This window comes from Mycobacterium shunyiense, assembly GCF_058270075.1.
On sequence record NZ_JBZDPU010000005.1, the window covers coordinates 172,426 to 287,768 of the forward strand.

104 protein-coding genes and 1 pseudogene (2 of these 105 only partly in view) are annotated in these 115,343 nt (G+C 65.9%); 73 read left to right on the forward strand and 32 right to left on the reverse strand.

The genetic code is table 11. The features are described from left to right. Nucleotides 1-737, reverse strand: partial view of an asparaginase gene (locus AC4ELH_RS03295; protein ID WP_448447804.1) — the 5' portion only. The gene continues 211 nt to the left of window position 1, outside the view; only the first 737 of its 948 coding nucleotides appear in the window; the start codon lies at nucleotides 735-737; its stop codon lies off the left edge, out of view. A gap of 77 nt (nucleotides 738-814) precedes the next feature. Here AC4ELH_RS03295 and lspA point away from each other — a divergent pair, with 77 nt between their 5' ends. The 7 genes from lspA to dnaE all read left to right on the forward strand — a co-directional run bounded on the left by lspA (nucleotide 815) and on the right by dnaE (nucleotide 9,005). Then, a complete protein-coding gene (gene lspA / locus AC4ELH_RS03300; RefSeq protein ID WP_064958620.1) occupies nucleotides 815-1,522 on the forward strand; it encodes a signal peptidase II in 708 nt (235 codons plus the stop codon). Further along, nucleotides 1,522-2,445 (forward strand): RluA family pseudouridine synthase, encoded by a 924-nt coding sequence (locus AC4ELH_RS03305; RefSeq protein ID WP_498883230.1) that lies wholly within the window; start codon nucleotides 1,522-1,524, stop codon nucleotides 2,443-2,445. The genes lspA and AC4ELH_RS03305 overlap by 1 nt, the downstream gene beginning before the upstream one ends. A 50-nt stretch (nucleotides 2,446-2,495) precedes the next feature. After that, nucleotides 2,496-3,395: an EamA family transporter RarD gene (gene rarD, locus AC4ELH_RS03310; RefSeq protein WP_498883326.1), complete on the forward strand. Its 900-nt coding sequence runs from the start codon at nucleotides 2,496-2,498 to the stop codon at nucleotides 3,393-3,395. Between the two features lie 30 nt (nucleotides 3,396-3,425). Beyond that, nucleotides 3,426-3,803, forward strand: coding sequence for a YciI family protein (locus AC4ELH_RS03315; protein ID WP_064958621.1), 378 nt, complete (start codon nucleotides 3,426-3,428; stop codon nucleotides 3,801-3,803). 29 nt (nucleotides 3,804-3,832) lie between these two features. Then, entirely contained in the window at nucleotides 3,833-4,741 is a 909-nt protein-coding gene (locus tag AC4ELH_RS03320) for a DUF6596 domain-containing protein (RefSeq protein ID WP_498883231.1), read from the forward strand. Next, on the forward strand, nucleotides 4,742-5,386 hold the full coding sequence (locus tag AC4ELH_RS03325) for a TetR/AcrR family transcriptional regulator (RefSeq protein WP_448447727.1): 645 nt from the start codon (nucleotides 4,742-4,744) through the stop codon (nucleotides 5,384-5,386). Between the two features lie 70 nt (nucleotides 5,387-5,456). Then, a complete protein-coding gene (gene dnaE / locus AC4ELH_RS03330) occupies nucleotides 5,457-9,005 on the forward strand; it encodes a DNA polymerase III subunit alpha (protein ID WP_498883232.1) in 3,549 nt (1,182 codons plus the stop codon). Between the two features lie 5 nt (nucleotides 9,006-9,010). On the opposite strand, the pseudogene AC4ELH_RS03335 reads toward dnaE, so the two are convergent. Next, nucleotides 9,011-9,454 (reverse strand): annotated as a pseudogene (locus AC4ELH_RS03335) (PPOX class F420-dependent oxidoreductase); the annotation flags it as partial. Between the two features lie 63 nt (nucleotides 9,455-9,517). On the opposite strand from AC4ELH_RS03335, the gene AC4ELH_RS03340 reads away from it, so the two are divergent. Then, nucleotides 9,518-9,898: a MerR family transcriptional regulator gene (locus AC4ELH_RS03340; protein WP_498883327.1), complete on the forward strand. Its 381-nt coding sequence runs from the start codon at nucleotides 9,518-9,520 to the stop codon at nucleotides 9,896-9,898. 58 nt (nucleotides 9,899-9,956) lie between these two features. On the opposite strand, the gene AC4ELH_RS03345 is transcribed toward AC4ELH_RS03340, so the two are convergent. Then, nucleotides 9,957-10,790 carry a class I SAM-dependent methyltransferase gene (locus AC4ELH_RS03345; RefSeq protein WP_498883233.1) on the reverse strand — a complete coding sequence of 278 codons (834 nt, stop codon included), beginning with the start codon at nucleotides 10,788-10,790 and terminating at the stop codon, nucleotides 9,957-9,959. 136 nt (nucleotides 10,791-10,926) lie between these two features. Here AC4ELH_RS03345 and AC4ELH_RS03350 point away from each other — a divergent pair, with 136 nt between their 5' ends. After that, entirely contained in the window at nucleotides 10,927-11,331 is a 405-nt protein-coding gene (locus AC4ELH_RS03350) for an SRPBCC family protein (protein WP_498883234.1), read from the forward strand. On the opposite strand, the gene AC4ELH_RS03355 is transcribed toward AC4ELH_RS03350, so the two are convergent. Continuing rightward, nucleotides 11,325-11,555 (reverse strand): hypothetical protein, encoded by a 231-nt coding sequence (locus AC4ELH_RS03355; RefSeq protein WP_498883235.1) that lies wholly within the window; start codon nucleotides 11,553-11,555, stop codon nucleotides 11,325-11,327. The two genes, AC4ELH_RS03350 and AC4ELH_RS03355, sit on opposite strands and share 7 nt — an antisense overlap. A gap of 80 nt (nucleotides 11,556-11,635) precedes the next feature. Further along, nucleotides 11,636-12,064 carry a lipoprotein LpqH gene (locus AC4ELH_RS03360; protein ID WP_254358737.1) on the reverse strand — a complete coding sequence of 143 codons (429 nt, stop codon included), beginning with the start codon at nucleotides 12,062-12,064 and terminating at the stop codon, nucleotides 11,636-11,638. Between the two features lie 147 nt (nucleotides 12,065-12,211). Between AC4ELH_RS03360 and ilvA the strand changes: the two genes are divergently transcribed. Then, nucleotides 12,212-13,504, forward strand: a complete 1,293-nt coding sequence (gene ilvA, locus AC4ELH_RS03365; protein WP_498883236.1) for a threonine ammonia-lyase IlvA — start codon at nucleotides 12,212-12,214, stop codon at nucleotides 13,502-13,504. Between the two features lie 25 nt (nucleotides 13,505-13,529). On the opposite strand, the gene AC4ELH_RS03370 is transcribed toward ilvA, so the two are convergent. Continuing rightward, nucleotides 13,530-15,194, reverse strand: a complete 1,665-nt coding sequence (locus AC4ELH_RS03370; RefSeq protein WP_498883237.1) for a M4 family metallopeptidase — start codon at nucleotides 15,192-15,194, stop codon at nucleotides 13,530-13,532. 150 nt (nucleotides 15,195-15,344) lie between these two features. On the opposite strand from AC4ELH_RS03370, the gene AC4ELH_RS03375 reads away from it, so the two are divergent. Further along, a complete protein-coding gene (locus AC4ELH_RS03375; protein ID WP_498883238.1) occupies nucleotides 15,345-16,964 on the forward strand; it encodes a tyrosinase family protein in 1,620 nt (539 codons plus the stop codon). A 158-nt stretch (nucleotides 16,965-17,122) separates the two neighbouring features. Continuing rightward, nucleotides 17,123-17,779: a copper chaperone gene (locus AC4ELH_RS03380; RefSeq protein WP_498883239.1), complete on the forward strand. Its 657-nt coding sequence runs from the start codon at nucleotides 17,123-17,125 to the stop codon at nucleotides 17,777-17,779. On the opposite strand, the gene AC4ELH_RS03385 is transcribed toward AC4ELH_RS03380, so the two are convergent. Next, the gene (locus tag AC4ELH_RS03385) at nucleotides 17,748-18,914 is read right to left on the reverse strand and encodes an MFS transporter (RefSeq protein ID WP_498883240.1); all 1,167 of its coding nucleotides are present in this window, start codon (nucleotides 18,912-18,914) and stop codon (nucleotides 17,748-17,750) included. The two genes, AC4ELH_RS03380 and AC4ELH_RS03385, sit on opposite strands and share 32 nt — an antisense overlap. Nucleotides 18,915-18,996: 82 nt before the next feature. Here AC4ELH_RS03385 and AC4ELH_RS03390 point away from each other — a divergent pair, with 82 nt between their 5' ends. After that, nucleotides 18,997-19,455 carry a winged helix-turn-helix transcriptional regulator gene (locus AC4ELH_RS03390; RefSeq protein ID WP_498883241.1) on the forward strand — a complete coding sequence of 153 codons (459 nt, stop codon included), beginning with the start codon at nucleotides 18,997-18,999 and terminating at the stop codon, nucleotides 19,453-19,455. On the opposite strand, the gene treZ is transcribed toward AC4ELH_RS03390, so the two are convergent. From treZ to sucT, 4 genes are read right to left on the reverse strand one after another with little or no spacing between them, the layout of a single operon-like run. Then, complete coding sequence (gene treZ / locus AC4ELH_RS03395; RefSeq protein WP_498883242.1) at nucleotides 19,449-21,182, reverse strand: malto-oligosyltrehalose trehalohydrolase; 1,734 nt, start codon at nucleotides 21,180-21,182, stop codon at nucleotides 19,449-19,451. The two genes, AC4ELH_RS03390 and treZ, sit on opposite strands and share 7 nt — an antisense overlap. Then, a complete protein-coding gene (gene treY, locus AC4ELH_RS03400; RefSeq protein ID WP_498883243.1) occupies nucleotides 21,175-23,442 on the reverse strand; it encodes a malto-oligosyltrehalose synthase in 2,268 nt (755 codons plus the stop codon). The genes treZ and treY overlap by 8 nt, the downstream gene beginning before the upstream one ends. 1 nt (nucleotide 23,443) lies before the next feature. Continuing rightward, on the reverse strand, nucleotides 23,444-25,612 hold the full coding sequence (glgX, locus tag AC4ELH_RS03405) for a glycogen debranching protein GlgX (RefSeq protein WP_498883244.1): 2,169 nt from the start codon (nucleotides 25,610-25,612) through the stop codon (nucleotides 23,444-23,446). 4 nt (nucleotides 25,613-25,616) lie between these two features. Continuing rightward, entirely contained in the window at nucleotides 25,617-27,797 is a 2,181-nt protein-coding gene (gene sucT / locus AC4ELH_RS03410) for an acetyltransferase SucT (protein WP_498883245.1), read from the reverse strand. 46 nt (nucleotides 27,798-27,843) lie between these two features. Between sucT and AC4ELH_RS03415 the strand changes: the two genes are divergently transcribed. From AC4ELH_RS03415 to AC4ELH_RS03435, 5 genes are read left to right on the forward strand one after another with little or no spacing between them, the layout of a single operon-like run. Then, nucleotides 27,844-29,187: an adenosylmethionine--8-amino-7-oxononanoate transaminase gene (locus AC4ELH_RS03415; protein ID WP_498883246.1), complete on the forward strand. Its 1,344-nt coding sequence runs from the start codon at nucleotides 27,844-27,846 to the stop codon at nucleotides 29,185-29,187. Nucleotides 29,188-29,197: 10 nt separating this feature from the next. After that, nucleotides 29,198-30,373, forward strand: coding sequence for an 8-amino-7-oxononanoate synthase (locus tag AC4ELH_RS03420; RefSeq protein WP_498883247.1), 1,176 nt, complete (start codon nucleotides 29,198-29,200; stop codon nucleotides 30,371-30,373). Beyond that, nucleotides 30,370-31,047 (forward strand): dethiobiotin synthase, encoded by a 678-nt coding sequence (bioD, locus tag AC4ELH_RS03425; protein ID WP_498883248.1) that lies wholly within the window; start codon nucleotides 30,370-30,372, stop codon nucleotides 31,045-31,047. The genes AC4ELH_RS03420 and bioD overlap by 4 nt, the downstream gene beginning before the upstream one ends. A 1-nt stretch (nucleotide 31,048) precedes the next feature. After that, entirely contained in the window at nucleotides 31,049-31,567 is a 519-nt protein-coding gene (locus tag AC4ELH_RS03430; RefSeq protein WP_064958636.1) for a 2'-5' RNA ligase family protein, read from the forward strand. Nucleotides 31,568-31,623: 56 nt separating this feature from the next. Beyond that, nucleotides 31,624-33,162 carry an HNH endonuclease signature motif containing protein gene (locus tag AC4ELH_RS03435; RefSeq protein ID WP_498883249.1) on the forward strand — a complete coding sequence of 513 codons (1,539 nt, stop codon included), beginning with the start codon at nucleotides 31,624-31,626 and terminating at the stop codon, nucleotides 33,160-33,162. Between the two features lie 23 nt (nucleotides 33,163-33,185). Here AC4ELH_RS03435 and AC4ELH_RS03440 read toward each other — a convergent pair whose 3' ends face one another. Continuing rightward, a complete protein-coding gene (locus AC4ELH_RS03440; RefSeq protein WP_064887203.1) occupies nucleotides 33,186-33,803 on the reverse strand; it encodes a TetR family transcriptional regulator in 618 nt (205 codons plus the stop codon). Nucleotides 33,804-33,874: 71 nt separating this feature from the next. Here AC4ELH_RS03440 and bioB point away from each other — a divergent pair, with 71 nt between their 5' ends. From bioB to AC4ELH_RS03455, 3 genes are read left to right on the forward strand one after another with little or no spacing between them, the layout of a single operon-like run. Beyond that, on the forward strand, nucleotides 33,875-34,882 hold the full coding sequence (gene bioB / locus AC4ELH_RS03445; protein WP_055113863.1) for a biotin synthase BioB: 1,008 nt from the start codon (nucleotides 33,875-33,877) through the stop codon (nucleotides 34,880-34,882). An 11-nt stretch (nucleotides 34,883-34,893) separates the two neighbouring features. Continuing rightward, nucleotides 34,894-35,133 (forward strand): biotin synthase auxiliary protein BsaP, encoded by a 240-nt coding sequence (gene bsaP / locus AC4ELH_RS03450; RefSeq protein WP_064887255.1) that lies wholly within the window; start codon nucleotides 34,894-34,896, stop codon nucleotides 35,131-35,133. Further along, nucleotides 35,130-35,837 carry a DUF2567 domain-containing protein gene (locus tag AC4ELH_RS03455; RefSeq protein ID WP_498883250.1) on the forward strand — a complete coding sequence of 236 codons (708 nt, stop codon included), beginning with the start codon at nucleotides 35,130-35,132 and terminating at the stop codon, nucleotides 35,835-35,837. The genes bsaP and AC4ELH_RS03455 overlap by 4 nt, the downstream gene beginning before the upstream one ends. On the opposite strand, the gene AC4ELH_RS03460 is transcribed toward AC4ELH_RS03455, so the two are convergent. Genes AC4ELH_RS03460 through AC4ELH_RS03475 form a run of 4 tightly spaced genes read right to left on the reverse strand, consistent with a single transcriptional unit; the run spans nucleotide 35,818 to nucleotide 39,188 of the window. Then, entirely contained in the window at nucleotides 35,818-36,228 is a 411-nt protein-coding gene (locus AC4ELH_RS03460; protein ID WP_498883251.1) for a VOC family protein, read from the reverse strand. The two genes, AC4ELH_RS03455 and AC4ELH_RS03460, sit on opposite strands and share 20 nt — an antisense overlap. Before the next feature lie 48 nt (nucleotides 36,229-36,276). After that, entirely contained in the window at nucleotides 36,277-37,092 is an 816-nt protein-coding gene (locus tag AC4ELH_RS03465; RefSeq protein ID WP_498883252.1) for a DUF6597 domain-containing transcriptional factor, read from the reverse strand. A 29-nt stretch (nucleotides 37,093-37,121) separates the two neighbouring features. Continuing rightward, on the reverse strand, nucleotides 37,122-38,453 hold the full coding sequence (locus AC4ELH_RS03470; RefSeq protein WP_498883253.1) for a lipase family protein: 1,332 nt from the start codon (nucleotides 38,451-38,453) through the stop codon (nucleotides 37,122-37,124). Nucleotides 38,454-38,495: 42 nt separating this feature from the next. Beyond that, on the reverse strand, nucleotides 38,496-39,188 hold the full coding sequence (locus AC4ELH_RS03475; protein ID WP_064887207.1) for an NUDIX hydrolase: 693 nt from the start codon (nucleotides 39,186-39,188) through the stop codon (nucleotides 38,496-38,498). Between AC4ELH_RS03475 and nadA the strand changes: the two genes are divergently transcribed. From nadA to nadC, 3 genes are read left to right on the forward strand one after another with little or no spacing between them, the layout of a single operon-like run. Beyond that, the gene (gene nadA, locus AC4ELH_RS03480; protein ID WP_498883254.1) at nucleotides 39,187-40,278 is read left to right on the forward strand and encodes a quinolinate synthase NadA; all 1,092 of its coding nucleotides are present in this window, start codon (nucleotides 39,187-39,189) and stop codon (nucleotides 40,276-40,278) included. The genes AC4ELH_RS03475 and nadA overlap by 2 nt on opposite strands. Continuing rightward, the gene (locus tag AC4ELH_RS03485) at nucleotides 40,275-41,876 is read left to right on the forward strand and encodes an L-aspartate oxidase (protein WP_498883255.1); all 1,602 of its coding nucleotides are present in this window, start codon (nucleotides 40,275-40,277) and stop codon (nucleotides 41,874-41,876) included. Before nadA ends, AC4ELH_RS03485 begins: the two co-directional genes overlap by 4 nt. Continuing rightward, entirely contained in the window at nucleotides 41,876-42,733 is an 858-nt protein-coding gene (gene nadC / locus AC4ELH_RS03490; RefSeq protein WP_498883256.1) for a carboxylating nicotinate-nucleotide diphosphorylase, read from the forward strand. The genes AC4ELH_RS03485 and nadC overlap by 1 nt, the downstream gene beginning before the upstream one ends. Here nadC and AC4ELH_RS03495 read toward each other — a convergent pair. After that, nucleotides 42,730-43,542, reverse strand: a complete 813-nt coding sequence (locus tag AC4ELH_RS03495; protein WP_110777871.1) for a helix-turn-helix domain-containing protein — start codon at nucleotides 43,540-43,542, stop codon at nucleotides 42,730-42,732. The two genes, nadC and AC4ELH_RS03495, sit on opposite strands and share 4 nt — an antisense overlap. Before the next feature lie 87 nt (nucleotides 43,543-43,629). Here AC4ELH_RS03495 and AC4ELH_RS03500 point away from each other — a divergent pair, with 87 nt between their 5' ends. Further along, entirely contained in the window at nucleotides 43,630-44,037 is a 408-nt protein-coding gene (locus tag AC4ELH_RS03500) for an SRPBCC family protein (RefSeq protein ID WP_448457081.1), read from the forward strand. 78 nt (nucleotides 44,038-44,115) lie between these two features. Here the strand turns inward: AC4ELH_RS03500 and rhtB are convergent, their stop codons facing one another. Continuing rightward, nucleotides 44,116-44,751, reverse strand: coding sequence for a homoserine/homoserine lactone efflux protein (gene rhtB / locus AC4ELH_RS03505; protein ID WP_498883257.1), 636 nt, complete (start codon nucleotides 44,749-44,751; stop codon nucleotides 44,116-44,118). Between the two features lie 21 nt (nucleotides 44,752-44,772). Continuing rightward, the gene (locus tag AC4ELH_RS03510) at nucleotides 44,773-45,183 is read right to left on the reverse strand and encodes a nitroreductase family deazaflavin-dependent oxidoreductase (protein WP_044518426.1); all 411 of its coding nucleotides are present in this window, start codon (nucleotides 45,181-45,183) and stop codon (nucleotides 44,773-44,775) included. A 104-nt stretch (nucleotides 45,184-45,287) separates the two neighbouring features. Here AC4ELH_RS03510 and hisD point away from each other — a divergent pair, with 104 nt between their 5' ends. The 11 genes from hisD to AC4ELH_RS03565 are packed head-to-tail and all read left to right on the forward strand — an operon-like array spanning nucleotide 45,288 to nucleotide 54,954. After that, a complete protein-coding gene (gene hisD / locus AC4ELH_RS03515; RefSeq protein ID WP_448447678.1) occupies nucleotides 45,288-46,616 on the forward strand; it encodes a histidinol dehydrogenase in 1,329 nt (442 codons plus the stop codon). A gap of 28 nt (nucleotides 46,617-46,644) precedes the next feature. Continuing rightward, a complete protein-coding gene (locus AC4ELH_RS03520; protein WP_448447676.1) occupies nucleotides 46,645-47,784 on the forward strand; it encodes a histidinol-phosphate transaminase in 1,140 nt (379 codons plus the stop codon). Then, nucleotides 47,781-48,389, forward strand: coding sequence for an imidazoleglycerol-phosphate dehydratase HisB (hisB, locus tag AC4ELH_RS03525; RefSeq protein WP_055113886.1), 609 nt, complete (start codon nucleotides 47,781-47,783; stop codon nucleotides 48,387-48,389). The genes AC4ELH_RS03520 and hisB overlap by 4 nt, the downstream gene beginning before the upstream one ends. Further along, on the forward strand, nucleotides 48,386-49,003 hold the full coding sequence (hisH, locus tag AC4ELH_RS03530; protein WP_064887212.1) for an imidazole glycerol phosphate synthase subunit HisH: 618 nt from the start codon (nucleotides 48,386-48,388) through the stop codon (nucleotides 49,001-49,003). The genes hisB and hisH overlap by 4 nt, the downstream gene beginning before the upstream one ends. After that, nucleotides 49,000-49,734, forward strand: coding sequence for a bifunctional 1-(5-phosphoribosyl)-5-((5-phosphoribosylamino)methylideneamino)imidazole-4-carboxamide isomerase/phosphoribosylanthranilate isomerase PriA (gene priA / locus AC4ELH_RS03535; protein WP_064887213.1), 735 nt, complete (start codon nucleotides 49,000-49,002; stop codon nucleotides 49,732-49,734). Before hisH ends, priA begins: the two co-directional genes overlap by 4 nt. Further along, nucleotides 49,731-50,561: an inositol monophosphatase family protein gene (locus AC4ELH_RS03540; protein WP_448447801.1), complete on the forward strand. Its 831-nt coding sequence runs from the start codon at nucleotides 49,731-49,733 to the stop codon at nucleotides 50,559-50,561. The genes priA and AC4ELH_RS03540 overlap by 4 nt, the downstream gene beginning before the upstream one ends. After that, complete coding sequence (gene hisF, locus AC4ELH_RS03545) at nucleotides 50,558-51,343, forward strand: imidazole glycerol phosphate synthase subunit HisF (protein ID WP_064887215.1); 786 nt, start codon at nucleotides 50,558-50,560, stop codon at nucleotides 51,341-51,343. Before AC4ELH_RS03540 ends, hisF begins: the two co-directional genes overlap by 4 nt. Further along, nucleotides 51,343-51,690, forward strand: a complete 348-nt coding sequence (gene hisI, locus AC4ELH_RS03550) for a phosphoribosyl-AMP cyclohydrolase (protein WP_448447673.1) — start codon at nucleotides 51,343-51,345, stop codon at nucleotides 51,688-51,690. The genes hisF and hisI overlap by 1 nt, the downstream gene beginning before the upstream one ends. Before the next feature lie 24 nt (nucleotides 51,691-51,714). Continuing rightward, on the forward strand, nucleotides 51,715-52,272 hold the full coding sequence (locus AC4ELH_RS03555; RefSeq protein WP_448447671.1) for a hypothetical protein: 558 nt from the start codon (nucleotides 51,715-51,717) through the stop codon (nucleotides 52,270-52,272). A gap of 50 nt (nucleotides 52,273-52,322) precedes the next feature. Continuing rightward, nucleotides 52,323-53,969, forward strand: coding sequence for an N-6 DNA methylase (locus AC4ELH_RS03560; protein ID WP_448447669.1), 1,647 nt, complete (start codon nucleotides 52,323-52,325; stop codon nucleotides 53,967-53,969). Next, nucleotides 53,959-54,954, forward strand: coding sequence for a hypothetical protein (locus tag AC4ELH_RS03565; protein WP_448447667.1), 996 nt, complete (start codon nucleotides 53,959-53,961; stop codon nucleotides 54,952-54,954). Before AC4ELH_RS03560 ends, AC4ELH_RS03565 begins: the two co-directional genes overlap by 11 nt. Before the next feature lie 72 nt (nucleotides 54,955-55,026). Here the strand turns inward: AC4ELH_RS03565 and AC4ELH_RS03570 are convergent, their stop codons facing one another. After that, complete coding sequence (locus tag AC4ELH_RS03570; RefSeq protein WP_498883258.1) at nucleotides 55,027-55,824, reverse strand: ABC transporter ATP-binding protein; 798 nt, start codon at nucleotides 55,822-55,824, stop codon at nucleotides 55,027-55,029. Next, the gene (locus AC4ELH_RS03575; protein WP_064887220.1) at nucleotides 55,821-56,492 is read right to left on the reverse strand and encodes a FadR/GntR family transcriptional regulator; all 672 of its coding nucleotides are present in this window, start codon (nucleotides 56,490-56,492) and stop codon (nucleotides 55,821-55,823) included. The genes AC4ELH_RS03570 and AC4ELH_RS03575 overlap by 4 nt, the downstream gene beginning before the upstream one ends. Before the next feature lie 156 nt (nucleotides 56,493-56,648). Here AC4ELH_RS03575 and AC4ELH_RS03580 point away from each other — a divergent pair, with 156 nt between their 5' ends. Continuing rightward, a complete protein-coding gene (locus AC4ELH_RS03580) occupies nucleotides 56,649-58,397 on the forward strand; it encodes a 2-isopropylmalate synthase (protein WP_448447662.1) in 1,749 nt (582 codons plus the stop codon). On the opposite strand, the gene AC4ELH_RS03585 is transcribed toward AC4ELH_RS03580, so the two are convergent. Beyond that, nucleotides 58,384-58,839, reverse strand: a complete 456-nt coding sequence (locus tag AC4ELH_RS03585) for a peroxiredoxin (protein ID WP_498883328.1) — start codon at nucleotides 58,837-58,839, stop codon at nucleotides 58,384-58,386. The genes AC4ELH_RS03580 and AC4ELH_RS03585 overlap by 14 nt on opposite strands. A 71-nt stretch (nucleotides 58,840-58,910) precedes the next feature. Between AC4ELH_RS03585 and AC4ELH_RS03590 the strand changes: the two genes are divergently transcribed. From AC4ELH_RS03590 to AC4ELH_RS03645, 12 genes are all read left to right on the forward strand, one after another. Then, a complete protein-coding gene (locus AC4ELH_RS03590; protein ID WP_498883259.1) occupies nucleotides 58,911-60,440 on the forward strand; it encodes an anthranilate synthase component I in 1,530 nt (509 codons plus the stop codon). Beyond that, nucleotides 60,437-61,057: a TIGR02234 family membrane protein gene (locus AC4ELH_RS03595; RefSeq protein ID WP_064887222.1), complete on the forward strand. Its 621-nt coding sequence runs from the start codon at nucleotides 60,437-60,439 to the stop codon at nucleotides 61,055-61,057. The genes AC4ELH_RS03590 and AC4ELH_RS03595 overlap by 4 nt, the downstream gene beginning before the upstream one ends. 83 nt (nucleotides 61,058-61,140) lie before the next feature. Then, nucleotides 61,141-61,959, forward strand: a complete 819-nt coding sequence (gene trpC, locus AC4ELH_RS03600) for an indole-3-glycerol phosphate synthase TrpC (RefSeq protein WP_055113911.1) — start codon at nucleotides 61,141-61,143, stop codon at nucleotides 61,957-61,959. Nucleotides 61,960-61,996: 37 nt separating this feature from the next. After that, complete coding sequence (gene trpB / locus AC4ELH_RS03605; RefSeq protein WP_498883260.1) at nucleotides 61,997-63,262, forward strand: tryptophan synthase subunit beta; 1,266 nt, start codon at nucleotides 61,997-61,999, stop codon at nucleotides 63,260-63,262. Beyond that, entirely contained in the window at nucleotides 63,259-64,047 is a 789-nt protein-coding gene (gene trpA / locus AC4ELH_RS03610; protein ID WP_498883261.1) for a tryptophan synthase subunit alpha, read from the forward strand. The genes trpB and trpA overlap by 4 nt, the downstream gene beginning before the upstream one ends. Then, nucleotides 64,044-66,407, forward strand: coding sequence for a prolipoprotein diacylglyceryl transferase (lgt, locus tag AC4ELH_RS03615; RefSeq protein ID WP_498883262.1), 2,364 nt, complete (start codon nucleotides 64,044-64,046; stop codon nucleotides 66,405-66,407). Before trpA ends, lgt begins: the two co-directional genes overlap by 4 nt. Before the next feature lie 26 nt (nucleotides 66,408-66,433). Beyond that, entirely contained in the window at nucleotides 66,434-66,832 is a 399-nt protein-coding gene (locus tag AC4ELH_RS03620) for a TM2 domain-containing protein (protein ID WP_064887226.1), read from the forward strand. Continuing rightward, nucleotides 66,822-67,235: a DUF2752 domain-containing protein gene (locus AC4ELH_RS03625; protein WP_498883263.1), complete on the forward strand. Its 414-nt coding sequence runs from the start codon at nucleotides 66,822-66,824 to the stop codon at nucleotides 67,233-67,235. Before AC4ELH_RS03620 ends, AC4ELH_RS03625 begins: the two co-directional genes overlap by 11 nt. A gap of 85 nt (nucleotides 67,236-67,320) precedes the next feature. Next, entirely contained in the window at nucleotides 67,321-71,889 is a 4,569-nt protein-coding gene (gltB, locus tag AC4ELH_RS03630; RefSeq protein ID WP_498883264.1) for a glutamate synthase large subunit, read from the forward strand. Then, nucleotides 71,882-73,384: a glutamate synthase subunit beta gene (locus tag AC4ELH_RS03635; protein ID WP_448447275.1), complete on the forward strand. Its 1,503-nt coding sequence runs from the start codon at nucleotides 71,882-71,884 to the stop codon at nucleotides 73,382-73,384. Before gltB ends, AC4ELH_RS03635 begins: the two co-directional genes overlap by 8 nt. A 27-nt stretch (nucleotides 73,385-73,411) precedes the next feature. Continuing rightward, the gene (pyk, locus tag AC4ELH_RS03640; RefSeq protein ID WP_064887230.1) at nucleotides 73,412-74,830 is read left to right on the forward strand and encodes a pyruvate kinase; all 1,419 of its coding nucleotides are present in this window, start codon (nucleotides 73,412-73,414) and stop codon (nucleotides 74,828-74,830) included. A gap of 46 nt (nucleotides 74,831-74,876) precedes the next feature. After that, nucleotides 74,877-75,749: an acyl-CoA thioesterase II gene (locus AC4ELH_RS03645; protein ID WP_064887231.1), complete on the forward strand. Its 873-nt coding sequence runs from the start codon at nucleotides 74,877-74,879 to the stop codon at nucleotides 75,747-75,749. Nucleotides 75,750-75,755: 6 nt separating this feature from the next. On the opposite strand, the gene AC4ELH_RS03650 is transcribed toward AC4ELH_RS03645, so the two are convergent. The 6 genes from AC4ELH_RS03650 to AC4ELH_RS03675 form a co-directional block, all read right to left on the reverse strand. Next, nucleotides 75,756-76,304 (reverse strand): DUF4190 domain-containing protein, encoded by a 549-nt coding sequence (locus AC4ELH_RS03650; RefSeq protein ID WP_448447278.1) that lies wholly within the window; start codon nucleotides 76,302-76,304, stop codon nucleotides 75,756-75,758. A gap of 10 nt (nucleotides 76,305-76,314) precedes the next feature. Next, nucleotides 76,315-77,847, reverse strand: coding sequence for an ATP-binding cassette domain-containing protein (locus AC4ELH_RS03655; protein WP_498883265.1), 1,533 nt, complete (start codon nucleotides 77,845-77,847; stop codon nucleotides 76,315-76,317). Further along, nucleotides 77,834-79,417: a thiol reductant ABC exporter subunit CydD gene (gene cydD / locus AC4ELH_RS03660; protein ID WP_448447450.1), complete on the reverse strand. Its 1,584-nt coding sequence runs from the start codon at nucleotides 79,415-79,417 to the stop codon at nucleotides 77,834-77,836. Before cydD ends, AC4ELH_RS03655 begins: the two co-directional genes overlap by 14 nt. 20 nt (nucleotides 79,418-79,437) lie before the next feature. Continuing rightward, nucleotides 79,438-80,478: a cytochrome d ubiquinol oxidase subunit II gene (gene cydB, locus AC4ELH_RS03665; protein ID WP_064887233.1), complete on the reverse strand. Its 1,041-nt coding sequence runs from the start codon at nucleotides 80,476-80,478 to the stop codon at nucleotides 79,438-79,440. 15 nt (nucleotides 80,479-80,493) lie between these two features. After that, on the reverse strand, nucleotides 80,494-81,999 hold the full coding sequence (locus AC4ELH_RS03670) for a cytochrome ubiquinol oxidase subunit I (protein WP_448447282.1): 1,506 nt from the start codon (nucleotides 81,997-81,999) through the stop codon (nucleotides 80,494-80,496). Between the two features lie 85 nt (nucleotides 82,000-82,084). After that, a complete protein-coding gene (locus AC4ELH_RS03675) occupies nucleotides 82,085-82,675 on the reverse strand; it encodes an HdeD family acid-resistance protein (protein WP_064887235.1) in 591 nt (196 codons plus the stop codon). A 207-nt stretch (nucleotides 82,676-82,882) separates the two neighbouring features. On the opposite strand from AC4ELH_RS03675, the gene AC4ELH_RS03680 reads away from it, so the two are divergent. From AC4ELH_RS03680 to AC4ELH_RS03715, 8 genes are read left to right on the forward strand one after another with little or no spacing between them, the layout of a single operon-like run. Further along, nucleotides 82,883-83,770, forward strand: coding sequence for an ABC transporter substrate-binding protein (locus tag AC4ELH_RS03680; RefSeq protein WP_448447285.1), 888 nt, complete (start codon nucleotides 82,883-82,885; stop codon nucleotides 83,768-83,770). A gap of 7 nt (nucleotides 83,771-83,777) precedes the next feature. Further along, entirely contained in the window at nucleotides 83,778-84,683 is a 906-nt protein-coding gene (locus AC4ELH_RS03685) for an amino acid ABC transporter permease (RefSeq protein ID WP_064887237.1), read from the forward strand. A gap of 17 nt (nucleotides 84,684-84,700) precedes the next feature. Beyond that, entirely contained in the window at nucleotides 84,701-85,453 is a 753-nt protein-coding gene (locus AC4ELH_RS03690; RefSeq protein WP_064887265.1) for an amino acid ABC transporter ATP-binding protein, read from the forward strand. 10 nt (nucleotides 85,454-85,463) lie between these two features. Next, nucleotides 85,464-86,315 (forward strand): sulfurtransferase, encoded by an 852-nt coding sequence (locus AC4ELH_RS03695; protein ID WP_448447287.1) that lies wholly within the window; start codon nucleotides 85,464-85,466, stop codon nucleotides 86,313-86,315. Nucleotides 86,316-86,375: 60 nt separating this feature from the next. After that, nucleotides 86,376-87,530 (forward strand): MacS family sensor histidine kinase, encoded by a 1,155-nt coding sequence (gene macS / locus AC4ELH_RS03700; protein ID WP_064887239.1) that lies wholly within the window; start codon nucleotides 86,376-86,378, stop codon nucleotides 87,528-87,530. Further along, nucleotides 87,530-88,183, forward strand: coding sequence for a response regulator (locus AC4ELH_RS03705; protein WP_064887240.1), 654 nt, complete (start codon nucleotides 87,530-87,532; stop codon nucleotides 88,181-88,183). The genes macS and AC4ELH_RS03705 overlap by 1 nt, the downstream gene beginning before the upstream one ends. Nucleotides 88,184-88,226: 43 nt before the next feature. Next, complete coding sequence (locus AC4ELH_RS03710) at nucleotides 88,227-90,008, forward strand: DUF2339 domain-containing protein (protein WP_448447290.1); 1,782 nt, start codon at nucleotides 88,227-88,229, stop codon at nucleotides 90,006-90,008. A 59-nt stretch (nucleotides 90,009-90,067) separates the two neighbouring features. Then, a complete protein-coding gene (locus AC4ELH_RS03715; protein ID WP_064887242.1) occupies nucleotides 90,068-90,553 on the forward strand; it encodes a Dps family protein in 486 nt (161 codons plus the stop codon). On the opposite strand, the gene AC4ELH_RS03720 is transcribed toward AC4ELH_RS03715, so the two are convergent. After that, nucleotides 90,550-91,836 (reverse strand): adenylate/guanylate cyclase domain-containing protein, encoded by a 1,287-nt coding sequence (locus AC4ELH_RS03720; RefSeq protein WP_174554246.1) that lies wholly within the window; start codon nucleotides 91,834-91,836, stop codon nucleotides 90,550-90,552. The genes AC4ELH_RS03715 and AC4ELH_RS03720 overlap by 4 nt on opposite strands. 223 nt (nucleotides 91,837-92,059) lie before the next feature. On the opposite strand from AC4ELH_RS03720, the gene AC4ELH_RS03725 reads away from it, so the two are divergent. The 9 genes from AC4ELH_RS03725 to AC4ELH_RS03765 all read left to right on the forward strand — a co-directional run bounded on the left by AC4ELH_RS03725 (nucleotide 92,060) and on the right by AC4ELH_RS03765 (nucleotide 105,164). After that, entirely contained in the window at nucleotides 92,060-93,112 is a 1,053-nt protein-coding gene (locus AC4ELH_RS03725) for a hypothetical protein (protein WP_448447293.1), read from the forward strand. Between the two features lie 9 nt (nucleotides 93,113-93,121). Continuing rightward, complete coding sequence (locus AC4ELH_RS03730; RefSeq protein WP_448447295.1) at nucleotides 93,122-93,907, forward strand: hypothetical protein; 786 nt, start codon at nucleotides 93,122-93,124, stop codon at nucleotides 93,905-93,907. 493 nt (nucleotides 93,908-94,400) lie between these two features. After that, nucleotides 94,401-94,811 carry an MmpS family transport accessory protein gene (locus tag AC4ELH_RS03735; RefSeq protein WP_082448958.1) on the forward strand — a complete coding sequence of 137 codons (411 nt, stop codon included), beginning with the start codon at nucleotides 94,401-94,403 and terminating at the stop codon, nucleotides 94,809-94,811. After that, nucleotides 94,808-97,717, forward strand: coding sequence for an MMPL/RND family transporter (locus AC4ELH_RS03740; RefSeq protein WP_110777889.1), 2,910 nt, complete (start codon nucleotides 94,808-94,810; stop codon nucleotides 97,715-97,717). The genes AC4ELH_RS03735 and AC4ELH_RS03740 overlap by 4 nt, the downstream gene beginning before the upstream one ends. A gap of 40 nt (nucleotides 97,718-97,757) precedes the next feature. Next, a complete protein-coding gene (locus AC4ELH_RS03745; RefSeq protein WP_498883266.1) occupies nucleotides 97,758-100,625 on the forward strand; it encodes an MMPL/RND family transporter in 2,868 nt (955 codons plus the stop codon). Between the two features lie 99 nt (nucleotides 100,626-100,724). Then, a complete protein-coding gene (locus tag AC4ELH_RS03750; protein ID WP_064887245.1) occupies nucleotides 100,725-101,063 on the forward strand; it encodes a hemophore-related protein in 339 nt (112 codons plus the stop codon). A gap of 260 nt (nucleotides 101,064-101,323) precedes the next feature. After that, complete coding sequence (locus tag AC4ELH_RS03755; protein WP_064887269.1) at nucleotides 101,324-102,292, forward strand: sulfotransferase family protein; 969 nt, start codon at nucleotides 101,324-101,326, stop codon at nucleotides 102,290-102,292. 194 nt (nucleotides 102,293-102,486) lie between these two features. Next, nucleotides 102,487-103,776, forward strand: a complete 1,290-nt coding sequence (locus AC4ELH_RS03760) for a hypothetical protein (RefSeq protein WP_498883329.1) — start codon at nucleotides 102,487-102,489, stop codon at nucleotides 103,774-103,776. Between the two features lie 110 nt (nucleotides 103,777-103,886). Further along, nucleotides 103,887-105,164 (forward strand): glycosyltransferase, encoded by a 1,278-nt coding sequence (locus AC4ELH_RS03765; RefSeq protein WP_463806828.1) that lies wholly within the window; start codon nucleotides 103,887-103,889, stop codon nucleotides 105,162-105,164. Nucleotides 105,165-105,186: 22 nt separating this feature from the next. Here the strand turns inward: AC4ELH_RS03765 and AC4ELH_RS03770 are convergent, their stop codons facing one another. Further along, nucleotides 105,187-105,942, reverse strand: coding sequence for a GAP family protein (locus AC4ELH_RS03770; protein WP_498883267.1), 756 nt, complete (start codon nucleotides 105,940-105,942; stop codon nucleotides 105,187-105,189). Between the two features lie 313 nt (nucleotides 105,943-106,255). Here AC4ELH_RS03770 and AC4ELH_RS03775 point away from each other — a divergent pair, with 313 nt between their 5' ends. Further along, the gene (locus tag AC4ELH_RS03775; RefSeq protein WP_498883268.1) at nucleotides 106,256-107,536 is read left to right on the forward strand and encodes a glycosyltransferase; all 1,281 of its coding nucleotides are present in this window, start codon (nucleotides 106,256-106,258) and stop codon (nucleotides 107,534-107,536) included. Nucleotides 107,537-107,632: 96 nt separating this feature from the next. Next, nucleotides 107,633-108,421, forward strand: coding sequence for a class I SAM-dependent methyltransferase (locus AC4ELH_RS03780; protein ID WP_064887249.1), 789 nt, complete (start codon nucleotides 107,633-107,635; stop codon nucleotides 108,419-108,421). Nucleotides 108,422-108,464: 43 nt separating this feature from the next. Here AC4ELH_RS03780 and AC4ELH_RS03785 read toward each other — a convergent pair whose 3' ends face one another. Next, nucleotides 108,465-109,253: a GAP family protein gene (locus AC4ELH_RS03785; protein WP_498883269.1), complete on the reverse strand. Its 789-nt coding sequence runs from the start codon at nucleotides 109,251-109,253 to the stop codon at nucleotides 108,465-108,467. A 278-nt stretch (nucleotides 109,254-109,531) separates the two neighbouring features. Between AC4ELH_RS03785 and AC4ELH_RS03790 the strand changes: the two genes are divergently transcribed. The 3 genes from AC4ELH_RS03790 (at nucleotide 109,532) to AC4ELH_RS03800 (ending at nucleotide 112,903) form a co-directional block, all read left to right on the forward strand. After that, nucleotides 109,532-110,440 carry a class I SAM-dependent methyltransferase gene (locus AC4ELH_RS03790; protein ID WP_082963460.1) on the forward strand — a complete coding sequence of 303 codons (909 nt, stop codon included), beginning with the start codon at nucleotides 109,532-109,534 and terminating at the stop codon, nucleotides 110,438-110,440. Nucleotides 110,441-110,656: 216 nt separating this feature from the next. Continuing rightward, on the forward strand, nucleotides 110,657-111,496 hold the full coding sequence (locus AC4ELH_RS03795; protein WP_064887252.1) for a TylF/MycF/NovP-related O-methyltransferase: 840 nt from the start codon (nucleotides 110,657-110,659) through the stop codon (nucleotides 111,494-111,496). Between the two features lie 141 nt (nucleotides 111,497-111,637). Beyond that, nucleotides 111,638-112,903 carry a glycosyltransferase gene (locus AC4ELH_RS03800; protein ID WP_498883270.1) on the forward strand — a complete coding sequence of 422 codons (1,266 nt, stop codon included), beginning with the start codon at nucleotides 111,638-111,640 and terminating at the stop codon, nucleotides 112,901-112,903. Between the two features lie 26 nt (nucleotides 112,904-112,929). On the opposite strand, the gene AC4ELH_RS03805 is transcribed toward AC4ELH_RS03800, so the two are convergent. Then, the gene (locus tag AC4ELH_RS03805; RefSeq protein ID WP_498883271.1) at nucleotides 112,930-114,333 is read right to left on the reverse strand and encodes a cytochrome P450; all 1,404 of its coding nucleotides are present in this window, start codon (nucleotides 114,331-114,333) and stop codon (nucleotides 112,930-112,932) included. 656 nt (nucleotides 114,334-114,989) lie between these two features. On the opposite strand from AC4ELH_RS03805, the gene AC4ELH_RS03810 reads away from it, so the two are divergent. Both AC4ELH_RS03810 and AC4ELH_RS03815 read left to right on the forward strand, forming a co-directional pair. Further along, nucleotides 114,990-115,220, forward strand: a complete 231-nt coding sequence (locus AC4ELH_RS03810; protein ID WP_055113977.1) for an MbtH family protein — start codon at nucleotides 114,990-114,992, stop codon at nucleotides 115,218-115,220. Then, nucleotides 115,210-115,343 carry the 5' end (the start) of a non-ribosomal peptide synthase/polyketide synthase gene (locus AC4ELH_RS03815; protein WP_498883272.1) on the forward strand. It continues 24,334 nt past the right edge of the window, so the window shows 134 of its 24,468 coding nt (coding positions 1-134); it begins with the start codon at nucleotides 115,210-115,212; its stop codon lies beyond the right edge, outside the window. Before AC4ELH_RS03810 ends, AC4ELH_RS03815 begins: the two co-directional genes overlap by 11 nt.

Here is a 115,343-nt window from a genome sequence, read left to right on the forward strand (position 1 = left end):
ACCGCGTCGATCAGCGCAGTTCCCGCATTGCCCGAGCCCATCGCCTGGAGCACGACCGCGCGTGCCCCGGCGTCGACGCAGGCGTCCAGGGCGGTCGAGTCTGCTCCCGGATACGCGGCGACGATGTCGACTCGCGGTGCCGTCGCTGCGGACAACTCGCCGAGAAACGTGCGGCGTTTGGTCGCGGCTGCTTCAAAACGACCATCGATGACCGTTCCGATCGCGTCGCCGGTGAAGGCGTTCAACTCGTCGGTGTGACGCTTACGAAGACCCAGCGGTTGCCACACGGTCCCGGCAAAGCTGACGACCACCCCGAGGTCTCGGGCCTGCGGACTGGCCGCGACGGTGATGGCGTGCCGCAGGTTGGCGGGACCGTCGGCATCGGGCGCGTCGGCGCTGCGCTGCGACCCGGTCAGTACCACCGGCACGGCTCCGCCGTAGGTGAGGTCGAGCCACAGCGCGGTTTCCTCCAGGCTGTCGGTTCCGTGCGTGATGACGACGCCCTCGGCCCGGGCCGCTGCGGCGCCGGACGCCGCTCGGATCACGTCCCAGTCCGCAGGTGTCAGCAGGGCGCTGTCGGTCGAGAGCACATCGACGATCTCGACGTCCGCGTCAACCGCCAGTCCGGCCGTCAGCTCGGCCCCGGCACGCGTCGGACGCCGGATTCCGGCGTCGTCGGTGCTGGTCGAGATGGTGCCGCCGGTGGTGATCACGACGACGCGGCGGCGCGGCGCCACAGCTCCTGTCACGGTCTCCGTCACGGTCCAGATTGTCCCGCAATTGTCCCGGCTCGACTGTTTGGGATGATGGGGGAGTGACTGATGAAACGTCAGGCCCGGTAGAGCCGGTGACCGACGCAACCGGGGATGCGAAACCATCCCCTGTAACCGCTGCTCCGCCCCGGCGGCGGCTGCGTCTGCTGCTCACCGTCGCCGCGGTCGTGCTGTTCATCGACGTGGTGACCAAGGTGCTCGCGGTACGCCTGCTGACGCCCGGACAGCCGGTGTCGATCATCGGTGACACCGTGACCTGGACGCTGGTACGAAACTCCGGCGCGGCGTTCTCGATGGCAACCGGATACACCTGGGTGTTGACGCTCATCGCGACCGGAGTGGTGATCGGAATCGTCTGGATGGGCCGCCGACTGGTCTCTCCGTGGTGGGCGATCGGTCTCGGGATGATCCTGGGCGGTGCGACGGGAAACCTGATCGACCGCTTCTTCCGTGCCCCTGGACCGCTCCGTGGGCACGTGGTGGACTTCTTCTCGGTCGGCTGGTGGCCGGTGTTCAACGTGGCCGATCCGGCGGTGGTCGGGGGCGCGATCCTGTTGGTGGCGCTCTCGTTGTTCGGATTCGACTTCGATACCGTCGGGCGGCGGCGCCTGAACGACGACGCCGACGACAAAGCGGGCGACGACAAAGCGGCCGACGATGATCAGTCCGAGAAGGTTGATGACGCCGATCCGGAGACTGCGGCCGAAGACGAGTCGAGCGCGGTCGGGCGCCAGGCCGAGACGTCATAGTGACCACCCGGTCGATGCCGGTGCCCGAGGGCCTGGCGGGAATGCGGGTCGACGCCGGCCTGGCCCGGCTCCTGGGGCTGTCGCGTACCGCGGTGGCAGCGATGGCCGAGGACGGCGGTGTCGATATCGACGGCGCGCCGGCAGCCAAATCCGACAAGCTCGTCGCCGGGGCATGGCTGGAAGTTCGGCTTCCTGAGGCGCCCCCACAGGTCGAGAACACCCCGGTCGACATCGAGGGCATGGGCATCCTCTACTCGGACGACGACATCGTGGCCGTGGACAAGCCGCCGGGTGTGGCCGCGCATGCGACCGTGGGTTGGCATGGCCCGACGGTCCTGGGCGGGCTGGCCGCCGCCGGGTTCCGGATCAGCACCTCGGGCATCCACGAACGCCAGGGCATCGTGCACCGACTCGATGTCGGCACCTCCGGAGTCATGATCGTGGCGTTGTCGGAGCGGGCATACACCGTGCTCAAGCGGGCGTTCAAGCAACGCACCGTGGACAAGCGGTACCACGCGCTGGTGCAGGGACACCCCGATCCGTCGAGCGGAACCATCGATGCCCCCATCGGGCGGCATCGTGGTCACGACTGGAAGTTCGCGGTCGTCGAGGGCGGACGTCACAGCATCACCCACTACGACACCCTGGAGGCGTTCCAGGCCGCCAGCCTGCTGGACGTCCACCTGGAGACCGGCCGCACACATCAGATCCGCGTGCACTTCTCCGCGCTGCACCACCCGTGTTGCGGCGACATGACCTACGGCGCCGACCCGACGTTGGCGAAAAAGCTTGGGCTGGAACGTCAATGGCTGCATGCCCGGTCGCTGGCCTTCGCCCATCCGGCCGACGGCCGCCGCATCGAGATCACCAGTCCGTATCCGGCTGACCTGCAGGCCGCCCTCGACGTTCTGCGCCGCCACTAGCGGTGGGTGTGCAGGCACCTGCGCAGCAGACCGGCGCCACCCGCGCCGGGGTGCTCTACGGTGCGGGTGCCTACATCTGGTGGGGTTTGTGCCCCGGCTTCTTCCTGTTGTTACTCCCGGCGGGAGCGCCGGAGGTGCTGGCCCACCGCATCGTGTGGAGCGCAGTGTTCCTGCTGCTGGTGCTCGCGGTGGCCCGGCGGCTCGGTGACCTCCGCAGGTTGACGCTGAAGACCTGGCTAGAGCTGCTGATTGCCGCCGCGTTGATCTCCGTCAACTGGGGGACCTACATCTATGCCGTGACCACCGGCCACGTCGTGGACGCGGCTCTCGGCTATTTCATCAATCCCCTGGTGAGCGTGCTGCTGGGCGTGCTGGTGTTCCGCGAACGGATCAGCCGATGGCAGGCGGTCGCCTTGGTGCTCGCACTCGTCGCAGTGGTGATCCTGACCGTGGAGCTGGGCGCGCCGCCATACATCGCGGTCGTGCTCGCGCTGTCCTTCGGCATTTACGGCCTGATCAAGAAAGTGGTGCAGGCCGACCCGAGAGTGAGCGTGGCCACAGAGACATTGGCAGCGTTTCCCTTCGCGGCCGGTTATCTGATCACGCTCGAGGTGCTGGGCCGGGGAAACTTCCTCGACCACGGCACCTGGCACGCGCTGCTGTTGTTGCTCGCCGGGCCGGTCACCGCGGTCCCGCTGCTGTTGTTCGCCGCGGCCGCACAGCGCCTCCCGATGGTGACACTGGGCCTGTTGTTCTATCTCAACCCTGGGCTGCAGATGGCCTGGGGGGTGTTCATCGGCCACGAGCCGATGCCGTTGGGCCGGTGGATCGGGTTCGCCCTGATCTGGGTGGCGTTGGTGATCATGACGGTCGGGGCGCTGCGCAAAAAGCCGGCCGAGATTTCGGCCGACTTTGTCGATCAGGTGCAATCGGAATCGTCATCACGGTGACAGGCTGAAAACCGAAACCGGGACGACACCGTGCAGTACTGCCTACTCATGCATTATCAGGAGGGCCCGGAGGCGGGCCTGAGCGACGAGGACATGGAACCGGCGCGGGCCGCATTCGCCCGCTATGCCGACGATCTTGACGCGGCCGGAGTGCTCATCGGGACACAGGTACTCCAGTCGGCGTCAGCCTCCACGACCTACACCGCACGTACCGGTGCCGCCGAGATCCAGGACGGCCCGTTCGCCGACACCAGAGAGCGGTTGGGCGGCGTGTTCGTGATCGACGTGCCCGATCTCGATGCGGCATTGGCGTGGGCGGCGAAATGCCCCGCCGCGGCGTGGGGTTCCATCGAGATCAGGCCCGTCGCCGTGACCTATCGCAGTGGCCGGGGCTGGTACGCCCCCTGAACACACCGGCCTCGGCGCGCCTCGCGCAGGTGGTCGGCCGGTCCTACGGCCGACTGCTTGCGTTGCTTGCCGCCCAGAGCCGCGACATCGCCGCGGCCGAGGACGCCTTGGCCGACGCGCTCGAACGCGCCCTGCAGCGGTGGCCACGCGACGGCGTTCCGGCCAATCCCGAGGCGTGGTTGGTGACCGTGGCGCGAAATCGACTGCGGGACATGTGGAAATCGCCTGCCTATCGGCTGACCGGGCCATGGACCGAGGACCACGACGTCGCCTGGGAGATGGCGGACCCCGCGGCGGTGATTCCCGACTGCCGGCTCGAACTCATGCTGGTGTGCGCCCATCCGGCCATCGCCGCCGACATCCGCACCCCGTTGATGCTGCAGACGGTTCTGGGGGTGGAGGCCGCCGCCATCGCCTCGGCCTTCGCGGTTGCCCCGGCAACCATGGCGCAACGACTGGTGCGGGCCAAGAAGCGCATTCGGGACACCGGGATCCCGTTCACCCTGCCGGAGCGCGCCGACCTCGATGCGCGGCTACCCGAGGTACTCGAAGCGGTCTACGGCGCTTACTCGATCGACTGGCTGTCCGTCCCGCAGACAACGACCGTCGAATCGCTGTCGTCCGAGGCCCTGCACCTGGCCATGGTGCTCGTCGAGTTGTTGCCCGAGGAGCCCGAGGTTCTGGGCCTGGCCGCACTGATGTGTCTGTGCGAGGCACGGGCATCTTCTCGCCGAGGCAGGACGGGTCGACGAGGCGGCCGCGGCATACCGCCGTGCCATCGAACTGACCGCCGACGATGCGGTGCGGACCTACTTGGCCGGACGGCTGATGGGGCTCCGATCGACCGGCCAGACCGGACCGGGGTCGTGACCCATCCGGGAGACTCTTTGCGAACGCATCTTTTGACCTCATTCTGGCAATGTCATAGTGTTTGCTGAATGACTGTGCGAAGCGGGCCTCGGGCCGCTCGTCGGCCCGGTAGGCCGGTTGGCGCCGACGCTGCGCAAACCCGTGAACGCATCCTGCACGCGGCCTATGAAGTCATCAACGAGCGCGGCTACGCGGCGGCGACATTCCAGGAGATCGCGAATCGCAGTGGTCTGAGCCGCCCGACCCTCAACTATTACTTCGCCAGCCGCGAAGAGCTCTACAGCGCGCTGCTCCAGCAGGCGCACGATGTCGTCGTTTCGTGCATTCGCGTGGCGAAACAGCATGAAGGAACGTTGGATCGGTTGCATGCCTACATCGATGCGGTGGTGGCGGTGTGGCATCGGGACCACGCTGTGGTCGGGTTCCTGGCCAATGCGCGGCTTGAGGCCTACCGGCACCCGGGCCTGCCCGCCGCCACCGTCGCGGCCACCCGCGGGTTCCTCGGCGAGGTGGTCACCGAGGCGATCGCCCGCCGCGAGGTGTCCCCGTACACCGAGCCGGCGACCCTGGTCGAACTGCTGTACGCGATGATGTGGGGAGTGGGTGCCTACAGTGGTTGGCAGGGCCGGCCGGTTGATGTGCCGGCGATAGCCAAGCAACTGCATCAGGTGATCGGAAACGGGTTGCTGTCGATCGCTGATCGTGATCGCTGAAAGCTCGGCGCAGACACGCGTGGCGACACGCCCGGAGGGTGTCGGTGGTCGGCAATAGACTGGCCACTCTATGAGCGGTTCATCTTCGGGGTCCTTCGTACACCTGCACAACCACACCGAGTACTCGATGCTGGACGGGGCTGCGAAGATCACGCCGATGCTGGCCGAGGCTCAGCGGCTGGGCATGCCGGCGATCGGTATGACCGACCACGGCAACATGTTCGGCGCCAGTGAGTTCTACAACTCGGCAACCAAGGCCGGCATCAAACCGATCATCGGCATCGAGGCCTACATCGCGCCGGCGTCGCGGTTCGACACCAAACGGGTTCAGTGGGGTGACCCGAGCCAGAAGAGTGACGATGTCTCGGGCAGCGGCGCCTACACCCACATGACCATGGTCGCCGAGAACGCCACCGGTCTACGCAACCTCTTCAAGCTGTCCTCGCTGGCATCGTTCGAAGGTCAGCTCGGCAAGTGGTCGCGCATGGATGCCGAGATCATCGCCGAGTATGCCGAAGGCATCATCGCGACCACCGGTTGCCCGTCCGGTGAGGTGCAGACCCGGCTCCGGCTGGGTCACCGCCAGGAGGCGCTGGAGGCGGCTGCCAAATGGCGCGAGATCTTCGGCCCCGACAACTTCTTCCTGGAGTTGATGGACCACGGCCTCGACATCGAGCGCCGGGTCCGTGAGGGCCTGCTGGAGATCGGGCAGAAGCTCAACATTCCGCCGCTGGCCACCAACGACTGCCACTACGTGACGCGCGAGGCCTCGCAGAACCACGAGGCCCTGCTGTGCATCCAGACCGGCAAGACCCTGTCGGACCCGAACCGTTTCAAGTTCGACGGCGACGGCTACTTCCTCAAATCGGCCGAAGAGATGCGGGCGCTGTGGGATTCGCAGGTTCCGGGCGCGTGTGATTCCACGGTCCTGATCGGCGAGCGGGTGCAGTCCTATGCCGACGTGTGGGCGCCCACCGACCGCATGCCGGTGTTCCCGGTGCCCGACGGCCACGACCAGGCATCGTGGCTGACGCACGAGGTGACGGAGGGGCTGAACCGGCGGTTCCGTGGAGACGCCGTACCCGCCGAGTACACCGACCGTGCCGCCTACGAGATCAAGGTCATCTGCGACAAGGGCTTCCCGTCGTACTTCCTGATCGTGGCCGACCTGATCAACTACGCCCGTTCGGTCGGTATCCGGGTGGGGCCCGGCCGTGGCTCGGCCGCGGGATCGCTCGTGGCGTACGCGATGGGCATCACCAACATCGATCCCATCCCGCACGGCCTGCTGTTCGAGCGGTTCCTCAACCCGGAACGGCCCTCCGCACCTGATATCGACATCGACTTCGACGACCGCCGCCGCGGCGAGATGCTGCGGTACGCGGCCAACAAGTGGGGCAGTGACCGGGTGGCGCAGGTCATCACCTTCGGCACTATCAAAACCAAAGCGGCGCTGAAGGACTCGGCCCGCGTGCATTACGGCCAACCTGGTTTCGCGATCGCCGACCGCATCACCAAGGCGCTGCCGCCGCCGATCATGGCCAAGGACATCCCGGTGTCGGGGATCACCGATCCCAACCATGAGCGGTACAAGGAAGCAGCCGAGGTCCGCGCCCTGATCGACACCGATCCGGATGTGCGGACCATCTTCGAGACGGCGCGCGGCCTGGAGGGCCTGGTCCGTAACGCGGGCGTGCACGCCTGCGCGGTGATCATGAGTTCCGAGCCGTTGGTCGACGCGATCCCGCTGTGGAAACGGCCGCAGGACGGCGCCATCATCACCGGCTGGGACTATCCGTCGTGCGAGGCCATCGGCCTGCTGAAGATGGACTTCCTGGGCCTGCGGAACCTGACGATCATCGGCGACTGCATCGAGAACATCAAAGCCAACCGCGGTATCGACCTCGACCTCGACACGTTGCCTTTCGATGACCCGGCCGCCTATGAACTCCTCGGCCGCGGCGACACCCTTGGCGTGTTCCAGCTCGACGGCAGTGCCATGCGTGACCTGCTCCGCCGGATGCAGCCCACCGGGTTCAACGACATCGTCGCGGTGCTCGCGCTGTACCGCCCCGGCCCGATGGGCATGAACGCCCACAACGACTACGCGGACCGTAAGAACGGTCGCCAGGCCATCAAGCCCATCCATCCTGAGCTCGAAGAGCCGCTCAAGGAGATCCTCGCCGAGACCTACGGCCTGATCGTCTACCAAGAGCAGATCATGTTCATCGCGCAGAAGGTCGCCTCCTACACCATGGGTAAGGCCGATGCGCTCCGCAAGGCCATGGGTAAGAAGAAGCTCGAAGTGCTCGAGGCCGAGTACAAGGGCTTCAAGGAGGGCATGACCGCCAACGGGTTCTCCGAAGCCGCGGTGAAAGCCCTGTGGGACACCATCCTTCCGTTCGCCGGGTATGCGTTCAACAAGTCGCACGCGGCCGGCTACGGCCTGGTGTCGTACTGGACGGCCTACCTCAAGGCGAACTATCCCGCCGAGTACATGGCCGGTCTGCTCACCTCGGTCGGTGACGACAAGGACAAGGCCGCGGTCTATCTGGCCGACTGCCGTCGTCTCGGCATCACGGTCCTGCCGCCCGACGTCAACGAGTCGGTGCAGAACTTCGCCTCGGTGGGCGATGACATCCGGTTCGGTCTGGGGGCCATCCGCAACGTCGGCGCGAATGTCGTTGCGTCGCTGATCAGTACCCGTACCGAGAAGGGCAAGTACGCCGACTTCTCCGACTACCTCAACAAGATCGATATCGCGGCCTGCAACAAGAAGGTCACCGAATCATTGGTGAAGGCGGGTGCGTTCGATTCGCTCGGCCACCCCCGCAAGGGGCTGTTCCTGGTGCACACCGACGCTGTCGACTCGGTGCTCGGCACCAAGAAGGCCGAGGCGATGGGCCAGTTCGACCTGTTCGGCTGTGCTGACGACGGCGGCGGCACCGACGCGGTGTTCACCATCCGCGTGCCCGAGGAGGAATGGGAGGACAAACACAAGCTGGCGCTCGAACGCGAGATGCTGGGGCTGTACGTGTCCGGCCATCCGCTCAACGGGATTGCCCACCTGCTGGCCAACCAGGTCGACACCCAGATTCCGGCGATTCTCGACGGCGATGTCGCCAACGATGCGCAGGTGGTGGTCGGTGGCATCCTGGCCTCGGTCAACCGTCGGGTGAACAAGAATGGCTTGCCTTGGGCCTCAGCCCAATTGGAAGATCTCACCGGTGGCATCGAGGTGCTGTTCTTCCCGCAGACCTACTCACTGTTCGGTCACGAGATCGCTGACGACGTGGTGGTACTGGTCAAGGCGAAGGTGGCTGCCCGGGATGACCGGATCTCGCTGATCGCCCACGAACTGGTGGTACCCGACTTCAGCAGCGCCCAGGCCGACCGGCCGCTGGCGGTGAGCCTGCCGACCCGGCAGTGCACCATCGACAAGGTCAGTGCGCTCAAGCAGGTGCTGGCCAACCATCCCGGCACGTCTCAGGTGCATCTGCGGCTGATCAGCGGTGAACGGATCACCACGCTGGAACTGGATCAGTCGCTGCGGGTGACGCCGTCCTCGGCGCTGATGGGCGACCTGAAGGCGTTGCTCGGGCCGGGTTGCCTGGGCTGACCGTCCAGGTCGATCTTCACGATCGCGCTGTCGGGCCACAGTGCCCGGTCCCGCGCGCGCCGTAGTTTTTGCAGCAGCGGAAGGTTGCTGTGCACATTGGTGACTCCGGGGATCTTCAGTAGCGGCATGATGTTCCACTGCCAGCCGTAGCGCCGGTGCAGCGCCCGGTTCGCCTCCTCGGCGTCCTCACCGTGCAGGACCGTGGCCCGGCCGGTCAGCCAGGTGGTGCCCGTGATCCGGCCGCGGTGATCGCAGATCACCAGTTCGACGTCGGGCCGCGCCGCGATTCTGCGGGTCTTCGGGCCGATCTTGGTGCGGAACAACGCCGTTCGGCCGTCGAGCACGAACCAGATCGGGGTGTCTGCTGCGGTGCCGTCGCGGCGAAAGCTGCGCAGCAGCGCGTATCGGGAGTGACTCAGGGTCTCCAACGTGGAGTCGGTGTGTGGCATGTAGCCAGTCAACGACTTAGAGTTGACTCTAAGTCAAGCGCAGAAGGAGGGCAGATGGGCGCGATGCTGACCATCGGAGACGTCACGCAGCGGTCGGGCATCGCCCAGACCGCGCTGCGCTACTACGAGCAGGTCGGCTTGTTGCCTGCACCGCATCGCGTGGGCGGGCAGCGCCGCTACCAGGAGTCGGTCCTGATGCGGCTGGAAGTGATCAGGTTGTGCAAGACGGCGGGCTTCTCGCTGACAGAGATCGCGCTGCTGCTCAAGGACGACACCCCGGGCCGCCCCTTGGCTCGCGAACTGGCGCAGACCAAATTGGCCGAGATCGACGAGCAACTGAAGTCGCTGGCGCGGGCGCGGGCCATCATCGAGTGGGGGATGCGGTGCACCTGCCCGTCAATCGAGTTGTGCACGTGCGGGATTCATCACGAATTGCCGGCCTGACGAAGGAGCGGCAACAGCCGCTCGGGTCGATTGTCTCGCGCGGAATGGCGTGGCTGCGTCAGAACCGGTAGCGCAGAATGCGCGCCTTGCGTGCAGTGGCCTTGCTGAGGCCGGAGGCCCGCGTGGCGATCCGCAGCATTCCGGGGAAGCGGTCGACTTCGGGCTGGTAGGCCAGGCTGGACTCCTCGATCAGACGCAGCTTTGGGTTCCAGCATTCGGGATGGTGTGCATCCTTGAAACCCGCGTAGCCCCATTGGCTTCCGACGTCTTTGAACATCTTGGCGGGGAAGAACTTCAGCGCCGCCTTACTCATCCATCCGATGCGACCGTAGTCATTGAATGCGAGCTCGCCGGATTCGAAGTGTTCCGTGATGGTCCGGAAGATACCGGCGATCACCGGTTCGGTGAGGAACGCGAACAACCCGTCGGCCACCAGCATGGTGGGGCGATCCGACGGGATCGGGTCCGTCCAGTCCGGGTCGGCCAGCGACGCAGAGACAGTGTGCGCCTGGGGGAGTGAGGGCAGCACCCGATCTCGCAGTTCGCTGATCCCGGGTAGATCGACGCTGTACCAGTCGACCGCGGCCGGCGGCGCGACGCGATGGACGCCGCTGTCCAGACCTCCGCCGAGGTCGACCACGACGGCATCGGGATGATCGACGACGAACGCACGGACCCGATCGTCGAGCATCTTGGCGCGCAACGCCGACTGGCACACCACGCTGGTCTGTACACCGAGTCCGGCGAAGTCGTAGTCGAGTCGTGCCACCGTTTCGTCGGCCATCGTGTCGCCGAGGATGGGGTTCGCCCATCTGCTGTCGAGCGCCCTGGCGTACAGGGTCAGGAACGCGGTTTCCTCCACCGGCGTCAGGCCCGTCGTCGCAATACCCACAACCCGACGGTACACCCGGTAAGGACTGAACATGTGGGCGAAAACGTTTACCGCCCTTACGATCACGCGCCGCCGACCGGTGGTGTGGGTGAAAGGGGGGTGGGCAGTGAGCTGACCGCAGCCTACGGTGGGAGCCATGCGCAGCATGCACGTGAGCGTCTGGATCGAGGTTGCCGCGGACGCGGTGTACGCCTACGCGGCAGATCCGCAGCATCTGGCGAACTGGGCGGCGGGGCTGGCTGAAGGTGGGCTACGACTCACCCCGCGCGGATGGGTCGCCGATTCGCCGATGGGTGAGGTCACCGTCGAATTCGCCGGCCCCAACACGCTGGGAGTGCTTGACCACGTGGTGCGGTTGCCCTCGGGTGAGGCCGTCTACAACCCGATGCGGGTGGTGTCGGGCGGCGTCGACGCCGAGTCGTGCGAAGTCGTGTTCACCGTCCGGCAGCGGCCCGGCGTGACGGACTCGGAGTTCGAAGCAGACGTGGCTGCGGTGGCAGCGGATCTAGCGACCTTGCGGCGGCTGCTGGAGGGTCACTGATCAGACGACGAAACGTGGCCGAGGCTCAGCCACACGACGATGGTCGCCGCGGCTGCGGAGAGTACCGCCGGGGCGGCGCTCATGGTTGCCACGCCGACGATCACCAGTACCAGCGCACCGACCGCCAGGGCGATCAGCTTGTAGGTCGGCCAGGGCACCCCGGCGATGTCCACTTGGTGATCGGCCCGGGAGGCGACACTGCGAAAGTTCCCGGCGGTGGTCATGTATTGACGATAGCTCGCAACATTGATTTCGGCTAGCCGAAACCTTGGATGTGGCGTGTCGCTTTATCGGTCCAGACTGCTCAACAGCGGGCTTCCATCCGGTACTGGACCTCGGCCGGTCGGGTGGGGCGGTCCGCGAACCAGCCACGCGCCGTGCCGCTGATATGGAATGTGGTGCCATCGACGCTGGCGTCGGCAGGCGCTGTCACATTGGCCGAGCCGCCGGTGAACCCTTCCAACCCGGTCAAGCGCATGACTTTCGGCTCGACGGTGGCGCCGGTCTGGATGATGGCCGTGAAGCCGGGCGTTTCCGGCTGAGTTTCGATGGTCCACAGCCAGGACCTCTGCGTGCAGAGCACCGAGAACGTGGTCGGGACCTGCTCGCCGTTGATGAAAATCCGCGCCGTGTAGGCATCCGCAGGGATGCCGGTGGCCGCCGCGCAGGCAGATAACGCCAGCGCGCCTACCGAAACGGTGTGCGCCGCCACCCGCCGCGCCCGCTGCTGCATGTGCCGCATGACGGTTGTTTTCCCAGTTCGGAGTCCCTTCAACCACCTGCTGTTGCTTTCCTCGCGATAGCCGTCCAGCTGCCGGGATCCGGTCGCGTGTCCCCACCCAACTGCAGAGAAATGCCTGGCCAGTGGCACCATTGAACGGTGACTGCCGATCTGAGCAAGGGCTCCCGAGTCTCCCCGCTGGCTGCGCCGCTTTCCGCGGCCGACATCGACGAGGCCACCAAGCGAATTTCCGGCGTGGTCACCCGCAGTCCGCTGCAGTTCAACGAACGGCTCTCGGACGCGACCGGAGCCAATGTCTACCTCAAGCGTGAGGACCTGCAGGCAGTGCGTTCCTACAAGGTGCGCGGGGCGTTCAATCTGATGGCGCAGCTCTCGCCCGAGGAGCTCGCCGCCGGCGTGGTGTGCTCATCGGCGGGCAATCATGCGCAGGGCTTCGCCATGGCCTGCCGGTCGATGCGGACCCACGGTCGCGTGTACGTGCCGGCCAAGACGCCCAAGCAGAAGCGGGACCGGATCAGGTACCACGGCCGCGAGTTCATCGAGCTCATCGCGGTCGGGTCGACCTACGATCTGGCCGCTGCCGCGGCGCTCGACGACGTCGCCCGGACCGGGGCGACCCTCGTACCTCCGTACGACGATGTGCGGACGATGGCCGGGCAGGGCACCATCGCTGCCGAGCTGCTCGACCAACTCGACGACGAGCCGGACCTGGTGATCGTCCCCGTCGGCGGCGGCGGCTGTATCGCCGGAATCACCACCTACCTCGCCGAGCGTGCCTCGGGCACGTCGGTACTCGGCGTCGAGCCGGCCGGTGCGGCCTCGATGATCGCCGCGCTGGCCGCGGGCCAGCCCGTCACCCTCGATCACGTCGACCAGTTCGTCGACGGCGCGGCAGTGGCGCGGGCCGGGGCGCTGCCGTATGCCGCGTTGGCCGCGGCCGGTGACATGGTCTCGCTCACCACGGTCGACGAAGGCGCGGTGTGCACCACGATGCTCGACCTGTATCAGAACGACGGAATCATCGCCGAGCCTGCCGGTGCGTTGTCGGTCGCGGCGCTGCTGGAGGCGGACATCGAACGCGGTTCCACCGTCGTGTGCCTGATCTCCGGCGGGAACAACGACGTGTCGCGGTACAACGAGGTGGTCGAGCGGTCACTGGTGCACCTGGGGCTCAAGCACTACTTCCTGGTCGACTTCCCGCAGGAACCGGGGGCGTTGCGCCGTTTCCTGGACGAGGTTCTCGGACCGGGCGACGACATCACGCTTTTCGAGTACGTCAAGCGCAACAACCGCGAGACCGGTGAGGCACTGTGCGGTGTTGAGTTGAGTGCAGCGACCGACCTCGAAGGCCTGCTGGCCCGGATGGCGGACTCCGACATCCACGTGGAGTTGCTCGAACCCGGGTCGCCGACGTACCGGTACCTGACCTGAGGAACCCGATCTGAAGGGCGAGCCTTCAGGCGCTGATCCCGGTGGCCTCGAATCCGGCGCTCACGGCGGCGACCTTCTCATCCCGAACGCTTTCGGAGTCCCCGCGGAACAGAGACTTGGCCACCAGTTCCACGGCCCGGCGGCTGTCACTGAAACCTGACGTTCGCGAAAGATGAAGTGTCAGTGCGAGGTAGAACAGCGCTGCCACATCCTTGGGCGTGAAGAGATGGCCCTGGCCGTTTTTTGCGCTGATGATGTTGAACGCCGCCTTGTTGTGGATGCCACTGTTGGTGTGCACACCGCCGTTGTCCCGGGTCGTGTGTACATAGTCGCGCATGTGCGCGGGCTGGCCGCGCCGGGCCGGATCACTCAGATCCCTCAGGGGTACGCCGGTACCGTCGAGTTCTTCACCCATTTCCCAGTTCCAGCTGTCGATGTCGGGTTTCTGGGAGTTCGCGATGATCGTCCCCATGATGTCCGAGTAGGACTCGTTCAGCGCGCCGGACTCGTCCTTGTACTCGAGACGGGCCGTGTTGTCGGTCAGTCCGTGCGTCATTTCATGCGCCACGACGTCCATCGCCACTGCATACGACCGCAGTTCGCCACCGACACTGCGCTGCCCGTACACCATCTGGGTGCCGATCCAGGCGGCGTTGCGCCATTCCTGGGGTGTCGCGGCCTGGATAGAGGTGCAGTTGATGGACGAGATGAACGGGCCGCCCTGGTTGTCGAGGCCGTTGCGCTGCAATGTGTTCAGCAGATAGTCGGCAACCTCCTGGGCGTTGGCGTGGGCACTGATCGCCGCCGGGCTCCAAGGTGCTGGTGGATTGGAGATCGGTGCCGCGCCCGGTAGTGAGCGGAACTGCGATTCGATCTTGCGGAACCCGAAATCGTAGGTCTCGATGCGCCGGGTGGGATCCACCAGACGCTTGTTGTCGTTCTCGTCGCGTTCGGCCCGGATGCGACGGGTCTGGCCGAGGGCGTCGGTCGAGTCCAGCTCTTCCAGGGTCCACGAAATCGTCTGGGTGCGGGGAAGTTTGGCGACGAGATCGCCGGAGTGCGCGTCGACAACGTAGTCGAAGAGCTCCGGCAGCGTCTCCGGGTGACCGTCGGAGGTGCGCTCGCGGTGGCGCTGTACGTTCTTGGCGATGTACACGAGGCGCCAGACGCTGGGGTCTGCACTCTTGTCGAAGTAGAAGTAGAGCCGGGGTGGCTCCGGCAGTGGCAATGCGTCTTTGCCCGCATCCTTGACGATCACGTCCTGGGCCTGCGCCGGCGATATGGTCGCGACCGCGTCGACCCCTTCGGGATTACCGATCGCCGAGTTGACGGCCAGCATGTTGTTGGCGTCGTCGAGTTCGATCGTGACGAGCGACCCGTACACCGGGATGCGTTGGCGGTATTGGGCGAACTTCACGACGGTGGATTCGGTCAGCGGAATCGACTCGGTGCCCAGGGCCAGGTACTCGGTCCCCGGGCCTGCGCTGCTGTCGGTGATCGAGGGCACCTCGGGGCTGGAGATCATCTGGTTGAGGTAGCGGCGTGCCGCCGATTCCGGATCGAGCGTTGCCACGTCGATCGCCTGCGCCCCACCGGGCACAACCGCCTCGTCATTGATGGCCTGTACTGCCGGGCCCTGGTACTTGTCCGCGCTGTGCAGTGCAAAGCTCTCTAACCCGTTGTCGTTCATGAGTTCTCACATCTCCTGCTCCGAGGGTTGGGCTGCCCGGGTGCGGACCGGCCTGCGCCGGCGCCGTGGCACGGCCTGATCATGCGCCAGAGTGCGGCGCAGACGCGTGCGTAGTGGCCTACTCGAATATCGCGACGATCGGAAGCTCCGATGCCTGTGCGGGCCACCGCGATGCGCGTGCCGCCGGCGTCGACGCCGAACACAGGTAGTGATGTACGCGCGCGCCCCTGCCTCCGGGCGCTTACCGTCCTGACGTGGGTATTCGCCCCACTGGAGATCCGCAGCAAGGAAGAGCCGACCATGGCCGAACACATCATGCAGTCCGGTGACACCCTCACGGTCGCGGAGTCGGCATCGACCCGCGTTCGGCGCAACATCTGGACGCTCGATCACATCGATCACTGGCACCCGACGATCTACGCCTACGCCCGCGCAGTTCAGGTGCTGATCGGCCGGACAGATGCGGATCAGCTGGATCCGATCGGTTGGCAGTATCAGTCCGACATTCACGGCACCACAGTGAAGCCCGACCGGTTCCGCAATCAGTGCCAGCACTTCTGCTGGTTCTTCCTGCCCTGGCACCGGATGTATCTGCAATGGTTCGAGCGGATTGTCACGTCGGCCATCCAGGAACTCGACGACGTCGATGAACAGACCAAGTCGACCTGGGCGCTGCCGTACTGGAACTACAGCAGCGACGACCCGGACCGCCGACGGCTGCCGCAGGCCTTCCTCGATACGACCCTGCCGGACGGGGTGACACCGAATCCCCTGTGGGTGCCCGGACGGAACCTCAACGACGGCTCGTCACTGCCTGCCTCCGATGTCGACCTGACGAGTGCGCTGGCGCCCGTCGACTTCGCCGGGTTCGGCGGGTTCGCCGGTGGGCGTACGGGATTCAGTCATGCCGGCGAGGACCCCGGTGCGGCGATGGGACCGTTGGAAGGAACGCCTCACGGTGCCGTCCACGTGGGTGTGGGTGGACTGATGGGATCGTTCAACACGGCGGCGCTGGACCCCATCTTCTGGCTACATCATGCCAACATCGACCGGATCTGGGAGATCTGGCGGACGATGCCGGACCGCGCCAACACCACGGAGGCCGCCTGGCTGAGCGGTGTGACCTTCCACTTCCATGACGAGAACCGGGCGACGCTCGCCGAGACGGTTCAGGAGGTGCTCGAAACTGCCCCTCAGCTCAGCTACAGCTATGAGGACATCGCCGCCCCTGTTGCACTGGAGGCACTCATGCCAACCGCACCTGCGCCCGAGAACCCACCGGAACTCGTCGGAGCATCGGATCGCGCGATCGCCCTCGCCGGTGAGGCGACGAACGTCACCTTCGCCATCGCGCCACCCGTGGGTCCTCTGGCCCAGGAGGAAAGCCCGGTATCCCGCGCTTTCCTTCGGATCGAGGATGTGACGTCGCCGGCGCCGGTGGGCGTCACCTACAAGGTGTATCTCGACGTGGGCGGCGGTGAACCCACTGTCGATGATGACCATTTCGTCGGTGTCGCCGCATTTTTCGGGATCGAGGAAACCATCAATCCCGACAATGAACACGGCGGGATGCGGCTCGCCTACGACATCACCGGTCTGTATCAACGGTTCACCGCCGAAGGGCGGTGGAGTGACCAGGTCAGCGTCACCTTCGTGCCGCAGTACGTGGAGCCGGCCGCTCATCCCATCCGGCTACCGGGGGCTCAGGCCTCGGCACCGCAGGAGCCGGGTCAGGCGCGCGTCGGGCGCGTGAGTGTCTTCCTGCAATGACTCTGGCTGCAGCACCGGCGCGGCCATCGCCCTGGCGACGGTTGTGGTGGCGGCATCCGGAGTTATCCGTGCTCACGGTTTCGGTGGCTGCCTGGTCGGCGGTGACGGTACTGCACCTGATGATGCCGGGTCACGTTGGCGCCCATCACTGTTCGGCAGTGCCTCACCCTGCGGCCCACCACCATGGGGCGTCAGGGTTGGGCGTCGTCGCAGAACGCTGCGCGGCGATGGGTCCCGGTGTGCCCGAATTTCCTGCCTCGCTGGGAATGTGGGTGGTCATGGCCGCGGCGATGATGCTGCCCACGACGCTGGCCGCCGTGCGGTCGATATCGATGAACGGCAGGTGGAATCGGCGGCACCGCAGCCAAGTGTTGTTCGTACTCGGTTATCTCGCAGTGTGGTCGGTGTTCGGTGCCGCAGCGCTGGCCATTGTCTGGTCGGTCGGTGTGAAAACAGTTGGTGTTCCGGTGGTCTCGGGTCTGCTCGCGGGCGCGGCAGCCTGGGAACTGACCCGCCGGAAGCGGTTGTTCCTGCGGGCGTGTCATCGGGTACAGGCGCTGCCTGCGGACGGCCGGCGAGCGGACCGGGCATGCGTCGGCGAGGGCCTGCGTAACGGGCTGCGCTGTGTGGGCGCCTGCGGCCCGATGATGCTGCCCATGGCGTTGGCTCCGCACGCACTGTGGCTGATGATGGTCCTCTTCGGAGTCGCGGCGGGGGAGAAGTTGGTCACGAAAGCCGTGGACCATCTGCCGGTGTTCGCGGCGGTTCTGGCACTGGTCGCCGTCATCGTGGCGTTCGGTGCGCCGGTCGGCTGACCGCCCACGTGACGAGGGCGCAGCCGGCGAAGGCGGCGCCGAGGAGCGCCGAGGCGGTCCAGCCTGCAGCCGAGAACGCGGCGGTCGTGGCGGTCGCACCCAGTGCTGAGCCGAGTGAGTAGAAGAACATATAGCCGCCGATGACGCTGCTGGTGCGGTGCGGGTGGGCAGTGGTCAGCAGGTGCTGATTGCTCACATGGACAGCTTGCACCGCGAAGTCGAGCACGACGACACCGACGACGATCGGCAGCAGCGACCATGACACGTGCCCGATGGCCAGCCACGATACGGCCAGTAATGCGAGCGCCCCGCCGGTGACCGTACTTGCGAACCCGGCGTCAGCCCAGTGTCCGGCCCGGGCGGCGCCGAGTGCGCCTGCGAGGCCGGCGATTCCGAAGAGTCCGATCTGAGCTGTGCTCAGATGCCACGGATCCGCCGCCAGTGGCAGCGCCAGGCCGCTCCACAGCGTTCCGAACGAGGCGAACAGAAAGAACGCGATCACCCCGCGCGAGACGAACAGGCGGTCACCGAACAGTCGGCCCAACGACGCCAGCACCTGGACGTAGGTGGTGTGCGCACGGGGCGGGTCGGGCGGGAGGAGCCGCAGCACGAGACATGCCAGCGTCAGCAACAGCACCGCCAGCCCGAGATAGACGCTGCGCCAACCCCACACCGCGGCAACGGCGCCCGCCGCCACGCGGGATCCGAGGATGCCGATGACGACTCCGGAGGTCACCACGCCGAGGGTTCGACCGCGTTGTTCGGGTGTGGACAGAGCCGCAGCGTAGGCGACCGTGGTCTGAACGACTACCGCGAACAGGCCGGCCACCGCCAGGCCGGCTAGCAGTAGCCAGGACTGTGCGGCCGTCGCGGCCAGTGCCACGCCCACTGCGGCCAACACCAGGTGCCCGCTGATGAGCCGGCGGCGATCGACCATGTCGCCGAGCGGGACGAGGGCGAACAGTCCCACCAGATAACCCAGTTGTCCGGCGGTGACGATCGATCCCAGCTCGGCATCGGGCACGCCCAGGTCGTGGCCGATCAGGGTCAGCACCGGCTGTGCCGCATAGATCGTTGCCACGGCCACTGCGCACACGGTGGCGAGAAGCATCTTCAGGCCGACGGTCGGTTTCATCTACCCTCCAATTGGTTGCAAATTGCAACTGAACCGACGCTACGGCAGAATAGTTTCATTCAGCAACTCTTCAGGGGGAGCGATGGGCGAGGCGATGCCGCACAGCGACGACGTGACCTGGACCGATCCCGCATGTCCGGTGGCGCGCACCCTCGACCTGGTGGGGGATCGCTGGAGCCTGTTGATCGTGCGTGACGCCATGGACGGAGCCCGCGCCTTCACCGATTTTCAGCAGCGGACCGGCATCGCGCGCAACATCCTGACCGACCGCCTGCGCCGATTGGTCGACCGCGGCATTCTCGACCGGGAGACGGCCGCGTCGGGCCGGCGGCAGGTGTACACCCTCACCCAGTCCGGTCGTGACCTCTTCACGGTGGTGGTGGCGCTGCGCCAGTGGGGTGAGCGGCATGCGTTCGCATCTGGCGAGGCGCACTCGGTGCTCGTCGACACGACCGGTGATCGACTTTCGGAACTACGGCCGACGAACTCGCGCGGTGCCGTCGTGGACCTCGACGGCACGTCCGTGCGGAAGGTTCACTGATCGCGCTTGCTACGCAGGACGGCGAATGACTGGCCGGCCAACACCATGGATTCGGCGCGGATGTCGGGGGTTTCCCACGCCAGGAGCAGCTCGCCGGAAACGGGAAGCGTCACCGCCTCGGTGCCCAGGTTGCAGGCGATCGACACGGCCCCTCGATGCAGCAGAATCCAGCGCTGCTCTTCGTCGAAGTCGATGGACATGTGGTCGAGCCACGGATCTGCGAGGTCGGGTTCGCTGCGCCGCAACGCGATCAGTGCGTGATACGTGCGGTGGAGCCGATCATGATCACCCTCGGTGACCTCGCCCCAGTTCAGTTTGGAGCGCTGGAAGGTCGCCGGGTCCTGCGGATCGGGAATCTCGTCGGCGTCCCAGCCATGCTCGGCGAACTCGGCTTTGCGCCCCTCGGCAGTGGCGCGGGCAAGGTCCGGCTCGGGGTGTGAACTGAAGAACTGGAACGGCGAGGAGGATCCCCATTCCTCACCCATGAAAAGCATCGCCGTGTAAGGAGATCCGAGTGCCAACGCGGCCTTGACCGCCAGCTGGCCGAAGGTCAGCAACTGTGACGGCCGGTCGCCGACGGCGCGGTTGCCGACCTGGTCGTGGGTGAGGGTGTAGGCCAGCAGCCGAGTACCCGGAATCGTGGCGGTGTCCAACGGCCGACCGTGCCTGCGGTGCCGGAACGACGAATAGGTGCCAGCATGAAAGTAGCCGTGCTTCAACGTCTGCGCCAACGTCGCCAGCGATCCGAAATCCGCGTAGTAGCCCTGCCTTTCGCCGGACACCGCGGCGTGGATGGCGTGGTGGATATCGTCGTCCCACTGTGCGGTCAGCCCGTACCCGCCGCGATCGCGAGGAGTGATCAGCCGCGGATCGTTGAGGTCGCTTTCGGCGATCAGCGACAGCGGTCGGCCGAGTTCCCCGGCCAGGGCGTCGGTGTCGGTCGCCAGTTCCTCGAGCAGATGGATTGCGGTGTTGTCCACCAGTGCGTGCACTGCATCCAGGCGTAGGCCGTCGGCGTGGAAGTCGCGCATCCAGCGCAGCGCGCAATCGATGATGTAAGTGCGCACCTCGTCGGCGTCGGCATCGGACAGGTTGATCGAACTGCCCCACGGGTTGTGGCCGGATGACAGGTAGGGGCCGAACCGCGGAAGGTAATTGCCCGAGGGGCCGAGATGGTTGAACACCGCGTCGATCAGTACACCGAGACCACGCCCATGGCAGGCATCGATGAGCCGGATCAGTCCGTCGGGACCGCCGTAGGGCTCGTGCACCGCGTACCAGAGCACGCCGTCGTAGCCCCACCCATGGGTGCCGTTGAAGGCATTGACCGGCATCAACTCCACGAAATCGACACCGAGATCCACCAGGTGGTCGAGCTTGTGGATGGCGGAATCGAATGTGCCCTCGGGAGTGAAGGTTCCGACATGAAGTTCGTAGATCACCGCGCCGTTGATCGAGCGGCCCGCCCAGCCGCTGTCGGTCCAGGCGTCGGGCGCGGGCTGCCACAGCTGGGAGCGTTCATGTACACCGTCGGGTTGGCGCGCTGAGCGAGGATCGGGCAGCACCGTCGGATCGTCGTCGAGAACGAACCCGTATCGGGCATTGCTACGGCTCGCGACCTCGGTACGCCACCAGCCGTCTTCGGAACGCACCATGTCGTGCAGCATTCCGTCGACGTCGACCCGCACGCGGTCGGGGGCCGGTGCCCACACGGCGAATTCAGTCATCGGTACGCTCCAGCAGCGCCACCGGCGAATCGGCGAGCAGCTCGGTCAGCGGGACCGACCCAGCCCACTGACGCCCGCTCAGTCGATCCAGCCACCGGCCCACGGGCAGCGGCAATATTGTGTCTTCCCAGCCGGTTTCGGCCAGCGCCACGGTCCATCGACAGGCGGCCACCACCACATCCTGACCTCGCAGAAACGCCACCAAGTGTCTCGCGGCACTGCCGGTCGCCGGCAGCGGGGCGTAGGCGCCGGCCAGGAATGTCTCGGGCCGGGCCCGGCGGAGCGCCAGGGCGGCCATGGTCACGCGCAGCTTGTCGTCGTCGCCGCGCTCCGCAGCTCCGCGCAGTGCCGCATGGTCGACCGGGCGCCGGTTGTCCGGATCGACCAGGCTGTCCTCGGTCGTCTCGGTGCCCTGGTAGACGTCGGGGATGCCGGGTGCCGTGAGCTGAATGAGTTTCTGGCCAAGGATGTCGTTGCGGGCGTGGGCTTCGAGTCGGCTCACCAATGCCGTCAGTTCGGCTGCGACCGGCCCGTCGAGCACGCGGTCCAGCCAAGCGTGTACCTCATTCTCGAAATCCACGTCGGGGTCGTGCCAAGACGTCCTGGTGGCGCCCTCCCGGATCGCCTTCTCGGCGTAGCCGTGCAGCCGGGAGCGAAGCTCGTCGGTCACGGCGCCGTCGACCGGCCAGACGCCGAAGATGTTCTGCCACAGGAAAAGTGCGGTGTCACGGTCGGGGGGAGTGGACGTTGCAATCCACCGCTCGACCGAATCTGCCCACGTCTCGGGCACCTGGGACAGCAGGCCGATGCGGGCGCGGACATCCTCGCCGCGCTTGGTGTCGTGGGTCGACAATGCGGTCATCGTGGCCGGCCAGGCACGCATTCGCGCCGTCGCCCGCTGATGGAACTCAGCCGCCGTGACCCCGAACAACTCCGGTGCGCCGCCGACCTCGTTGAGCGACACGAGACGCGCCTCGCGGTAGAACAGACAGTCTTCGACGGCCTTGGCGGTCGCGGCGCCACACAGTTGGTTGAACCGGGAGACCACCTCGCCGCTGCGGGACATGGCTACCGAGATGGCGGTCAACGCTTCGGTGAGTTCGGCTGCGGCGCAGGCAGACTCCTGTATCGCCACCGGGAGGATCGTGCCCAGTGCCGGATAATCACTGCGGTACACGCCGATCCTGCTGATCAGTGTGGCCAGCGCCGCAGGCAGTCGGGGGTCGTGCTGCCCGGTCACCGCCGTGACGGATCGGCACAGTCGGCCCAACTCGCTGGCGAGGGTCTCGGCCACAGCAGCCCTCTTGAGCGTCGATTCGGCCTCGGGATCCGGATCGCCACTCACCGCGGTGAGCGGGCTCTCGGCGGCCGGGTCGACGAACAGTCCGCCGATCTCACGCAACGCGTCGTACCCGGTGGTGCCGTTAACCGGGAGCGATGCATCGAGGCTTTCGTCGGCGGCCAGGATCTTCTCCACCACGATCCACGCGTCGGGGCCGGTGAGCTCACGCAACCACCGCAGATAGCCTGCGGGATCAGACAATCCGTCCGGATGGTCGATACGCAGACCATCCACCAATCCTTCGTCGAACCAGCGTTTGACCTCCACATGGCTGGCGTCGAAAACGGCACGGTCTTCCTGGCGCAGTGCGGCCAGAGACGTGATCGAGAAGAAGCGCCGGTAGCCGCAGATTCCGCTGCGCCAACCGGTCAGCCGGTAGTGCTGGCGATCGTGCACTTCGCTGCCGGTACCCGCGCCGGTCCCCGGTGCGATGGGGAAGACCAGATCGCCCAGGCGCAGCACGTCGCCGTCGACCACGAGGTCGGCGACGTCGTCATCGGAACCCAGGACCGGCAACACGATCCGGCCGGCATCGAGATCCCAGTCGATGTCGAAGTAGCCGGCGTAAGCGGAATCTCGGCCGTGCCGAAGTAGGTCCCACCACCACGGGTTCTGCTCGGGATGGGCAACGCCGACGTGGTTGGGCACGATGTCAACGATCAGCCCCATGCCGCGGGATCGGGCCGCTTCCGACAGGCGCTGTAGACCTTTGGATCCACCAAGTGCGGCCGACACCGTGGTGGGATCGGTGACATCGTATCCATGGGTCGATCCCTGTGCGGCCGACAGGATCGGCGAGAGATAGAGGTGTGACACACCGAGACGGTCGAGGTAGTCGAGCAGGTTCACCGCATCGTCGAATGTGCAGCAGTCCCCGCGCATCTGGAGCCGATACGTGGACAGCACCGGGCGCGGCATGTCAGGCCGTCTTGCGTAGGACGAGTAGGGAGCGGGCCTGTAGCGAGATCTTCTCGCCGGCGGCCACCACCAGATCGGAATCGCCCGTCGGACTGGCGGTGTCGAGGTCACCGGTCCATTCGGCGGCATAGTCGCCGTTGGGCGTGACGAAATCCTGCTCGTGGTCATTGGCGTTGAAGCACAGCAGGAATGTGTCGTCGACCACGCGTTCACCGCGGGCATTGGGAGCGGGGATGGAGTCGCCGTTCAGGAACACCGCGACACAGGTTCCCAATCCCGTTCCCCAGTCCTCCGGGGTCATCTCGGTGCCGCCCGGAGTGAGCCAGGCGATGTCGCGGACCTGATCACCACTGCGGATCGGTTTGCCCTCGAAGAACCGGCGACGACGGAATGCCGCATGGCGCTTACGGAACGCCAGTACCTTGCGGGTGAACTCGAGGTGCTCGGCATTGGTCTCCAGCAGTGACCAGTCCATCCAGGACAGCTCGGAATCCTGGCAGTACACGTTGTTGTTGCCCAACTGGGTACGGCCGATCTCGTCGCCGTGCGCGATCATCGGGGTGCCCTGCGACAGCATCAGCGTCCCCACGATGTTGCGCATCTGCTTGGCGCGCAAGGCCAGGATCGCCGGATCGTCGGTCGGTCCCTCGACCCCGCAGTTCCACGAGCGGTTGTGACTCTCGCCGTCGCGGTTGTCCTCACCGTTGGCCTCGTTGTGCTTCTCGTTGTAGGACACGAGGTCGTTGAGAGTGAACCCGTCGTGACAGGTGACGAAGTTGATGCTGGCACCGGGACGACGGCCGGTGGCCTCGTACAGGTCCGAGGAGCCGGTCAGCCGGGAGGCGAACTCCCCCAGAGTTGCGGGCTCGCCCCGCCAGTAATCGCGCACAGTATCGCGATACTTCCCGTTCCATTCGGTCCACAAACCTGGGAAGTTGCCGACCTGGTAGCCACCCTCGCCGATGTCCCACGGCTCGGCGATGAGCTTGACCTGGCTGACCACCGGATCCTGCTGGACCAGATCGAAGAACGCCGAGAGGCGGTCCACGTCATAAAATTCGCGGGCCAGTGTGGAGGCCAGGTCGAACCGGAACCCGTCGACGTGCATCTCCAGGACCCAGTACCGCAGTGAGTCCATGATCAGTTGCAGCGTGTGTGGGTGCCGCGCGTTGAGGCTGTTGCCGGTCCCGGTGAAATCCTTGTAGTACTCGGGCTGTCCGTCGAGCAGACGGTAGTAGGCGGCGTTGTCGATGCCGCGGAAGTTGATGGTCGGACCGAGGTGGTTGCCTTCGGCGGTGTGGTTGTAGACCACGTCGAGGATCACCTCGATACCCGCGTCGTGGAACGCCTTGACCATGGTCTTGAACTCGGCCACCGCGCCGCCGGCGTGCCGGGTGGCGGCGTACTGGAAATGCGGGGCGAAAAAGCCGACTGTGTTGTAGCCCCAGTAGTTTCGCAGCCCGAGATCCAGCAGGCGGTGGTCATGCATGAACTGGTGCACCGGCATCAACTCGATCGCGGTGATGTTCAGCGACTGGAGATAGTCGATGATCACCGGGTGACTGAGTCCGGCGTAGGTCCCCCGGAGTTCCTCCGGGATTCCCGGGTGGGTCTGGGTCATGCCCTTGACGTGTGCCTCATAGATCACCGTGTCGTGATACGGCGTCTTGGGCGCCCGGTCGGATCCCCACTGGAAGAACGGGTTGATCACCACGCTGGTCATGGTGTGACCGAGAGAGTCGACCCCGGGCGGGTTTCCGGTACCGGGCGGCTCGGCGTTCAGGTCGTAGGAGAACAGGGCCTGGCTGAAGTCGAAGTCACCGTGAAACGACTTGCCATACGGGTCGAGCAGTAACTTGCTGGGATCACACCGATGGCCGCTGCCCGGATCCCATGGGCCGTACACCCGGTACCCGTAACGCTGGCCGGGGGTGACCGTAGGTAGATAGGCGTGCCAGACGTACCCGTCGACCTCTTCGAGGTTGATCCGATGTTCTGTGCCGTCCTTGGCGATCAGACACAGCTCGACCCGTTCGGCGACTTCGGAGAACAACGAGAAGTTGGTGCCGGCACCGTCATAGGTGGCCCCGAGCGGGTAGGCCTCGCCGGGCCACACAGTCGACATCGGCGTGGGTGCTGACGATGGCGGCACGGGAGATGACGGCGGCATGGGTTCACCACCAACCGGTGGCGACCGCCATCTGACGGCCCAATTCACCTGTCATCGTGCGCATATACGTCGTCGAAATATGGTGAGAATCGTGGTATAGCAACACATTTCCCTCCACCACGCGGCAGTAGTCCTTCCGGCACACCGCATCGCTCATGTCCAGTGGCTTGAGCAGAGGAAACCTCCCGACGAAATCCAGCGTGGGGTTGTGGTCGGAGAGTACCTTGGACCGATCGATGCCGCAGGAGATGGCATCGCCACCGTTGGCCAGGCAGTCGTAGGGGAAGTACGGCTTGCCGTTGCGGGTCAGCCACGGGGTATCGCGCATTGCCAGAATCGGAATGTTGTTCTGGGAGAGGGTTTCCCAAATTCCGATGTAGGTGCCCGGCATGACGTCGCCGTCTTTGATGTTCCAGGGCCGCGTCGATGTGGTGAACACGAATTCGGGGCGATCGGCGATGAGCTGGGTCATCACCTTCTGGTTCCACTCATGGCATTTCGGATAGGGGCGATTGTCGCCCATCACCAGCGGGGTTTCCTCGGTGGTGAGCGGGCAACCCATCTTGAGGTAGGTGACCACCTTGAAGTTGTGCAGACGGCCCAGTAGATCGAGCGCGGTGATCCAGTGCTCGGCATGCGAGCCGCCGGCGACCGCGATGGTGCGCGCCGCGTCCTTGTCGCCGTAGGTGCAGTTGATCACGTCGGTGTTGCCGAAATCGCTGATACAGCCGTCGGTCGTGGACGCGGGCAGATCGTCCTTGGCTTCGAGCACCGTCGGGCGCATCGGCAGCTTGGGCACGCGGGCATGGTCGATCAGTGCGCGGGCCCCTGGGTAGTCGCGGGCCGACAGTCCGGAGAGCTCCTTGCCGTTGGCGCGCTGCACGGTGACGTGCTCGCGCCAGGTGAAGGAGGTGGCCGTCAACGCGACACCGAGCAGTCCGACGATGGAGCCGAGGACGATGGTGGGCCGACGCAGCCGGACACGCCACGGAATGGCGGGCATGGACACACTCTGGGTGGTGTCCTTTGCTTTTTTCTGCGAGCGCAGCGGCTCCTCGATGTAACGGGTGGTGAGCCAGGCGAGCACGCCCGACACCAGCAGCACGATCGTGCCCTCGAGGAAGTTGGCGTGCGCGTGGCCCGAGTAGGACAGCCAGAAGATGAGCAACGGCCAGTGCCAGAGGTAGAGCGAGTACGCCATCGAGCCCAGCGACACGAACGGCTTTGTGGCCAGCATCCGGTTGGGTGCGGGTAACCGCTGGCCCGCGCTCGGATCCTCGGACCGGTTCGCGGCCGCCAGGATGAAGAGGACGGTGGCGCCGACCGGAACCAGCGTCCACGGCCCCGGGAACTCCTTGACGCCGTCGATCAACCAACCGCACGACAGGATGGCCGCCAACGCCACGGTGGACAAGATCGTGCGCAGCCACATCGGCCACCGCACCGCCGGAACCAATGCCCCGGCGAGCGCGCCGATCAGCAGCTCCCAGCCGCGGGCGAAGCTGTTGTAGTAGGCGGTGGCCTGGTCGTTGTTGTGGGCGATGATCGCGTATACGAAGGACGCGATGGTCAGGGCGCCCAGTAAAACGATGAACGCGGTGCGTAGGTGCCGTCCGAAGATCCGGCGGCCGAGGAAAGCGAACCCGAAGACCAGCGCCAGGAACGCCACGTAGAACTGCCCCTGGACCGACATCGACCAGATGTGCTGCAGCGGACTGACCGCCTCACCGGCGCGAAGGTAGTCCGCGGCGGTGTTGGACAGTTCCCAGTTCTGGTAGTAGCCCAGGCTCGCCAGACTCTGGTCAGCAAACGTTTCCCAGCGGGTCTCTGGCTGCACGAGGATCGTCAGCACGGCGGCTGCGGCAAGCACCACGACCAGTGCTGGAAGTAGGCGCCGAATCAACCGGACCAGTTCGGGAACGGGCAACAGCGGAGCTTCGGGGTTGAGTGCGATCCGCAGGAGTTTGCCGCCGAAGAAGAATCCGGACAGCGCCAGGAAAACGTCGACACCACCGGAAACTCGACCGAACCAGATGTGGAACATCGCCACGAGGGCAATCGCGATACCGCGCAGTCCGTCCAGATCGTGGCGGTAGAAACCTGATGCACGGGTGCCCATGACTGCGTGCGGAACGGAACCGGATTCGGTGCCGGGCTCCGTCCGGGGGGCGTCAAGGGTTTTCATGGTCGAGGCCAATTTACCTAACATCGGCCCGCCGCTCACATTTCGGATGCGTGCGTCACACCCTGTGAGCAAAGGGCTAGGCTGCCCGACTGTGGCCGAGCTGACCCCGGCGCAGATCAGCGCCATCGACGCAGCCCACATCTGGCACCCCTACAGCGCCATGGGCGCGGACACGCTACCGCCGGTGGTGGCGGTCGGGGCCAAGGGCGCGTGGCTGACTGTGATCGACCCTACCGACGGCGCACCGATCGAGGTTCTCGATGCGATGGCGTCGTGGTGGACTGCCGTGCACGGACACGGGCATCCGGTGCTGGACCGTGCCATCAACAACCAACTCGCCACGATGAACCACGTCATGTTCGGCGGTCTGACCCACGAGCCGGCCGCCCGGCTGGCCCAGCTGCTGGTCGACCTCACCCCCGAACCCCTGGAGACCGTGTTCTTCAGCGACTCGGGGTCGGTGTCGGTCGAGGTGGCAGTCAAGATGGCGCTGCAGTATTGGCGCAGCGTCGGCCGAGGGTCGAAACATCGTCTGATGACCTGGCGCGGCGGCTATCACGGCGACACCTTCACCCCGATGAGCGTGTGTGATCCCGACGGTGGCATGCATTCCCTGTGGTCCGACGTTCTGGTGCCCCAAGTTTTCGCACCGCCCGTCCCCGGCGACTACGAGCCGTCCTATAGCGAGGCGTTCGAGCGGCAACTGGCCGAGCACGCCGATGAGCTCGCCGCCGTGATCGTCGAACCCGTTGTGCAGGGTGCCGGGGGAATGCGGTTTCACGACCCGCGGTACCTCGCGGACTTGCGGGCGATCTGCGATCGCCACCATGTACTGCTCATCTTCGACGAGATCGCCACCGGGTTCGGTCGCACCGGAAAGCTGTTCGCCGCCGAGCACGCCGGGGTGAGCCCGGACATCATGTGTGTCGGCAAGGCGATGACCGGCGGCTACATCACCCTGGCGGCCACGCTGTGTACCCGTGAGATCGCACGGACGATCAGTGCGGGGGAGCCCGGCGCGCTGATGCACGGGCCGACGTTCATGGCCAACGCGCTGGCCTGTGCAGTCGGTGTCGCCGCGGTGGAACTGCTGGTCGCCAGTGACTGGCCGGCCCGGGTGACCGAGATCGAGGCGGGCCTGCGACTGGGACTGGAGCCGGCCCGTGCGCTGCCCGGCGTCGCCGATGTGCGGGTGCTGGGCGCCATCGGCGTGATCGAGATGCGCGAGCCGGTCGACATGAAGGTGGCGACGCTGGCGGCGTTGCGGCACGGGGTCTGGCTGCGCCCGTTCGGCAAGCTGGTCTATGCCATGCCGCCGTTCATCTGCACGCCTGCAGAGGTGGAACAGATCACCGCTGGCATGGTCGGCGTCGCTCGTGCACTAACCTGAACGGTGTTCAATGGTCGTCGGCCCGAGGGAGCACCACGTGACGCGCACGGATCTTTCACCGCTGGCCTGGCTCACCGACGTCGAGCAGCAGCGCAGGCAGGCCGGGCTTCGTCGCGAGCTGCGCACCCGCCCCGCTGTGGCGACCGAATTGGACCTTGCCTCCAACGACTATCTGGGGCTGTCGCAACACCCTGAGGTCCTCCACGGCGGTATCGAGGCGCTGCGCACCTGGGGTGCCGGCGCCGGCGGATCGCGGCTGGTCACCGGAAACACCGAGTTGCACGAAGAGTTCGAGACCGCGCTGGCGACGTTCGTCGGTGCCGAGTCGGCATTGGTCTTCTCGTCGGGTTACACCGCCAACCTGGGTGCCGTCGTCGCGTTGAGTGGCCCCGGCTCACTGCTCGTCTCCGACGCCCTGACGCATGCCTCGCTGGTCGACGCCTGCCGGTTGTCCCGTGCGCGGGTGACCGTCACGCCGCACCTCGACGTCGACGCCGTAGATGCCGCACTCTCGTCGCGGACCGAGGACCGCGCGGTGGTGTTGACCGAATCGGTGTTCAGCACCGACGGCGTGCTGGCGCCGCTGCGTGAACTGCACGCGGTCTGCCGTCGACACGGCGCGTTGTTGCTCGTGGACGAGGCACACGGGCTCGGCGTGCGCGGTCCGGGCGGACAGGGCCTGTTGTACGAGTCCGGCCTCGCGGGAGCGCCGGACGTGGTGATGACGACGACACTGTCGAAGGCGCTCGGCAGCCAGGGTGGCGTGGTGCTCGGCCCCGAGCCGATCCGCGCCCACCTGATCGACGCGGCCCGTCCGTTCATCTTCGATACGGGGTTGGCACCGGCGGCAGTCGGTGCGGCGTCGGCCGCGCTGCGGGTGCTGATCGCCGAACCCCAGCGAGCGCAAGCGGTTCTGGACCATGCCGCCGAGCTGGCCCGCATCTCCGGGGATACCGCGGTGCCCGATTCCGCCGTCGTCTCGGTGATCCTCGGTGAGCCCGAGGTCGCGGTGGCTGCTGCTGCCGCCTGTTTGGACCGCGGCGTACGGGTGGGCTGCTTCCGGCCACCGACGGTTCCCGAGGGCACCTCACGTCTGCGCTTGACGGCCCGGGCCTCGCTGACCGCCGACGAGATGGATCTGGCCCGTCAGGTGTTGACCGAGGTTCTGTCGGAGGCCCGGTTGTGAGCACGCTCGTCGTCACCGGGACCGACACCGGCGTCGGCAAGACCGTGACGACCGCGGCGCTGGCCTGCGCGGCCCGGCTTGCCGGGCTCGATGTCGCGGTATCCAAGCCGGTGCAGACCGGAACCGTGGACGGTGACAACGACCTCGGTGAGGTGAACCGGTTGTCCGGGGTCGGCAATCTGCACGGCGGATGGCGGTACCCGGAACCGCTGGCGCCCGTGGCGGCCGCGCAACGTGCCGGCCTTCCGTTGCCGACGCGTACCGAGTTGGCGGATGCGGTACGCGCTGCCGAGGTTCCCGACGGGCTGACCCTCGTCGAAGGTGCCGGCGGTCTGCTGGTCGAGCTGGGGGCTGACGGCGTCACGCTGCGTGATCTGGCCGTCGACCTCTCCGCCGCCGTCCTCGTGGTGGTCTCCCCGGGGCTGGGAACGCTCAACCACACCGCATTGACATTGGAAGCTCTTGCCGGGCAAGGAATTACCTGCGCCGGTCTGGTGATTGGGGCGTGGCCGGGCCACCCCGGGGTCGCCGAGTCTGGCAACCGGGACGCGCTGGCACGGTTGGCGCCGGTGCGTGCCGTACTGCCCGCAGGGGCGGGCCGGGCGAGCGCCGAGGAGTTCGAGAAGATCTGCGCCGACGCCTTCGATCTGAACTGGCTGACCGGCCTGGCTTGAGATGGTCCATTCCGTCGAGCTGGTATTCGACCCGGACACCGAAGCCGCGGTCCGGCAAATCTGGGATGCACTGCGCGAGGCCGACATTCCCAGCCAGGCGCCCGCCGGCAGGCCGCACGCGACGCTGACCGTCGCCCAACACATCGACGTTCAGGCCGACGTCGTGCTCACCGAACTCGTGGACCGGTTCCCGCTGCCGTGCCGGCTGGGCGCGACGCTGATCTTCGGGCGCTCGGCCGGAGTATTGGCACGGCTGCTGGTCCCGACGGATGAGCTGCTCGAGGTCCAGGCCGAGGTGTATCGACTGTGTCTGCCGTTCATGGACCCGGCTCCGATGCCGCACACCGAACCGGGGAATTGGACCCCGCACGTCACGCTGGCCCGGCGGATCGCTCCGGGCCGGCTGACCACCGCTGTGCGGATCGCCGGGCGACCCGCCGAGATCGTCGGTCAGGTGACCGGGCTACGTCATTGGGACGGCGACAAGCGCCTGGGTCACCCGATCGGGAACTGCCCCTAGGTCTGTCCGGCCCGAATTCGCCCGCAGCGTCGGTGGGTGGTGGCATAATCGAACACATGTTCGACTCACTTTCTGATGTGGAGCTGATCGACAAGGTCAGTGCTGCTACGCGGGCCGAGTCGGTGGCGATCGCCGGACGGTTGGCCGCGATCGGGGCGTTGGACAGCCTGCGTGAACAGGAACTGGCCGACAGCATTTTGTGGCGCACCGATCCGTTCGAAGAGGTTTCGGCGGAGGTGTCGGTGGCGATGCGGATCAGCCGGGGCCGCGGCGGCACCCAGGTACACCACGCTCGGGTCTTGCGCGACAAACTGCCCCAGGTGGCAGCCCGCTTCGCCGTCGGCGATATCGACTATCGGGTGGTGCGGATGATCATCGCCCGCACCGAGACCACGGACCGCGCGGTGTGGGCCGGGCTGGACGCCGAGTTGGCTGCGCGGGCGCCTCAGTGGATGCGGTTCTCCGAACGGCAGTTGCGGGATCGGATTGATCAGTGGATCGCGAAGCTGGATCCGAACGGGGTCCGGGTGCCGCCGGACCTGGCGCAAGACCGGTTTGTGCAGGTCGATCCGGGCAGCCCCGGTCAGGCCACCATTGTCGCCAATGTGGATGCCGCCGACGGGGCGGCGTTCGATCAACGCCTGGATGCGCTGGCGGACACGGTGTGTGAGCATGATCCGCGCAGCCGGGAGCGGCGCCGTGCCGATGCGATCGGGCCGTTGGCGCGGCGGGAGGCCCACTTGACCTGCCGGTGTGGTCGGGATAATTGCCCGGCCGCCCAAAAGCGTGCGGCGGCGGATGCGGCGGTGGTGCACGTGCTGGCCGAGCAATCCACTCTCGATGGCACCTCGCAGAATCCGGGGTATCTGCCTGGGTATGGCATCCTGCCTGCCGAATCCGTTCGCGACCTGGCGGCCACGGCCAAGATCAAGCCGGTGCGGATGCCTGCAGCGCCTAAGACTCCGGCCGAACAAGGCACGGTGTCTGACACGGTTGAGTCGACCGAATCGAGCGGTTCGCCTGAGGCGCCGATCGAACCCAGCGAGTCCGCCGCCCCCGAGGGGGCTGAGCCGGGGTATCGCCCGTCGGTGGCACTGTCGGAGTTCATCCGCTGGCGCGATCTGACGTGTGGGTTCCCCGGTTGTGACGCCCCGATCGCCCGGTGCGACATCGACCACACCGTGCCCTATCCGGCGGGCCCGACGCATCCATCGAACACCAAGCTGTACTGCCGGGCCCATCATTTGGTGAAGACGTTTTGCCCCGGCTGGTCGGATCGTCAATTACCTGACGGCACAGTCGAAATCACCACACCGACCGGCCACACGCATGTCACCGAACCACACGGCGCGGGTATGTTCCCCACCCTGGGTCAACCCACCGGGAACCTCAACTTGTCCGAACCCGGAGCCCCCAACGAGAATCCGCACCGGAGCGCGATGATGCCCAAACGCCCACACACCCGCGAACAAGACAGCCAAGACCGCATCGCCGAAGAACGACGCCTACGCGCCGAACTCAACAACGACCTCGACGTCGAACGCCAATACCAAGCCTGGCTCGCCGAAGAATATGGACCACCACCGCCATTTTGAGGCGGCATTCTGAGCTGGCCGGGTCAATTCTCGCTACGCTGCCGGCCACCGCGGCCGGAGCTGAGTGTGCTGGCGCCCCGTACTGCCACACCGTCTACGAGCAACTGCAGGCCGAAGGCGAACTGCCGGGAGGTGTCACGGGTGAGCACCGACTGCTCGTCGGCCAGGGCGCCCGCGGCGTCCCACTGCAGACGGGACTGTTCGTCGGCGGTGAAGCCGAGCACGAAGTACAGGAAGGTGCGAGCAGCCAACTCGTCGTCCGGCGGTGCCACACCGGCACGCTGGGCGGCGTCGGCGAGTTGGGCCACGATCTCGATGGCCAGCTTTGACTGCCCGGCCGCGAAGCTCGAGGACACCAGTTCGGCGCCGTCGGTGTGCGACAGCAGTGCGTCGCGCAGCGCCACACAGATCTCGTGGATCCGGCCCGGCCAGGACGGCGTCGTGGAATCCGTGCGAGCAGGCTGCAGGATGCGGTCGGCGACCGCGCCGAGCAGCTCCTGTTTGTTGGCGAAATGCCAGTACAACGCGCCCGGGCTGACATTGAGCTCGCGCGCCAGGCGGCGCATCGTCAGGTCGGCGATGCCGTAGTTGTCGAGGATGGCCGTCGCCGCATCCACCACGTCGGGTTTGTGGAGTTGCACACCGTTACCCTAGCCTGAACGGTGTTCAATTGTCGGCTCGGCCGACCCCATGATCCACAGGAGGACTTTCGGTGACGCAGGCAGCCGTAGATGTACTGGGCGTAGCTCGCGAGCAGGTTCTGGAGCGTGGCGTCGGCCTCGACAAGGACCAGACGCTGCAGGTGCTGCAGCTGCCCGATGACCAGCTCGAAGAGCTGCTGGCCCTGGCCCACGAGGTCCGGATGAAGTGGTGTGGCCCCGAGGTCGAGGTCGAAGGCATCATCAGCCTCAAGACGGGCGGCTGCCCGGAGGACTGCCACTTCTGCTCGCAGTCTGGTCTGTTCGCCTCTCCGGTGCGTAGCGCCTGGCTCGACATCCCGAGCCTGGTCGAGGCGGCCAAGCAGACCGCCAAGACCGGCGCCACCGAGTTCTGCATCGTGGCCGCGGTGCGTGGCCCCGACGAGCGCCTGCTGGCCCAGGTCGCCGCGGGCATCGAGGCGATCCGCAACGAGGTCGACATCCAGATCGCCTGCTCGCTGGGCATGCTGACTCAGGAGCAGGTGGACCGCCTCAAGGACATGGGCGTGCACCGCTACAACCACAACCTGGAGACCGCGCAGTCGTTCTTCCCCAATGTCGTCACCACGCACTCGTGGGAGGAGCGCTGGGGCACGCTGGAAATGGTGCGTGAAGCCGGCATGGAGGTCTGCTGCGGCGGCATCCTGGGCATGGGCGAGACGCTGGAGCAGCGCGCTGAGTTCGCCGCCAACCTGGCCGAGCTGGACCCGCACGAGGTGCCGCTGAACTTCCTCAACCCGCGCCCGGGCACACCGTTCGGCGATCTCGAGGTGCTGCCTGCCTCTGAGGCCCTCAAGGCGGTGGCCGCGTTCCGACTGGCGCTGCCGCGCACCATGCTGCGCTTCGCCGGTGGCCGCGAGATCACCCTTGGTGACCTCGGCGCCAAGCAGGGCATCCTTGGCGGCATCAACGCTGTCATCGTCGGCAACTACCTGACCACGCTGGGCCGCCCGGCCGAGTCGGACCTTGAATTGCTCGACGATCTGCAGATGCCGATCAAGGCGCTGAACGCCAGCCTGTAGAACTGGTGGTGATGGTTCAAGACTTGCCCGCGCCCGTCGGCGCCGGCCTATACAACGTCTACACCGGGGTCCAGGCGGACGCGGCGGACGGAAGCGTCGTGCCCACCGCCGCACAACTCGGCCTGGAACCGCCACGGTTCTGTGCCGAATGCGGCCGTCGGATGATCGTCCAGGTGCGGCCCACCGGGTGGTGGGCCAAGTGTTCGCGGCATGGGCAGGTGGATTCGATGGACCTGGATACGCGGCGATGAGCCTCTCGGGCGAAGAGCAGAAGGTCCCGATGAGCCTCTCGGGCGAAGAGCAGGTTGCCCAGGCCGGTCCGGCTCCGGCCAATCTCGTTGGCGCGCCCCGCGTTCCGCGTGAGCGGGCGGTGTTGACCGTCATCGGGGCTCTCGCGGTGGCCGGAGCGCTGCTCGGCGCGCTGTGGGCGTGGTTGACGCCGGGGGTTCACGGAGTGATCGCGTTGACTCGTAGCGGCGAGCGCGTGCACGCGTATCTGGGCAGTGAATCCGATCATTTCTTCACGTCGGCATTCATGTTCGTCGGCATGCTCGTCGTCCTGGCGGTCGTGGCTGCAGTGGCGCTGTGGCAGTGGGCCCCGCATCGCGGGCCCGTTATGGTCGCCGCGTTGGCCATGGGCTCTGCGTTGGCCACCGGGGTGGCCGCCGGTGTCGGTGCGGCACTGGCTCACGTGCGGTTCGGCTCGTTGGACATCGCCGGAGCCTCGGTGACCACGGAACATCGGGTGCATTACGTGCTGGAAGCGCCGTCGGTCTTCTTCGGACACACACCGCTGCAGATCGCCGGCACGATCCTGTTCCCTGCCGCCGCAGCGGCAATGGTCTACGCGCTGATCGCGGTGTCGACCGTGCGTGACGATCTCGGTGCCTGGCCTCCTGTGGAGACCCCGACGTATCCGGTGATCCCGCCGGTGGTCACTCCACCCGGGGCTTGACGGCTGCGGGTTCGAAGAGCTCGATGGGGTTGCCGTCGGGGTCGTCGATTTGGACCTGCCGTCCCCCCGGCCCCGTCTCCACCTGGTTGCGGAACGTGACGGCGGCCCCGCGTAACTCGGTGACGGCAGCGTCGAGGTCATCGACCTCGAGCACGATCCGGTTGAAGCCTCCGGGGATCTGCGGCGCGCCGTCGGGCAGTGGACGTGCACCGGAGCTGCCCGGCCCGCTCAAGAACACGGTGAGATTGCCGCTGACCACGGACGCGAACGCGGGTCCTCCGCGGAGGGCGACATCGAATCCCAGCTGGCCCGTGTAGAACGCGATCGCGCGCTCGACGTCGGTGACCTGGTAGCGGATCGCGCCGGCTCGGTAGGTGATATGTCCAGACATGACCGCAGTCTGCCGATCTTCGCACCGGATGTATTGAACAAAATTGACCTATGGCTCGAGTGCGATGTGGTCATCCTTCGCGACGTAGCTGCTTCGGCGCAGCTGCTGGGCGGGCGTCATCCCGGAGAACTCTTGGAACTCCCGGATCATGTGCGACTGGTCGGCGTAACCGTGCTCGATGGCGAAGGTGGGCCAATGCGGTGGTGAGAGTGCCGACGAAACAGCGTCATGTGCGTGCCGAAACCGTTGAACGCGGGCGAACCGTTTGGGTGGCATTCCGACCTGGGCCGTGAACAACTGGATCAGCCTGCGGTGACTGAAGCCGATTGCGCGGGCGAGTTTTTCGATCGTTGGTTGGCGGTCGAGGCTGAGCGCGTCCACCACGAATGCCACTTCCGGGGTCAGTCCGCGGCACCCGTGCAGTCGGGCGAGCAAGGTACGTTCGACGATCGCCAACCGCTGTGTGATCGACTGCGTCTCACAGATCTCGGAGCGCAGGTCGGCCGTCGCGCCGTTCCACACCGTGTCGAGGTTGATGTGGGAACCCACTAGTTCGTGCGCTGATATTCCGAGGACTGCACGGACACCGCCCGGTTTGAAGTGCACGCCCACCATGGCGGTGTGTTCACGGGCGTCGATGTCGAACGGCCGGGTGTAGGGGCCGGCGACCACGGCACCCGAAAGGCGCTGTGTACCTAGGCTGTTCGCTATGGCGATGGTGTCGACACCGAGGTTGATGACAAGCTCGGTGGTGCCGGTGGGAAGGATGCGTTCCGCCGGGTAGGTGGGTCCGTCCGCAATGCACCACAGGTGGTCGACGCTGTCGCGCAGGGCCACCGTCGGGGGCTGACGGATATAACGCATCTACCCCTATTGTGCCAGCTCGCGACAGCTCAGAGCGGGCGCTTCCGTACCGTTCGGCCCAAAGCCACTTTGGTGGCGATTCCGGCCAGTCGCGCCATGCCCATGTAGGTGATCGGGTTGAGCAGCGTCGGCCATTTCGAACGCACCAGGTTGGCGGTCAGCGGGCGCTCGGCGAACCGATCGCCCAGCCAGCGCAACGCCATCGGGGCCGAGAACGGGTGCAACAGCAGGTGTTCGCTGAACATGTCGCGGTGGTAGGTCACGTCGGCGCCGCCGGCCAGGTAGGTATCGGCGAGTTCGTCGATGTCGTCGACCGAGATGATCTCGTCGTGCACCGCCTGCACGATCAGAACCGGCGGGACCGGTACGGCCACACCGAGTTTGGTGTCCTTGAACACCTCGGTGACCTCGGGCCCGTCGATGATCTGTTCCAGTGGCAGGTCGACCAGATCGGCCATGTCGGTGCGGAACATCCGCACGACGGCCTCCACCGTGGTCATCCGGTGCAGCCGGTCGAGGATCTTGCGTCCCTCGGTGGTGGCGTGCTCGGCGATCACTCGGTTGAGGTTGGGGTAGATGTCGGCGAGGGCGGCCACCACGAGGGCCGGCAGCCCGGAGAACACGGTGCCGTTGAGCCGGCGGAAGGTGTTTCCGAGGTTGCCGACGGGGGAGCCCAGGACGGCACCGACGATATTGAGCTCCGGTGCATAGCTGCCGGCCATCTCGGCTGCCCAGGCGCTGGCCAGGCCGCCGCCGGAATATCCCCACAGGCCGATACGGGCCGTCGGAGACAACGACAGGTGCTCGGAGTTGAGTGCCGCCCGCAAGCCGTCGAGCACCCGGTAACCGGGTTCGTAGGGCGCGCCCCACATGCCGTTGATGCCCTCGTGATCGGGCACCGATACCGCCCAGCCTTCGGCCAGCGCGGCCGAGATCAGCAGGAATTCCAGCTGGGCCAGGGAGCCGGTGGCCTTGGCATGGTGGCGCAGGGCGTAGGAGGGGAAGCATCGGGCTGAAATCGCGTCGATCGCGCACTGGTACGACACGATCGGGCAGTCCGGTGCGGCGTCGGCCGGGACGATGACGGTGGTGGCAGCGGCTTCAGGGATGCCGTTGCGGTCGGTGGAGCGGAACAACAGCTGCGTGGCCTGCAGACGCTGCGGGATCAGGCCCAGAAACGCCAGCTCGACGTCACGGCTGCGCAGCACGGTGCCCGGTTCGGCGTGCTGGAAACCCGCAGGCGGTACATAGAACGCGTCGTGGTGGGGCAGGACGGGCCGGGAGGCCTGGTCGAGCTCCTCGTGAGGTGCCCGACCGATCCATTCGGCTGCCGAGACGCTGGCTGCACTGCCCAAGTCCATCCCGGCATTCTTACTTAAGAAGGGTCTAAGAAGCCAGTCGACTCACCCGGGCGGGCGTAGAGCAGCGAATTCGTCGGTGACGCGGTACCGCGACTCGGTGAACCGGAACAAGGCCGCGGGCCGGCCGCCGCTGCGGCCCGATCGTGCGGTGGTCCCGGTGCGGGTGATGACCTTGCGACGTTCCAGCACCCGCTGCAGGTTTGTGGCGTCGACTTGGTAGTCGAGCGCGGCGTTGTAGATGTCGCGCAACGTGGATAGTGCGAATTCCTTTGGCGCCAAGGCGAATCCGATGTTGGTGTACGACAACTTGGCCACCAGTCGGTTGCGGGCGTGTTCGACCATCGGCGCGTGATCGAAGGCCATCGGGGGCAGGTCGCTGACCGGATGCCACCGGGTGTCCGGCGGTAGGGTCGGGGTCGAGGGGGAGGGCACCAGGCCAAGGAATGTCGATGCGATGGTCCGCGTGCCGGGAACTCGACGCGGGTCGGAAAACACCGCCAACTGCTCCAGATGGGCGAGTTCTCGCAGGTCAACCTTCTCGGCGAGCTGTCGCCGGACCGAGCTGATCAGGTCCTCGTCGTCATCCAGTCGGCCGCCCGGCAGGGACCATTTGCCCCGCTCGGGATCCAGTGCCCGCTGCCACAGCAGCACGTTGAGTGCGGGTTGCCGGGTGTCGAGGCCGCGAACCTGGAACACGACGGCGAGCACTTCGTGCGCGGTGTTACCATGTGGCATGTTTTCGATTATAAGTCGAAAACCTGACGCAGTGGAGGAGGTCGGCGTGACCGCTCTCGATGACACCCTCGCGGGGGGCTTGGCAGATCAGATCGTCGATGGTCCCGGTGGCTATTCCGGCGTTGACGGCGACGAGAAATGGGCTGCTGAGATTCGCCGTTTGGTCGATCAGCGCGGCGCGACGCTGCTGGCGCACAACTACCAGCTGCCGGCCATCCAGGATGTCGCCGACCATGTGGGTGATTCCCTGGCGCTCTCACGCATCGCCGCCGAGGCCCCCGAGGACACCATCGTGTTCTGCGGCGTGCACTTCATGGCCGAGACGGCCAAAATCCTCAGCCCCGACAAGACGGTGCTGATCCCGGACCAGCGCGCCGGTTGCTCGCTGGCCGACTCGATCACCGCCGACGAGCTGCAGGCCTGGAAGGACGAGCACCCCGGCGCGGTCGTCGTGTCCTACGTCAACACCACCGCCGCGGTGAAGGCACTGACAGATATCTGCTGCACGTCGTCGAATGCCGTCGAGGTGGTGACCTCGATCCCCGAGGATCGCGAGGTGCTGTTCTGCCCGGACCAGTTCCTGGGTGCACACGTGCGCCGCGTCACCGGCCGCAAGAACCTGCACGTCTGGGCCGGCGAATGCCACGTGCACGCCGGGATCAACGGCGACGAGCTGGCCGACCAGGCCCGGTCGCACCCCGACGCCGAACTGTTTGTGCACCCCGAATGTGGTTGCGCCACCTCGGCGCTCTACCTGGCCGGTGAGGGTGCGGTTCCCGAGGAGCGGGTGAAGATACTGTCCACGGGCGGAATGCTCGACGCGGCCCGGGAAACCCGGGCCCGGCAGGTGCTCGTCGCCACCGAGGTCGGAATGCTGCACCAGTTGCGCAGGGCTGCACCGGAAGTCGACTTCCTGGCCGTCAACGACCGCGCGTCGTGCACCTACATGAAGATGATCACGCCGGCCGCACTGCTGCGCTGCCTGATCGAAGGTGCCGACGAGGTGCATGTCGATCCCGAGACCGCTCGGCTGGGACGGGCCAGCGTGCAGCGCATGATCGCGATTGGTCAGCCCGGCGGCGGCGAATGACCCCGACGGGCAGCGCCCGGGGATCGAGCCGCTTCGCCTGCGGCAGTTCGACGCTGTGGCAGCAGCGCGCTGACGTTGTCGTGGTCGGCACCGGAGTCGCCGGTCTGGTGGCGGCTTTGGCGGCGCACCGCCGGGGCCGTCGAGTGGTGGTGCTGAGCAAGGCTCGCGAGACCGCGACGTTCCATGCCCAGGGCGGGATCGCCGTCGTGTTGCCGGATTCCGACGACTCCGTCGAGGCGCACGTTGCCGATACGGTCGCCGCGGGGGGTGGCCTGTGCGACCCGGATGCCGTGCGCTCCATCGTTGCGGCCGGCTACGGCGCCGTGGCCGATTTGGTGACCGACGGTGCCCAGTTCGACGAGGCAGCTCCCGGGCGCTGGGCGCTGACCCGCGAGGGCGGCCACACCCGACGCCGGATCATTCATGCCGGGGGTGACGCCACCGGGGCCGAGGTGCAGCGCGCCCTGGATTCGGCGGCGGCCGAACTCGACATCCGCCGGGACCACGTGGCGTGCGAGATCCTGCGTGACGACAGTGGCGTGACCGGAGTGCTGGTCCGCAACGAGGACGGCCTGGGTCTCATCCATGCGCCATCGGTCATCCTGGCGACCGGCGGCCTCGGCCACGTGTACGCGGCAACTACCAATCCGAGTGGCTCGACGGGTGACGGTATCGCCTTGGCGTTGTGGGCCGGAGTTGCGGTCCGCGACATCGAGTTCGTCCAATTCCACCCGACCATGCTGTACGTGGAGAACGGCGGCGGACGGCGTCCGCTCATCACTGAAGCGCTACGCGGTGAAGGCGCCATACTCATTGATTCGCAAGGTCACTCGGTGACTGACGGGGTGCACCCGATGGGGGACCTGGCCCCGCGCGATGTGGTCGCGGCGGCCATCAACGCCCGGCTCAGCGCCACGGGTGACCCGTGCGTGTATCTGGATGCCAGGGGTATCGCCCGGTTCTCCGACCGGTTTCCCACCGTGGCGGCGGCCTGTGCGGCGGCCGGGATCGACCCCACCTGCCAACCGATTCCGGTGGTTCCCGGCGCCCACTACAGCTGCGGCGGTGTAGTGACCGACGTGCAGGGACGTACCGAACTGCCCGGGCTGTTCGCCGCGGGCGAGGTCGCCCGCACCGGGATGCACGGGGCCAACCGGTTGGCGTCCAACAGCTTGCTGGAGGGACTCGTCGTCGGTGGCCGGGCCGGCAGGTTGGCCGCCGAGCACGCGAGCGCGGCCGGTTCGGTGCGCGCCCAGGCGCCGCAGGATCGCCGTCAAGACTCCGTTGACCGAGATGTCCTGCAGCACGCCATGTCTGAGCATGCTTCAGTGGTCCGTGACGCCGAGGGCCTGCAACGACTCGACGCCGTTCTGGCCGATGCGCGCTCGGTGCAGCCCGCGGACCGCCACAGCTTCGAGGATGCGGCCCTCACCGCGACCGCACGCGCAATCGCCGTCGCGGCCCTGGCCCGCACCGAAAGCCGTGGCTGCCACCATCGCGCCGATCACCCCGATACCGACCCCGCTCAGGAGCATTCCGTGACAATTCGCGCCGCAGCCGGCCGCCCCGTCCTCGATACCGCAACGGCGGTGTGCTGATGGCACTTTCGGATACTGAGCTGGCCGAGGCCCGGGCCACGATCACCCGTGCGCTCGAGGAGGACCTGCGCTTCGGCCCGGACATCACGACTCTCGCCACCGTGGGCGCCGATGCCATGACCACCGCCTCGGTGGTGAATCGGGAGCCGGGCGTGGCCGCCGGCGTCGACATTGCGCTGCTGGTGCTCGACGAGGTCCTCGGCGCCGACGGCTACCGCGTGATCGACCGCGTCGAGGACGGTGCCCGGCTGGACGCCCGTTCTTCGATCCTGACGGTCGAGGCGCCGACCCGCGGGCTGCTCACGGCCGAACGCACCATGCTGAACCTGATGTGCCACCTGTCGGGGATCGCCACGGCGACCGCCGCCTGGGTCGACGCAGTGGCCGGCACCAACGCCAAGATCCGCGACACCCGCAAGACACTGCCGGGCCTGCGTGCGCTGCAGAAGTACGCGGTGCGCGTCGGTGGCGGCGTCAACCACCGGATGGGGCTGGGCGACGCGGCACTGATCAAGGACAATCATGTCGCCGCGGCCGGGTCGGTGCTGGCCGCACTCAAGGCCGTCCGGGCCGAGGCTCCGGATCTGCCGTGTGAGGTCGAGGTGGATTCCCTCGAACAGCTCGATGACGTGCTCGCCGCCGACGTGGGATTGGTGTTGCTGGACAACTTCCCGGTTTGGCAGACCCAGATCGCCGTGCAGCGCCGCGACACTCGGTCGCCCAAGACGCTGCTGGAATCCTCGGGTGGTCTGTCCCTTGACAGCGCTGCCGAATACGCCGGTACCGGGGTCGACTACCTGGCGATCGGTGCCCTCACTCATTCGGTGCGGGTGCTCGATCTCGGGCTCGATACCTAACCCGCGCAGCGTAATTCGCGTCGAACCGCGGTCGGCGTCAACCCGGTGTGCGCACGCAGTGTGCGGCAGAAGTGGGCCTGGTCGGCGAAACCCAGTGTGGCCGCGACGTCGGCGATCGTGGATGTGCCGCGGTGCAGATGGTCGAGAGCCCGGCCGACCCGCACCCGGTTGCGGTACCGCGTCACCGACACCCCGAGTTCGTTGCTGAACGATCGGCTCAGCCGGTATGGCGAGACCCCGAGCGCAGTTGCGAGCGGGAACAACCCGACCGCGGCGTCATCCGCCTGCCTGATCGCGTCACGGGCTTGCGAGACCAACCGATCCGATGGCCGAGCAGGTGGATCGGACGCCGGTATCGGACGTCGTGCGGCCGCACGCAACGCAGACCCGACCAGCCGCACCAGGCCCTCCGCCAGTTGGTAATCGGGATCGGCGCGACTGCCGGCCAGAAGCCGTCGGTGCGCAAGTTCGAGACGGGCATCCACGTAGACGGAGGACGGCCCGATCCGATTCCGCTCGCCGGCGAGTTGCCACCAGCGGTCTGCGCTGAGCTGTAGTGACGTACACGCATCGCCGCCGTGTGGGTGGGCGAAATGCTCGTGTTCTCCGGGTTCGCCGAGGTAGCCCATGGTGGCATCGTGGTCCACTGGCTCGCCGGACCCGCGGCGGCGAAAACACCCCGAACGCACCAGCACGAATCGCCCGTCGACCGGACATTCGGCCTCTGACCAGTCCGGGTGCTCGCCGGAGCAACTCCAGGTGGCGATGCTGAATTCCGGCCGCGCGATCAGTGCCTGGGCGGTCAGCATGTGCGCCACGTTAGCCTTCGCGACCGACAGATACGGCCCGCAAAAATGTTCAAGACGCCTGGTCGGCCCGCGATCAGACTGGCTGGTATGGCATCGATCCACATTGAGTTCGACATTGAAGCTGACAGCGCGACGGTGTGGGAGGTGATCGGCGACTGGTCCGACGGCCCGGTACGCATGGCGCCCGGATTCGTGGCGACCTCCGAAGCCCATGATGACGTTCGGGTGGTGACGTTCGCCGACGGTTTCGTCGCCCGCGAGCGGCTGGTCAGCCGTGACGAGTCAACGCGCCGTGTCGCGTACTCCCTGATAGGTGACACCGCTAGGCCCGAGCACGACAACGCGGTGATGCAGGTGGTGTCCGACGGCCCGCACCGCTGCCGCTTCCTGTGGTCGCGTGATGTCCTGCCAGACGAGGCCGCGGGCCCGCTGCGGGCCGCGATGGAGCAGGCCGCCCCGATCATCAAGAGCGCGCAGGAGAACACGGTCGACTAGGCAGGCCTGGGGCACTGAACCGAGGATTCCGGTCAATATGTGGCTGAGATCCTCGGTTTAGTGCTCAACAGAGGGTTCCTACGCGGTCGCGCCGCGGCGTACCAACGACAGCACCACCGCGGCGGTGGCGAACAGCCCCGAGAACACCCGGCCGAGCATCGTCTGCTGACGCGGTGTCTGCAGCCAGTTGAGTAGCCGCGCCGCCAGGCCGGTGTAGAGACTCATCACGACCACGTCGACGACGACCATGGTCGCTCCGATCGCCAGGTACTGCGGCAGCAACGGCGCCGTCGGCACCACGAACTGCGGCAGCACCGCGACGAGGAACACCAAGCCCTTCGGGTTGGTCGTGTTCACCAGGAATCCGCGCATCACCAGGGACAGTCGGCCGCGTTCACCTGTGCCGCCCATTCGGTCGCGCAGATCCTGCGAGGCGCTGCGCCACTGCTGGATGGCCAGGTAGATCAGGTACGCCACACCGATCCACTTGACGATGTGGAAGGCCAGCATCGACTTCGCGACCACGGCCCCCAGTCCGACGGCCACCAACACCAGCTGTGCAAGTAGCCCGAGCTGGAGTCCGAGCACGCTCCATGACCCACGGCGTACGCCATGGGTCAGGCCGGTCGCCATCGACTGAATCGCCCCGGCACCGGGGGACAGACTGATGGCGATCGACGCGCCGAGAAACGCGAGCCAGATCTGCCAGGTCATATGTGCAGTCTGGCGAGCGTGTCAAACGATATCTGCGACGAAGACGCCCATCCGGCGGGCCGCGTTGCGGGGGATCCGGGGCAGGGTCGGATCGTCGGTGCCCGCCGGCAGGACGCGCGGATTGGTGATCTTGATGTCGCCGCGGAACAGGTGCACGTCAGCACCGCCGGCGGCGATCACATTCTTGACCCAGTTGGTCTTGCCGTGCAGGAGCGTCACCGCGAAAACGTTGCCCTTGCGGTAGCTGGTCACGATCGTCTCGTACGGCGTACCAGAGGTACGGCCCCGATGCTTGATCACGGTGAAGCCGGGCAAGCGCTTGGAAAACGGTTTGACCAGCGGGTTGATGTATTTGATCTGGAACCGCTCCAGCGCGGGCGGTATGAGCATCGGTACGCCGGGGGCGTTGTTCGGATGGTCTTTCGCGGACATCTAGGGCTCCATTCGGCAGTCTGGGACCACACTACGGCGGGTTGTGCCGGCGGCAGCCGACGACGGATTTTTATCAACTGGACTGATCAGGGACAATTGAACCGATGGCCGAGTTTCAGATGTCCCGTATCGACCTGCGTAACCGTGCGCTGAATGCCGCGCAGTTGCGATCCGCGCTGCCCCGCGGCGGAGTCGACGTGGACGCAATTGTGCCCAAAGTCCGCCCGATCGTGGAGGCCGTCGCCGAGCACGGCGCGAAGGCCGCGCTGGACTACGGCCATACCTTCGACGGCATCCGTCCCGACACCGTGCGGGTGCCCGCGGACCGGCTGGCTGCGGCCCTCGCCGACCTCGACCCCGATGTCCGCGCCGCCCTGCAAGTCGCGATCGACCGGGCCCGCACGGTGCACGCCGACCAACGACGCACCGACACCACCACCACGCTGGGGCCTGGTGCCACCGTCACCGAACGCTGGGTCCCGGTCGAGCGTGTCGGGCTGTACGTACCCGGCGGCAACGCCGTGTACCCGTCGAGTGTCGTGATGAACGTGGTGCCCGCGCAGACCGCCGGTGTGGATTCGCTGGTGATCGCCAGCCCGCCGCAGGCGGAATTCGCGGGCCTGCCGCACCCGACCATTCTGGCCGCTGCGGCGCTGCTCGGCGTCGAAGAGGTGTGGGCCGTCGGCGGTGCGCAGGCGGTGGCGTTGCTGGCCTACGGCGGCACCGACACCGATGGCGCCGAGTTGGCCCCCGTCGACATGATCACCGGCCCCGGCAACATCTACGTGACCGCGGCCAAGCGGATCTGCCGTTCGCAGGTCGGCATCGATGCCGAGGCCGGTCCGACGGAGATCGCGATCCTGGCCGACGACACGGCCGATCCGGTGCACGTTGCCGCCGACCTGATCAGTCAGGCCGAGCACGACGAGATGGCGGCCAGTGTGCTGGTCACCGACAGCGAGGCGCTGGCCGCGGCTACCGACCGCGAGCTCACTCGCCAGTTGGAGACCACCGTGCATGTCGAGCGTGTCAAGGCCGCGCTCTCGGGCAAGCAGTCCGCGATCGTGCTCGTCGACGACATCGATGCCGGGGTACGCGTGGTCAACGCCTACGCCGCCGAGCACCTCGAGATCCAGACCGAAGACGCTCCTGCGGTGGCCGGCCGGATTCGTTCTGCCGGAGCCATTTTCGTCGGTGCCTGGTCGCCGGTCAGCCTGGGCGACTACTGCGCCGGATCCAACCACGTGCTGCCGACCGCGGGTTGCGCCCGCCACTCCAGCGGCCTGTCCGTGCAGACGTTCCTGCGCGGCATCCACGTCGTCGAGTACGACGAAGCCGCACTCAAAGATGTGTCCGGCCATGTGATCACGCTGTCCAAGGCGGAAAACCTGCCCTCACATGGCGAGGCGGTACGACGGAGGTTTGAACGGTGATGAGCGCTTGCGCGAAGAACAGGCGATCATGAGCGCACGGGATGTGACGCTGGCCGATCTGCCGCTGCGCGAAAACCTGCGCGGGAAATCGCCCTACGGGGCACCGCAACTGGTGGTTCCGGTGCGGCTCAATACCAACGAGAACCCGCACCCGCCCACCCAGGCTCTGATCGACGACGTCGCCGCATCGGTCCGCGACGCCGCGGCCGAATTGCACCGCTATCCCGACCGGGACTCGGTTCAGTTGCGCACCGATCTGGCCGCCTATCTCACGGCGGCAACCGGCGTACCGCTCACCGTCGACAACCTATGGGCGGCAAACGGTTCCAACGAGATCCTGCAGCAGCTTCTGCAGGCCTTCGGCGGGCCGGGGCGCACCGCGATCGGTTTCGTGCCGTCGTACTCGATGCACCCGATCATCTCGGACGGCACCCAGACGGAGTGGCTGCAGGCGGCCCGCGCCGCGGATTTCGGGCTCGACATCGACGTAGCGGTGGCCGCGGTCAAGGAGCGCACACCCGACGTGGTGTTCGTGGCGAGCCCCAACAACCCGTCGGGACAGAGCGTCCCGATCGAGGACCTGCGCCGGCTGCTGCAAGAGATGACGGGTGGCATCTTGATCGCCGACGAGGCCTACGGCGAGTTCTCCTCGCAGCCCAGTGCGGTCACGCTGATCGACGAGTTCCCGGCCAAGCTGATCGTCACCCGCACGATGAGCAAGGCGTTCGCGTTCGCCGGCGGACGGCTCGGCTACCTGGCCGCCGCTCCCGCGGTGATCGATGCGCTGCTGCTCGTGCGCTTGCCGTATCACTTGTCCGTGCTCACCCAGGCCGCCGCGTGTGCAGCACTGCGTCATGCTGATGACACCCTGGGAAGCGTGGCGACCCTGGCCGCCGAACGCGACCGGGTGAGCGCCGAATTGACCCGCTTGGGCTACCGCGTGATCCCCAGCGACGCGAACTTCGTGTTGTTCGGCGATTTCACCGATGCGCCGGCGACGTGGCAGCGCTACCTGGACAAGGGAATTCTGATCCGCGATGTTGGTATCCCTGGCTTCCTGCGCACCACGATCGGTCTGGCCGAGGAGAACGACGCATTCCTGGCCGCCAGCGCCGATCTGGCCACCACCGAACTTCAGCCCGCCAACAGCCCGGTAGGAGCATCGTGACCCGTCGCGCGAAAGTCGAACGCAAGACCAGGGAATCCGACATCACCGTCGAGATCGACCTCGACGGCACCGGTGTCGTCGACATCGATACCGGTGTCCCGTTCTTCGATCACATGCTGACCGCGCTGGGCACCCACGCCAGCTTCGATCTGACCGTGCACGCCAAGGGCGACATCGAAATCGAGGGGCATCACACGATCGAAGACACGGCGATCGTGTTGGGCCAGGCACTCGGCCAGGCGTTGGGCGACAAGAAGGGCATCCGCCGGTTCGGCGATGCGTTCATCCCGATGGACGAATCGCTGGCGCACGCCGCCGTCGACGTGTCCGGCCGGCCCTACTTCGTGCACACCGGGGAACCCGAGTTCATGGTCGAATTCACCATCGCCGGGTCCAGCGCGCCCTACCACACCGTGATCAACCGCCACGTATTCGAATCGCTGGCCTTCAACGCCCGCATCGCATTGCACGTGCGGACGCTCTACGGCCGGGACCCGCACCACATCACCGAGGCGCAGTACAAGGCGGTGGCGCGCGCGCTGCGACAGGCGGTCGAGTACGACGCCCGGGTCACCGGCGTCCCGTCCACCAAAGGGACTCTGTGACCAAGAAACTCGTCGTCCTGGACTACGGATCGGGCAATCTGCGCTCTGCCCAGCGGGCGCTGGAGCGGGTGGGCGCCGACGTCGAGGTGACCGCTGATCCCGGCGCCGCCGCGGCAGCTGACGGACTGGTGGTGCCGGGTGTCGGTGCCTTCGAGGCCTGTATGACCGGACTCCGGGCGATCGGCGGCGAGAAGATCATCGCCGACCGCCTGCAGCATGGTCGTCCGGTGTTGGGCGTCTGTGTCGGTATGCAGATTCTGTTCGCCCGCGGCGTGGAGTTCGGCGTGGAGTCCACCGGGTGCGGGCAGTGGCCAGGCTCGGTGACCCGACTGGACGCGCCGGTGATTCCGCACATGGGCTGGAATGTCGTCGAAGCTGCGGCCGGCAGCACTCTGTTCAAGGGCCTCGACACCGCCACGCGTTTCTATTTCGTGCATTCGTACGCCGCCCAGGAATGGTCCGGTAATCCGGACGCACGCGTCACCTGGGCGACGCATCACGTGCCGTTCATCGCCGCCGTCGAAGACGGCGCGTTGTCGGCTACGCAATTTCATCCGGAGAAGAGCGGCGACGCCGGTGCGACGCTTCTCGCGAATTGGGTTGAGGGACTGTGAGTTTGATTCTGTTGCCGGCTGTCGATGTGGTGGACGGCAAGGCGGTGCGTCTGGTGCAGGGCAAGGCCGGCAGTGAGACCGATTACGGCTCGGCACTGGAAGCTGCGGAGGCTTGGCAGCGTGACGGCGCTGAGTGGATCCACCTGGTGGACCTGGACGCCGCCTTCGGGCGCGGCAGCAACCGCGAACTGCTGGCTGATCTGGTCGGCAAGCTCGACGTGAAAGTCGAACTGTCCGGCGGGATCCGCGATGACGACTCGCTCAAGGCGGCCATGGACACCGGCTGCGCGCGGGTGAACATCGGCACCGCGGCGCTGGAAAGCCCCGAGTGGTGCCGTCGGGCCATCGCCGAGTACGGCGACCGGGTCGCAGTTGGGCTGGATGTTCAGTTCGAGAACGACAGCTGGCGGCTGCGCGGCCGCGGCTGGGAAACCGACGGCGGCGATCTTTGGGAGGTCTTGGATCGCCTTGATCGCGAAGGGTGTTCGCGCTACGTCGTCACCGACGTCACCAAGGACGGCACCCTGACCGGGCCCAACCTGGAACTGTTGGCCGCGGTGGCCGACCGCACCGACGCTCCGGTGATCGCCTCGGGCGGGGTTTCCAGCCTCGACGACCTCCGGGCAATCGCCACCCTGACCGGTCACGGTGTCGAGGGCGCGATCGTCGGGAAGGCGCTCTACGCCGAACGATTCACTCTGCCGCAGGCACTGGCCGCGGTCAGCGGATAAGCGAGGTGGGTGACCTGGATTCGTCGAAGCTGGCCGCACTGGTTGCTGCCGCCACCGAGATCCTCGACGCGGCGTCCGTGCCGTTCATCGCCGGGCACCGCGCGGATTCGGCTGTCACCAAGCAGGGCAACGACTTTGCCACCGAGGTCGATCTGGCGATCGAGCGGCAGGTGGTGCGGGCCCTGACCGAGGCCACCGGAATCGGGGTTCACGGTGAGGAATTCGGTGGTGAGCCCATCGATTCCCCGCTGGTGTGGGTGCTCGACCCGATCGACGGCACGTTCAACTACGCGGCAGGTTCGCCGATGGCGGCCATCCTGCTCGGACTGTTGGCCGATGGCGAGCCGGTGGCCGGCCTGACCTGGCTGCCGTTCACCGGACAGCGGTATTCGGCGCTGGCTGGGGGACCGGTGCGGGACAACGGAACCGTGCTGCCGCCGCTGGGGTCGCCGACGTTGACCGACTCGATCGTCGGGATCCAGACCTTCAACATCGATTCTCGCGGCCGGTTCCCCGGCCGCTACCGGGTCGAGGTGCTGTCCAATCTGAGCCGGGTGTGCTCGCGGGTGCGGATGCACGGCGCCACCGGGGTGGACCTGGCCTATGTGGCGGCCGGGATCCTGGGTGGGGCCATCAGTTTCGGCCACCACATCTGGGACCATGCTGCCGGTGTGGCGCTGGTCCGGGCCGCGGGCGGCATCGTGACGGACCTGGCCGGCGATCCGTGGACCGCCGAGTCGAAGTCGGCGCTGGCCGCCGCGCCCGGCGTGCACGAACGCATGTTGGAAATCGTGAAATCCGCTGGCAATCCGGAGGACTATCTGTGAGCACCATCAGTGACGTCGCGACGAGGGTGATCCCGTGCCTCGACGTCGACGCCGGCCGGGTGGTCAAGGGTGTCAACTTCGAGAACCTGCGCGATGCGGGCGATCCCGTGGAACTCGCGGCCGTTTACGACGCCGAGGGCGCCGATGAACTGACCTTCCTCGATGTGACCGCGTCCTCGTCGGGCCGGTCCACCATGCTCGAGGTGGTCAAGCGCACCGCCGAGCAGGTGTTCATCCCGCTGACCGTCGGTGGCGGTGTGCGCGCGGTCGAGGACGTCGACGTGCTGCTGCGTGCCGGCGCCGACAAGGTGTCGGTCAACACCGCGGCGATCGCCCGGCCCGAACTGTTGGCCGAGATGGCGCGCCAGTTCGGTTCGCAGTGCATCGTGCTCAGCGTCGACGCGCGTACCGTGCCCGCCGGTGATCAGCCCACTCCCTCGGGGTGGGAGGTGACCACTCACGGCGGGCGCCGCGGCACCGGCATCGATGCCATCGAATGGGCCGCCCGCGGCGCCGAACTCGGCGTCGGCGAGATCCTGCTCAACTCGATGGACCGCGACGGCACCAAGGCCGGGTTCGATCTGCCGATGCTGCGTGCCGTGCGCGCGGCAGTGGGCGTCCCGGTGATCGCCAGCGGTGGTGCCGGCGCGGTGGCTGATTTCGCGCCCGCCGTGCAGGCTGGCGCGGATGCGGTGCTGGCCGCCAGCGTCTTCCACTTCGGGGAGATGACCATCGGTCAGGTCAAGGCAGCGATGGCGGCCGAAGGAATCGTGGTGCGGTGATGGCTCTCGATCCCGACATCGCCAAGCGCCTCAAGCGCAACGCCGACGGGCTGTTCAGCGCCGTGGCGCAGGAGCGTTCCACCGGTCAGGTACTGATGGTCGCCTGGATGGACGACGACGCGCTGGCTCGCACCCTGGAAACCCGTGAGGCCACCTATTTTTCACGCTCCCGCGGCGAGCAGTGGGTCAAGGGCCTGACCTCGGGGCACACGCAATACGTGCACTCGGTCCGTCTGGACTGCGACGGCGACACGGTGTTGCTGGAGGTCGATCAGATCGGCGCCGCCTGCCACACCGGGGCGCACACCTGCTTCGACGCGGACGTGCTTTTGGCGGCCGTAGACTGACTGACGCGGCATTACCGTGGAGCGATGGGAGATTGGTCGCAGTCACTGGTCGATGTCGAGGTGTCGGCCGAGGACGCACCCGAGTTGGGTGCCCGCCTGACCCGGTGGCTCATCGACACCGGGGTGATCAGTGCCGAACAATCCGACTGCGTGCTCGGGACGCCACTTGGTCACCCGCCCGGACCGAACTATGGCCACGCCATCGGCGGTACCGAACCGGCACCGGTGCTCTGGACAAACGGGGCCGCCATCAGCGTCGGCCGGGTGGTGTCATACAGCTACGAGCCTGAGGTATTGACTTGCCGGCGCTGCGGGCACCGGGAGCTGCCGGCACCGGATGATCAGAATTGGCAGGCGGCATTCGCTGCCATCGGTGATTGGGCAGATGGTGGTGTCGGTGCGATGTCGTGCCCGTCCTGTGGTGCGGACAACGACGTGAACGGGTGGGACTGGGAGCCGACCTGGGGATTCGGTCTGCTGACCATGGAGGTCTGGAATTGGAATCCGTTGGCGCCCGAGTTCATCGCCGAGGTCAGCGGATTTCTCGGGCACCGGATCGTCTATACGAACTTCAAACTCTGAGCGGGCGTTGCGGTCATGGGCTTGTCGGTGCGGTATCGCACAATAACGGGATGACTGACAGCGCTGGGCCGGCCCACGGCGATTCTGCCGAAGCCCGCAAAGCGCGCGGTGCGTACTTCACCCCGGTCCAGATCACCGATTACCTAACCCAATGGGCAGTGCGGTCCGCCGATGAGCGGATCTTGGAGCCCTCGGCCGGGGACGCGGCCTTCCTGGTAGCCGCCGCCCGCAGGCTGCAGCAGCTCGGTCTCGAGCATCCCGAGCTCGACGGCATCGAGATTCACCGGAGCAGCGCCACCACGGCGCGCCGCCGCGTCACTGAAGCCGGGGGACGGGCCAGGATCAGGACATCCGACTTCTTCGACGTCGAACCGCGTGCTGAGTACACGGCGGTGATCGGCAATCCGCCCTACATCCGCTACCAGGATTTCCGAGGTGCCATCCGGGCGCAGTCGCGCCGCGCCGCACTCAAGGCGGGTGTCACGCTGTCTGGGCTGGCCTCGAGCTGGGCCGCGTTCACCGTGCACGCTGCGTTGTTCCTGCAGCCAGGTGGGCGCCTGGCCCTGGTGCTGCCCGCCGAGCTGCTGAGCGTCAACTACGCGGCGGCGGTGCGGAAGTTCTTGTTCGACCGGTTCGCCAGCGTGGAGTTGGTGATGTTCGACGAGCAGGTGTTTCCCGAGGCCGAAGCCGATGTGGTGCTGCTGCTGGCCGACGGCTATGGGGGTGGGCCGACCAGTCACGCCGTCATCCACCGGGCCTGCAACGCGAGCTCGTTGACATCCGAACTCGCACAACGTCGTTGGTCGCCGCGCGATCCCGCCGACAAGTGGGTCAGCGGCCTGATCGGTAACGCGCCGGTCGATGCGCTCCACGGTCTACATGAGGCTGGGCAGTTCACAACCTTGGAGGCGTGGGGCGACACGACTCTGGGCATGGTGACCGGCAACAACGGCTTCTTCGCTCTGTCCCCGGAGCGCGTACATGAGCTGGGTCTGCGCGGTACTGACCTGTTGCCGTTGTCCCCGCCGGGCAGTGCCCATCTACGCGGCCTCACGCTGACCGCCGAGCAACTGGCCAGGCTGGGGGAGGACGGCCGGTCGATACACCTGTTCCGTCCGGCCGGGCAGCCGTCGGCCGCTGCGCAGCGCTACATCGACGCCGGCCACGCCGCAGGTGTGCATCTGGCCTACAAATGCCGGGTGCGTCAGCCTTGGTATCTGGTGCCACTGGTGAAACCGGCCGATCTGCTGCTGACCTGTATGAACGCCGACACTCCGCGGTTGATCAGCAACCGGGCCAAGGCACATCATCTCAACTCGGTGCACGGCGTGTATCTGCGTGACGGGGTGCGCACGCTGGGGCGCGACCTGCTGGGCTTGGCGGCGCTGAACTCGGTGACGGTGCTACATGCCGAGATCGTCGGCCGTTCCTACGGCGGCGGGATCCTCAAGATCGAACCGCGCGAGGCCGACCGTTGGCTCGTTCCGTCACCCGATCTGGTGGCCGCGCGTGCCGACGAACTGCGGGCCGTCCGACGGAGGGTCGGATCGCTGTTGGAGCGTGGCCGTCTGCTCGATGCGACTCGCGTCGTCGACGATGCGTTGGGACTGGAGACGCGGATCGTTCTGGAACCCGTTCGTGCCGCGCGCGATTCATTGGCGACCCGCCGGACGGTAAGGTCTCGGCGTGCCCGCTGAACCGTCGACCAAGGCCACAGCATGGGCCATCTTCGATCGCATCGTGGCCGACGCCGCGCCCGGCGGTGTGCACACCAATCCGTGGGTGCGCAGCGGAGGCGCACTGACCTTCGTTCCCGATTTCCGGGTGCTGCGCAAGCTTCTCGGCGTCCCGCTGTTCCTGGACGCGCCGTCCACCACCGGCGTTCCGGCGCTGGCTTTGGACGTGTGGCTGGCCTACGAGTTGCGGCGTGCTGGATTCGATGCGGATGCGGTGTGGCCCCGAGCGACGGATCCGCGGATCATGCCCAGCGCGATCGCCAGTCTGCTCGAGGCGCTGCCGCAGAAGGAACGCCACCTCATCGAGCAACGGCTGAAGCGGTCGATGAAAGGCGTTGCCGCGTCGAGTGCCAGCGTGCTGGGCAAGCACTACATGAAACAGGTCGACGTGGTGATGTCGGATTGGGACACCGGCCCGGAGTTGCTGATCAGTACCAAACGTATGGATTCCAGCTTCGGCAAGAATGCCGCCAACCGGGTCGAGGAAAGTTACGGCGACGCCAAGAATCTGCGTCTGCGCCACCCGCTTTCGGCGCTGGGCTTTGTCTACGGCTTGCGCTCGACGATTCTGAGCACAGAACCGGACAAGGCCGAGTGGCTCATCGATCTGCTGGGCAAGCTCGGCACCGAGGACGACGCCTATCACGCGGTGGCGCTGGTGATGATCGATTACGACGTCGAGGTCGCCGAGTCCGCGGACGAGGAGGTCGACAGCATCGAAAAGGCCGAGCCGGACGCGCTGTTCGAGATCGTCGACGTTGCCACGGCCGCCGTCGACGAGGCGTTGGCGGCACTACCCGACATCGCGATCCGGCATGACACGGTGCCGCCCGAGCTGCAGCCTTCGCGGTTTCTGGCGACCATGGTCAACCGCGTCATCGACACCACACCGGTGACCCGGCACCGTGAGGCGCGTCGGCGGCGTAACACAGCCGCCGAAGCCTGACGCAATCGCCGAGATCAACGCAAGGGTCGCGCATTGGCGCTGCGAACGACCATTGCGTCGCACTCGCGGAAGCTACAACGCCCGCGAACTGGCCTTGGCCCGCGCACTCCACCGGCCGTCCTGATACCCCACCACCACTGGGTGCGCAAACGCTTCGCTGACGTGTTCGGTGTTGACGACGTCGCGGGCCGCGCCGCTGGCCACCGTGCGGCCGTGGGCGATCAACAGGGCGTGCGTGGTGCTGGTGGGCAGCTCCTCGAGGTGGTGAGTGACCAGGATCGAGGCCATGTCCGGATGCGAGTCATCCAGAGTGTCAAGCGTTTCCAGCAATTGCTCGCGAGCCGCGACGTCCAGACCGGTGGTCGGCTCGTCTAGTAGCAGCAGCTGCGGATCGGCGATCAATGCCCGAGCGATCAGGGTGCGGCCGCGTTCGCCCTGGGACAGCGTGGGCCAGATCGCGTCGGCCCGCGCCGACAGCCCCACGGTGTCGATCAGTTCCTCGGCCCGGCGGGCCTGTTCTGCGGTCGGTTCCCAGTGCGCGGCGATGTCGATGGTGGCGGTGATGCCGGTGAGGACCACCTCGCGCACGGTGAGCGGGTACTGCAGCCGGTACCGGGGATTCACGTGGCCGATGGAGCGGCGCAGCACGGCCAGGTCGGTGCGGCCCATCTGGCCGCCGAGCACGTGCACGGTGCCTGAAGTCGGAAACGTCACGGCGGCACAGAAACCCAGCAGCGTGCTCTTGCCGGCGCCGTTGGGGCCCAGCAGCGCCCAGTGCTCACCGGATTGCACCGTCAGGGAGATGCCGTCGATGATCTGCTTGCCGTCGCGGCGGAACGTCACATCGGCGATGTCGAGGACCGGGGTCATGCGAAAGACTCCTTCAATGAGCTCAAATGGGTTCTGCTGGCCGCCGCGGCGGCTTCGGGATCTCGGGCGACGATCGCGTCGGCCAACTGCTGATGCAGGTCGTGATCGCAGGGCTCGGAGGCGATGGGCCGGATCTTGAGCATGTCGATCATCGCCAGCCGCAGCCGCGGCAGGAAGGCGTCGAACAATTGGATCAGCACCTCGTTGTGAGCCGCGGCGATCACCGTGCGGTGAAACGCCATGTCGGCGTCGACGTGGTCGGGTACCGACTGTCCGGTCACCCCGCGGGCGGCCAGGGTGCGACGAATCGCGCGCAGATCGGCTGGGGTGCGTCGGGTCGCGGCCAGCGCGGCAGCTTCGGCCTCGATGGCGATGCGCGCCTCGATCACCGAGACGATGGTGGCCCGACGTAGCACGGTGTCCCAGTCTTCGGCGGCGTCGAGTGCCGTGACGAATACGCCGGCACCCTGGCGGCTCTCCAACACGCCCTTGCCGGACAGTTCGCGGATGGCTTCGCGCAGGGTGGAGCGGCCTACGCCGAGCTGTGCAGCCAGGGTTGTCTCACCTGGAAGTCGATGTCCGAGTGGCCATTCGCCCTGGCGGATGCGCGTCAGTAGAAGCTGGGCGGTCTGGGCCGCCAGCGGGTGACGCTGAACTTGGGAGGTCATCGAAACCTGTCTACTTGTCTGAGGAGTTGTGTATAGTCTACCCATCATGACGCGTGCCCTCCTCCTTAGCCGCCGCGGCGGGGCCTGAATCGACCGGCCCCCTGCCGTGGGGCTGTGTCGCGCCGGTCGAACTCTCATCCGACCGAAGGCACCCTCATGACCACTTCCGTATTTCCCACCATCAACACCCCGGCCGGGGAGATCCCGGCCACCGCACCGGCCTGGAATCGGCAGCGGCACTCGCAAATGCCGTCGCACCGTTATGCCAGTGTCTACGACCGAGTCGAAGTTCCACTGGTGCAACGCGATTGGCCCACCGCCCGGATCGAACGCGCGCCGCTGTGGGTGCCGGTGGATCTACGTGACGGCAATCAGGCGCTGGCCGAACCGATGGACCCGGCCCGCAAGCGCCGCTTCTTCGAGCTGCTGGTGGCCATGGGCTACAAGGAGATCGAGGTCGGATATCCGTCCGCCTCGCAGACCGATTTCGACTTCGTCCGACTGCTGGCCGAGTCCGACATCGCCCCGCCGGACGTCACCATCGTGGTGTTCGTCCCGGCGCGCCGCGACCTGATCGAACGAACCGTGGACTCGGTGCGCGGCATCGGCAACGACGTCGTCATCCACATGTACACCGCCACCGCTCCGACCTGGCGCGATGTCGTACTGGGCAAGGCCAGAGGCGAGCTGAGCCAGCTCATCTATGCCGGTGCGCGTGACGTCCTCGAGTTCACCGACGGCATGCCGAATGTGCGGTTCGAATTCTCCCCGGAAGTGTTCAACCTCACCGAGCCCGATTACGTGCTGGAGCTGTGTGACGCGGTCACCGAGCTCTGGCAAGCCACACCGCACCGCCCGGTGATCCTGAACCTGCCGGCCACGGTGGAGGTCGCCACCCCCAACGTCTACGCCGACCAGATCGAGTACATGCACCGCAACCTGTCCCGCCGCGACAGCGTCATCCTCTCGGTGCACCCGCACAACGACCGGGGGACCGGCATCGCCTGCGCCGAACTCGCGGTGCTGGCGGGTGCTCAGCGCGTGGAGGGCTGTGTCTTCGGCAACGGAGAACGCACCGGCAACGTCGACATCGCCACCCTGGCGCTGAATCTGCACGCCCAGGGCGTGGATCCGATGATCGACTTCTCCGACATCGACGAGATCGCCCGGACCGTGAGCCACTGCACCCGCATGCCGATCCACGAACGCCATCCCTATGTCGGGGACATGGTGCACACCGCGTTCTCCGGAACCCACCAGGATGCGATCAAGAAAGGCTTCGCCGAACATCGCCGACGGGCCGCGGACACCGGACAGCCGGAGAACGAAATCGATTGGCGGGTGCCGTATCTGCCGATCGATCCGGCCGACATCGGCCGCACCTATGACGCAGTGATCAGGGTGAACTCCCAATCCGGCAAAGGAGGCATCGCCTACCTGCTGGCAGAAGAATATGGGCTGGAGCTGCCTCGTCGCCTACAGATCGACTTCGCCCGTCACGTCCAAGCACACACCGACGAAAGCGGCGCGGAGGTCACCGCCGCCGAACTGTTCGACCTGTTCGAAGCGACGTATCTGGATCCGGCCGGGCCGGTGCAACTCAAGGACTGGCACACCGGCGGCGACGGCGCGGCCGCAGTCACCGACCTGACGTTGGTGTTCGACGGCAGCACGGTCACCAACAGCCATCGCGGCATCGGACCGGTGGATGCACTGCGGGCCGCGCTCGCCGAGATCGGCCATCTGGTCGAGGTGTTGAGCCTGACCCAACAGTCGATCGGCAGCACCGCCGTCAGCTACCTGGAGTACCGGTCGCCCAGTCGCACCGGATGGGCGTGCGGGCGCAGCGATTCGGTGCTCGCGGCGTCGATGGCGGCGGTGCTGCGGGCGGTCAACGCGCCTTGAGCACTTCCAGTGCCTTGTCGGCGTGGCTGTCCATGCTGATCTCGCTGGCGATCACCGCGAGCACGGTGCGGTCGGTATCGATGACGAACGTGGTCCGCTTGACCGGCATGAGCCTGCCGAGCAGGCCACGTTTGACCCCGAACTGGGCCGCCACCTTGCCGTCGGCATCCGAGAGCAACGGGTAGTCGAAACTCTGGATGTCGGCGAACTTGGCCTGCTTGGCGACCGGGTCGGTGCTGATGCCGACCCGGTTCGCCCCGGCAGCGGCGAACTCGCCGGCCAGATCCCGGAAGTGACAGGCCTCCTTGGTGCACCCCGGCGTCATCGCCGCCGGATAGAAGAACAGCACCACGGGTCCGTCGGCGAGCAGGCTCGTCAGGCTGCGAATCGTGCCGGTCTGGTCGGGGAGCTCGAAGTCGGGAACGGTGTCACCGGTCCTGATCTGTGTCATGGTCGCTCACGCTACGCCGTCTGCATGCCGATCCTGCTCGGTCGATCTGGGAGGATTGGTCTGTGCAAACCACCCCCGACAGCCTCACCCGCACCACATCGCGCGAGGATTTCCGGGCATTGGCCGCCGAGCACCGCGTGGTCCCGGTGACCCGCAAGGTGCTGGCCGACAGCGAGACGCCGTTGTCGGCGTACCGCAAGCTCGCCGCCAACCGTCCCGGTACGTTCCTGCTCGAATCGGCCGAGAACGGTCGCTCGTGGTCGCGTTGGTCGTTCATCGGCGCCGGTGCACCTTCGGCCCTGACGGTCCGCGATGACCAGGCGGTGTGGCTGGGCACGGCCCCCAAGGACGCGCCCAGCGGTGGCGAGCCGCTGGCGGCGTTGCGGGCCACCCTGGATCTGCTGCAGACCGAGGCGGTGCCCGACCTGCCGCCGTTGTCCTCGGGGCTCGTCGGTTACTTCGCCTACGACATGGTGCGGCGTCTGGAACGGCTGCCGGAGCTCACCGTGGACGATCTGGGCCTGCCGGACATGGTGCTGCTGCTGGCCACCGACATCGCCGCCGTCGATCACCACGAGGGCACCATCACCCTGATCGCCAACGCGGTGAACTGGAACGGCACCGACGAGCGCGTCGACGAGGCCTACGACGATGCGGTCCGGCGCCTCGACATCATGACCAGTGCGCTGGGCCAGCCACTGTCGTCCACGGTGGCGACATTCAGCCGACCCGAACCCGACCATCGCGGACAGCGCACAGTGGAGGAGTACACCGCGATCGTCGAGAAGCTTGTCGGCGACATCGAGGCCGGTGAAGCCTTCCAGGTGGTGCCCTCGCAGCGGTTCGAGATGACGACCCAAGCCGATCCCATTGACGTCTACCGGATGCTGCGGGTGACTAACCCGAGCCCGTACATGTACCTGCTCAATGTCCCCGACGTCGATGGCGGACTGGACTTTTCGGTCGTCGGCTCCAGTCCCGAGGCGCTGGTCACGGTGAAGGACGGCCGAGCCACCACCCATCCGATCGCGGGAACGCGGTGGCGCGGTGCCACCGAGGAAGAAGACGTCCTTCTCGAGAAGGAGCTCTTGTCCGACGAGAAGGAACGTGCCGAGCACCTGATGCTGGTCGACCTCGGCCGCAACGACCTGGGACGGGTGTGTCGCCCGGGCACGGTGCGGGTCGAGGACTACAGCCACATCGAGCGCTACAGCCACGTGATGCACCTGGTGTCCACGGTGACCGGGGAGTTGGCGGAGGGTAAGACCGCGCTCGACGCGGTGACGGCATGTTTCCCGGCCGGCACGCTGTCGGGGGCACCCAAGGTGCGTGCCATGGAGTTGATCGAGGAGGTCGAGATGACCCGACGCGGCCTGTACGGCGGCGTGCTGGGCTACCTGGACTTCGCGGGGAACGCTGACTTCGCGATCGCCATCCGGACCGCCCTGATGCGTGACGGCACGGCCTACGTGCAGGCCGGTGGGGGAGTCGTGGCCGATTCCAACGGTCCCTACGAGTACAACGAATCGGCGAACAAGGCCAAAGCCGTGCTCAACGCCATCGCCGCCGCCGACACATTGGCCGAGCCGTGACACGGGTGGCACAGGCGCTGTTCGTCGTCGCGGCGGTGCTGCTGTGGGTCGCCTCGCGGATGACCTGGGTCTCGGTGACATCGTTCGACGGGCTCGGCCAGCCCAAGACCACGGCGTTGACGGGCGCATCCTGGTCGACGGCGTTGATCCCCCTGGCATTGCTCGTGCTGGCGGCCGCGGTCGCGACGCTGGCCGTGCACGGCTGGGCGCTGCGGCTGCTGGCCCTGTTGATCGCCGCCGCCAGCGCCGGCATGGGGTACCTGGGGATCAGCCTGTGGGTGATCAAGGATGTGGCGCAGCGGGCCGCTGACCTGGCAGTCGTACCCGTCTCCCAGTTGACCGCCGCCGGGGGCGGAACCAGTCGTTCCTATGGTGGCGCGGTGCTGACGCTGGTAGCAGCTGGGTGTGCACTGGTCGGCGCGGTGCTGCTGATGCGGTCGGCCAACGGCGCGAGGCGTGGCAATGCGACCCGCTACGCGGCACCTGCAGCGCGGCGGGAGGCGGCCAAGGGCGACGGCGGTGATGAACCGATGTCGGAGCGAATGTTGTGGGATGCGCTGGACGAAGGTCATGATCCGACCGGTGACGGCAGTGATCCGGACAGTAAGGGCCGGTGAATGGTGAAGGTGTGGCGACGGCTACCCTTCCAGGGAGGGCAACCGGGACCGGCCCGGAGGCACCAGAAAGGAACCGACGGGCGATGAGTTCGGCCACAGTGCTCGACTCCATTATCGAGGGAGTCCGCGCCGACGTTGCCGCCCGCGAGGCCGTTATCAGCTTGGCTGATATCAAGGCGCGGGCCCAGGAAGCACCGGCGCCACTGAACGTGATGGCCGCCTTGCGGGAACCGGGTATTGCCGTGATCGCCGAGGTGAAGCGTGCGAGCCCGTCCCGAGGTGAGTTGGCCAATATCGCCGATCCGGCGCAGTTGGCTCAGGCCTATGAGGCCGGTGGCGCCCGGGTGATCAGCGTGCTCACCGAGCAGCGCAGGTTCAACGGCTCACTCGACGATCTGGACGCGGTGCGCGCGGCAGTGTCAATTCCGGTGCTGCGCAAGGACTTTATCGTCAAGCCGTACCAAATCCATGAGGCTCGGGCGCACGGCGCCGACCTGTTGCTGCTCATTGTGGCGGCACTGGAGCAGTCGGTGCTGGAATCGCTTTTGGAGCGTACGGAATCCCTCGGGATGACCGCGCTCGTCGAGGTGCACACCGAAGAGGAGGCCGACCGGGCGTTGCAGGCCGGGGCCAAGCTGATCGGTGTCAACGCCCGCGACCTCAAGACGTTGGAAGTCGACCGTGACTGCTTCGCCCGGATCGCGCCGGGGCTGCCCTCCGATGTCATCCGCGTCGCGGAGTCCGGGGTCCGTGGAACCGCTGACCTCCTGGCGTACGCCGGCGCGGGTGCCGATGCTGTGCTGGTCGGTGAAGGCCTGGTGACCAGCGGGGATCCCCGCAGCGCGGTCGCCGATCTGGTCACCGCCGGCACGCACCCGTCCTGCCCGAAACCGGCTCGCTGAACCAGTCAATGAGCCGCTTGTACGAAAAGACACTTTGATGGCGGATCTCGCGGGGCCCGAGTTGCCCCGTACCAGCGCAGGCGTTGCCGAACCCACCGTTCACGATCCCGACGAGTTGGGACATTTCGGATCCTACGGCGGCCGGTTGGTTCCCGAGGCGCTGATGGCGGTGATCGAAGAGGTCACCGCGGCCTACGAGAAGGCCCGCGGTGACCAGGCTTTCCTCGACGAGCTCGACCGGTTGCAGCGTCATTACAGCGGCCGTCCGTCCCCGCTGTACGAGGCGACCCGACTTTCCGAGCACGCCGGTGGCGCACGCATCTTCCTCAAGCGAGAAGACCTGAACCACACCGGTTCTCACAAGATCAACAACGTTCTGGGTCAGGCACTGTTGGCGCGGCAGATGGGCAAGACGCGGGTCATCGCCGAGACCGGAGCCGGTCAGCACGGAGTGGCCACCGCCACCGCATGTGCCCTGCTCGGACTGGAATGCATCATCTACATGGGCGCGGTGGACACCTCCCGCCAGGCGCTCAACGTCGCGCGGATGCGCTTGCTCGGAGCCACCGTCGTCTCGGTCGACGCCGGGTCCAAGACACTCAAGGACGCGATCAACGAGGCGTTCCGGGACTGGGTCACCAACGCCGACGACACCTATTACTGCTTCGGGACGGCGGCAGGCCCGCATCCGTTCCCGCTGATGGTGCGGGATTTCCAGCGGATCATCGGCATGGAGGCCAGAGCGCAGATCCTCGATCAGGCCGGCCGATTGCCCGACGCGGTCACTGCGTGCGTCGGCGGCGGCTCGAACGCCATCGGTGTGTTCCACGCCTTCATCGATGACCCGGCGGTGCGGTTGGTCGGTTTCGAGGCCGCGGGCGACGGCGTCGAGACGGGTCGGCACGCCGCGACATTCACCGGTGGCTCTCCTGGCGCGTTCCAGGGATCGTTCTCCTACCTGTTGCAGGACGAGGACGGCCAGACGATCGAATCGCACTCCATCTCGGCCGGTTTGGACTACCCGGGCGTCGGGCCCGAGCACGCATTCCTCAAAGACATCGGTCGCGCCGAGTACCGCCCCGTGACCGATACCGAGGCGATGGACGCGTTCGCGTTGTTGTGCCGCCGCGAGGGCATCATCCCGGCGATCGAGTCGGCGCATGCGGTGGCCGGTGCGCTCAAGTTGGGCCCTGAACTGGGCAGCGGAGCGATCATCGTGGTGAACTTGTCCGGGCGTGGCGACAAAGACGTTGAGACTGCGGCCAAGTGGTTCGGACTGCTCGACGAGGGGAGCGCGGGATGAGCCGGCTGGCAGAGTTGTTCGACGGCTGCCGCGCCGAGGGTCGTGCCGCGCTGATCGGTTATCTGCCCACCGGGTTCCCAGATGTTCAGACGTCGATCGCGGCGATGACGGCGATGGTCGAATCCGGTTGTGACTTGGTGGAAGTCGGCGTTCCTTACTCGGATCCGGGGATGGACGGGCCGACGATCGCGGCAGCCACCGAGGCGGCGTTGGCCGGTGGGGTTCGGGTGCGCGACACCCTCGCGGCGGTCGAGGCGATCAGCAACGCGGGCGGCCGCGCAGTGGTGATGACATACTGGAATCCGGTGTTGCGCAAGGGTGTTGACACGTTTGCCCGCGATCTGGCCTCTGCCGGTGGATACGGGTTGATCACCCCGGACCTGATCCCCGAAGAAGCCGTCGATTGGATCGCGGCATCGGAGGAGCACAATCTGGACCGGATCTTCCTGGTCGCCCCGTCGTCTACGCCGGAGCGGCTCGCGGCGACGGTGAACGCTTCAAGCGGCTTTGTCTATGCCGCATCGACCATGGGCGTCACCGGGGCACGCGACGTGGTCTCGAACGCGGCGCCGGAGTTGGTGCGCCGCGTCAAGGAAGTCTCCGACATTCCCGTCGGAGTGGGGTTGGGTGTGCGCTCGGGAGCGCAGGCGGCCGAGATCGGCGCCTACGCCGACGGCGTCATCGTCGGGTCGGCACTGGTGTCGGCCCTGAGTGAGGGGTTGGACGCAGTCCGGCGCCTCACCGAAGAACTGGCCAACGGCGTTAGGCAGAGGATTTCAGCTTGACCACTACCGTGCTCGCGTACTTGCCCAGCCCGTCACAGGGCGTCTGGCATTTGGGCCCGGTGCCGATACGCGCGTACGCGCTGTGCATCATCGTCGGCATCATCGCAGCGCTGGTGATCGGTGACCGGCGTTGGCAGGCGCGGGGCGGGCAAGCCGGCGTCATCTACGACATCGCCTTGTGGGCAGTGCCGTTCGGGCTTGTCGGCGGCCGGCTCTACCACGTCATGACCGACTGGCCCACGTATTTCGGGCCCACCGGCAAGGGTCTCGGTGCGGCATTCCAGGTTTGGCAAGGCGGTCTGGGGATCTGGGGCGCCGTCGCACTGGGCGGTGTCGGTGCCTGGATCGGTTGCCGGGCACACGGGATACCGCTGCCGGCCTTCGGGGACGCGATCGCGCCCGGAATCATCTTGGCCCAGGCCATCGGGCGGCTGGGAAACTACTTCAACCAGGAGCTGTACGGCGGGGACACCACCTTGCCGTGGGGCCTGGAGATCTACAAGCGACTGAATGCCGCCGGCATGCCCGACGATCTCAATGGCGTGTCCACCGGCGAGGTCATCAAGGTCGTGCATCCGACCTTCCTCTACGAATTACTTTGGAACCTACTGGTTTTCGCGCTACTGATCTGGGCGGACCGCAAGTTCAGGCTCGGCCACGGCCGGCTGTTTGCGTTGTATGTAGCCGGTTACTGTGCGGGCCGGTTCCTCGTCGAATTGATGCGTAGCGACCCGGCGACCGAATTCGCCGGTATCCGCGTCAACACCTTCACCTCGACGTTCGTGTTCATCGGAGCGGTCGTCTACATCATGCTGGCGACCAAGGGTCGGGAAGACCCTGCGACGCTGGTCGGTAAGCGCGATGACGAAGAGGACGAATCCGCGGTCGACGAACTCGGCAAGGAGTTGGTTGCCGCAGCGGCGGGTACCGGTGTCGTCGCGGCCGCAGTGGTGGCGGGTCAGGACGACGACGAAGATGCCGACCACATGCATCCGGACGAGGTCGGTGCCAGTGAGGACGACGGCGCCGAAGCTGCCGCGGCCATCGAACTGAAGGGGATCGCGGCCGAGCCTGACGAGGACGCCGGGGACGAGGAGTCCGAAGAATCCGAAGACGAGGCGGATCTCGAGGACGAGGCTGAAGACACCGAGGCAGAAGCTGAAGCTGTAGAAGCTGAGTCGGGCGTCGAGGAAGAAGCTGCCGACGAGCTCGCTGTCGTCGGTGATTCCACTGATGACGAAGGTGAAGCCGAAGAAGTCGAAGCCGAGTCCGATGCCGTGGAAGCAGCTGCCGGCGAGGTCGCTGATGACCAGCGCACTGCTACTGACGCCGAGGATGATGTCGCCGAGTCTGCCGAGGAGCAGGTCGCCGATCAGGATGCGGTAGCCGAGTCGAGCGGCGAAGAAGAGTCTGCCGACGAGCCCGCTGTCGCGGGTGATTCCACTGATGTCGAAGGCGAGGCCGAAGAAGCCGAGGCCGAGTCTGACGTGGAGGAAGCTGGCGAAGTCGCCGCTGACGATGAGTCCACCGATGTAGCCGACGAGCCGGAACTCGAATCGGAGGAAGCCGCCGAGGAGCAGGCTGCTGACGAGTCTGCCGACGAGGTCGCTGCCGACGATGAGTCCGCTTATGTCGAAGGCGAGGCTGACGGAGCCGAGGCCGAGTCTGACGTGGAAGAGGTTGGCGAAGTCGCCGCTGACGATGAGTCCACCGATGTAGCCGACGAGCCGGAGCTCGAATCTGAGGAAGCCACCGAGGAGCAGGCTGCTGACGAGTCTGCCGACGAGGTCGCTGCCGACGATGAGTCCGCTGATGACGAAGGCGAGGCTGACGGAGCCGAGTCTGACGTGGAGGAAGCTGGCGAAGTCGCCGCTGACGATGAGTCCACCGATGTAGCCGACGAGCCGGAGCACGAATCTGAGGAAGCCGCCGAGGAGCAGGCTGCTGACGAGACCGCGGACGACACCGAAGGCGAGGAAGCGGTAGTCGACACCGACACCGATACCGACACCGAAGACGCCCTTCCGGTTGAGACTGGTGAGTCTGAGACGTCGGTGGATACCGATGAGGTCGACCACGCGGATGACGTCGAGGTCGAGGCCGACGAAGGCGCCGCGGAAGCCGACGAGCCCGATACCGACGAAGAGGCTTCGGAGGAGCCCGCGCCCGAAGCTGCGGATGAGGCCGTCGACGAAGCCGAGTCCGAGACTGCCGAAACCGACGATGGCAATGACGATGGCAATGAGGACGTCTCCGACGAAGCCGAACCGGAATCACCCGCTGCTGTCGAGCCGTCGGATCCTTCCGAGCCAACCAAGCAGGGCGGTCGGGTGCGTCGCTGGTTCCGCCGTAACCGGTAAGGGTCGGGCTCTGGCATCCTGGCTGTATGACTGATCCGTCGCAGTCCGGAGGCTCCTCGGATATCCCTTCGTCGGCCGGCTTTCCGCCGCCCGCGGGGTATCCGCCGCCGCCACCGGGCTATCCGCCCTATCCACCGGCGTTCGTGGATCCGAGCGCGCCCTTCGGCCGTCATCCGGTGACCGGCGAACCGCTCTCCGACAAGTCGAAGGTTGTGGCCGGGCTGCTGCAGTTGGTCGGGCTGTTCGGCTTTGTCGGCCTCGGGCGGATCTACCTGGGCCAAACCGGATTGGGCATCGCCCAATTGATCGTGGGCTTGGCCACCTGCACCATCGGCGCCATCATCTGGGGGCTCGTCGACGCGATCCTGATCTTCACCGACAAGGTTCGCGACCCGTACGGGCGTCCACTGCGCGATGGAACCTAGCGGCCTGACCTCCACGACGGCCGGGCGATACTCGCTGCTGGCGGCGGGATTGCTCGGGGCCGGCGCGTTGACCTACACCGGTGTGGCGGATCCACACCGTCCCGGGTTCCTGTTTCCTGGCTGCCCGTTCAAGGCCCTGACCGGATTGAACTGTCCGGCCTGTGGCGGGCTGCGGATGACCCATGATCTGCTGCACGGCGACGTGGCCGCGGCGATCGTGGACAACGTATTCGCCTTGGTCGGTCTGCCTGCGCTGATGGTGTGGATGTTGGTGCGGTGGCGGTTGGGCAAGGCGCTGTTTCCGATGCCCGCGGTGGCGACGATCGTGGTCGCGTTGGTGCTGTGGACGGTGGTGCGTAACCTGCCGGTCTTCCCACTGGTCCCGACGTTAAGCGCTCAGTAGTAGCCCACCTGCGCTGATACACTGAAAATTCGGGCCGGTGCAGTCCCGGGACCAGGATGTTCCGGACTTGCGGAGGTGCGATCAAGTGCTGTTCTCGGCATTGCCAGATGCGCAGGGGCTGTATGACCCCGCCAACGAGGCCGATTCCTGCGGCGTGGCCATGATCACCGACATTCAGGGCCGCCGCTCCCACGGCATCGTCACTGACGGGCTGATCGCCCTCGAGCACCTCGAACACCGAGGTGCCGCCGGGGCCGAGCCCAACAGTGGCGACGGCGCCGGCATCCTGCTGCAGCTGCCGGTCGAACTCCTGACTGAAGTGGTCGATTTCGCACTGCCGGCCTCTGCCGCCGACGGCAGCCACAGTTTCGCCGCGGGCATCTGTTTTCTGCCGCAGGATCAGGACGCGCGCGGTGCTGCCCGCGCCCGCATCGAAGCACTGGCCGCTGAGGAAGACCTTGAGGTTCTCGGCTGGCGCGAGGTGCCGGTGGATCCGGACGGCGCCGAGATCGGTTCGACGGCGTTGGGCTGCATGCCCCACATGGCACAGCTGTTCGTCGCGGCACCAGAGGTCGACGGCAACCGGCCGAGCGGTATCGAGCTGGACCGCAAGGTCTATCCGCTGCGCAAGCGTGCCGAACAGGGCCAGGGCGCCGATGCGGTGTACTTCGCGTCGTTGTCCAGCCGGACCATCGTGTACAAGGGCATGCTGACGACAATGCAGCTGCCGCAATACTTTCCGGATCTGCGGGACGAGCGTTGCATGAGCGCGATCGCCATCGTGCACAGTCGCTTCTCCACCAACACATTTCCGTCGTGGCCGTTGGCGCATCCGTTCCGCTTCGTCGCCCACAACGGCGAGATCAACACCGTGCGGGGTAACCGCAACCGCATGCATGCCCGGGAGGCGCTGCTGGCCAGCGCCCTGATTCCTGGTGATCTGAGCCGGTTGTCGCCGATCTGCAGCCCCGACGCCTCTGATTCGGCGTCCTTCGACGAGGTGCTTGAGCTGCTGCACCTGGGCGGGCGTAGTCTGCCGCACGCGGTGCTGATGATGATCCCGGAGGCGTGGCAGAACGCCACTACCATGGACGCCACGGAGCGCGCGTTCTGGAAGTTCCATGCTTCGCTGATGGAACCGTGGGATGGGCCGGCCTGCGTGACGTTCACCGACGGCACCGTGGTGGGGGCAGTACTGGACCGCAACGGTCTGCGGCCGGGACGCTGGTGGCGCACGGTCGATGACCGGGTAATCCTCGCCAGCGAGAGCGGTGTGCTCGACGTGCCGTCGGGCGAGATCGTCGCCAAGGGGCGCCTGCAGCCCGGCAAGATGTTCCTGGTCGACACCGCTGCGGGGCGCATCATCGGAGACGACGAGATCAAGGAGCAGTTGTCCGCCGCCGAACCCTACGGCGAGTGGCTGCATGCCGGGCTGCTCGATCTCGGTACGTTGCCCGAGCGGGCCCGGACTCAGCCGAATCACGACTCGGTGGTGCGCCGTCAGATCGCGTTCGGCTACACCGAGGAGGAGCTGCGGATCCTGCTGACTCCGATGGCGGCATCCGGCGGCGAGCCGCTCGGTTCGATGGGAACCGATACTCCCGTCGCGGTGCTCTCGAAGCGCTCACGGCTGCTCTACGACTACTTCGTCGAACTGTTCGCCCAGGTGACGAACCCACCGTTGGACGCCATCCGCGAGGAGGTGGTCACCTCGATGGCCCGCGTCATGGGGCCCGAGGAGAATCTGCTGGAGCCTTCGGCCGCGTCGTGTCGTCAAATCGTCTTGCGCTGGCCGGTTCTGGACAATGACGAGCTGAGCAAGATCGTCCACATCAACGACGACGGTGAGCATCCTGGCTTACGCACCGCCGTGCTGCGTGCGCTCTACGACGTCGAGCGCGGTGGGGAAGGTCTGGCCGAAGCGGTCGATGACCTGCGGTCGAGGGCGACCGAGGCGATTGCCAAAGGTGCCCGCACACTGGTGATCTCCGATCGCGATTCCGACCACACCCGGGCTCCCATCCCGTCGCTGCTCGCCGTTTCCGCGGTGCACCACCACCTGGTGCGTTCCAAGGAACGCACCAAAGTGGCGCTCGTGGTGGAAAGCGGTGACGCCCGCGAGGTCCATCACATCGCCATGCTCATCGGGTACGGCGCTGCCGCCGTCAACCCGTATCTGGCCTTCGAGTCGATCGACGACCTCATCCGCGAAGGCGAGCTCACCGGCATCGAAACAGCCACTGCCGTACGCAATTACGTCAAGGCGCTCGGCAAGGGCGTGGTGAAGGTGATGAGCAAGATGGGCATCTCCACGGTCGCGTCGTACACCGCCGCCCAGGTCTTCGAGGCGATCGGGCTGAGCCGTGATGTCGTCGACGACTACTTCACGGGAACCACCAGCCAGCTCGGCGGCGTCGGGCTGGATGTGCTGGCGGAGGAGGTCAAGCTTCGTCACCGGCGCGCCTATCCGGAGAACCCCACCGAGCGGGTGCACCGCCGGCTGGAGGTCGGGGGCGAGTACGCGTTCCGTCGGGAAGGTGAGCTGCATCTGTTCACCCCGGAAGTGGTGTTTCTGCTGCAGCATTCGACCCGGACCGGTCGGCGCGACATTTTCGCTCGCTACTCGGCGGAGGTCGATCGGCTGTCTCGCGAAGGCGGGACCCTGCGCGGGCTGTTCGAGTTCAAGCAGGGACTGCGGCCCCCGGTTCCGCTCGATGAGGTCGAACCGGTCGAGTCGATCGTGACCCGGTTCAACACCGGGGCGATGAGCTACGGCTCCATCTCAGCGGAGGCCCACGAGACCATGGCGATCGCCATGAACAACCTCGGCGGCCGATCCAACAGCGGTGAAGGTGGTGAGGACGTCGACCGACTGTACGATCCGCGCCGGCGCAGCGCCGTCAAGCAGGTGGCCTCGGGGCGTTTCGGCGTCACCAGCGACTATCTGGTGAACGCCACCGACATCCAGATCAAGATGGCTCAGGGCGCCAAACCTGGTGAGGGTGGCCAGCTTCCGGGTTACAAGGTGTATCCCAACATCGCCAAGACCCGGCACTCCACTCCCGGCGTGGGACTGATCTCGCCGCCGCCACACCACGACATCTACTCGATCGAGGACCTGGCCCAGCTCATCCACGATCTGAAGAACGCCAATGACCAGGCCCGGATCCACGTGAAGCTGGTAAGCAGCGTCGGCGTCGGCACGGTCGCGGCCGGGGTGTCGAAGGCGCACGCCGACGTCGTGTTGATATCCGGATATGACGGTGGAACGGGCGCGGCACCGTTGACCTCACTCAAGCATGCCGGGGCACCGTGGGAGATCGGTCTGGCCGACACCCAGCAGACGTTGGTGCTCAACGGTTTGCGTGATCGGATCACCGTGCAGTGCGACGGTGGCATGCGCAGCGCCCGCGATGTGATCGTGGCTGCACTGTTGGGCGCCGAGGAGTTCGGTTTTGCCACCGCGCCGCTGGTGGTGTCGGGCTGCATCATGATGCGGGTCTGTCACCTCGACACCTGCCCGGTCGGCGTGGCCACGCAGAACCCGGAACTGCGGGCACGGTTCAACGGCAAGCCCGAGTTCGTCGAGAACTTCTTCACCTTCATTGCCGAGGACATCCGCCGTTACCTGGCCGAGTTGGGATTCCGCAGTATCGACGAGGCCGTCGGCCATGCCGAGGTACTCGACACCGATCCCGGTGTGGCGCACTGGAAGAGCCGTGGGCTGGACCTCAGCCCGATCTTCGCGCTGCCGACGGATGCCGAGGGCGGCGCGCTTACTCAGCGGCTCCGGGTGCGCGACCAGGATCACGGACTCGAGCAGGCTCTCGATCAGACCCTCATCCAACTCGCCGAGGGCGCACTCGAAGATGCGCTGCCGGTTCGCCTGGAACTCCCGGTTCGCAACGTCAACCGCACAGTGGGTACTTTGCTCGGATCAGAGGTCACCCGACGCTACGGTGCGGCCGGATTGCCCGACAACACCATTCACGTCACCCTGACCGGGTCGGCCGGCCAGTCGATCGGGGCATTCCTGCCGCCGGGAGTCACACTCGATCTGATCGGTGATGCCAATGACTATGTGGGTAAAGGGCTTTCCGGCGGCCGGGTGATCGTGCGGCCACCCGACGATGTGCTGTTTCTGCCCGAGGACAACGTCGTCGCCGGGAACACTCTGCTGTACGGAGCCACCTCGGGTGAGGTGTTCTTGCGGGGCCGGGTCGGTGAGCGGTTCTGCGCGCGCAATTCCGGCGCCTTGGCCGTTGTCGAAGGTGTCGGAGACCATGCGTGTGAGTACATGACCGGCGGACGGGTGGTCATCCTGGGTAAGACCGGGCGCAACCTGGCTGCCGGCATGTCCGGTGGCATCGCCTTCGTGCTCGGTCTGGACCCGGCCCGGGTCAACACCGAAATGGTGCAGCTGCAGCAGTTGGAGGCCGAAGATCTGGCTTGGCTGCACGATGTGGTGGCCGCCCACGCTCGCCACACCGGCAGCACGCTGGCGTCCTCGATTCTGGCTGACTGGCCCAGGCGCAGTGCGCAATTCACCAAAGTAATGCCCACCGACTACCAGCGTGTCCTGCAGGCGACCCGGATGGCCAAGGCCGAGGGACGCGATGTAGACAGCGCGATCATGGAGGCCAGCCGTGGCTGATCCGACCGGATTTCTTCGTGTCCCCAAAATCGAGGCGGCCAAGCGCCCCGTCGAGGAGCGGGTGGGGGACTGGCGCGAGGTGTACGAGCGCGAGGATCCCAACGCGCGCGCCGGCGAGGTGTCGCAGCAGGCGCGGCGCTGTATGGATTGCGGGATCCCGTTCTGCCATTCCGGCAAGGCTGGCTGTCCGCTGGGCAACCTCATCCCGGAATGGAACGACCTGGTGCGGCGGGGACGTTGGGATGCGGCCAGTGATCGCCTGCACGCCACCAACAACTTTCCGGAGTTCACCGGACGGCTGTGCCCGGCGCCATGCGAGGCGGCCTGCGTGCTCTCGATCTCCGAGGAGCAGACCGGCGGCAGCGTGACGATCAAGCGCATCGAGCAGACGATCGCCGACCACGCCTGGATGAACGGCACCGTCGAACCCCAGCCCGCCGCGATCTCCACCGGCAAAAGCGTGGCAGTCGTCGGTTCGGGACCGGCAGGTTTGGCTGCGGCACAACAGCTCACGCGGGCCGGCCACGAGGTGACGGTGTATGAGCGTGACAACCGGGTGGGTGGGCTGCTGCGCTACGGGATCCCCGAGTACAAGCTCGAGAAGTCGGTGCTGAATCAGCGTCTGGCCCAGATGCGGGCCGAGGGCACCCGATTCGTCACCGAGTGCGAAGTGGGCGTCGATCTGACCGTCGAGCAGCTGCATCAGCGTCACCAGGCGGTGGTGCTGGCGGTCGGCGCGCTCCGGGGCCGAGACAACGACGTGCCCGGACGAGAGCTCGATGGCGTGCACCTGGCGATGGAGCATCTGGTGCCGGCCAACCGCGAGTGTGAAGGCGACTCGTCGTCGCCGATCTCGGCGGCGGGCAAGCACGTGGTGATCATCGGTGGCGGTGACACCGGCGCCGACTGCCTGGGTACCGCGCACCGTCAGGGTGCGGCGTCAGTGACGCAGCTCGACTACAACGCCGAGCCACCCGAGACCCGCGACGACGAACTCTCTCCCTGGCCGACGTGGCCGTTGGTGCTGCGGACCTCCCCGGCACACGCAGAAGGTGGCGCGCGTCGGTTCGAGGTGGCCGTGCAGCGTTTTCTAGGCGACGAAAACGGTCACGTGCGGGCCGTCGAGATTGCCGAGGTTCAGGTGACCCGCGACGCGGAAGGACGGCGCGAGATCACCCCGGTCGGCGAGTCGTTGCAGATTCCCTGCGACCTGGCGCTGTTGGCGATCGGGTTCGAAGGCGTCGAGCACATGGCGCTGCTCGACGGGCTGCACCTGAAACTGACCCGGCGCGGCACTGTGTCGTGCGGTTCGGATTGGCAGACCGACGCGCCCGGGGTGTTCGTTTGCGGCGATGCCCACCGGGGCGCCTCGCTGGTGGTGTGGGCCATCGCCGAGGGCCGCAGCGCGGCGCACGCGGTGGACGCCTACCTGATGGGTGAGTCGGATCTGCCGTCGCCGGTGAGGCCCGGCACCCTGCCTCTGGCCGTCATCTGAATCGATCAACGACTAAGCTGACATGACGTGAGCAGACGCGGAAAGATCGTTTGTACGCTTGGCCCGGCTACCAGCACTGATGAGACGGTGCGCGCGCTGGTCGAGGCCGGGATGGATGTCGCGCGGCTGAACTTCAGCCACGGTGACTACACCGACCACGAGGCCGCCTACAAGCGGATCCGGGCGGCATCGGATGCCACCGGCCACGCTGTGGGTGTGCTGGCTGACCTTCAGGGCCCCAAGATCAGGTTGGGTCGGTTCACAGACGGCCCGACCTACTGGGCGAACGGTGAATCGGTGCGGATCACCGTCGACGACTGCGAGGGCACGCACGACCGGGTGTCGACCACCTACAAGCGGTTGGCCGAGGACGCCCGGCCGGGGGATCGGGTCCTCGTCGACGACGGCAACGTCGGCCTGGTGGTCGACCAGATCGACGGCAACGACGTGATCTGCACGGTCACCGAGGGCGGCCCGGTCAGCAACAACAAGGGCATGTCGTTGCCCGGCATGAACGTGACGGCACCGGCGCTGTCCGAGAAGGACATCGAGGATCTCGAATTCGCGCTGCGCCTGGGCGTTGATCTCATCGCCCTGTCGTTCGTCCGGTCGCCTGCCGACATCGAACTCGTCCACGAGGTGATGGACCGGGTTGGCCGGCGCGTTCCGGTGATCGCGAAGCTGGAGAAGCCGGAGGCCGTCGAAAACCTCGAGGCCATCGTGCTGGCGTTCGACGCGATCATGGTCGCCCGCGGCGATCTCGGTGTCGAACTGCCGCTGGAAGAAGTGCCTCTGGTCCAGAAGCGCGCTATCCAGATGGCAAGGGAGAATGCCAAACCCGTCATCGTCGCCACCCAGATGTTGGAGTCGATGATCGAAAGCTCCCGGCCTACCCGCGCGGAGGCCTCTGACGTCGCCAACGCCGTGCTCGACGGCGCGGACGCGGTGATGTTGTCCGGCGAGACTTCTGTCGGCAAGTACCCGCTGGAGGCCGTCAAGACGATGGCCCGCATCATCAAGGCGGTCGAGGACAATTCGGTGAGCGTGCCGCCGCTGACGCACACCCCTCGCACCAAGCGCGGGGTCATCTCCTATGCGGCCCGCGATATCGGGGAGCGACTCGACGCCAAGGCGTTGGTCGCGTTCACCCAGTCCGGTGACACCGTGCGTCGCCTGGCCCGGCTGCACACCCCGCTTCCGGTGCTGGCGTTCACAGCGTTGCCCGAGGTCCGCAGCCAGTTGGCCCTGACCTGGGGCACCGAGACGTTCATCGTGGCGCAGATGAAGAGCACGGACGACATGATCCGCCAGGTCGACAAGTCGCTGCTGGATCTGGGTCGCTACAAGCGCGGTGAGCTGGTGGTCATCGTCGCGGGTGCTCCGCCGGGCACAGTAGGCTCCACGAATCTGATCCACGTGCACCGCATCGGGGAGGACGACGTCTAGCGGTCGCCTGCCGACCAGCGCCGCCAAAGATCTCGAAAGGCATTCCTTGACACACCCGGATTTCGAGGAGCTGCTGGCTGTTCTCGATCTGAATCGCGTCGATGACAACCTGTTCATCGGCTCGCATCCGAGCAAGAACCCGGTGCGCACCTTCGGCGGCCAGATGATCGCGCAGGCGTTTGTCGCCGGCGGGCGCACGCTGGAACACAAGCTCGCGCCGAGTGCGCTGAATGCGCACTTCATCGCCGGTGGCGATCCGGAAAAGGATCTGGAGTTCCATGTAGTGCGGCTGCGCGACGAGCGCCGGTTCGCCAACCGCCGGGTGGATGTCATGCAGGACGGGAACCTGCTGACCTCGGTGATGCTGTCTTACATGAACGCCGGCCGGGGGCTCGAGCACAGCGTGCCGGCTCCGGAGGTTCCGCATCCGGACACGCTGCCCAAGATCGATGAATTGCTGCGCGGCTATGAGAAAACGGTGCCGTTGTTCGTCGAGGCGTTACGCCCGATCGAATGGCGGTACACCAACGATCCGTCCTGGGTGATGCGGAAAAAGGGCGGCAAGCTCGAGCACAACCGGGTGTGGCTGAAGACGGAGGGCACCATGCCCTCCGATCCCGTACTGCACGGTGCGGCCCTGGTGTACTCCTCCGATACCACCGTGCTCGATTCGATCATCACCACGCATGGGTTGTCCTGGGGTTTTGACCGGATCTTCGCGGTGACGATGAACCACTCCGTGTGGTTTCACCGGCCGGTCAAGTTCGACGAGTGGGTGCTGTACTCGACCACGTCGCCGGTGGCGGCCGAATCCCGAGGCCTTGGCACCGGTCACTTTTTCGACGCAGCGGGCCATCTGGTCGCGACGGTGGTCCAGGAGGGAATCGTCAAGTACTTCCCCGGTGCCGCCACGACGTGAGTCGGTTCAGCGGGTAGAGGTCGGCGTGTCGCCGAAGGAATCCTCGATCCGCCGTTCGAACTCGTTCTCGCACCGCTGCTGTGCGACGGTGTCGTCGCCGGCCCGCTGCATGCAGTGCACGTAGTCCCGGCCACCGACATCGTCGAACCATCGTTGGCCGAAGTACACCCAGATTCCGACGAACACCAGAGACACCACACAGGCGATGGCGCCGAGCGCGACTCCGGCGGTGGCGACGCCACCATTGGTGGCCTCGCCGCGTTGGCTGCGCCCACGACCGAGAAATCCGAGGATCAGTGCGACGATGCCGAATATCAGTCCACCGATCACGGTCCATGTCAGCAGCAACGCGAAGATGGCCAGGATGAGCGCGGCGAGGCCGAGTCCGTTGGCGGGCCCACGCGGGCTGGGCTGCATCGGGTATCCGCCGTACGGCGGCGGGTACGGCCCGGGATACGCACCGGGGGGCGGCCCGTAGGGATATCCCGACGGAGGGGGAGGCCCGGTCGGCTGCGGCTCCTCCGACCCGGATGGGTTGGATCGCTCGTCGGTCATGTCTGCGAGGCTACCCGTCGGTGATGGTGCCCGGTTGCGGACAGCGGACGACGGGGCAGGCGAGCGTGTCCGGCAGATGGTGGGTGGCGACGACGACGGTCTGGTCTGGGGCGAACCAGTCACCCGGAGTGAGGATTTCGGTCAGGATCCGTTGGCTGTCGGCGGCGTCGAGGTTCTCGGTGGGCTCATCGAGCAGGACGACAGAGAAATCGGACACCAGCACTCGCGCCAGCAGCAACCGGCGTCGCTGACCGGCCGACAACGCGGTGTGACCGCCTTCGAGCACGGTCGACAAGCCATCGGGCAGGCCGTCCAACCATTCGGTGAGACCGACACGGTCGATCGCTGACAGCAATTCGGTGTCGGTGACATCCCCGCGGACCACGAGAAGGTTGTCCCGCACCGTGGTCTCGAAAATGTGTGCATCTTCGGCGAAAAACGCTGCACGTCCGGGTGTTTCATCGAGTCGCTCGGCCAGCGCCATCAACAGCGTCGTCTTTCCCGAGCCGCTCGGCCCGACGACGGCCAGTCGGCCCCCGTCGGGCAGGTCGACCGAAGGTGCCGTGGGACGTCGGCGGGCCAGGGGATCGCCCTCGGTGAGCTCGAGCAGACGGCGTGCGGCGATGCGGGACTTCGTGAGCCCGACGGCAGCGTCGGGCAGGGCGGTAGTGGCCTCGAAAGCCGACAAGGGCAACAACATCAGGATGGCCAAGGTGGTCGGCGCGGTCGTGGGGGCCAGTGCGATGCCTGCGATGACCGCACCCAGGACGCTGGCACCAATGGCGATGCTGGGCATCGCGGCGGCCAGCGCTGCCGGGGCGGCCGCGCGGTCAGCGGCGTGGCCCCAGTCGCGGTGGTGGCGCTCCGCGGTGGCGATGACATCGTCGAGGCGCCCGCTCACCCGCAACTCCGGCGCGTACTCCAGGGCCAACATCGTTGCGGAGTCGCGGTCACCACGGTGTTGGACGGCAACGGATTCCGCGGCGGCCACGGAGCGGGCGGTGAGTTCCGGGGCCACCACGCCGGCGATCAGCAGGCACAGCGTCAGCACCACCGCGGCGCCGGGGGAGATGAGCGCGATGACACCGACCGCCACCGCGCTGAGCACTGTGGCCACCACGATCGGCAGCACAGACCGCACTACGACGTCGGCCAGTTCATCGACGGAACTGCCGACCCGGGACACCAACTCCCCGCTCGGAAGCCGCATCGCGTCGTCGTCGGGGCCGGTTGCGAGCCTGCGGTACAAGCCGGTGCGGGCGTTGGCCGCCGACCTCAGTGCCGTGTCGTGGGCGGCCAGGCGCTGGCAGTAGCCGAGCACACCGCGGGAGATACCCAGCGCACGCACTGCGACGACGGCGACCGAGAGGTCCAGGATCGGGGGCATCTGCCAGGCCCTCGTGATCAACCACGCCGAGATGCCCGCCAGGGCCAGCGCGCTGCCCAGCGAGAGCACTCCGAGGCCGCCGGCCAGGATCAGCCGGCTCAGCCGGGGCCGCAGCAGGTCCAGTGTCAGTCGCAGCAGCGGATCACGTCGAAACATGCGCCGCACCAATCGTGATCACCTCGTCGCCGATCGCCACCACCGGATCCCGGTGGCCGACCACGACGACTGTGGCACCTGCGCGGGCCCGGGCGACGATCGCCTGCAACACCCGATGTTCCAGCGCGGAATCGAGGTGGGCGGTGGGCTCATCGAGAAGCAGCACCCGTGCCGAGGCCCCGAGTGCCCGGGCAAGGCCCAACCGCTGTCGTTGTCCCAGTGACAATCCGACTCCGGTGCGGCCGATCCTCGTCTCCAGTCCGTCGGGAAGGTCGTTCAGCACGTCGTCGAAGCCGGAATCGCGGCAGGCGCGGGCCAGGTCGGTCAGTGGTCCGAGCAGCTCAAGGTTTTCTCGGACCGTTCCCGGGATCAGCACGGGCCGGTGTGGCAGCCAGGCGATGCTGTGCCACCACGCCGTCATGTCCAGGTCACCGACATCCACTCCATCGATCCGCACGGGCCCGGACGGAAGCGTGGCCAAACCGAGAATGGCTTGTAGTGCAGTCGATTTTCCCGCTCCGTTGGGGCCGGTGAGCACGGTGACCCGGCCCGGCTCGATGGTTGGCCCCAGACCCTCCAACTCGATCGCCGGAGCGGCGTCCGCCACGCGCACCCCACCTTCGGCGGGTTGGTGCGTCTCGCAGAGCTTGAACGCTTGTTCCGCGGCGGTCTTACCGTCCTGGGCCGCGTGAAAGGCCGCGCCGACACGGCGCAGTGGCCAGAACACCTCGGGAGCCAGCAACAGGGCGGTCAGGCCCGCGGACAGGTCCATCTCGCCGTAGACCAGCCGTAGGCCGACGCTGACTGCCACCAGCGCCACGCCCAGGGTGGCCAGCAGTTCGAGCACCAATGAGGACAGGAACGCAATCCGTAGGGTTGCCATGGCCGAGCGTCGGTGCGCGGCAGCCAGTTCAGTGATGCGCTGGGCCGAGCCGGCGGCCCGGCCGACGGCGCGCAGGGTGGGGATCCCTGCCACGAGGTCGAGCAGTCGGGCCTGCAGGGTCGTCATCGCCGCCAGTGCGGCGGCCGACCGGTCGGCCGTGACGAGGCCGATGAGAATCATGAACACCGGGATGAGAGGCAGCGCGATCACCACGATCGCCGCGGACTGAAGGTCGTAACAGGCCATCACGATCACGGCCACCGGTGTCAGGACGGCGGCCTGGATCACCGCGGGCAGGTAGCCGCTCAAGTACGGTCGTAGACCATCCAGGCCGCGGGTCACCACTGCGGCTGCGGCATCGCGCTCGGCCGCCAATTGTCTTGGCGGGGCAGAGGTTACCGAGCGCAGCACCTGGCTGGACAATTCCCCGATCACCGCGGTGGCACCGCGCTGCGACAGCCGGCCCTGAAGCCAGTGTGCGGCCGCGCGCAGGATCCACAGCGCACACAGTGCCACCAGCGCACTGCCGTGGCCGGCCGCTGAACCGGGGTCGACGATGATGGCGGCCACGATGTGTGCCAGCACCACCGCTGCGGCGATGGTGCTGGCGCTTATGGTCACGCCGCAGATCACCGCCGCCAGCAGGTAGCGCCGTAACCCCGTCGTAGCGCCGGCGGCCCCGCGGATACCGAGCGCGCGCCAGAGATTCAGACCGACCGCCGAGACAGTCCGATGGGGGCGGGGATACGGTCTGCCGAAATCCGCTTGCGGAACACCCAGTAGGTCCAGCCCTGGTACACCAACACCAGAGGCAGCAGCGTCAACGACGCCCACGTCATGATCTTCAGGGTGTACGGGGTGGAGGAGCCGTTGTAGATGGTCACGCCCCACTCCGAGCTCAGCGTGGACGGCAGGAGGTACGGGTACATCGCACCGAACAGCAGGACGACGACGGCGGCCACGACCACCACGGTGGCGACGAAGGCCCAGCCTTCCCGCGACCGAGACCACATCAATGCCACCGAGATCAGCAGTGCGACCACCGCGACCGCCAGGGCCGCCCAGGTCCATGGCTTGCCGTGGGCCAGCTGTGTCCACAGACCGAAGCCGCCGGCCAGCAGGATCACGGGCAGGGTCAGTATCCGGGCGAACCGGAACGCGTCGTCGCGTATGGGGCCGGCGGTTTTCAATGCGATGAACACCGAACCGTAGAACGCGAACAGCGATGCGGTCGCGAGCCCGCCGAGCACCGTGTAGGCGTTGAGCACGTCGCCGACCCCGGCGTGCACCCGATGGTTGGCGTCAATCGGCAAGCCGCGCACCAGGATTGCGAAAGCGACACCCCACAGTATGGCGGGCAGCCACGATCCCACGGCGATGCCGAGGTCGGCGTATTTGCGCCACTTGGTGTCGTCGATCTTGCCGCGCCACTCGATGCCCACGATGCGCAGGATCATCCCGAACAGAATCGCCAGCAGCGGCAGGTACAGCGCGGAGAACAGCGTCGCATACCAGTTGGGGAATGCCGCGAACATGGCTGCGCCCGCGGTGATCAGCCACACCTCGTTGGCGTCCCACACCGGTCCGATGGTGTTCAGCACGGCTCGTCTGCGGCTTTCCGGATCGCCTTCGCCCGCGCTGCCGAGCGGGGCCATCAGCATCCCGACACCGAAGTCGAAGCCTTCCAGAACCACGAATCCGAGGAACAGGACGGCGATGAGTATGAACCAGAGTTCTTGGAGTCCCATCTGAGATCAGTCCTCTCAGTACGCGAAAGACAGCGGGGCGGATTCGTCCTCGTCTGGAGGCGTCGGCGGTGCCGGCTCGGAATCGTGTTCCTGTGGCCCCTCGGTCACATAGCGGCGCAGCAGCCAGAACCAGACGACCGCGAGCACGCCGTAGAGGAGGGTGAAGACCGCGAGTGAGAAGAACACCGTGCCGGCCGCATGGTCAGACACGCCCTGTTGCACCGTCAGCCGAACCATCTGGTCACCGGTCGGATTGGGGACCACCACCCAGGGCTGCCGGCCCATCTCGGTGAAGACCCAGCCGGCCGAATTGGCCAGGAACGGTGTGGGCAGGGTGATCAGCGCGAAGATGCCGTACCACCGTTGGTCGGGAAGCCGTCGGCGGCGGGTCAGCCACAGCGTCAGCAGGGCGAACGCCAGTGGCACCACCATGAGGCCGATCATCGCCCGGAACGACCAGTAGGTGACGAAGAGATTCGGCCGGTAATCGCCGGGCCCGAACCGTGATTCGTACTGTTTTTGGAGGTCGTTGACGCCCTCCAGGGTGACGCCGCTGAATTTGCCCTCGGCCAGGAAGGGCAGCACGTAGGGCACCTCGATCACGTGGGTCACGCTGGCGCAGTTGTTGTGTGTACCCACGGTCAGGACCGAGAAATCCGGGTCTGTCTGCGTGTCGCACAGGGATTCGGCCGAGGCCATCTTCATCGGCTGTTGCACGAACATCAACTTGCCTTGAATGTCACCGGTGAAGAAGATCACGGCGACTGCGGCCAGTGCCACGAGGCTGCCGAGAATCGTTGCGGGTCGGTACATTCCAGCGGAGTCGTTGGCGGCTGCGGCGTCGGATACCTCCGTGGACTCGGCAGCCGCCTTGTCGGCGTTTGTCCTCCGCCGATCACGCACCATCAGCCACGCACTCACGGCCGCGACGAAGGTGCCCGCGGTGAGCAGCGACCCGGCGACGACATGCAGGAACGCCCAGATAGCGGTGTTGTTGCTGAGCAGGGCGCCGAAGTCGATGAGCTCAGCCCGCCCGCTCTCCGGGTTGTACTTCGCCCCGACCGGGTGCTGCATGAACGAGTTGGCGGCGATGATGAAGAACGCCGACGCGTTGACCGCAAATGCGACCATCCAGATGCAGAACAAATGAACGGCACGCGGCAGTCGCGTCCAGCCGAAGATCCACAGGCCGATGAACGTGGACTCGACGAAGAACGCGACCAGGCCCTCGAAGGCCAGCGGTGCGCCGAAGATGTCGCCGACGAAACGCGAGTATTCGCTCCAGTTCATGCCGAACTGGAATTCCTGCACGATGCCGGTGGCCACACCGATCGCGAAGTTGATCAGAAACAGCTTGCCGAAGAATCGCGTGAGGCGATACCAGCTGTCGTTACCGGTGAACACCCATGCGGTTTGCATGACGGCGATCAACGGCGCCAACCCAATGGTCAGCGGTACGAATATGAAGTGGTAGACGGTGGTGATTCCGAACTGCCACCGCGATACGTCCAAAGCGTCCATCTGGCCCTACTTCCGAGGTCTCAGACCAATCTACGACGGAGTGTAGTAGAAGGTCGCGGGCCAGGCGCCGACCGTGACCGGTGTCTTACGTCACCGGAGGCGCCTGGTGTGAGATTGCCGCGTGGAGTTTCTTGGCCTCGCTACGGATTGCGAAGGCGGAGATCACTTCGAATACGCCGACGACGATGAGGATGATGCCGGTGACCTGAGCGAGGGCGACCAGCCCCTCCATGGGGGCGACGAACATGATGATGCCGGCGATCACGCTGATGATGCCGATGATGATCTCCCAGACCCGCCCGGGCAGCGAGGGATCGCCGATGGCCGACATCGTCGTTGCGACACCGCGGAAGATGAACCCGACACCGATCCAGATCGCCAGCAGTTCGAACGAATTCTGCAGGCTGACGAAACAGAGCACGGCCAGCACGAGTGCCGCGGCGCCACCGATGAACAGCAATACCCGCCCACCGACCGAGGACCGGATGCTGAACGCCAGGACGAGCTGCGAGATACCGGTGATCAACAGGTAGGCGGCGAAGAAGATCGCGGCAACCAGAATGGTGATCCCGGGCCAGACCAACGCCAGGACGCCGAGGATGACGGCGAGAATTCCCGAAACCAGCGTCGATTTCCACAGATGTGGCAACAAGCTTGGGGCAGCAGTGGTTTCCATGCAGGCAGTTTGACACAAACGTAGATGTAGATCGCGGTTTTTGCGTTACGGCTGTGGTGTCGCAGCCTGGTAGTTAAGGTTCCGTTACCGGCGCTGCATCCCCGGCCCGCGGCCGTTAACCTCTTCGTTTTGGAACAGCCCGACCGCAGCCGAAGACAGAGAAATGAGGCAACCGTGACAGTTGGATGTCGTCCCCGACGAAGCAAGATGTGGCGTTTCGCGGTGGTGGTCGCCGCCAGCGGCGCACTCGCGATGTCGGGCTGCGCGAACAACACCGAATCCGGTGGGTCGGAAACCAAATCGACGACGGCGGCAAAGGTTGAAAAAGTCGACTCGATCGCCAATTCGGTGCCCGAGCCGATCAAGTCGAGCGGCAAGCTGGTCATCGGGACGGACCCGACGTACCCGCCCAACGAATTCAAAGATCCCGCGGGCAAGATCATCGGCTTCGATGTCGACTTGATGAATGCGATCGCCGCCACTCTGGGCCTCACCCCGGAGTACCGGGCGTCCCTGTTCGACAAGATCATCCCGTCGGTGCAGGGCGGGAACTACAACGTCGGCATGTCGTCGTTCACCGACTCGAAGAAGCGTGAAGAGCAGGTTGACTTCGTGACCTACTTCAATGCGGGTTCATCGTGGGCGCAGAAGGTCGGTGCCGGGATCAACCCCGACGATGCCTGCGGTTTGAAGATCGCAGTGCAGACGGCAACGGTGCAGGACACCGAGGAAATGCCGGCCCGTAGCAAGAAGTGTGTCGACGCGGGCGAGCCCGCCATCAACGTCATCAAGTTCGACGACCAGACCGCCGCCACCAGCGCGGTGATGCTCGGCCAAGCCGACGCCATGTCGGCGGATTCGCCGGTGACGGCGTATGCGATCAAGCAGAGCAACGGGAAACTCGAAGCCGCAGGGGATATCTTCGACTCGGCTCCGTACGGCTGGGCGGTCCAGAAGGGTTCGCCGCTGGCAGCGTCGCTGCAACAGGCGCTTCAGCACCTGATCGACAACGGTGCGTACAAGCAGGTGGCCACGAACTGGGGCGCGGAGAAGGGGATGATCGAGAAGCCGGTCATCAACGGTGCGACCAGCTGAGCCGCCGATGAGTGATGAATCCTCGCCGGCCGCCATCGACGCCGTCCCGCTGAGACATCCATGGCGTTGGGTGGCGGCGATCCTCATCCTCGTCCTGATCGGGCTGTTCCTTTGGGGCGCTGCGACCAACGAGGCGTACGGGTGGGAGACGTACGGCAAGTACCTCTTCGATCAACGCATCTCGCAAGCTGCCTGGAACACGCTGCAACTGACCATCTATTCGATGATCCTGGCGCTCGTGCTGGGTGTGCTCCTCGCGGTGATGCGGTTGTCACCGAATCCGGTACTCAAAGCGGTGTCCTGGACCTACCTGTGGATCTTCCGCGGCACCCCGATCTATGTTCAGTTGGTGCTGTGGGGCCTGGTCCCGGTGATCTACAGGAACATTCAGATCGGCGTCCCGTTCGGCCCGAAGCTTTTCGAGTTCACTCTGTCTGACCCGAATGTGTTCTGGCTGGCGGTTCTCGGCCTGGGTCTCAACGAGGCCGCGTATATGGCGGAGATCATCCGGGCGGGCATCAACTCAGTGCCCGAAGGGCAGACGGAAGCCTCGGTGGCGCTTGGCATGTCATGGACCATGACGATGCGACGTACGGTGCTTCCCCAGGCCATGCGGGTCATCATCCCGCCGACCGGCAACGAGTTCATCAGCATGCTGAAGACGACCTCGCTGGTCACCGCGATCCCGTACAGCTTCGAGTTGTACGGCCGCTCAAAAGATATCGGCGTGGATCTGTTTCAGCCGGTCCCGCTGCTGCTGGTGGCGTCCACCTGGTATCTGGCGATCACCAGCATTCTGATGGTCGGGCAGTACTACCTCGAGCGGCACTACGCACGTGGTGCGTCGCGCAAGTTGACCTCCAAGCAGCTGCAGGCCCTGGCCAACGCCCAGATGGGAGAGCCACATCCATGACCGCCGCAGCCGAACCGATGGTGCGGGCCGAGAGTGTCTGCAAGAACTTCGGTGCCCTGCACGTCCTGAAGGGCGTCACGTTGGACGTCAGCAGGGGTGAGGTGTTGTGCATGGTCGGGCCGTCGGGCTCGGGCAAGTCGACGTTCCTGCGGTGTATCAACCATCTCGAGCAGGTCAACGCGGGCCGCCTCTACGTCGACGGGGAGCTGATCGGGTATCGCGAACGGGGCGGCAAGCTGCACGAGATGGCTCCGCGGGACGCCGCCCGGCAGCGCCGGGACATCGGCATGGTGTTCCAGCACTTCAACCTGTTCCCGCACCGCACTGCCTTGGAGAACATCATCGAGGCGCCCATGCGCGTCAAGCGGGTGAAGAAGGACGCCGCGCTGGCCCGCGCCAAGGATCTGCTCGACCAGGTGGGTTTGGCCGCCAAGGCCGACGCTTATCCCGCACAGCTGTCTGGTGGGCAGCAGCAGCGGGTGGCCATTGCCCGGGCGCTGGCGATGAATCCGAAGCTGATGCTGTTCGACGAGCCAACCTCGGCGCTGGATCCCGAGCTCGTCGGGGAGGTCCTGGCGGTGATCAAGAAACTTGCCGGCGAGGGCATGACCATGGTCGTGGTCACGCACGAGATGGGTTTCGCCCGTGAGGTCGCCGACAAGTTGGTGTTCATGGACGGCGGCGTCATCGTGGAGAGCGGAAATCCCCGCGAGGTGATGGCCAACCCCAAACATGAACGCACAAAGGAGTTTCTGTCGAAGGTGATGTAGCGTCGACTGTGTGGCTTCCACACGTGAAGACGTCTTCGTCACGGCCGGTGACCTTCGCGAGCGCATCGCCTCCGGGGGTCCCGTCACCGTGCTGGACGTGCGATGGTCGCTGGCCGAGCCCGACGGTGAACAGGCCTATCTGAGCGGCCATCTGCCCGCCGCGGTCTATGTCTCGCTGGATGGGGAGCTGACGGACCACCGCGTCGCCGGTCGGGGTCGCCATCCGCTGCCGTCCGGATCTGACCTGCAGGCGGCAGCGCGTCGTTGGGGCGTGCGCAAGGGGGTGCCCACCGTGGTCTACGACGACTGGAACCGCGCCGGGTCTGCCCGGGCCTGGTGGGTGCTGACCGCGGCCGGCATCGACGACGTCCGCATTCTCGACGGTGGCCTGGCTGCCTGGACAGCGGCTGGCGGGGCGCTACAGAGCGGCCCGGTCACGCCGGCGCCCGGTGACATCGACGTCGTCCATGGCGATCTGTATCGCGGTGCCCGGCGCACTCTCACCGCAGAAGAGGCGGGGTCCGGGATCGGTGTGCTGATTGACGCTCGGGCACCCGAGCGGTTCCGCGGGGACGTCGAGCCCATCGACCCAGTGGCCGGGCACATCCCCGGGGCGGTCAATCTGCCGAGTACCCAGTTCCTTTCCTCAGACGGCACATTGGCTGCGGACGCCCAACTGCAGGCGTTGCTCGCAGATCACTCAGCCGCGGGCGCGGACGTCGGTGCCTACTGTGGCTCCGGGGTCACCGCGGCGCTCGCGGTGGCCGGGATGGCTGCCGCCGGGGTGGATGCGGCGCTGTATCCCGGGTCATGGTCGGAGTGGGCGTCGGATCCGGCGCACCCCGTGGCCCGGGGTGAGTAGCAGCGCCGACGCGCGACATCGGTGCTCCGCGGCGCCGGTCGGCGACTTTATGCTGAGCCAATGCAGCGCAGCCCGGACCCGGTCACCCCGTTGTGGCGTGCCGCCCAGATCTTCCGGTTGCTGAGTTGCCTGTACGCGCTGGGTTTTCAGATCGCGATCAACGATGACCTGACCAGTCCGGTGGTGGCCGGCGGGCTGTGTGCGGTGCTGATCGTGTGGAGCGTTGTGTGTGCGATTGCCTACCTGCAGGGGTTCGGCCGTCGTCCGTCGTGGGTGATTGCGGAGGTCGTGGTCGTTCTTGCCCTCATGCTCTCGACCGAACTGGTGGCGTCCGAGCACTGGATCGCGGACAACCAGTCCTGGCCCACCACGTTGTGGGCGACGAACGCCACCATTTCGGCGGCCCTGCAATTCGGCCCGGTCGGAGGGATGGGAGCCGGGCTGGCGGTGATGGCCGCCGCCGCTGCGTTGAAGGGCTACGTCAGTATCAATCTCGGGCGCAACGCCACCATCGTCATCGAACTCGCCGTGGGTCTTGCGGTAGGGATGGCTGCGCAGACCGCACGCCGGGCTCATGCCGAGTTGGAGCGTGCGGTGCGGTTGGCGGCTTCGCTGGAGGAACGGGAACGGTTGTCACGGCGGGTGCACGACGGCGCCATTCAGGTGTTGGCGCTGGTTTCGCGGCGGGGTCGCGAAATCGGTGGAGAGACAGCTCAATTGGCCGAACTGGCCGGGGAACAGGAGCGTGCGTTGCGCAGGTTGGTCAGCGCACCCGATCCGGAGGTTCACACCGGCGGGGTCACCGACATCGGCGCGCTTCTACGGTCCAGGGCCTCTGATCGAATTTCGGTCAGTCTGCCGGCCGAACCCGTGCTGCTGGACCACGATGCCGCGCACGAATTGTTCGCTGCCGCAGGCAATGCCTTGGACAACGCCGCCGCACACGCCGGACCTGACGCCCGGGTTTTCGTGCTGCTTGAGGATCTCGGCGAATCGGTGACGGTGAGTATTCGCGACGACGGGATCGGTATCGGCGACGGACGACTGGCCGAAGCAGTCCGCGAAGGTCATGTCGGTATCTCGAAATCGATTGTGGGACGCATGGATTGGCTGGGCGGTCAGGCGCAGCTGAACACCGCACCCGGATGTGGCACGGAATGGGAGCTCACGCTGCCCCGCTCTTCGGGCCGTGACTCCGTCGAGAAGGGACAGTGATGACCGAGACCGCACTGAAGGTGATGGTCGTCGATGACCACCCGATCTGGCGCGACGCGGTGGCACGCGACCTCGCCGACGAGGGATTCGATGTCGTGGCCACCGCCGACGGGGTGGCTTCGGCGCGGAGACGGGCCGGTGTGGTACTGCCTGACGTGGTGGTGATGGACATGAGCCTTTCCGACGGCAGTGGCGCCACGGCCACCGCGGAGGTGCTCACCGTGTCGCCGTCGTCGCGGGTGCTGGTACTTTCCGCCTCGGACGAGCGCGATGACGTTCTTGAGGCGGTGAAAGCGGGGGCCACCGGTTATCTGGTGAAGAGCGCGTCGAAAGCCGAACTGACCGCGGCGGTACGGGCTACCGCGGAGGGGCGCGCAGTGTTCACCCCAGGGTTGGCCGGACTGGTGCTCGGTGAGTACCGGCGTATCGCCCAACGCCCGGAGGACGGCCCGGCCACGCCCAGCCTGACCGAGCGGGAGACCGAGGTGCTGCGATTTGTGGCAAAGGGATTGACGGCCAAGCAGATTGCGACGCGCCTGTCCCTGAGTCACCGCACGGTGGAGAATCACGTCCAGGCGACGTTCCGTAAGTTGCAGGTCGCCAACCGCGTCGAATTGGCCCGCTACGCCATCGAACACGGCCTCGACACGTAGTCCTACTCATCCGGGCGGCCGCATTTGTTGCCACCATGACCGCATGAGCGAATCTCATCGGGTCGTGATCGCCCGGATGTCGTCTGACCTGGCCGCGATCTCGGCGTACATGAACCGGGTGTCGACGGATCTGGGGGAGCTGAGTCGAAGGCTGGATCAGGTCCCGGTGGCCGTGCCGCCCCCGGTCCCTGCCGCGGCGCCGATCGCTTGGCCCGTCGCATCCGCTCCGGTGCCGGTGCCGCCGCCGAGGTCTGAGCCCACGTTCGGCCCGGAGCGCTCCGAAGGCTGGATCGGCAAGGCGCTCGCGGTAGCGGGAGTGGCCGTGACGCTCACCGGTGTGGTGCTGCTGCTGGTGCTGGCCGCGCAGGCCGGTCTTCTGCGACCGGAGTTCCGGGTGGCCGCAGGAGCCGTTCTGGCCGCTGGACTGGTCGGCGCCGGATGGTGGCTTCATCGTCGGCCGGGTGGCCGGGTGGGGGCCATCGCGTTGGCCGCGACCGGTGTTGCCGCCGCGTACATCGACGTGATCGCGGTGACAACGGTCTATGAGTGGGTTGCGGCGCCGATCGGTCTTCTGGTTGCCGCCGCAGTCGGTGGTGGCGGCCTGATGCTGGCACGGCGGTGGAACTCCGAACAGCTGGGCTTGTTGGTGCTGGTGCCGCTGATCGCCCTGGCGCCCGTCGTCACCGACGGGGTGACCCACCTGCTGATCGGATTCATGCTGGCTCTGTCGGCTGCCGCACTCCCGGTGCAGTTCCGCCGGGACTGGACCGGGTTGTACGCCGCGCGTGTCGCCGCGGCCACGTTGCCGTTGTTGATGGCACTCGCGGCCGCCGCAATCGATGGACGGACCGATGTCCTGCTCGCGCCGGCCTGCGGGCTCGCTGCAGTGCTGGCGTTGGCGGGCGGGCTGCTGGTGCTGCGGTGGACCACCAAGCCGTCGGCGACGGCCGTTCTGACGGCGTGCGGCGTTCTTCCCGTGCTGTGCGTGGCGGGCGGCGTCGACCGCGTTATCGCGGCCCTCATGGCGGCGGCGTTGGCAACCGCCCTCGTGGCGATCGTGGCCTTCGGCGACCGCATTCCGGGGGTGGTCGTGGTGGTCCGCCAGATCTGGGCGGTACTCGCGGCTGCGGCTGCTCTGATTGCGGTGCTGGTGGCCTTCGAAGGACCGGTGGCAGGCCCGGTGCTGTTGGCGATGGCCACGGTGGTCGCCCTCGCGGGGCGCCACGCCGGTGTCGCGCGGTCGATTGCCCTCGGGTTGGCCGCGGTCGGGGGCATGATCTATCTCGATTCCGCCGGGCCCGACATCTTGGTTAGTGCCACCAAAATGTCTGCAGGGCTTACGGTTTCGGTGTTGATCGGCAGCGTCCTGGCGATCGCGGCGGCGGCCGCGGTCTCGTGGGCGTGGTCGTCCGAGGGTGCCGCGGATCAGGAGTTGCTCCGGCTGGTGTGGGCAGCGGCGGGTCTCGTGGCCGGATATGCGCTGACGGTGTTCGCCGTGACGGCCGGTGTCGCAGTCGGCGGCATCGAGGCGGGCTTCTTCGGCGGTCACATGGTGGCGACGATCTGCTGGATCGCGGTCGCGGCCGGCCTGCTCGGCTATGCGGCGCGGCGCCCCAAGGCGCAGCGGTCCCTGCCGATCGGCGGAGGCATGGCGCTCGTCGCGGCGGCCATGACCAAGCTGTTCCTGTTCGACCTAGGGACCCTGGCCGGAATCTTCCGGGTGGCGGTATTCATCGTGGTCGGGTTGGCGCTGCTGGGAATGGGGGCGGGGTATGCACGCCTGCTCAATCAGCAGGACCAGGCGGCCGACCAGCAGTCTGTGTGAACGTGCTCACATCTCGACTAATCTGGAGTGATGCCAGATTATGGACCGTTGTAACTGGCATGAGTACACGTCGAATCGAATCCGATATCCAGGGATACCAGGCCGCGCCCGAGCTCAGCGGCTACCTGCAGCAGGTGCTGGTCGACTTGATCGAGCTCGGCATCCAGGGCAAGCAGGCGCATTGGAACGTCGTCGGCACGAACTTCCGGGACCTACATCTGCAGCTCGACGAGCTCGTCGATTTCGCCAGGGAAGGCAGCGATACGGTCGCAGAACGGATGCGTGCACTGGACGCCGTGCCCGACGGTCGGTCGGACACTGTCGTGGCCGGCACCACGTTGCCGGAGTTCCCCGCCTATGAGCGCAGCACTGCTGAGGTGGTCGACCTCGTGACCACGCGGATCTATGCAACCGTGGAGACGATGCGCGGGGTGCACGACGAGGTCGACGCGCACGACCCGACCACCGCCGACATCCTGCACCAGTTGATCGATGGTCTGGAAAAGCTGGCATGGCTGATCAAGTCGGAGAACCGCAAGGTTTAGCCATCGCCCGGCGGCTCGACCGAGGCGGCACGCATCGGACCGGCGACCTCCAGCCGGGCGCGTGCCGCTTCGTCGTCGCGGCGTCCGACCAGATACCAGGTGTGCATGAGGCCCTTGCCCTTGATCTCGACGTCACCGCGCTCCTCGAGCACGAACGCGTGGCTGATCCGGTCATAAACGTTCTGCGGCACCTGAATTCGGCCGGCCACGTCGGTGGTTTCCATTCGTGATGCGACGTTGACCGCGTCGCCCCAGACGTCGTAGAAGAACTTGCGTGCCCCGACCACCCCGGCCACCACGGGTCCGGCGGCCAGGCCGATCCGCAACGGCACCGCGCGTCCCTGGGGGTCCTTGAGGTCGGCTACGGCGTCGGCCAGATCGAGCGCCAAACAGGCGAGTGCTTCGATGTGATCGGTGCGCGGCTTGGGCACGCCTGCCACCACCATGTACGAATCACCGCTGGTCTTCACCTTCTCCAGACCATGGCGGTCCACCAGTGCATCGAGGTCGGTGTACAGGACGTCCAGGAAGCGCACCAGATCGGTGGGGGTGAGGTCACTGGCCCGCTCGGTGTAGCCGGCGATGTCGGCGAACAGGATCGAGGCGTCGTCGTACTTGTCGGCGATGATCGTGCGTGAAGGCTCCTTGAGTCGCTGGGCGATGGTGGCCGGCAGGATATTGGCCAGCAGTTGCTCGGATCGTTGATATTCGTCTTCCATCGCCTGTTCGGCCCGGGCGATCTCGCGTAACGACATCCAGACTGTGGCAAACACCATTACTCCGGCTGAGACCGCTGAAAGGACGAAGCCCGCCGTCATTGCCCACGGGGGCCCCAGCCCGCGGTCTTTGGGGGCCAGGACCTCGAGCACGATCGCGGCGGCGACCGCCAGTGCCGTCAGCACCCCCGCCAGGACGATGCGCTCGATTCCCAGCACCAGGACCGCCAGTGAGGCGGCCACCACGAAGTAGAACTGCAGTCCTGAACCGGTCCCGACGGCAAAGCACATAGTCGACACCGACACGTAGGCGAACAGGAAGAACGCGAGCGGTGCGATCAGTTCACCGAACCGGTACAACAGCGGCACTAGCAGGAACAACGCGGCGGATCCGAGGTTGACGAACCCGAACCGCCACATCGGCCCGCCGAGGATCAGTTGAAATACGCCGAATCCACCGGATACCGCGGCCGCGATCCACGTCGCAATCGTCAACACCCGCAGTCGGCTCGACACGCTCTCCGCGTAGTGCCGAGTGCGGGCCGGAACGCGGTTGCTCAACGCCATCTCAGGTATGCACACCGATCGGCGGAACTCGCTGACCACCACGGACAAAGGGTATCGCCGCAGACCACCGGATTGGCCGACATTGACGCGGCCGCTATTTCGAATCGTTGTCCAGCAAATCCGACGAAATGCCGGTATGTCACAATGGGAACTTGTTCCAGTGCGCGCGGCCGTCGTGCCGCCGATCTCTTTTGGGGGGGATCTCGAGGTGGATCGGTCATGGGTGCGTAACACCGCTGCCGGCTGTGCGATCGCGTGTGGCGCCATGGTGGTCGGACCTGGCATGACCGGCACCGGTGTGGCTTCGGCGCATCTGTTCGGGATCGACATCCACGACCTCTTCGACCACAAGAAGAAGAACAAGAAGTCCGGTCCCGCGGCGGCCAAGTTGGGTCCGCAGCGTGGCGGCGGAGTCAAGAATTCCGGTGGCAGTCTCGGCGGGCCGCGGGCTTCCAGCGGCTCCAAGCCCGAGTCAAAGGTCGGGACCACCAAGACCGGGACCACCAAGACAGGGGCCACCAGGACCGGGGCCACCAGCTCCGCGACCACCAAGACCGGGGCCACGACAGTGGGCGCCGGTGAGGCTCCGGCGACGGCGGCCCGCTCGGGAACATTCGCCGAATCGCCGCAGTCGGCCCGCGTCGACACGACCGGACAGGCGCCGTCGGCGGTCCTGTCGGGTGGGACCGCCCAGGCACCCACCGCGGCCGTCACAGGCGGCACGAGTCAGGCCCCTTCAGCTGTCGTGTCGGGCGGTGGCGGAGGAGGCGGAGCCGCGGGGGCGCCGACCAATGGCAACCTCGGCCGGGCCCCGGGCCTCGCGCCGGTGCCGACGGCTCCGAGCAGTCGCACGATCGTCATCCGATCGACCCCGCCCAAGCTTCCCGCCGCGCCGGCTCCGGCGATCGCTGCACCCGCCGCCCCGGTCGCTCCGGCTCCGGTGGTGGCCCCTCCCGTTCCCGTCATCGCGGTCCCGGCGCCCGCGGCCCCGCCGGCAGGGGTGCCGGCGGCAGGCCCGAGCGCGCCGGCCATTCCGGTTCCGCGGTCCGAACCACCAGTGGCACAGCCGCTTTCGGTGCCTGCGGTGCCCGAATCCTTCCGGCTCGGATACGCCGATTATCTGCGTACGGCCAGCACCAGTGATCTGCTGTTCGCGGTGCTGCCCGGACTCGCCGGCATGCTGTTGATGACGGCCGCCGGGGGAGCGGTGGGAGTCCGGCAGGCACGCGCGGCGCAGACACTTCCGTCACCCCAGATCGCTCGTTTCCTGCCGTAGCGGCATCGCGTGACACGCGGCGCGCATGACCGCAGACATTCTGCTGCGGTGGTGTACCGGATCGGTCCACTGGTCTGGCTGTTCACTGCCGCAGCCGTCGCCTCCGTCGTCGGGGGACTACTCGTAGTGGTTGGTTGGGCCCGCGGAGAACTGTCGGGCTCACCTTGGGCCGCGCTGGCGGGTGTCCTGTTGATGGCGGCGGGATTCGGGGCCGTCGCCTTCCGCTGCGCGTCACGCGGTGAACCGCGGCGTGAACCGCCGGATGCGCCGTCCGACACCATGCTGGAGGTTGGTCATCCGCTCGGTCTGGTGTTCTGGCTCTTCGCCGCTTTGGCCGCCGTTGTCCTTGCGCTGACGGCCTCGGGCGTGGCTGGTTTCGTTCGGAGAGCGATACAGCACGGCGGTCTCGACCGGTCCGACACGACGGGGTTGGCGGCCGTCGGGGTGACTGTGGTCGCAGCGATGGCGTTGGTGGGGATGGTTTCGATGGCCGTGGCGATACCCGCGCGAATCATCCGGTCCTACGGGCGCACCCACCTCTGGCTGTCGCCCGAAGGGATCGGCTATGCGACGCCTTCCGATGACGACCCGGGTTTCCGGCCATGGGACAGCGTCACGGCCGTCAGCTATTCGTCCCGCGATGCCCGCGGCGTGGTGTACAGCCACGTGTGGACAATCCGCACCAGCAACCCGCGATTGCACATCAGGGTGGTGTACCCCGCAGGTGCGGTGCCCCGGCCCCGCACCATCCGTCAGGCCATCCGCGACGTTGCGCCGGCCGTTCAGGTGAGCTGAGGGTCGTCGGCGGCTGTCGGTCGTGAGTGGGTTCCAGACGTGTGCTTCTATGGATTCATCGCCGCCAGACAGTTTGCGTCGACTGTCCTGCAGCAATGGCATATTTCGTGGTCCATTCTGGCCGGATTCATAGCTAGTTCCTAGTTGGGGGAGCGGGTCGGCAGTGCCCGGAAGTGGTATTGATCGGCGGTGCCGGTTGGTGTGCCACCGGCGTGGCTTCACGGGTGATTGTCAAGGCGTTGAACCGATTCCGGCTATCTGACCCGTTTGCGCCATATTGACGCACCGGCATGGTTTACTCTTCGGGATCGGTTGCGCTCATCGAGGGGCGCCGCACGTTTGCGGGAGCTTCGTGCAGGGTCAGGCCTGGGATGCCACCGCATCCGAGGCTCGATCGTTCGCATCCGATCTGCAAATGCATGTTTGAGCACCCGCAGGGTGCCGGCACGGAAGACAGTCGGAGGAACTCGCGATTTTCAGGATCCTGAAGCGGCTGTGGATTCCGCTGGTGCTGGTGGTGGTGGGGGTCGCAGGCGGATTTACCGTGTCGCGATTGCATGGCGTCTTCGGCAGCCAGAGCCGTCCCGCGTACACCAGCGCCGAGCGCGAGGAGAAGCGGCCCCACGACCCCAAGCACCTGGTTTACGAGGTATTCGGCCCTCCTGGGACGTTGGCGACCATCAGCTATTTCGACGCCGATGCCGAGCCGAAACTCATCAGGGATGCGCCGCTGCCATGGTCGATGGACTTCCCGATCTCCGACGCGACGGCGATGGGAAACATCTCCGCTCAAGGCAATACTGACTCGATCGGATGCCGCATCCTCGTCGGCGACGAGGTGAAGGACGAGAAGGTCCGGACTGGCGTGAGTGCCTTCACCTTCTGTCAGCTGAAGGCCGCATGAGTACAGCCAACGACCCCAGCGAACCCATCACGGAGCCGTTGCCGATAAGCAAGCGCCCGCCGTTCGTCGCACGGATGGTCCGCGTGCTGTCGGTGCCGATCATCCTGGGATGGTTGGCGATCACCGTCATCCTGAGCGTCGCCGTGCCGTCGCTCGAGCAGGTGGAGAAAGAGCACGCGGTAGCGATGGATCCCATCGCTGCACCGTCGTTCGAGGCTATGCAGCGCATGGGGCAGCTGTTCGGCGAAGCCGGTTCGGGCGCTGTCGCGATGATCGTCCTGGAGGGCGATCAACCCCTCGGCGACGCTGCGCACAGCTATTACGACGAATTGGTTCGTCAGTTGAAGGCCGACACCACGCATGTGGTGCACGTCCAGGACTTCTGGGGCGACCCGATGACCCAGGGCGCTGCGCAGAGTGTCGACGGCAAGGCCACGTACGTACAGGTGACTCTCACCAGCAACCAGGACATCTCGGCGGTCAAGTCCGTCGAGGCGATGCGCGCGATCGTGGACCGGATACCGGCGCCGCAGGGAGTCAAGACCTATGTCACGGGGCCGGCGGCATTTGCCGCCGATCTGGGTCCGGCCGGCAACCGGACGGTGGGGCTGGTCACCTCGTTGAGCCTCACGGTCATCTTCGTGATGTTGCTGCTCGTCTATCGGTCGATCATCTCCGTCATTCTCATGCTGATCGTTGTCGGCATCGAATTGACGGTGGCCCGAGGGGTTGTGGCGTTTCTCGGCAGTCTCGGCGTCATCGGTATCACGACGTTTGTCGTCAATCTCCTTGTGGCGCTCGCGATCGCGGCGGGAACCGACTACGGCATCTTCTTCACGGGGCGCTACCAGGAGGCGCGCCAGGCCGGCGAGGACAAAGAGGCGGCGTTCTATACGACGTTCAGCAGCGTCGCGAAGGTGGTCGTCGGTTCCGGCATGACGATCGCCGGGGCGATTCTCTGCCTGCATTTCACCCGTCTGCCGGTCTATCAGACTCTCGGCGTTCCCACGGCTGTGGGCATGGCTGCCGCCGTGTTGGTGGCCGTCACACTCGTCCCCGCAGTCATCGCCGTGGGTAGCCGCTTCGGGCTGTTCGAACCGAAGCGGAAGCTCACCACCCGTCGGTGGCGCAAGGTGGGCACTGCGGTCGTCCGGTGGCCCGGGCCCATTCTCATCGCGACGTGCGCGGTCTCGCTCATCGGTCTGCTGGCGCTTCCCGCGTACAAACCGAGCTACAACGACCAGAATTACATCCCGCAGGACATCCCCGCCAACGTGGGTTATGCGGCGGCGACGCGACATTTTCCCCAGTCATTGATGATGGCGCCCGACATTCTGTTGGTCGAGGCCGACCACGACATGCGGAATCCGATCGACTTTCTGGTCTTGAACAAACTGGCCAAGGGTGTGCAATCCGTGCCCGGAGTCGCCATGGTCCAGGCGCCGACCCGTCCCGCCGGCGAGCCACTCAAACACTCGACGATTCCGTTCATGCTCAGCATGAGCAATGCGTCTCAAACCCATTTGATGCCGTTCCAGAAGGATCGAATGGAAGACCTTTTGGTGCAGGCCGACGACATGACGAAAACGATCGCCATCGTCAAGCGCATGCAAGCTCTGACGGAGGAGATGGTCAGCACCACGCATCAGATGGTCGCGGATACCCACGAGCTGCAAACTGTGACCAATCAACTGCGCGATCACGTTGCGAACTTCGACGATTTCTTCCGACCGATCCGGAACTACTTCTACTGGGAACCGCACTGCTACACGATTCCCATATGTTCGTCGATCAGAGGTGTTTTCGACACGCTCGACGGGATTGACCAAATCACCGTCAAGATGGTCAGCCTGGTGAACAACCTTGATCAACTCGACGCGATTCTGCCGCAGTTGGCCGCTCAGTTTCCGGTGATGATCTCGACCATGGAATCCACCCGAACCATGATGCTGACGATGCACAGCACCATGTCCGGGATCATGGATCAAATGGCGACGTCGAACGACAACGCCACCGCGATGGGCAAGGCATTCGACGCTGCCCAGAACGACGACTCTTTCTATCTGCCTCCGGAAGTCTTCGAGAACAAGGACTTCCAGCGCGTCATGGACATCTTCCTGTCACCGGACGGGAAAGCGGCCCGCATGCTCATCACCCAGCGAGGCGACCCGGCAACGACTGAGGGCATGTCGCTGGTCGACCCGATCGAAACCGCGGCCGAAGAAGCGCTCAAGGGCACGCCGCTGCAAAATGCCTCGATCTATCTCACAGGCACCGCAGCGTCAGTGAAAGATCTGGTCGAAGCGTCCAAATACGATCTGCTGATCGCGGCTGTTGCCGCACTCTGCCTCATTTTCGGCATCATGCTCGTGGTGACGCGGAGTTTCGTCGCCGCACTTGTCATCGTCGGCACGGTGGCGCTTTCACTGGGCGCGGCCTTCGGGCTTTCCGTGCTCATCTGGCAGCACATCCTCGGTATGCCTTTGAACTGGGTGGTGCTGGCGATGTCCGTGATCGTTCTGTTGGCGGTGGGTTCCGATTACAACCTGCTGCTGGTGTCCCGGATGAAAGAGGAGATCGGCGCCGGGATCAACACCGGCATCATCCGGGCAATGGGCGGCAGCGGCAAGGTGGTGACGGCTGCCGGCCTGGTGTTCGCGTTCACGATGTTGGTGATGGTCGTCAGTGACCTGGTCACGATCGGGCAGTTGGGTGCCACCATCGGCGTCGGGCTGTTGTTCGACACCTTGGTGGTACGCGCGTTCATGACGCCGGCGATCGCCGCGCTGCTGGGGCGGTGGTTCTGGTGGCCGCAACGGGTGCATCCACGGCCGCTCAGTGCAACAGGACGCCCGTCGGGCCGGGGCCAGCTTGTGCGGTCGATCCTGCAGAGAGAAGAGCGCTGACAGCCATGAATGCGTCTTCCTTCTGTGCGGTGAAAGCCGCATGAGCAGTAGGCACACAAGCGACCGGCCGCCGTTGATCGCACGAGTGATCTATCGGCTGTCGGTGCCGATCATTCTCGGCTGGCTGGCGATCATCGCCGTCGTCACCTTCGCTGTTCCGTCATTGGAACAAGTCGGGCGGGAAAGCTCTGTATCGCTGGTCCCCAAAGATGCGCCGTCGTTTCAGGCGATGCAGCGCATGGGGCAGGTGTTCGGCGAATCCGATTCCGACAGCGTCGCGATGATCGTCCTGGAGGGAGACAAACCCCTCGGTGAGGATGCGCACCGGTACTACGACGACTTGGTTCGCCAGCTGCGAGCCGATACGAAACATGTGCAGCACGTTCAGGATTACTGGGGGGACTCACTCACCGCATCAGGTGTCGAGAGTGCCGATGATCTGAGTGTCTACGTCCAGCTGAATCTCGCGGGTAACCAGGGCCAGGCCCTGGCCAACGAATCTGTGGAAGCGGTCCGGGACATCGTGGCGGGGACGGCCCCGCCGCCGGGCGTGAAGGCCTACGTCACGGGTCCTTCCCCGTTGATCACCGACATGAACCACGCCGGTGATACGTCGATCATGAAGATCACGCTGGTGACGCTGGTGGTGATCTGCACGATGCTGCTTTTCGTGTACCGCTCGGTCATCACCGTTGTTCTCCTTCTGGCCATGGTCGGGATCCAGGTGCAGGCGGCGCGGGGAGTCGTCGCATTCCTCGGCGACCACCAGGTTCTGGGGCTGTCGACATTCGCGGTGAATCTCCTGGTATCGCTCGGAATCGCGGTCGGCACCGATTACGGAATCTTCTTCATCGGGCGATATCACGAGGCACGTCAAGCCGGCGAAGACCGCGAAACCGCGTTCTACACCACCTATCGCAGCGTTGCGAAAGTGGTTGTGGCCTCAGGTCTGACGATTGCCGGAGCCATTTACTGTCTGAGCTTCACCCGGCTGCCGTACTTCGAGACGATGGGCATTCCGTCCGCCATAGGAATGGCGGTTGCCGTCGCGGTGGCCGTCACGCTGGTTCCGGCCGTCATCGCCGTCGGCGGCCGGTTCGGGCTGTTCGAACCGAAGCGGAAGCTCATGGTCCGCCGGTGGCGGGGAGTCGGCACGGCGGTGGTCCGATGGCCGGTGCCGATTCTTGCCGGGGCTTGCGCGGTGGCGTTTGTCGGTCTTCTCGCCCTGCCTGGCTATCAGACCAGCTACGACGACCGGCTGTATGTGCCCCAGGACATCCCGGCCAATGTCGGATATGCGGCCGCCGAGCGTCATTTCCCCGAATCGCGGATGACGCCAGACATCCTGATGCTCGAAGCCGACCACGATATGCGCAACCCGACAGATTTCTTGGTTCTGCACAAGCTGGCCAAGAAGATCTTCGCGGTCCCCGGGATTGCCACGGTGCAGAGCATCACCCGGCCAGAGGGCAGCCCGATCGAGCGCACGTCGATACCGTTTCAGATCAGCCTGCAGAGCGCCGGCCTCCGACAGATCGTGCCGTTCGCGAAAGATCGCATGAATGGCATGTTGAAGCAGGCGGACGACATGCAGAGAATGATCACTCAGATGGAGGGCACTCACAATCTGATGAAGTTGATCGGCTCGATCACCCACAACACGGTCGAGGTGACCGGGGAGACTGCCGAACTTACTGACGATCTGATGGCCACCGTTTCAAATTTCGACGACTTCTTCCGGCCGCTTCGCAATTACCTGTATTGGGAAGGCCACTGCTACGACATTCCCATTTGCTTCGCCATTCGATCGGTGTTCGACGCGCTTGACAGCACCGACCAGCTCAGCCTTCAGATGCACAAACTTCTCGACAACTTGGTGAAAGTCGACGGATTACAGGCGCAGCTTGTCACTCAATTGCCGCCGATGATCGAGATCATGAAGTCAATGCGAGCCATGATGCTGACAATGCACAGCACCATGTCCGGAATGATCGCGATCATGGATGAGACGACGTCGAATGCCAGCGCGATGGGCAAGATCTACGACGGCGCCCAGAACGACGACTCGTTTTATCTGCCCCCGGAAGTGTTCGAGAACAAGGACTTCCAACGGGCGATGAGCCTGTTCTTCTCGCCCGACGGGAAGGCCGTCCGGCTGATCCTCACGCACCGGGGTGATCCCGGAACTCCTGAGGGCATCTCGCGGGTTGATGCTGTGCGGACGGCAGCGGAAGAGGCGATCAAGGTGACGCCGCTGCAGAACGCTTCCATCCACCTCGCCGGAACCGCTGCGACATACAAAGATCTGCGAGACGGGTCGAAATTCGACCTCTTGATCGCGGGTGTCGCGGCGCTCTGCCTGATCTTCGGCATCATGCTGGTGGTGACGCGGAGTTTCGTCGCCGCACTGGTCATCGTCGGTACGGTGGCGCTTTCGCTCGGTGCGGCGTTCGGGCTTTCGGTACTGGTCTGGCAGCACATTCTCGGCATCGAACTGCACTGGCTCGTCTTGGCGATGTCGGTGATCGTCCTGTTGGCGGTGGGTTCCGACTACAACCTGCTGTTGGTGTCGCGCATGAAAGAGGAGGTCGGCGCCGGGATCAACACGGGCATCATCCGAGCCATGGGCGGCACCGGCAAGGTGGTGACGACCGCGGGCCTGGTGTTCGCGTTCACGATGTTGTCGATGGTGGTCAGTGATCTGCGCATCATCGGGCAGGTGGGTTCGACCATCGGTCTGGGTTTGTTGTTCGACACCCTGGTGGTACGTGCATTCATGACACCGGCAATCGCAGCCCTGCTCGGGCGCTGGTTCTGGTGGCCACTGCGGGTCCGTCAGCGGCCCTCCAGTGCGGTTCTGGGCCCGGTCACGGCGCCTGCTGACCGACTGGTCAAGCAGGAGGCCTGATTTCACGCTGTGGTCGAGCTGGGCAAAGCATGGGTGAGATCCGCCCAGGCCGATTACAGTCGGAATGGTCGGGAGCAATGGTAGGGAGGAAGTTTGAATATGTTCCGTCTGTCGTTGACCAGACTGGCCGTCGGGCTCGGCGGCCTGGCTCTGTCGTTGACCGCCGGGGCCGGGATCGCGTCCGCGGGGCCGAACCTGGATTCGGCCATCAACACGACGTGCACGTACCCGCAGTTGGTGTCGGCGCTCGATGCGCAGGATCCGCAAGTCCGGATGGCATTCGATCAATCGCCGATACTGCAGCGTGGCTTGCGTGAGTTCATCGCCGACGCGCCGGCCAAGCGGGCCAAGACAGCGCAGGATGTGGCGAACGCTCCGATGTTCCAGCCGTACCTCGGCACCATCGAACAAGCCTTCAACACCTGCAACAACTTCTGATCTGAAGTCGGTGCCGCCGTGGTCGTTTCGTTCGTCTACGGCGGGTCCGTCGGGCCCACGGTCGAACCCTTCGGCGAGATCGGTGACCGATTGCCAACAGATTGTGTGGCCTATGGCAATTCGCCCCGATAGCAACGCATTTCCTAATACTCTGCCGTCATGAGTCAGAGCCGATACACCGCTGCGCAACGCGCCGCAGGATCTCCCTCCATCTGCTCCGCGCGTGAGCTGCCCGCAACGTCGTTCGAGGAGTCGTGCTCGTGACCCCCGCCAGTGACAGCGGTTCGACGGCCCGGCCGGTCGCATTGTTCGTTTTGGGTGTGCCTCGTTCCGGAACCTCTGCGGTCACCCGGGTCCTCTCGCTGTGCGGTGCCACGCTCCCGGCGGGGCTGTCGGGTGCAGATCCGCGCAACCCGCGTGGCTACTGGGAGCCGCGGGCGTCGCTCCATCTCAACAACACGATCTTGCGTCGCTACGGCAGCGCCGTATTCGACCCGTCACTACGCCTGCAAGAGGACGGGGGGCTCGATGCAGACCAGAAGGCTTTCTGTATCAACAAGATCGGACAGTTTCTCGCCACCTTGCCGGCCGCGCCTGTCGTACTCATCAAGGATCTGCAGATAACGCTGCTGTCCAGCTTGTGGTTCGAAGCGGCACGGCAGGCCGGCTTCGACATCGCTGTTGTGAACATGGTGCGTCCTCCGCAGGAAGTCATCGCATCAGGTGCCGCGGACTTCCTGACATCGCCGGAGCTCGGCAGTGCACTGTGGCTGAAGTTCAACCTGCTGGCCGAGAGAGATACCCGCGAGCTACCGCGCGTGTTCGTCGAGTACGCCAACCTGCTCGAGGATTGGCGTCGTGAAGTCAAACGGATCTCGTTGGCTCTCGGCATCGATCTGGACAACCGGGATGAGGACGCGATCGAGGAGTTCCTCACCCCGGATCTCCACCGCCAGCGGCAGACCGGCCCTGTGACGGAAACTTTCGGCACAGACTGGATTTCCTCGGTTTACGACGCGCTGAGCGCGGCCGCACGCGACGAGCCCGTGGACCAGGTCGAGTTGGATCGCGTGTATGCGGCGTACCGGGCGAGCGAACAGGGTTTCCGGTCGGTGTTCGAGAATTCCGTCCGGTTGAACAAGCTCAATCGATTCGTCCGGCCGTCCCTCCTGAAGTTTCGCTACGAGGCCGTTGCACTGGCCAACCGGCGCCGTGGGACCTGGGCCTGACCCGTCTGTAACCGGGCGTCGTTGCGGTCACGCAGCCGCATGCCGATGATGAAAGAGGCTAGTTAGTGTCGGGACGAACAAGTCGTGTACGGGAATCTCTGAGACCGCGCCAAGTACCCAAAGAACGTGTGCAACTAGATAATCGGCTCGCGTTGGCCGACGAGGCATCGTTGGCGGAGCATCGCGCTGCCGGCATGAAGGTGGTCATCCAGGTCACCTGGCTGTACGACCGTGCCGTCGATCTCGATGGGCTGCGACGTTTTCACCATAATCTCGGCCAGGGTTTGTTGGGGCGTCGCATCGAGCGCCCGGCGCTGCCGGTCGCCCGGCACCGATGGGTTGTGGACCGGGGTCCGTCAGATGTCGACATCGCTGAGTCGACCCGTCCGCGTGCCGATTTCAGTTCCTGGGTCGACGAACGGTCGCAGCTTCCGGTCGATGCGGAGACGGGCCCCGGCTGGCACATCGGTGTCGTACGCCTCGACGACGGCTCGACCGCGGTCAGTCTGGTGCTCTCGCACAATCTGATCGATGGGCTCGGCCTTGCGCTCGTGATAGTCGAAGGGACACTGGGTAAAACCCGCGATCTCGGGTATCCGCCGCCACGGTCGCGTACTCGACTGCGCGCGTTGGCCCAGGATGCCCGAGAAACCGCGCGCGACGTACCCAAGGCCGCCCGGGCGCTCGTCACGGCGGTGAAATCTGCCAGAGAGCAGGCTCGGGCCAAGTCCGAGGACAATCCTTCATCGGCACCGCAGTCTGTCCCGGCGGTCAATGCAGTCGGCACCGATGAGGTCGTGCTCGTACCGGCTCTGACGATCTACGTCGACCTCGGTGAGTGGGACGCGCGCGCCGAAGCGCTCGGCGGAGCGAGTCACACGCTGGCCGCGGCGTTTGCCGCGAAGTTCGGTGAGCACATCGGCCGCACGCGCGACAAGGACGGTGCCGTCACCCTCCAGATCCCGATCAGCGACCGCACAGAGGACGACACCCGAGCGATGGCACTGTCGTACGCGCGCGTCACGATCGACCCCGCCCCTGTCGCGACGGATCTGCGCGAAGTCCGTGCGGCCGTCAAACAGACGCTGGCGACGTTGAAAGAGACCTCAGAGGAGTCCAAGCAGCTCCTGTGGCTGCCCTCGTTCATGCCGAAGCGGATGCTCAAACAGATGGTCTCCAGAGTGCCTGCGGATCCGGACCAAGCGGTGTTCTGTTCTTACCTGGGCGATCTCAGCTCGTTCATCAGCGAGGCCGACGGCACCGTGGCCGAGTTCGCGAATGCGCGAACGACGGGGCAACAAGAATCGCGACAGCTCCTCGAGCGGACCGGCGGCCGATTGGTCATCCTCTCTGGACGCCTGAGCGGCAAGATCTTCATCAGCGTCGGGGCCTACCAACCTGGCGCGGAGAACTCCACATTCGCCCTGCGGGAGCTGGCAGCACGCACGCTGGCTGATTTTGATCTTGTCGGCGAGATCCACTGACGTACCAGCTGTGCGGTAGGTAGCCTAGAACGTTCAATCCCGAAGATCATCTGCCACACCGTTGTTCGCCAACAGGTCCCAACTGGAGAGTTCATGTCGAGAGACGCGCGATGAAGCTCGTGCTGGCAAGCTATGGCACCCGCGGTGATGTGGAGCCCTGCGTCGCGGTCGGTTGCGAGCTGCAGCGCCGCGGACATGACGTGCGTTTGGCTGTCCCGCCCGACCTGGTTGCCTTCTCCGAGGCGGCCGGGCTTGAGACGGTCCCTTACGGTCCGGACACGGCGGTATGGGCGGACGCGCACCGCGACTTCTGGGTCCGGTTCTTCGGCAACTTCTGGAAGATCCCGGAACTGATGAAACTGATGCGCGAGATGCGCGAGATCGGGGAGTCCGTTGTCCGGTTCTGGGAGGACATCACGACGACGTTGACGTCGTTGGCCGACGGGGCGGATCTACTCATCACATTTCTGAATTTCGAACCGCCGGCGGTCAACGTCGCTGAGTACTACGGCATCCCGATGGCCACGGTGCACGTCTCGCCGGTACGGCCCAATGGCCGGATGTTGTCGTTCCTGCCCCCCGCGTTGGGGCGTTCCGCTCTGAAGGTGTACCAGTGGGCGAATTGGCGTGGGGTCAAGAAATTCGACGACGCGCAGCGGCGCCAGCTGGGTCTGCCGAAGGCCACGGGGTCATCGCCGCGACGGATCACCGAACGCGGATCCTTGGAGATACAGGCCTACGACGAGGTGTGTTTTCCCGGGCTGGCTGCCGAGTGGGCGCAATGGACCGACCAAAGGCCCTTTGTCGGTGCCCTGACGATGGAGCTGACCACAGACGGCGATGACGAGATCGCTGCCTGGGTTGCGGCGGGAACACCGCCGATTTTCTTCAGCTTTGGCAGCACACCGGTCAAGTCTCCCGCTGACACGTTGATGATGATCGAGAAGGCCTGCGCGGAGCTGGGGGAGCGGGCCTTGGTGTGCGCCGGTTCGAGTGACTTCAGCCAGGTACCCGATTCCGACCAGGTCAAGGTCGTGGACACGATGAACTTCGCGTCCGTGTTCCCTGCGTGCCGCGCGTTGGTGCACCACGGCGGTATGGGCACGATGTCCGCAGGCCTGCGCGCCGGGGTACCTATGCTCGTCTACTGGACGGCGCTCGACCAAGCATTGTGGGCATCTCGCGTCGAACAGCTGAAAGTTGGTTTCGGACGGCGCATCTCGGCGGCCAGCAGCGAGCGGCTCGCTTCAGACCTGCGCACGATTCTCGATCCGCAGTACGTTGCCCGTGCCCGCGAGATCGCTACCCAGATGACCACACCGGACGACAGCGTCGCCGACACCGCCGATCACCTGGAGCGGTTCGCGCGGTCAGGGCGTTCTGGATGAGCTGAGCATCTGAGCTTCCCGCTCAGATGATGTCCAATCCCCGCACTACCTGCAGCAATCCAATCATCACGAAGATGCCTATCATCACCTGGCGTCGGTTGGCCAGCGCCCAGTCGTGGACCGGTTGCAGGACAGCCTGGGTTCGTGCCGGGGCGATCAGGTGGCTGATGACGGCGACCTCGAAAACGGCGAACATCGCGACGACGAACAGGATGACGGCGATGATCTGTGTGCCCGTCGACGCCCCGGAGGACACGACGGTGGTCGCCACAAAGAGGACCAGCGGAAACCCTGGTATGAACCCCAGACCGCACACCAACGCGACCCACAGGGCGCCGCTGTCCCAGGCTCGTTGAAGTCGGCGGAACAGGCGGCGAATGGCGGAGTCGCCTTCTGTCGCTTCCCCCACACCGGCGAACGGCGACGAGATCTGGCCCGTCCCCTCGGATTCCGGAACCTCGCTTGGTGCATTGCCGGCCGGTGTCGGCACCTGCGCTCGCTGACGCACCCAGTAACGAACTGCGATCAGCAGCGCGACCGATAACACCAGGACGCCCATCCCGAGTTGGATGTGCCGGGCTGCGGCGCTGGCGGCCGGTGTCTGAGGGCTGAACATCGGCGCGCGGTGCAGCAACACCACTGGCACCAACAGGGCGGGAATATTCGTTGTGAGGCAGCCGATCCAGCACACGAGCAGGTTATGCACCGGCCGTGGACGCGAGATCACGAGAAGGATGAGGGCGAGAAGCGCGGGATTGAACGCCATCAGAATCGCCATCCCGAGTAATGAGCCCCACACGGCGGGGAACATTACCTGCTAGTTAATTATTTTTTGGGCCTTTGGCAACCTGGTCGATCTTGGTCCACGTGACCTCGGCCCGTACGTGGGCGGTTCCGACGGAAGCCGTGCTCTGGCACGGACCGGCGGCGCCGACGCGCTGCGGTTGCGTGCGGGCATCGGTCGAATCTTCCGTAGTCTCTTCCGGATTCAGCTGCTCCGTTTTGGAACAGAACTGACAGGGGATGGGGATAATGACCGATGTCTTCGGGCAGCTCACAGGCTCGACAACTGAAAGGCTAGAGGCTCCGCGATGAAATTTGTGCTGGCTTTCTATGGGACGCGTGGTGATGTAGAGCCTGGAGTTGCGGTCGGTCGTGAACTGGTGCGGCGCGGTCACGAAGTGCGCATGGCCGTCTCGCCCGATCTGGTCGAGTTCGTGATGGCGGCCGGACCGGAGGCCATTGCATGCGGACCGGACGTGCGGGTGTGGCAAGACCTGAACCGGGATTTCTGGGCACGCTTCTTGCGCAAGTTCTGGAGGAACTTCTGGCGGGTCCGGGATCTGGCCGGTTTGCTGCGCGAGGAATGGCATCTCTTCGACCAGTACTGGCAGGACGTCAGCAAGACGCTGACGTCTTTGGTGGACGGGGCGGATGTGCTCTTTACCGGCGTGATCGGCGAGGAGGCTGCCGGCAACGTCGCGGAAGGTTGCGGAATTCCGCTGGCGATGTTGCATGTGTTCCCGATGCGGCCCAACGGGCAGCTGGTCCCGGCGCTACCGGCTCCGTTGGCTCGCACAATGATGAAGGCGTCGGAGTGGCTGAGCTGGCCCATGATGAAAAGGCTGGAGGACCCGCAGCGGCGCGAACTTGGCTTGGCCAAGGCAACTGGTCCCTCTGCGTGGAGAGTTGCCGCACGCGGCTCATTGGAGCTCCAGGCCTACGACGAGATCTTCTTCCCCGGGCTGGCGGAGGAATGGGCGGAATGGAATGGGCAGCGCCCCTTCGTCGGTGCGTTGACGATGGAGTTGCCGACCGACACCGACGACGAGGTCGCCGACTGGATCGCCGCGGGAACCCCGCCGATCTGCTTCGGTTTCGGCAGCATGCCGGTGGACTCCGGCGCCGAGACGCTGGCCATGATCAGTGCCGCATGTGTCGAGTTGGGCGAGCGGGCGTTGGTGTGCGCCGGCGCGAGTGACTTCAGCGACGTCCCCCATTCCGATCACGTCAAGGTGGTCAGCACCATGAACTATGCCGCTGCCTTTCCTGCTTGCCGTGCCGTCGTGCACCACGGCGGCGCGGGCACCACTGCCGCTGGGCTGCGGGCCGGGGCTCCCACCTTGATCCTTTCGACGGACCTGGATCAGACGCTGTGGGGGGCGCGGATCAAGCGACTGAAAGTGGGTACCGCTCGGCGTCTTTCGGCCACTACCCAGAAGACGTTGGTGGCGGACCTGCGTACCGTCCTCGAGCCGGAGTGTTCGGCTCGCGCCCGCGAGGTCGCCACTCGCATGACCAAACCCGCAGAAAGCGTGGCGACCACCGCCGACCTGTTGGAAAAGCTCGGTCGCCTCAAGCGTGCCGGCTGATCGTCCCGACGGGCACAACGACATCGCACGGTGAAAGCCCTTTTGGCACGCCGCAATCGCGGTGACTTTACGACTTCTGGTCGGATCACGACCGCGATGACCCATGATGTCTGGGTGGAAAGCAGAACCTCCGACATCGCGAACATGCCCCGGGGCGGGCCGGACGCGTCCTGGCTGGATCGGCGATTGCAGACCGACCGGCTGGAGTACCTGGATCGCGACGACGTCGATGATCTGAAACGCAAGGTCATGGATTCTCTGGACCGTGCCGGGGGGCGGCGGCGGATCGGTATCCACGAGAAGTGCGCCCGGATGGTGCTTCGCGAGGTGGCCGACGTGCCTGCGCCGAAGATCTTGGAACTCGGTGCGGGACTCGGCGGGCTGTCGCGCAAGCTGTTGGAGATGCATCCCACCGCGCAGCTGACGGTCACCGACCTCGAGCCGACGTTTGTGGCGGGCATGGCCGCCGGAGATCTCGGCAGTCACCCTCGCGCCGTTGTCCGGGAGATGGATGCCACCGAAATCGACGCGCCGGACGGCTATTACGACCTGGCGGTGTTTGCGTTGTCGTTGCATCATCTGACTCCCGAACTCGCCGTCCAGGTGTTTGCGGCGGGCACCAGGGCGGCGAAGAAGCTGCTGATAGTCGATCTCCCCAGGCCGCCGGCGCCTTTGCACGTTCTTCTGTTGGCGGTGGTGCTGCCGCTGGTAAAGGTTTCGCCGCTGCAACACGACGGATTCATCAGCTCCCTGCGCGCCTACAGTCCGGCGGCGTTGCGTGCGCTGGGCCGGCACGCTGACCCGTCGATCACCGTCGAATTCCGGACTCGACGAGGCCTGGGTCCGACGGTGGCGGTGGCCAGCCGGTCCCGGCACGGTGGCTAGCGGAGTCGATCGAACTCTCGTAGTCCGTCGGGTCGTGCCCAGCTCAGATGGTGTTCAAACCCTTGGCAATCAGCATGACGCCGGCCAATATGCACATGGCCACCAAGATTTTTCGATGGTGAGCCCACGCCCAGTCATGCAGCCGTTGCAGGACGGCTTCGGTTTTCGTGGGAGCGGCCAGATAGCTGACGAGGACGATCTCGACAACGGCCAGCATGCCGACGATGAATGCGATCGCGGCGGTGATCTGCGTGCCGACCGCCGCTCCGGAGACGACGACGATCGCGAGTAGGAACAGAGCCACGTCGGGTGGGGCCCCGGCAAATGAGAAGCCGATCACGAACGAGACCCACAGGGCTCCGCTTTCCCAGGCATCGTGGCCGCGCCGCAGCAGGCGCCGGAAAAGGGATGTGCCGCCTTCCGGTTCTTCTTTCGCGCGGGCGAGGAGTCGTGAGACCGGCGTCGAGGTGTCGGCGTCGAGGACCATCGTCGACGCGCCACCATCCGTAGCCGGTAGCTTCGCCCGCTGACGCACCCAGAAGTGCACCGTCAGCACTGTGGCAGTCGTCAGCGCGACCGCACCCATGCCGATCTGGATGTAACCGCCGGTCGAACTCTTGGCCCAGGATTCCGCGGTCGACTTGAACATCGGCGTCGCGTGCAGCAGCGTCAGCGGAACGATCAGCGTAGGAATGCATGCAGCCATGCAGCCGGCACCGAACATCAGCAGGTTCTGCACGGGTCGCGGCCGGGAGATCACGAGAAGGGTGATCCCGATGCGCATGGGATCGAGGCCAACCAAAATTCCTAGCGCCAGCACCGATCCCCACACGGTCGAAACACTACCCGGTTGCTCCTGCCGGCCCGCTCGTTTCGCACCGACGGTGTCCTTGATGATGCATTCCCGGCACGCCAAAGTCGGTTTGCCAGCGCTAACTTGGCTCATGCACAGGCCTGCCGGCATGTCGGTTTCGGCCCGGCGGCAGACTATGGACGTTATGCTCTCGCGGTGGCGTGGAGTTCTCTGAGGATGGCCGAGTGTCCGCGATAACCAGAGATTGCCGGTTATGCGGATCCACTGGCCCCCATCCGGCGATTGACGTTCGCGAGATGATGTTCGGTACTCGGGAACAATTTGAATATTTCTGCTGCGCTGCGTGCGATACCTTGCAGATCGACAAGGAGCTTGAGGGCGAAGACCTCATGCGTCACTACCCCTCGAACTACTACTCGCACAGCGCGTCAGCGCAACCGGGCGCGTTTCGATGGCTGGTCACACAGCATGACGAGTACAAGCTGCGCGGCGGCAATCCGATCGTCGGTGCATTCATGAAGGCGCGTCTGACCGAAGGGCTCTTCCGTGTGCTCCTCGGCGGCGACGTCGTCAGGATGCTCGCTCAATTGGCCGTGGACCACGACTCGCGCATTCTGGACGTCGGTTGTGGCACCGGGGGACTGCTGGACCGTCTGACCAGAATTGGATTCAACAACTTGGTCGGCGCGGACCCGTTCATCGAGGCCGATGGCCGATCTGCTGAAGGTGTGCCGCTGATGAAGGCAGATCTGCGCGATGTCGACGGCAAATTCGACCTCATCATGTTCAATCATTCGCTCGAACACGTTCCCGACCCGGTCGAGACCCTCAAGGTGGCGTACGGCAAGCTCGCCGCCGGAGGCATGTGCCTGGCTCGTGTGCCCACGACTTCGTCGGAAGCGTGGAGCACCTACCGGGCCGATTGGGTGCAGGCCGATGCACCGCGGCACATGGTCATACCCTCGCGGCAGGGAATGGCGGTGGCGGCCGAACGGGCTGGAATGCGAGTGGTTCGGACGTTCGATGACTCGAATTTGGGCCAGTTTCTCGGCAGTGAAGCCTATCGGCGTGATGTCCCGGTGACCGATCCGAAGATACTGCGGATGTTCGGACCCAAGCAGCTCTGGGCGTGGGAAAAACGCGCACAATTGCTCAACCGACAGGGACGGGGCGACCAGACGGGATTCGTCCTACAGGCAATCTGAGGTATCGGACCAGTGGGAGCGGCCGGCCACCGGAAATCTTCTCTCTCACAGTCGATCTTGCGATTCGGGCACCGGTTGGCCCGCTGCGCTTTCGTCGTCGTGCCATCGTGCGGGTCAATTTCCCCATACTCAATCAGCAAACCGATCCGGCTAGCGCCGGTTCGAGGCTAGAGTCACTCGAACTTACTGGAATACGAGCTGGGGGCCCAATTTCACGTGACCGACCACGATGTTCGATCGCTGTACCTCGATCTGATCCGAGGCAACCTCACGAGGTACGGGATGCCGGAACGAATGCCCGCCGAGTGGACGCTGAGGCGACGGCTCTACTTCAAGACCCTCAATCGCATGATGGTTCGCGGTGGGGCGCATCGACTTGCCCGCGCGACTCCGAACGAGAATCGCAGCACCCTCGTCCGGCACAAGCGGGACTTGGGCATCGATTGGCCGGCGGAGGCCGAGACGATGATCGGAATGCAACGACTGACCAGTCTTCAGCAGTGTGTCGAGACTGTACTCGCGGAGGACATCCCCGGCGACCTGATCGAATGTGGTGTGTGGCGGGGCGGGGCCTGCATCCTGATGCGTGCCGTACTGGCCGCCTATGGGGATCAGACACGAAGCGTCTGGGTGGCGGACTCGTTCCAGGGCCTGCCACCTGCCGACCCCGACAACTACATCGCCGACAAGGGGCTCAGGACGCAGAGCCTGGCCGGCATACTGGGCGTGCCAGAAACTGAGGTCAGGGCGAACTTCGAGCGCTACGGACTGATGGACGACCAGGTCCGCTTCCTGCCCGGTTGGTTCAAGGACACCCTTAAAGACGCGCCGATCGATCGCATTGCGGTGCTGCGGATCGACGGCGATCTGTACGAATCCACGATCCAGGCACTCGACGCGCTCTACCCGCGGCTGTCCCCACAGGGCTTCTGCATCATCGACGACTATCACGATCTCGAGCCATGTCGGCAAGCCGTCACCGACTACCGTGCGGAGCACGGGATCACCGCCGAGATCGTAGATATCGACGGGACTGCTGTGCTCTGGCGTAAATAGCGAAAGGCGTTGGATCGTTCTGGATCTCACGTCGACGGCGTGCCGGCCGCGTTATGCTGCCGAGCAGTTGAGCGTCGTCCGCAAGAGCTCCGGCTGTCATTTTCGCGGGCGCGCAAGGGACGTGAGAGGCCAGAATCTGCAATGAAGATTGTCCTGGCAAGCTACGGAACCCGCGGTGACATCGAGCCGTGTGTCGCCGTGGGCCGTGAGCTGCTACGACGCGGACACGACGTGCACATGGCTGTCCCGCCCGACCTCGTCGGCTTTGCCGAGGCGGCCGGGCCGACAGCGATCCCGTACGGGCCGGATCTGCAGGCGGTGCTGGATGCGCACCGCGACTTCTGGACCCACTTCTTCCGGAACTTCTGGAAGGTCCGCGAGATGATCAGGTTGCGACGGGAAGTGGTGACGCCGTTCCACCAGTGCTGGAAGGACATCATTGCCACTTTGACGTCGCTCGCCGAAGATGCCGACCTGCTGTTCACCGGGGTGAATTTCGAGGATGCCGCCGGCAACGTCGCTGAGTACTACGACATTCCGTTGGCCACATTGCATCTGTTCCCGCTTCGCGCCAATGGCCAGTTCGTGCCGTTCCTGCCGGGGCGGCTGGGCCGAACGGCGATGCGAGTGTCCGAATGGATTGCCTGGCGCAACGCAAGGAAAGTCGAGGGCATACAGCGAGGCGAACTGGCGTTGCCGAAGGCCACCTCGCCCTCGCCGTGGCGGCTCACCGAACGCGGTTGCCTGGAGATCCAGGGGTACGACGAAGCCTGCTTTCCCGGGTTGGCCGACGAATGGGCGCAATGGTCCGGTCAGCGGCCCTTCGTCGGTGCCCTGACGATGAATCTGCCAGGTGATTCAGACGAAGAGGTCGCCAGGTGGATCGCGGCGGGGCCACCACCGATATTCTTCGGCTTCGGCAGCTTGCCGATGGAATCGGGCGCGAAAACACTCGCGATGATCAACTCGGCCTGCGCACAGCTCGGAGAGCGGGCGCTGGTGTGTGCGGCCGGAACCGACCTGAGCCACCTTCCCCGGTCCGAGCACGTCAAGATCGTCGGCACGATGAATTTCGCGACGGCGTTTCCCGGTTGTCGCGCGGTGGTGCACCATGGCGGATTGGGCACCACCGCCGCGGGCCTGCGCGCGGGGGTTCCCACGTTGATCCTGTCGACCGATCTCGATCAGACGCTGTGGGGGCGCCGGGTCAAGGTGCTGAAAGTGGGTACGGCCCGGCGCTTTTCGGGCACGACGGAGAAGAGCCTGGTTGCCGACCTGCGCACGATCCTCGAGCCGCAATATGCCGCCCGAGCGCGCGAGGTCGCCGCCCAGATGACCCAGCCTGCCGAAAGTATCGCGACCGCGGCAGATCTCGTGGAGAAACTTGCCGGCGTCGGCCGGCTGTGACACAGCTCTGATCGGAGCTTTCCGCGTTACTCCGGCGAGTCACGTGAACCATGAGCGCTGGCGGGGCAGTGTTGTGGTGTTGCGGCCTGCGATGGCGGCTCGGCATCTCGGATCGCGCGGACATGGATCATCCCGCCACGATGCGGAACGAACGTGACGTGCTTCGCCCGCTGCTTTTCGTCAGCCGCAGCAGTCGTGCTCAATTCGACCCGGCGCAGGATCTCACGGAGGACGAGCCGTATCTCCACCATGGCGAAGGTGGCACCGAGGCAGCGGCGGTTTCCGCCACCGAAAGGGAGCCAGGTGGTGGGGCTGAGGGAGGCGTCGAGCATTCGATCCGGGTCGAATCGATCCGGATCGGGGTACACCTCGGCGCTCGCGTGCACCAGCCCGATGGCCGGGTCCACCATGATGCCGGCCGGCAACCGATAGCCACCGATCTCGGTCGGCTCCTTGAGAACCCGTCCGGAGCTGAACAGCACCGGACGGATCCGCAACGTCTCCTTGACCACGGCGTCGAGGTACTCGTCGCCGGACGCGTCGCCTGCCGCGCTGGCATCGGCGGCCCGCACCGCCTTGGCCAGTGCCTCCGGGTGGCGGGTCAGTCGCTCCAACGCCCAGGACAGTGCCGTCGCGGTGGTCTCGTGTCCGGCCGCGATCGCGGTCAGGAGCTGGTCGCGCAGTTCGCTGTCGGACATGGTGCGACCGTCGTCGTCGGTGGCGCGGACCAGCATGGCCAGCACGTCGGTACGGTGCTCGAGGTCGGGGTCGGCACGCCGGTCGGCGATCTCGGCGTAGAGCAGGGCGTCAGCTTCCTCGAATCGCCGGCCGACGCCTCGCCACGGGCGATGGCGCCGCAGGCTCGGTTTCGTAATCGCCGGTGTCTCCCAGGGTTTCATGTAGAGCAACCGCGGCACCACCCGGCGCAGCGCGGCCAGTCGCGCGGGGTCGCTGGCGCCGATGACTGTTCGCAGGATCACCTCGAGCGTGATCTCCGTCGTCATGGGTGCCACCGGGAAGCTCTTTCCGACCGGCCACCCGGCGACGTTCTCTGCGGCGATCTCGACCATCTGAGCAGCCTGCTGCGCGACGGCGTCGCGATGAAATGCCGGCATCGTCAGGCGGCGCAGGGAGTGGTGCGCGTCCTCGTCGAGCACAAACAGCGAGCTCTCGCCGAGGAGACCGCGGAAAAACCAATGTGCTTCGCCGGAATGAAAGACCCGAGGGTCACCGGCGTACACCGTCTTGATGTCGGCAGGGTCGGCAAGGTAGACGACCGTGCCCGACAACGGAATACGCAGCCGGAACATGTTCCCGTAGCGGCGCTGGCACGCGCGCAGGAAGCGTAGACCGAAGCTTGCCATCAACGTGGACTGCACCACCATGGAAAGTGGAGGGCCGGGCGGCAGTTCGGTTTTCGCGGCAGTCACTTTGCGTGATCCCTAGCTACTAGACGGTACGGGTGCGGAAAGACCGACGGCCTCGGATCGCGACCGACACGGGTGGCCGGTCGTGGCGTGCGCTCGCACGATCCACGGTCGCAGATCCGGGCTCTACGGTATTTCCCAACCGTACGAGTCTTGGCATGGGTACGGGGTGCTTTCGGTCGGAGACATCACCCACTGCGGGTGACCCGGGGCGGGTGATGGCACGTTTGCCTTCAACTCGGTTCCGGTGACGACCATTAGTTCCCGTTCGCCGGGCGAAATGCTGTGCTGCTGCTCAGCAGATTTCTATGAGTTGCATTTGTCTCGCTGAAGGCTCGTAGAGGTCGGCCTGGTGCTGCGAAGTGGGCGGCCGGGCGGGAAAGGTTCACTCCTCAGCAAATATTGCCTCCACGAAGGTGGTGGGCGTAATCAGCGGTGGTGGCTGCGTACGTATCGGCGAAACACGTCGCGGTCCAAGCGTTAGTGGCTAATTCGCTATGTTAACGGGGGTCGCGGTGGCGGGAACGCCACAGTGCATCGCCCACCGGGCGGCGAGTAGCAAATATTGACGATTTTTCTAAAACCGCCTGGCGACCGGGCTGTCTGGGTTAGGTTTAGAACGTGTTCCATTTAACTCGCCCAGATGGTCTGGAGAACTGGTGAGCATCAATCCATTCGACGACGACAACGGCAGTTTTTTCGTTTTGATCAACGACGAGGAGCAACACAGCCTGTGGCCGGCCTTCGCAGATGTTCCGGCCGGCTGGCGGGTGGTCTACGGCGAGGCGGATCGCGCCTCCTGCCTGGAGTACATCGAGCAACATTGGCCTGACATCCGGCCGAAGAGTCTCCGCGAGAGGTTGGCACAGGGTCGGACTGTTGATCAGTAAGCCGTCGGCTGGAAATACCCGAAGTGATCACGGGGCACTTCCGCTCACGCGGGGCCAGCTGGACATTTGGCTTGCCGAGGAGTCTGGGCGCGCCGGTGTCAAGTGGCAGCTGGGAATGCTTGC

Bases quoted from the DNA above. Each gene is read 5' to 3' on its own strand.
- AC4ELH_RS03325 (WP_448447727.1), top strand. From the start codon at position 4,742: ATGACTGTGCGAAGCGGGCCTCGGGCCGCTCGTCGGCCCGGTAGGCCG.
- dnaE (WP_498883232.1), top strand. From the start codon at position 5,457: ATGAGCGGTTCATCTTCGGGGTCCTTCGTACACCTGCACAACCACACC.
- AC4ELH_RS03340 (WP_498883327.1), top strand. From the start codon at position 9,518: ATGCTGACCATCGGAGACGTCACGCAGCGGTCGGGCATCGCCCAGACC.
- AC4ELH_RS03350 (WP_498883234.1), top strand. From the start codon at position 10,927: ATGCGCAGCATGCACGTGAGCGTCTGGATCGAGGTTGCCGCGGACGCG.
- AC4ELH_RS03355 (WP_498883235.1), bottom strand. From the start codon at position 11,555: ATGACCACCGCCGGGAACTTTCGCAGTGTCGCCTCCCGGGCCGATCAC.
- AC4ELH_RS03360 (WP_254358737.1), bottom strand. From the start codon at position 12,064: ATGCAGCAGCGGGCGCGGCGGGTGGCGGCGCACACCGTTTCGGTAGGC.
- AC4ELH_RS03370 (WP_498883237.1), bottom strand. From the start codon at position 15,194: ATGAACGACAACGGGTTAGAGAGCTTTGCACTGCACAGCGCGGACAAG.
- AC4ELH_RS03375 (WP_498883238.1), top strand. From the start codon at position 15,345: ATGCCTGTGCGGGCCACCGCGATGCGCGTGCCGCCGGCGTCGACGCCG.
- AC4ELH_RS03385 (WP_498883240.1), bottom strand. From the start codon at position 18,914: ATGAAACCGACCGTCGGCCTGAAGATGCTTCTCGCCACCGTGTGCGCA.
- AC4ELH_RS03390 (WP_498883241.1), top strand. From the start codon at position 18,997: ATGGGCGAGGCGATGCCGCACAGCGACGACGTGACCTGGACCGATCCC.
- treZ (WP_498883242.1), bottom strand. From the start codon at position 21,182: ATGACTGAATTCGCCGTGTGGGCACCGGCCCCCGACCGCGTGCGGGTC.
- treY (WP_498883243.1), bottom strand. From the start codon at position 23,442: ATGCCGCGCCCGGTGCTGTCCACGTATCGGCTCCAGATGCGCGGGGAC.
- glgX (WP_498883244.1), bottom strand. From the start codon at position 25,612: ATGCCGCCGTCATCTCCCGTGCCGCCATCGTCAGCACCCACGCCGATG.
- sucT (WP_498883245.1), bottom strand. From the start codon at position 27,797: ATGAAAACCCTTGACGCCCCCCGGACGGAGCCCGGCACCGAATCCGGT.
- AC4ELH_RS03415 (WP_498883246.1), top strand. From the start codon at position 27,844: ATGCGTGCGTCACACCCTGTGAGCAAAGGGCTAGGCTGCCCGACTGTG.
- AC4ELH_RS03420 (WP_498883247.1), top strand. From the start codon at position 29,198: ATGGTCGTCGGCCCGAGGGAGCACCACGTGACGCGCACGGATCTTTCA.
- AC4ELH_RS03430 (WP_064958636.1), top strand. From the start codon at position 31,049: ATGGTCCATTCCGTCGAGCTGGTATTCGACCCGGACACCGAAGCCGCG.
- AC4ELH_RS03435 (WP_498883249.1), top strand. From the start codon at position 31,624: ATGTTCGACTCACTTTCTGATGTGGAGCTGATCGACAAGGTCAGTGCT.
- bsaP (WP_064887255.1), top strand. From the start codon at position 34,894: ATGGTTCAAGACTTGCCCGCGCCCGTCGGCGCCGGCCTATACAACGTC.
- AC4ELH_RS03455 (WP_498883250.1), top strand. From the start codon at position 35,130: ATGAGCCTCTCGGGCGAAGAGCAGAAGGTCCCGATGAGCCTCTCGGGC.
- AC4ELH_RS03460 (WP_498883251.1), bottom strand. From the start codon at position 36,228: ATGTCTGGACATATCACCTACCGAGCCGGCGCGATCCGCTACCAGGTC.
- AC4ELH_RS03465 (WP_498883252.1), bottom strand. From the start codon at position 37,092: ATGCGTTATATCCGTCAGCCCCCGACGGTGGCCCTGCGCGACAGCGTC.
- AC4ELH_RS03470 (WP_498883253.1), bottom strand. From the start codon at position 38,453: ATGGACTTGGGCAGTGCAGCCAGCGTCTCGGCAGCCGAATGGATCGGT.
- nadA (WP_498883254.1), top strand. From the start codon at position 39,187: ATGTTTTCGATTATAAGTCGAAAACCTGACGCAGTGGAGGAGGTCGGC.
- AC4ELH_RS03475 (WP_064887207.1), bottom strand. From the start codon at position 39,188: ATGCCACATGGTAACACCGCGCACGAAGTGCTCGCCGTCGTGTTCCAG.
- AC4ELH_RS03485 (WP_498883255.1), top strand. From the start codon at position 40,275: ATGACCCCGACGGGCAGCGCCCGGGGATCGAGCCGCTTCGCCTGCGGC.
- nadC (WP_498883256.1), top strand. From the start codon at position 41,876: ATGGCACTTTCGGATACTGAGCTGGCCGAGGCCCGGGCCACGATCACC.
- AC4ELH_RS03495 (WP_110777871.1), bottom strand. From the start codon at position 43,542: ATGCTGACCGCCCAGGCACTGATCGCGCGGCCGGAATTCAGCATCGCC.
- AC4ELH_RS03500 (WP_448457081.1), top strand. From the start codon at position 43,630: ATGGCATCGATCCACATTGAGTTCGACATTGAAGCTGACAGCGCGACG.
- rhtB (WP_498883257.1), bottom strand. From the start codon at position 44,751: ATGACCTGGCAGATCTGGCTCGCGTTTCTCGGCGCGTCGATCGCCATC.
- AC4ELH_RS03510 (WP_044518426.1), bottom strand. From the start codon at position 45,183: ATGTCCGCGAAAGACCATCCGAACAACGCCCCCGGCGTACCGATGCTC.
- hisD (WP_448447678.1), top strand. From the start codon at position 45,288: ATGGCCGAGTTTCAGATGTCCCGTATCGACCTGCGTAACCGTGCGCTG.
- AC4ELH_RS03520 (WP_448447676.1), top strand. From the start codon at position 46,645: ATGAGCGCACGGGATGTGACGCTGGCCGATCTGCCGCTGCGCGAAAAC.
- hisI (WP_448447673.1), top strand. From the start codon at position 51,343: ATGGCTCTCGATCCCGACATCGCCAAGCGCCTCAAGCGCAACGCCGAC.
- AC4ELH_RS03555 (WP_448447671.1), top strand. From the start codon at position 51,715: ATGGGAGATTGGTCGCAGTCACTGGTCGATGTCGAGGTGTCGGCCGAG.
- AC4ELH_RS03560 (WP_448447669.1), top strand. From the start codon at position 52,323: ATGACTGACAGCGCTGGGCCGGCCCACGGCGATTCTGCCGAAGCCCGC.
- AC4ELH_RS03570 (WP_498883258.1), bottom strand. From the start codon at position 55,824: ATGACCCCGGTCCTCGACATCGCCGATGTGACGTTCCGCCGCGACGGC.
- AC4ELH_RS03575 (WP_064887220.1), bottom strand. From the start codon at position 56,492: ATGACCTCCCAAGTTCAGCGTCACCCGCTGGCGGCCCAGACCGCCCAG.
- AC4ELH_RS03580 (WP_448447662.1), top strand. From the start codon at position 56,649: ATGACCACTTCCGTATTTCCCACCATCAACACCCCGGCCGGGGAGATC.
- trpC (WP_055113911.1), top strand. From the start codon at position 61,141: ATGAGTTCGGCCACAGTGCTCGACTCCATTATCGAGGGAGTCCGCGCC.
- trpB (WP_498883260.1), top strand. From the start codon at position 61,997: ATGGCGGATCTCGCGGGGCCCGAGTTGCCCCGTACCAGCGCAGGCGTT.
- trpA (WP_498883261.1), top strand. From the start codon at position 63,259: ATGAGCCGGCTGGCAGAGTTGTTCGACGGCTGCCGCGCCGAGGGTCGT.
- AC4ELH_RS03620 (WP_064887226.1), top strand. From the start codon at position 66,434: ATGACTGATCCGTCGCAGTCCGGAGGCTCCTCGGATATCCCTTCGTCG.
- AC4ELH_RS03625 (WP_498883263.1), top strand. From the start codon at position 66,822: ATGGAACCTAGCGGCCTGACCTCCACGACGGCCGGGCGATACTCGCTG.
- AC4ELH_RS03650 (WP_448447278.1), bottom strand. From the start codon at position 76,304: ATGACCGACGAGCGATCCAACCCATCCGGGTCGGAGGAGCCGCAGCCG.
- AC4ELH_RS03655 (WP_498883265.1), bottom strand. From the start codon at position 77,847: ATGTTTCGACGTGATCCGCTGCTGCGACTGACACTGGACCTGCTGCGG.
- cydB (WP_064887233.1), bottom strand. From the start codon at position 80,478: ATGGGACTCCAAGAACTCTGGTTCATACTCATCGCCGTCCTGTTCCTC.
- AC4ELH_RS03670 (WP_448447282.1), bottom strand. From the start codon at position 81,999: ATGGACGCTTTGGACGTATCGCGGTGGCAGTTCGGAATCACCACCGTC.
- AC4ELH_RS03675 (WP_064887235.1), bottom strand. From the start codon at position 82,675: ATGGAAACCACTGCTGCCCCAAGCTTGTTGCCACATCTGTGGAAATCG.
- AC4ELH_RS03680 (WP_448447285.1), top strand. From the start codon at position 82,883: ATGTGGCGTTTCGCGGTGGTGGTCGCCGCCAGCGGCGCACTCGCGATG.
- AC4ELH_RS03685 (WP_064887237.1), top strand. From the start codon at position 83,778: ATGAGTGATGAATCCTCGCCGGCCGCCATCGACGCCGTCCCGCTGAGA.
- AC4ELH_RS03690 (WP_064887265.1), top strand. From the start codon at position 84,701: ATGGTGCGGGCCGAGAGTGTCTGCAAGAACTTCGGTGCCCTGCACGTC.
- macS (WP_064887239.1), top strand. From the start codon at position 86,376: ATGCAGCGCAGCCCGGACCCGGTCACCCCGTTGTGGCGTGCCGCCCAG.
- AC4ELH_RS03705 (WP_064887240.1), top strand. From the start codon at position 87,530: ATGACCGAGACCGCACTGAAGGTGATGGTCGTCGATGACCACCCGATC.
- AC4ELH_RS03710 (WP_448447290.1), top strand. From the start codon at position 88,227: ATGAGCGAATCTCATCGGGTCGTGATCGCCCGGATGTCGTCTGACCTG.
- AC4ELH_RS03715 (WP_064887242.1), top strand. From the start codon at position 90,068: ATGAGTACACGTCGAATCGAATCCGATATCCAGGGATACCAGGCCGCG.
- AC4ELH_RS03720 (WP_174554246.1), bottom strand. From the start codon at position 91,836: ATGGCGTTGAGCAACCGCGTTCCGGCCCGCACTCGGCACTACGCGGAG.
- AC4ELH_RS03740 (WP_110777889.1), top strand. From the start codon at position 94,808: ATGAGTACAGCCAACGACCCCAGCGAACCCATCACGGAGCCGTTGCCG.
- AC4ELH_RS03745 (WP_498883266.1), top strand. From the start codon at position 97,758: ATGAGCAGTAGGCACACAAGCGACCGGCCGCCGTTGATCGCACGAGTG.
- AC4ELH_RS03750 (WP_064887245.1), top strand. From the start codon at position 100,725: ATGTTCCGTCTGTCGTTGACCAGACTGGCCGTCGGGCTCGGCGGCCTG.
- AC4ELH_RS03760 (WP_498883329.1), top strand. From the start codon at position 102,487: ATGAAGGTGGTCATCCAGGTCACCTGGCTGTACGACCGTGCCGTCGAT.
- AC4ELH_RS03765 (WP_463806828.1), top strand. From the start codon at position 103,887: ATGAAGCTCGTGCTGGCAAGCTATGGCACCCGCGGTGATGTGGAGCCC.
- AC4ELH_RS03770 (WP_498883267.1), bottom strand. From the start codon at position 105,942: ATGGCGATTCTGATGGCGTTCAATCCCGCGCTTCTCGCCCTCATCCTT.
- AC4ELH_RS03775 (WP_498883268.1), top strand. From the start codon at position 106,256: ATGAAATTTGTGCTGGCTTTCTATGGGACGCGTGGTGATGTAGAGCCT.
- AC4ELH_RS03780 (WP_064887249.1), top strand. From the start codon at position 107,633: ATGACCCATGATGTCTGGGTGGAAAGCAGAACCTCCGACATCGCGAAC.
- AC4ELH_RS03790 (WP_082963460.1), top strand. From the start codon at position 109,532: ATGATGTTCGGTACTCGGGAACAATTTGAATATTTCTGCTGCGCTGCG.
- AC4ELH_RS03800 (WP_498883270.1), top strand. From the start codon at position 111,638: ATGAAGATTGTCCTGGCAAGCTACGGAACCCGCGGTGACATCGAGCCG.